This window comes from Ancylobacter sp. GW821-FHT10E12 (genome assembly GCF_058809335.1).
The window spans coordinates 1-111,231 of sequence record NZ_JBXASN010000008.1; the positions used below are offsets into that span (position 1 = coordinate 1).

The window sequence follows — 111,231 nt, forward strand, 5'->3', positions numbered from 1 at the left end:
GCGGGATGCCGGGGGCATCGGCCGGGCGCGGTGCCGGCTCCGGGACCTGTGCCGCAAGCCGGGCCGGCGCGGGCGGAGGAGGCGCGGCGGGGAGAGGTTGGGCGGCAGCGGGCGCTTGCGCGGCAAGTGGCGCTTGCGCGGTGCGCGGGGCCTGCGCCGGGCGCGGAGACGGCCGCGGCACGCCCGCCGTCTGCTCCGGTTCCGGTTCCGGCTCGGCGGCCGGTTCCTCGGGCGCCGTCACGGGCTCGGGTGCCAGCCGGGGGACGGCGGGCTTCGCGACCCAAAGCGGCCGGGCGGCCGGCGCCGGCGCGGCGGGCACGGCTTGCGTGGCGGATTCGGCAGGAGGCTCCCCGGCGGCGGCGGCGTCACCGGCCATCTCCGGCCGGGGCGGCGGCAGCGGCACCGAGGCGGGGGCGGACGCGGTGGCTGCCGGCTTCCCCGCCGGCTTCGATGTGGTTTTGCGGGTGGTCTTGCGCGCCGGTTTGGGCGGCTCGGCGCCCAGCCATTCCCCGATCTGCCGGCTGGCGGACGAGCCGGCGCTGTCGATGGTGGCCTTGAGGTCGGCGGTCTGGGCGGCAAGCGGGGCAGGCACCAGCAATACGCCCGCCAGCAGCACCCCCGCCAGCAGCCCCACCAGCGCGGCGGCACCGGGAATCCCGAGCGGACCGGGGACGCGGCGCGGCGCGGTTGGGAGCGGCGTCGAATTCATGCTATCGGTGCTCCATCGCTCGCGACCGACCGGGGGTCTACACGACGTGAACGCCGTTCGCGCCATTCTGTTCGACAAGGACGGCACTTTGGTCGATTTCGACCGCACCTGGGGTCCGGCGGCAGGCGCGGTGATGGCCCGCCTCGCCGGTGCCGATGCGGCGGCGCTGGGGCGCCTCCACATGGTGAGCCAGTATATACCCGAGCGCCAGATTTTCCTGCAAACCTCGCCGCTGATCGCCGGCTCGTCCAGCCAGTTCGGCCCGCTCTGGGGCGAGGTGCTCGGCCGCGCGGCGGATGCCGCCTTCTTCGACGAAATCGACCGGCTGTTCATGGAGGAGGGGCGCCGGCACCTGGCGCCGCTCGGCCGGCCGGCCGACGATCTCGCGCGGTTGCGCGCCCTCGGCCTGCCGCTCGGCATCGCCACCAATGACAGCGAGCGCAATGCACGCCTCCAGGCTGGCCTGCTCGGCCTCTCGGAGCTGTTCGATGCGGTCTATGGCCATGATTCCGGCTTCGGCTCCAAGCCGGCGCCGGGCATGGTGCACGCTTTCGCGGCGCTGACCGGGGTGCCGGTCGGCGCGATCGCGCTGGTGGGCGACACCCATCACGACCTCGCCACCGCCCGCGCGGCGGGTGCGCTCGCGATCCTGGTGCGCAGCGGGCCGGGGCCGGTGGACGGTTTCGCCGCCGAGGCGGACCTGGTGGTCGACGACGTCGCCGCGCTGGCCGACCTGTTCCTCGAGCCGGTGTGAGGGCGCGATGATCCGCCGCCGGCTCTATGTCGAGGAACGGCTGTCGCGGCTGGCGGTGTGGAGCCTGCGCACCGCGGTGTTCGCGCTGCCGGTGACGCTGATCGGCATCGCCTGCTACGTGACCGAAATCTTCGACCTCACCAGCGCGCTCTATGCCGTGCTCGCCGGCGTGGTGCTGTCCGGGCTGGCGCTGGTGCTGGCGCTCGCCGCCTTCGTGGTGATCTGGAACGAGGGGCTGCGCGGGCTCGGCCGGGTGGTCGGGGCGAGCGCGCTGGCGCTGGCGCTGATCGCCCCCACCGCCGGCCTTGCCGCCTTCGGCGCCCGGATGCCGGCGCTGCACGAGGTGATCACCGACCCGGACGACCCGCCTTCCTTCCTGACGCTGGCCATGGCGCGCTCGCGCGCGGCAAACCCGCTCGGCGATCCCGACCCCGCGGCGGTGGCGGCGCAGGAGGACGCCTATCCGGCGATCCGGCCGATGGACCTCGATTCGACGCCGGACGACGTGTTCGACTCGCTGCTGGTCCTGGTGGCGCGGCGCAAATGGACGCTGATCGACGTGGTGCCGCCGCGCGGCGGCCAGCGCGACGGGCGCATCGAGGCGGTGGCGCGCGGCCTGCCGCTCGGCCTGCGCGACGACATCGTGATCCGGGTGCGGCGCACGCCGGAAGGCACGCGGGTCGACATGCGCTCGCTGACCCGCGATGCCGGGCGCGATTTCGGCTCGAATGCGCGGCGCATCGACGACCTGTTCGCCGAGCTCGCCGAGCGGCAGGGCAAAAGGCGGCGCTGACCGCCGCGCGCCAGGACGCCGGTGCTGCCAAAACCCCGGCGCTTCCACGCCCCCGACGCCGTTCTGGCAGGTCCTTCAGCCGCGGCGCGAATAGAGGCTGCCCAGCATTGGCGGCCCGTCGGCCTCCACCTCGCCGCGGGCGACGAGGTCCTCCAGATGCGCCAGCGTCGACAGGCCGGCGGCAGAGGCGAGGCGCGGGTCGAGCCCGATATAGATCATCCGCACGATGTCCGGGATCCGTGCCGCGCCGCGCGACAGGGCGCGCAGGATCGCGGTCTCGCGCGCCTCGCGATGGCGCAGGTAGCGGGCGACGAAGGCCGGGCCCTGCCGCACCGGGCCGCCATGGCCGGGCAGATAGAGCTGCTCCGGCCGCTCGCCGAGCCGGCGCAGCGAGGCCATGTAGTCGCCCATCGACCCGTCCGGCGGCGCGACGATGGAGGTCGACCATGCCATCACATGGTCGCCGACGAAGACCAACCCCGCCTCCTCCAGCGCGAAGGCCATGTGATTGGCGGTGTGGCCCGGCGTCGCGAGAGCGGTCAGGGCGAAGCCGTCGCCCTCGATGCGCGCCCCGTCCGCCACGAGGCGGTCGGGCCGGAAACCGACGTCGCCGGCATGGTCGAGCGCGTTGGCCTCGCCCGCGTGCAGTGGCCGGGCGGGGCGATGGGGACCTTCGGCGACGGTGGGCGCCCCCGTGGCGGCCTTCAGCGCGTCGAGGGCGCCGGTATGGTCGCGATGGGTATGGGTGACGAGGATATGGCTCACCCGCCGCCCGGCCACCGCCGCCAGCACCGCGCTCACATGGTTTGAATCGTCCGGGCCGGGGTCGAGGATCGCCACCTCGCCGGCGCTGGCGCCGGCGGGATGGCCGATGAGATAGGTGCAGGTGCCGGTGAAGGTGAACGGACCGGGATTGGGCGCCAGCACGCGGGTGACGCCGGGGACGACCTCCTCCGCCACGCCGGGAAGCGCGGCGAAGTCGCGCTCGAAGGGGATGTCGTCGGCCATGTGCGCGCGCCTTGGTCGGTGGGTGCATCCCGCACTAGCCGAGACGGAGGCGGGCGTCGAGGGGCGGCGTGCCCGCTTGCGCGGTTGCCGCTTGTCAGCCATGCCATCGGGGCGGCATTTTTGCCGCGCGGCGGCCCGTGCCGGACGACGGGTCGCGAGGGAAGGGATCGGAATGGACGAGTTGCTGGAAGGTTACCGCCGCTTTCGCGTCACCTCGTGGCCGGAGCGCAAGGCGCTGTTCGAGAAGCTCGCCCGGCGCGGGCAGAGCCCGCAGACGCTGGTGATCGCCTGTTCCGACAGCCGGGTCGACCCCTCGATGATCTTCGACGCCGCGCCGGGCGAGCTCTTCGTGGTGCGCAACGTCGCCAATCTGGTGCCGGCCTATTCGACGCCGGACCACGCGCATCACGGCACCAGCGCCGCCATCGAATTCGCGGTGAAGGTGCTGGAAGTGTCGCAGATCGTGGTGATGGGCCACGCCCTGTGCGGCGGCGCGCAGGCGCTGCTCGACGGCACGCCGGCGGCGGCGCAGGACTTCCTGCCCGACTGGATCCGCATCGCCTCGCCGGCCAGCGACGTCGCCAGGCGGCTGACCGAGGACGAGGGCGAGCGGCGCCGGCTGGTGGAATATGGCTGCGTGCGGCTGTCGCTGAAGAACCTGGAGACGTTTCCCTGGGTGAAGGAACGGCTCGACGACGGCCGGCTGGCGCTGCACGGCGCCTATTTCGCGGTGGCGACCGGGGTGCTGGAGCGGCTGCGGCCGGACGGGACCTTCGGCCCGGCGTGAGCGCGGCCGGCCCGGCGGGGCAGGGTGGCCTCGGCGCGGCCGCTGTTTCGCGACGCTGCCGGTCGCTATACCCGATCACGGCCTGCCGCACAGCGCTCCGGCTGAGTCGCGCGCGGGCCGCCAGAGAGAGCAAGCGAATGTTTGAAGAGCTGGACGGCGTGAAGCTCATCGCCGAGGAAGACAACGTCCTGGCGGCGCAGCGCAAACGGACCGTGGGCTTCGAGCCGATCTCGCGCCGGCTGTGGGCGGACCTCGCCCGCCGCGGCGGCTCCGTCGTCGATGCCGGCGCCTATACCGGCTTCTATTCGATCCTCGCGGCCATGAGCGGCGCGACGCGGGTCCACGCCTTCGAGGCCAATCCCGAGATCGTACCGCGGCTGCTGGCCAACCTGGCGCTCAACGAAGTCGGCGCGGTGACGGTCTACCCGCATGCGCTCACGCGGGCGTCGGGCGGCCGGATCGAGATAAGGGGCAAGGGTGGGCTGACCTCGGCGGGCAGCATCGTCGGGCCGGGCAACGTCATCGGCAGCGCCAGCACGCTGTCGCTCGACGACATCGGCCTTGCCGACCTGTCGGCGATCAAGATCGATGTGGAGAGGGCCGAGCTCGACCTCTTGCGCGGCGCCGAGCGGACGATTCGTCGCTTCAGGCCCCATATCCTGATCGAGCTGCTCGACGATATCGAGCCGGTGGACGGGCTGCTGCGCGACTGGGGCTATTCCGGCGAGAAGACCGATACCAGCATGTACCACTATCGCGCCTGAAGCGACGGCTCGATCGGTGGGCGCGGAGAGGGTGCATGGGGCCACAGCGGCCGTTGCCGGGCTTCGCTGCAGGACGCAAGGCGGGTCGGAAGAGCGCTGCGAATCGATTCGATGAGCGCACGGACATCCAGTCCCCGCTCTGACTTCTTCAGCACCCTGCTAGTCGACGTCGGCCACGTCATTGACCGGGATCTCCTGCCGCAACAGGCCGAGAACCGTGGCGCCCGCGCCTTCCTGGCTCTGGCGCAGCTTTTCCAATGCCTCGTCGAACCCTTCCGCCAGAATTGTCATGAACCGGACCTCGGCCTCGCCGGGGACGATGATGAAAGCGTTCCAGGTCGACATCGACGTGGGCAGTATTCGGGTAACGCTTTCCATAGCAAAACTCTCGCTAAGAGTGTGCTGCATCATATGGCAATCTCCGGTTTAATTGAAAGATGAGTCACTCTCGGCTTCCCGGCCAATGCGCCGCCCACTGGGCGGCTTTTTCATGGCTGAGATCCAGGACGGGGCAGGGCTCGCCCTCGGTGAGGGTCAGGCCGCCGGGCCGCCTCTCGACAACCTGATCGACAGGCTCCAGCCGCCACGGCGATTCACTCGGCATGACCGCCTGCGAGAGCGGGCGACGTCGGCGGCATGAGGGCTTCCAGCGGAGGCGCTGGAGCGCGCCACCGCATCGCTTCTATCGCGATAATTGGGGGGTCGTCTCTGTCGGGCTCGGGAAGCCCTTGGTGCAATTGGTCGGAGTGGCAGGATTTGAACCTGCGACCCCCTCGTCCCGAACGAGGTGCGCTACCAGGCTGCGCTACACTCCGACACGGCGCGAGCCTCTAACACGGGGATGAGCCGGGCCGCAAGGGCGGCCGCGCACTTCTCCGCAAAGCCTGTTGATGACGTCGCCCGCCGGCGCCGCCCGATCCACGCATGAAGGTTGAAAGCCGCGCGTTCCTGTGGCTATGTCCGCGCCCGCATGATCCGTGCCGGCGAGGCGCGGAACGGTGGGGCGTCGCCAAGCGGTAAGGCAGGGGATTTTGATTCCCCCATGCGGAGGTTCGAATCCTCCCGCCCCAGCCATTGCCGTCGCACCCTCGCTGTCGACGGCATGTGCCGGATCGGCATCGATATCGGCATCGATCCTGGCGCGCGGGGCCTGCAAACTCGCCGCTTTGGCGCTAGGCTCCCGCCATGCTCGGTATCCATCACGTCGCGATCATCTGCTCGGACTATGTCCGGTCCCGCCGGTTCTATGCGGAAACGCTGGGGCTTCCGATCCTGCACGAGGCGTTCCGGGAGGAGCGTGCCTCGTGGAAATGCGACCTCGACGCCGGCAATGCGCGGCTGGAGCTGTTCTCCTTCCCGGCACCGCCGCCGCGGCCGGGCCGGCCGGAGGCCTGCGGGCTGCGCCATCTCGCCTTCGCCACCGCCGATCTCGACGCGGAGGTGGAACGGCTGACGCGGCTCGGCGTCGAGGTCGAGCCGATTCGCGTCGATCCCTATACCGACAGGCGGTTCACCTTCTTCGCCGACCCCGACGGGTTGCCGCTGGAACTCTATGAAGAGCCGCCCGGAATGCCGGCATAGGCAGGAACCGGAACCGGAGCTGGGACCGGGGCAGGAGGGGGACCTGGGCCGGCCGCCGATCGCGGCTGGCGGCGGCGGCGGCGGCGTGAGATGGTTCCGCACCTCCGCCATCTCCTCTCTCGGTGTCCCCCATCGTGCGCCTGCATCTCGTCAATCCGAACACCACCGCCTCGATGACCGACAAGATCGCCGCCGCCGCCCGGCGGGTGGCCGGCGAGGGGACGTCGATCCTGCCCGCCACCTCGCAGATGGGGCCCGCCTCCATCGAGGGCTATTACGACGACGCGCTTGCCCTTCCGGGCCTGCTCGACGCGGTGGCGCGGGCGGAGGCCGAGGCGGTCGACGGGCATATCGTCGCCTGTTTCGACGATACCGGCGTCGATGCGGCGCGTTCGCTCGCCGGCGCGCCGGTGATCGGCATCGGCGAGGCCGGGTTCCACATGGCGAGCCTCATCGCCCATCGCTTCAGCGTGGTGACGACATTGTCGCGCTCGGTGCCGGTGATCGAGACCAATCTCGACCGCTACGGGCTGGCGCGCCGCTGCGCGCGGGTGCGCGCCTCCGATGTCGCGGTGCTGGAACTGGAAGACCCGGCCTCGGATGCGCGGGCGCGGATCTCGGCCGAGATCGGCCGCGCGGTGCGCGAGGACCATGCCGAGGCGGTGGTGCTCGGCTGCGCCGGCATGGCCGACCTCGCCCGCGCGCTCGGCGAGGAGCATGGCGTGCCGGTGATCGACGGGGTGGCCTGCGCGGTGGCGCTGATGGAGGGGCTGGTCAGGGTCGGGCTCGCGACCTCCAAGGCCGGCGCCTATGCCCCGCCGCGGCCCAAGGCCTATACCGGCCTGCTCGGCGCCTTCGCCCCGCGCGGCTGAGGCGGGGAGCCGGCGGCCTGGACAAGCGGATCTTCTTCAGCAGATCTTCTTCAAAAGCCGCACCAGCTCGCGGCGCTCTCCCGGCTGCAGCGGCTCCAGCGTGGCGGCGGTGATCTCGGCCGCCACCGCGACGGCGGCCTCGGCGATGGCACGGCCGTGCTCGCTCAGCGCCACGGCGCGGCGGCGGCGGTCCAGCGGGTCGTTGGCGGTGATCACCAGGCTGCGCGCCGCCAGCCGGTCCACCACGCCCTTGATGGTGGCGGCGTCGAGGAAGATCAGCCGGCCGAGGCGGTTCTGCGAGCAGGGGCCGACCTCCCGCAGCTTGGCGAGCGCGGAGAATTGCGGCGCCGTCAGGTGCTCGATCATCCGGCCGGAAAAGATGGCGGTGTGGCGCTGGGTGGCGATGCGCATGAGGAAGCCGACCTGCTCGTCCAGAAGGTAGGTTTCCCCGGCACGATCGCCCGCCGCGTCCGGCTCCGCGCTGCCCTCGCCCATGTTCCGCCCCTGATCACCCGCCGCACCATCTGAGCACAGTCGAGCCGGCGCGCAAATGGATACGGGATCTTTTTTGCCGGACGAATATCGTATCATGATACCGGAATCGGTGCCTGAATAAGGCGATCCCGTGCCAGGGGGAGCCGGAGCCCGCGGCACCGTCAGTCCAGCTCCGCCGCCGCCCGTGCCGCCACCATCGTTCCGCTCCAGCGCCCCTCGCCCTGGTCGATGCGGGTGGCCCGGTCGCACACTTCGGCGCAGAGCTCGACATTCTGCTCCGACAGCAGGATCGAGAGCCCGCCCTGCTTCAGCGTGCGCAAGGCGAGGATCATCTGCTCGACGATGATCGGCGCCACGCCTTCCGAGGGCTCGTCGAGCAGCAGGAGCTCGGGATTGCCGACCAGCGCGCGGGCCACCGACAGCATCTGCTGCTCGCCGCCGGACATCTCGTCGCCGCGGCGCCCGCGCATGGAGGCAAGATTGGGAAACAGCGCGAAGATGCGTTCGGCCGGCCAGCGGTCGGCGCCGTCGCGGCCGGGACGGCGGCCGAGGTCGAGATTCTCCATCACCGTGAGGTCGGTGAAGATGCGGCGGTCCTCGGGCACATAGCCGATCCCCTTGCGGGCGATGCGGTGGGTGGGCAGCGCCGCGAGCTCCTCGCCGGCAAGGGCGAGACGGTGGGCGCGGCGGCGCACCAGCCCCATGATCGCCTTGAGCGTGGTGCTCTTGCCGGCGCCGTTGCGGCCGATCAGCGCCACCGCCTCGCCGCGCCCCACCGTGAGGGAGAGGCCGAACAGCGCCTGCGCCGGGCCGTACCAGGCGTCCAGCGCCTCGATCTGCAGAAGCGGGGCGTCAAGCGGAGCGCCAGGCGGGGTGCTCATGTCGATCCCTCCGCCGTCGGGCGGGCGCGGCCGAGATAGACGGCGCGCACCTGCGGATCGGCGCGTACCTCGTCGACGCTGCCATCGGCGATCAGGCGCCCCCGCGCCAGCACGATCACCCGCGTGGCATGGCCGAACACCACGTCCATCGAATGCTCGGTGAACAGCACGGCGAGGCCGCGGGCCTTCGCGAGATCGCCCACCAGTCCGATCAGGGCGAGGCGCTCATGCGCGCCCATGCCGGCGGTCGGCTCGTCCATCAAGAGGAGGCGCGGGGCGCCGGCGAGCGCGATCGCCAGTTCCAGCCGCTTGACGTCGCCATAGGCGAGGTCGGCCGCCGGCCGATCGGCGAGCGCCGCGAGCCCGGTCTGGGCGAGCAGCGCCAGCGCCGGTTCGCGCGCCTGGCCCTGCTGCCGCCGCCACAGGCCGAAGCTGCGCCCCTGCGCGGCGAGGAGGGCGGTCTCGACATTGGCGGCCACGGTCATCGAGGCGAAGACGGTGGAGATCTGGAACGTGCGGCCGACCCCGAGCCGGGCGATGGCGCGCGGCTGGAGGCCGGTGATCTCGCGGCCTTCGAGGCGCACCGTGCCGGCATCCGGGCGGATCTGGCCGTTGACGAGGTTGAAGCAGGTCGACTTGCCGGCGCCGTTGGGGCCGATCAGCGCCAGCAATTCGCCGGCGCGCACCTCGAAGCTCACCCCGTCGAGCGCGCGCACGCCGCCATAGGACTTTTCGAGCCTTTCGACGCTCAGGACCGGGGCATCCGTCATGACGGCCCCGCGCGCCGGGCAAGGCCGCCGGCGATGCCGCCGGGGAACAGCAGCACCAGGGCGAGGATCAGCGCGCCGAGCAGGGCGCGCCAATATTCGGTCTCGCGCATCACCGTGTCCTGCAGCAGGGTGAAGGCGCCGGCGCCCAGCACCGGCCCGGCGGGACTGGCGAGGCCGCCGAGCAGCACCATCACCAGCGCATCGATGGAGCGGCCGACGGCGAGCGCCTCCGGCGAGATCGAGCCCTTGGCGAAGGCGTAGAGCCCGCCCGCGACGCCGGCGAGCGCCCCGGCCAGCACGAAGGCGAGCCAGCGCACGCGGGCGACGTCGATGCCGGAGGCTTCCGCCCGCAGGCGCGCATCGCGCCCGGCGCGCAGCGCATGGCCGAAGGGAGCGAAGAGAAGGCGGCGGATCAGATAAAGGCCGAGCGCGGCGAGCGCGAGGGCGGCGAGATAGAGCCCGGCGCGGCTCTCGAACGGCCAGCCCGGCCAGATGCCGATCAGCCCGTTGGAGCCGCCGGTGACGTCTTCCCACTGATAGACCACCGACCAGACGATCTGCCCGAAGGCCAGCGTCAGCATGGCGAGATAGACGCCGTCGAGCCGCACGCAGAACCAGCCGAACACGCTCGCCCCCGCCGCGGCGGCGAGCATGCCGACGCAGAGCGCTGGCACCGTCGGCAAGCCGAGCGTACCGGCGGCGAGCGCGGTGCCATAGGCGCCGAGGCCGAAATAGGCGGCGTGGCCGAAGGAGGCCATGCCGCCCGGCCCCATGATGAGATGCAGCGAGGCGGCGAACAGGATCGCCACCAGCATGTCGAGCGCCAGCACCGGCGCATAGGCCCAGGCCTGCGCCAGCAGCGGCACGGCCAGCGCCGCGGCGAGCGCCGCCAGCACGACGGCGCGCCCGATGGAGCCAAGGGGACGCAGCGGTGGCTCCGGCGTCGATCCCCGCGCGGACGCCCCGTGCGGGCGGCCGAACAGGCCCTGCGGGCGGAGGATCAGCACCAGCGCCATGACGAGGAACTCGGCGACCAGCGTCAGCTTCGACATGTTGAGCGCGACGCCGGCGATCTCCACCGTGCCGAGCGCGATGCACAGCGCCTTCACCTGCGCCACCAGCACGGCGGCGACATAGGCGCCGGGGATCGAGCCCATGCCGCCGATCACCACCACCACGAAGGCATCGCCGAGCACGGTGAGGTCGAGGGCGAGATTGGCCGGCTCACGCGCGGTCTGCAGCGCGCCGCCGAGCCCGGCGAGGAAGGCGCCGAGCGCGAACACGGCGGTGAACAGCAGCGCCTCGTTGATGCCGAGCGCGGCGACCATCTCGCGGTCCTGGGTGGCGGCGCGGATCAGCCGGCCGAAGCGGCTGCGCCGCATGAGCAGATAAAGCCCCGCCAGCACCGCCGGCCCGGCAAGGGCGAGGAACAGGTCGTACTGGGGCAGCCGCCGGCCGAGCAGCTCGATCGAGCCCTTCAGCCCCGGCGCGCGCGGGCCGAGCAGGTCCTCCGGCCCCCAGATCCACAGCGCCGCGTCGTTGAGGATCAGCGCCAGCGCGAAGGTGGCGATCAGCTGGTAGAGCTCCGGCGCCCGGTAGATGCGCCGCAGCAGCGCGATCTCGACGAGGGCGCCGAGCAGGCCGATGGCAAGCGCGGCGAGGACGAGGCCGCCCCAGTAGCCGAGCGGGGCGGGCAGCCAGCCGGGCAGATGGCCGGGGAGGTGGTCAGCAAGCGTGGCGGCGAGATAGAGGCCCAGCATGTAGAAGGCGCCATGCGCCATGTTCACGATGCGGGTGACGCCGAAGATGATCGACAGGCCGGCGGCGACGAAGAACAGGCCGGAGGCCGAGGCCAGCCCGTTGATCATCTGGAAGGCCAGTGAATCGAACGTCAACCACGCCTCCTCCAGGTTTCCGCCGCACGTCCCATATCCCGCCGGTCGCCGGGACGTCCTCAGAGCCTGTCTGGAAAGCCACCTTATCGGGCATTCCGGGTACAGGCGGCTGGAGCCTCCTTCGAGGCCCTGCTGCGCAGGGCATCTCAGGATGAGGTTCGTTCTTTGCAGTAAAAAGGTAGGCCGGCCTCGAAGCGCGCAGGCCGCTCACACGGCCCAAAAGCTGAGAGCGCCGACTCTCCAGACCGTCTCGCAGAATCCGGCGCCTTTCGAATCCGCCTTTCACGCGTGGCCCGCGCTTAATCGCGATTCGGCCGGAGCCTCGCCACCTCGGCGTCGGAGGGCAGCACGCTCGCCCCGTCGACATAGACGGGGTCGAGCATCACCCCCTTGCCGTCCTTCACCCCGAGCGTGCCGACAAAGGCGCCCATGGTCGCCTGGTGGTCGCTGGCGCGGTAGACGAACGGGCCGAACGGGCCGGCGACCTCCAGCCCCTTGAACGCCTCGACCAGCTTCTCGGTATCGGCCCCCTCGGCCTTGGCCAGCCCGGACGCGAGCGAGACGATGGCGGTGTAGCCCACCACCGAGCCGAGGCGCGGCGGCTCGCCATATCTGGCCTGATAGGCGTCGAGGAAGGGTTTGTGGGAGGGGATGGCGATGTCGTACCAGGGATAGCCGGTGACCACCCAGCCCTGCGGCGCCTCGTCCTTCAGCGGGTCGAGATATTCCGGCTCGCCGGAGAGCAGGCTGACCACGAAGGTGCCGTCCAGGGTGCCGCGTCCATTGGCCTCGCGCACGAATTTGGCGAGGTCCGGCCCGAACAGCACGTTGAACACCGCGTCCGGCCTGGCGTCGGCGAGCGCCTGCGCCACCGCGCCGGCATCGAGCTTGCCGAGCGGGGTCGCCTGTTCGGCGACGAATTCGACGTCGGGCTGCGCGGCCTTCAGCAGCGCCTTGAAGGTGGCGGCGGCGGACTGGCCGTATTCGTAGTTCGGGTAGACCAGCGCCCAGCGCTGCTTCTTCGCCGCCACCGCCCGCGGCATCAGCATCGCCACCTGCATGTAGGTGGAGGCGCGCAGGCGGAAGGTGTAGCGGTTGCCGTCGGCCCAGGTGATCTTGTCGGTCAGCGGCTCGGCGGCGAGGAAGAACACCTTGCGCTTGTCGGCGAAGCCGGCCACCGCGAGGCCGACATGCGACAGGAAGGTGCCGGTGAGCACGTCCACCTTCTCGCGGGTGACGAGCTCCTCGGCGACGCGCACCGCGTCGCCCGGATTGCCGCCATCGTCGCGGCTGATCAGTTCGAGCGGGCGCCCGTCTATGCCGCCGGCGGCGTTGATCTGCTCGACCGCCAGTTCCATGCCCTTGCGATAGGGCTCCAGGAAGGCCGGCTGGGCCTTGTAGCTGTTGAGCTCGCCGATGCGGATCGGCTCGGCGGCGCCGGCCGGCGACAGCCCGGCGAGGCCAGCCAGCGCCAGCGCGCCGAGGACGACGGCGCGGCGCGACGGAAGCAACGGGGCGGGCAGGCGCATGACGGTCTCCGCATTCGAACGAGGCGTCCGGTTACCGCACAAGTTAGGGCTTGGCCGGCCGTCGTCTACCCCGCGCCGCCGGTGATCGTGTCGCATGCGGCGTCACGGGCCGACCTCGACCTCCGGCTCGCGGGCGGGCTGCTGCGCCGGCTTGGCGCGCCGCGAGGCCAGCAGCGCGCCGCCGATGATGAGCCCGGCGCCGAGCAGCGTCGCCACGCCCGGCACCTCGCCGAAGGCGAAGAAGCCGATGCTGATCGCCCAGATGAAGGCGGTATATTCGAACACGCCGAGCCGGCTGGCATCCGCCCGCTTGTAGGCGGCGGCGAGGCACAGATGCCCGCCGGTGCCGAGCGCGCCGATGAGCAGCATCACCGCGAATTCGCTCCAGTCCGGCGTGGTCCAGACCGCGAGGCCGAGCGGGGCGATGAGCAGCGCCGGGAAGACGTTCTGCAGCAGCACGATGGTGGCGAGAGGGTCGCGCGCGGCCCGGCTCTTCAGCACCACCATCGACAGCGCATAGCTGACGGCGGAGAACAGCGCCGCGACGATGCCGAGCCGGCCGGCCGGCGTCGCGCCGGCGGCGGACAATTCGTGCGAGAGCACCACCAGCACGCCGGCGAAGCCCAGCACCAGGGCGACGAGCACCGCCCGCCCCGGCCGCTCGCCGAGGATGATCCCCGCGAACAGGGCGATGAAGATCGGCGAGGTGAAGGACAGCGCCAGCGTCACCGCGAGCGGCAGCGCCGACAGCGCATAGAAGAAGCTCAGCGCCGTCGCCATCACCACCAGCGAGCGCCAGGCATGCGGGCGCAGCGTCGCCCGGTCCGGCAGGCTGGTGCGCATCGCCTTGAACACCAGGAAGGCCGCGGCGCCGCCGGCGAGATAGCGCATGAACGCCACTTGCGGCGTCGCATGGGTCTCGGCGACGAACTTGATCAGCGCGTCCATGATGGACAGCAGGAAGATGCCGCCGATCGCCAGGGTGGCGGCTCCGGGAGCGGCTCCGACGGAGGCTCGGGCGACGGGGCCGGCGCGTTCGGCTACCGGGCGGGCGAGGGGGCGGGTCATGCGAGGCTCACGCGGCGGATCGCCCCGCCGAGGCGCGCCGGCATGGGGCGCTCCTGCCGGCGAAGGGTCGTCACGGGTGCCGGCGGGCGCGAATCGCGGGCCGGCGCGGGAGCTGCGCAGGCCCTCGCACCGGGTGATTTAGATCAAGTCGCGGCAAAGGTGAATGGCCTTCCGCGCGCCCTCGCAGAGGGTCACGTCGAAGCGAGCCGGAGGCGGTAGGGATATTCGGAGGTGGCGGAGAGGTCGTGCAGTTCGCGCGCGCCGGGCAGGCGCTCGAAGCCCAGGCTCTCGTAGAAGCGATGGGCATCGAGAAAACGGGTGTCGGTCCACAGCCGCAGCTCCGGCGCGAAGCCGGCGCGGGCGAAGCCGAACGCCTCGCCCATCAGCGCCCGGGCGACGCCGCGGCGGCGGGCGGCGCGGGCGACATAGACCTTGGTGATCTCCACCGTGCCGGCGGGCACGTCGTCCCCGCGCATCGGCGCGGCGGCGAGCGAGCCGAGCACGGCGTCGCCCTCCGTCGCCACCCAGATGCGGCCGCCTCTGGCCTCGAAATGACCGGCTATGGCGTCGAGCTCGGGGAATTCGACGGCGCGATCGAAGACGCAGCCGTCATATTCGGCGAAGGCGCCGGCGATCAGGGCGGCGATGGCGTCGCCGTCGGCGTCGCGGGCGGGGCGGATGAGGGGAGCATGCACCGGAAATTCTCTCGACCTGTGGCTCAGTTAACGTCGACGAGGCGACGCGGGCAGACTATGTTGTCATGCCGTCCCTGGCGTAAAGCCCATGCGCCGGGGGTGTATCCCATTCTCGTTAGCGGCCGGGGTTCGCCTGGTCGCTGGTCGTCCGACCGGCATCTGCCCGTCCCGGAGTGCTCGATGAACTTCTCCCGTCGTTTCGTGCGTCTGTCCCTCGTCGCCGCGGTGGCCGCCTTTGTCGCCGCCTGCGCCAGCACCCCGACCCCGCCGCAGCCGGCCATGCCGGCCATGCCGCACTACACCTCGCCGATCGCCGCCCAGCAGCTGGTCGGCAAATGGGGCCTGGCCGCCTTCCACCGGCCGGAGGACGCCGCCCGTACCGAGGCGCAGGCCCGCCAGGGCTGCCGCCAGCCCTATGTGATCACCGCGGGCTCGAATGGCGGCTTCATGATGTATCTCGCCGACCAGACGCAGGCTTCCGAGCTGGTCTCCAAGCAGGTGGCGCCGGGCCCGACCTATATCGGCCTGCCTGAGGAGCCGCCGGGCGGTGAGGGCGACCGCGAGGTGCTGCGCTTCGACGGCCAGGTGCTGGTGATGAAGTGGCTCGATCCCGAGGTGCAGGGCCGCTACGGCACCATGGTGTTCGTGCGCTGTCCGGCCTGATCGCCGGTTCGGCCCGGCGGTATAACCGTATGTTAACCACGGGGAGCGAAACCTAGGGTTCATGGGGTGAAGCGGCCGGGACGCCTGCGCATGAGCGGTTTCGAGACTTGGGACCAGATGTCGGGCGAGAGCCGGGGCGAGACTTCGCGCGGGATCTGGGGTTGCCGGCGGCACGGGAGCGCCCGCTCCCGGCCCTCGCGCCGGGGCGCGGTCCCGGTGCTGGTGGCGATGTCGGCGATCGCGTCGGCGCTCGGCCTCGCCGGGCCGGCACTGGCGCAGAGCGCCGGCATCTACGGCGTCAATGACAGCAATTACGCGGTGTTCTCCTCCTCCGGCGGACGGGCGCCGTCGGGCGGGACCACCTCGTCCTCGCGCAGCTGGGTCGGCGGCGGCTGGCAGCCGGGCGGCAGCAATGTCTATCCCTCCGGCAATGTGATGCCCGGCAATGCCGGTTCCCATGCCGCTTCCTCCTATGCCCCCGCTCCCTCCTATGCCCCCGCGCCGCGCCCCAGCGCGGAGGTCGGCACCAGGCGCACGGCTGCCTCCGGCGCCTATCGCAATGGCGGTTCGGCCGGCGCCATCTATGGCGGCGCCCCGAGCCCGGCCGCGGCCAGGCCCGCCTATGCCACCGCCGGCGCGGGCGACTATTATGAGGACGACACGCCGGGGCCGGTCTACCAGAGCGGCGGCGGCGGCAAGGGCGTCGACACCATGTATAACCGGCAGGTCGTGCCCTACACGACCGTCGATCCGCCGGGCACCGTCATCGTCGATACCGGCGCGCGCTTCCTCTACCTGATCCAGGGCAATGGGCGGGCGCTGCGCTACGGCATCGGCGTCGGCCGCGAGGGCTTTGCGTGGAGCGGCAGCCAGCGGGTGAGCCGCAAGGCGGAATGGCCGAACTGGCATCCGCCGGCGGAGATGATCGCCCGCCGTCCCGACCTGCCGGAGCAGATGGCCGGCGGGCCGGACAACCCGCTCGGTGCCCGCGCGCTCTATCTCGGCGACACGCTCTACCGCATCCACGGCACCAACGAATCCGACAGCATCGGCCAGGCGGTGTCCTCCGGCTGCATCCGCATGCGCAATGACGACGTGATCGACCTCTATAATCGCGTGCGCGTCGGCACGATGGTGCGGGTCATCTGATCGCAGGTGCCGTTCGATCAGGGGCGATATTCCTGCATGGCTCGCCGTCTGGTCGGATAGCGGCGGCTCGGTTATGGTCCCGGCGCGCTTCGCTTCGAGGCGAAGGGTTCGGCGCACCGGATCGGGAGGGCACCATGGCGGCGGCAGGCAACAGCACGCGGAGCGACGCGGCGACCGATCCCGTGGCGGGCGATCTTGCGGTGGCTCCCACCCCGCCGGATTCCGCCGCCGATACCCATTTCGGCTTCCGCACCGTGCCGCTGGGCGAGAAGCAGCGGATGGTGGACGAGGTGTTCCATTCCGTCGCCAAGCGCTACGACGTGATGAACGACCTGATGTCGCTCGGCCTGCACCGGGCGTGGAAGGACCTCTTGGTCTCGCGCATCCGCCCGCCGAAGAGCGACCGGCCGTTCCGCCTTCTGGACATTGCCGGCGGCACCGGCGACGTGTCGTTCCGCACCGTGGAGGCCGGCGGCGTCGGCACGCGCGCGGTGGTCGCCGACATCAATGGCGGCATGCTGGGCGTCGGGCGCGAGCGCGCCATTGCCATGGGGATGGCCGACAAGGTGGAGTTCGTCGAGGCCAATGCCGAGGAACTGCCGTTCCCGGACCGTTCCTTCGACGCCACCTCCATCGCCTTCGGCATCCGCAACGTGCCCCGCATGGACAAGGCGCTCGCCGAGATGCGCCGGGTGCTGAAGCCGGGCGGGCGCTGCCTCATACTGGAATTCTCGCGCGTCGACGTGCCGGGGCTGGACGCGATCTACGACACCTATTCGTTCAAGGCGATCCCGCCGATGGGGCGCCTGGTGACCGGCGATGCCGAGTCCTACCGCTACCTCGTCGAATCGATCCGCCGCTTCCCGGCGCCGGAGCTGTTCGCCGAGATGATGCGCGCCGCCGGGCTGAAGCGCGTCGCCTGGACGCCGCTGACCGGCGGCATCGTCGCGCTGCACAGCGCCGTGAGGATCTGAACGCGCCGTGGCAACCTTCCCTGGAGACGCGCTGCGGCTCATCCGCGCCGGCTATGTGATGGCGCGCGAGGGCGTGCTCGCCCGCGTCGACCCCGACATCCTGCCGCCCGGCACCGCGCCGCTGTTCAAGCTGTCGCGGCTGATCGAGCGGCGCGGCAGCCGCTCCACCGCCGCCGCGCTCGGCGCCGCGCTGTCGCGGCTGGGGCCGTCCTATGTGAAGCTCGGCCAGTTCCTCGCCACCCGGCCGGACGTGGTCGGGCCGCAGATGGCGCGCGACCTCGAGGTGCTGCAGGACCGCATGCCAGCCTTCCCGCAGGCGGTGGCCGAGGAGGCCGTCGCCCGCACGCTCGACCGGCCGGTGGCGAAGCTCTACGCGTCGCTCGGCCCGCCGATCGCCGCCGCCTCGATCGCGCAGGTGCACAAGGCCGAGACGCGCGAGGCCGACGGCACCTCCCGCCGCGTCGCGGTGAAGGTGCTGCGCCCGGACGTGCAGGCGCGCTTCCGCGCCGACCTCTCCTCCTTCTACCGGGTGGCGCGGATCGGCGAGAAGGCCTCGCCGGAGGGGCGCCGGCTGCGGCTGGTCGCTATCGTCGATACGCTCGCCCGCTCGGTGGCGATGGAGATGGACCTCAGGCTGGAGGCCGCCGCGCTCTCCGAGCTGGCGCAGAACACCGAGGCCGAGCCCGATTTCCGCGTGCCGTCGGTCGACTGGGACCGCACCGGGCGCGAGGTGCTGACCACCGAGTGGATCGACGGCATCAAGCTGAACGACCTCGACGGGCTGCGCGCGGCGGGGCACGACCTGCCCGAGCTCGGGCGCATCCTGATGCAGTCCTTCCTGCGCCACGCGCTGCGCGACGGCTTCTTCCACGCCGACATGCATCCGGGCAACCTGTTCGTCGACCCCGAGGGACGGCTGGTGGCGGTGGATTGCGGCATCATGGGCCGGCTGGGGGTGAAGGAACGGCGCTTCCTCGCCGAAATCCTCTACGGCTTCATCACCCGCAACTGGATCCGCACGGCGGAAGTGCATTTCGAGGCCGGCTACGTGCCGGCGCATCATTCGGTGGAGGATTTCGCGCAGGCGATCCGCGCCATCGGCGAGCCGATCCATTCGCGCAGCGCCAGCGAGATCTCCATGGCCAAGCTGCTGACGCTGCTGTTCGAGGTGACGTCGCTGTTCGACATGAAGACGCGCCCCGAGCTGCTGCTGCTGCAGAAGACCATGGTGGTGGTGGAGGGCGTCGCCCGCACGCTCGACCCGCAGCTCAACATGTGGCGCACCGCCGAGCCGGTGGTGCGCACATGGATCGAGCGCAATCTCGGGCCGGCCGGCAAGCTGGAGGAGGCCGCCGTCGGGCTCGGCGCGGTGGCGCGCGGGCTGCAGGCGCTGCCGGAGCTGCTGGAGCACGGCCAGCGCATCGCCAGCCAGCTCGACCGCTCGACCCGCGACGGGCTGGCGCTGGCGCCGGAGACGGTGGAGGCGATCGGCCGGGCGGAAGGGCGCGGCAATCGCGGGCTGACCTGGGCGCTGTGGGCGATCGCCGCGCTGCTGGCGGCGCATCTGCTGTTCTGAGCGCGAGCGCCGCGTGAGCCTCATCCATAATGAGCGCACGAAACTGTCTGCGACCTACCTGAACGGCATCGCCATCGCGGTGATGGCCGTCGGCGGGCTTGGCCCGGTGGTCTCGGTCCTGAACGGGGCTTCGGTACCCGCCTTCGGGATCGCCGCCGTCAGCGTGATTTGCCTGGCGGGCAGCATCGCCCTACATTTCCTTGCGAGACGTCTCCTCGGGAGCCTTGAGCCATGACAACCGCGGATTTCCTGCTGCTGCTGATCATGCCGGTCGGCGCCCTTGTCGTCGGCGGCATCGTCTATCTCGTCGCCTCGCGCGGCCACCATCCCCACGCCGGCCCGGCCGAGTGATCGCCTCTGGGCCGCGCCGTCGCGCTGCGCTATACGCCACGCAGGCAATGGACGCAGGCAAACCGCATGCTCGCAGGCAAGACGGTTCTTCTCATCATCGGCGGCGGCATCGCCGCCTATAAGGGCCTCGATCTCATCCGCCGGCTGAAGGAGCGCGGCGCGCGGGTGCGCGTGGTCATGACCGCCGGCGCCCAGCAATTCGTCACCCCGCTCGCCGCCGGGGCGCTGTCGCACGAGCCGGTGTTCACCGAGCTGTTCGACCGCGCCGCCGAGCAGGATATCGGCCATATCCGCCTCGCCCGCGAGGCCGACCTGGTGCTGGTGGCGCCCGCCACCGCCGACCGCATGGCGAAGATGGCGAGTGGCATCGCCGACGATCTCGCCGGCGCGGTGCTGCTGGCCACGAAGACCAGGGTGCTGCTCGCCCCGGCGATGAACCCGGCCATGTGGGCGCATCCGGCGACCCGCCGCAATGTCGCGACGCTGAAGGCCGACGGCATCGCCTTCGTCGGTCCCGCGGCCGGGGCGATGGCCGAGCGCGGCGAGGAAGGCCTCGGGCGCATGGCCGAGCCGGCCGAGATCACCGAGGCCGCCGCGGCGCTGCTGGCCGCCGGCGGCGCGTATGACGAGCGGCAGGTATGTGCCGGGCGGCAGGTCCTTGCCGGGCGGCACCTGCTGGTCACCTCCGGCCCGACGCATGAGCCGATCGACCCGGTGCGCTACATCGCCAACCGCTCTTCCGGCAAGCAGGGCCACGCCATCGCCGCCGCCGCCGCCGCCGCCGGGGCGCGGGTGACGCTGATCTCCGGCCCGGTGAACCTGCCCGTCCCGCCGGGCGTCGATATTCGCCCCGTGGAGACGGCGCGCGAGATGCTGGCGGCGGTGGAGGCGGCGCTGCCGGCCGATGCCGCGATCTTCGCCGCGGCGGTGGCCGACTGGCGCGCGGCGAGCGAGGCCGGGCAGAAGCTAAAGAAGGACGGCAACGCCATCCCGCCGCTGATGCTCGCCGAGAATCCCGACATCCTCGCCAGCGTGGCGCAGCGCGCCGAGGGGCGCCCGCGCCTCGTCATCGGTTTCGCGGCGGAGACGCAGAACGTCGTCGCCCATGCTCAGGCCAAGCTTGCCCGCAAGCGCTGCGACTGGATCCTCGCCAACGACGTGTCGCAGGAGGGTGGCAGCCAGAGCGGCATTCCCGGCGGGGTGATGGGCGCCGACAGCAACAAGGTCCATCTCGTCAGCGCCGAGGGCGTCGAGCACTGGCCGACCGCCTCCAAGGCCGAGGTGGCGGCGCGGCTGGTCGCGCGCATCGCCCAGGCTCTCGCCCAGGCTCCCGCCCAGACTCCCGCCGGGGCGGCGCCGGACCCGCAGGAGACCGCTTCTTGACCATCGAGCTTCCCGTCCGCCTGCTGCCGCATGGCGAGGGCCTGCCGCTGCCGGCCTATGCCACCGCCGGCGCCGCCGGGCTCGACCTCATGGCCGCGGTGCCGGAGGACGCGCCGCTGGTGCTCGCCCCGCTCGCCCGTGCCGCGGTGCCGACCGGCCTGTGCCTCGCCGTACCGGCGGGCTTCGAGGCGCAGGTGCGGCCGCGCTCGGGCCTCGCGCTGAAGAACGGCGTCACCGTGCTCAACGCGCCCGGAACCGTCGATTCCGACTATCGCGGCGAGGTGAAGGTGCTGTTGGTCAATCTCGGCGAATCACCCTTCGCGGTGACGCGCGGCATGCGCATCGCCCAGATGGTGGTGGCCCCCGTGACACAGGCGAACCTCGTATTGGTCCGTGATTTGGAAGAAACAACGCGCGGCAGCGGTGGATTTGGCTCGACAGGGCTCGACGGCGGGCAAATATCGCGGTAGCCAAGAGCCATGCCGCGTCTGTCCGACAAAAGCCTGCTGGCCATCGCCGCCGTCGTCGACGTCGCCCTGTATGCGCGGGGCACGCCGGTGGCTGCCAAGGCGCTCGCCGCCCGTCACGAACTGCCGCCGCGGCATCTGGAGCCGGTGCTGCAGTCGCTGGTGCATGCCGGGGTGCTCAAGGGCGTGCGCGGGCCGCGCGGCGGCTACGAGCTGGCCCGCGAGCGCCGGCGCATCACCGTCGCCGAGATCGTGCGGGTGGTGGAGGCGGAGGCCGGCGACGCGCTCGACAATCTGCCGACCATCGTCCGCGACGTGATCCAGCCGGCGGTCGGCGAGGCCGAGCACGCCTTCGAGGCGGCGCTGGACGGGGTGACGGTCGAGGACCTCTGCCGCAGCTCGGCGCAGAGCGAGGACCGCCGCGGCGTGCCGGAAGGCATCGATTTTACAATTTAATTGTGTTTAATTCCGGTTTCTCGACAGTCTGACGTGAATATGCTAGGCCTCGGCTCAACAATTGGCGCCCAGGCTGATTCTCTCAGGGCGGGTGCCGCGAAAACTTCTCACCGGAGGCTCCCATGGCCCAGCCCGCCCTTCAGCCGGCCGCCCCTGCGGCCAAGTCCCCTGCGCCCGAGTCGACTGCGCCCAAGTCCGCCGCGGCCAAATCCCCCACGGCCCGGCCCGGCCGCGGCCGCGTCTATTCCTCGATCACCGACACGGTCGGCGACACGCCGCTGGTCGAGTTGCACCGGCTGCCGGCGCAGCGCGGGGTGAAGGCGCGCATCCTCGCCAAGCTCGAATTCTTCAATCCGCTTTCCAGCGTGAAGGACCGCATCGGCCTGTCGATGATCGAGGCGATGGAAGAGGCGGGGGTGCTGAAGCCCACCACTGTGCTGGTGGAGCCGACCTCCGGCAATACCGGCATCGCGCTCGCCTTCGTGGCGGCCGCGCGCGGCTACCGGCTGATGCTGGTGATGCCGGAATCGATGTCGGTGGAGCGGCGCAAGATGCTGGCGCTGCTCGGCGCCGAGCTGGTGCTGACCCCCGGCGCGCAGGGCATGCGCGGCGCGGTCGCCAAGGCCGAGGAACTGGTGCAGGAACTGCCGGACGCCATCATCCCGCAGCAGTTCCGCAACCCGGCCAACCCGGCGGCGCATCGCACCTTCACGGCGGAGGAGATCTGGAACGATACCGACGGCGAGGTCGACGTGGTGGTCTCCGGCGTCGGCACCGGCGGCACCATCACCGGCATCGGCCAGGTGCTCAAGCCGCGCAAGCCGGGCCTGAAGATGATCGCGGTGGAGCCGGAAGACAGCCCGGTGCTCTCCGGCGGCCAGCCCGGCCCGCACAAGATCCAGGGCATCGGCGCCGGCTTCGTGCCGGAAGTGCTCGACCGCTCGGTGATCGACGAGGTGGTGACGGTCGGCAACCAGACCGCGTTCGAGACGGCGCGGGCGGTGGCGCGGCTGGAGGGCATGCCGGTCGGCATCTCCTCCGGCGCCGCGATCGCCGCGGCGCTGGAGATCGGCGCGCGGCCGGACATGGCGGGAAAGACCATCGTGGTGATCATTCCGTCCTTCGCCGAACGCTATCTATCCACTGCCCTGTTCGAAGGGTTGTGAAGCTTCCGCCGTCCGGCCATTCCAGAGCGAGTCCCGCTTCGCTAAAGTCGCACTGATTCGGCATGTTTCGGCGGCGTGAGCCGAACCGGGTACGGGGCAGACAGTCGGCGGTAGGGGGACGGGCGCGGATGGCGCAGCCGGCCGGCAACGGCGGTGAAGACGGATGGGTGCGCACCCTGGCGGTGCGCGCGGCCGCCGGCTTTCGCGCCCGTCGCGCCGGCCGATGCCCTGCCCTCATGACTCGCACCCTTTCGGTCGGCGCCCGCCTGGTCCGCGCCCTTGCGGCCGGCGCTGCTGTCGGCAGGACAGGGCCCGCGGCGCCCGTTCTGGCGGTTCCCGTCCTTATCCTGCCGGTTCAGGCGCGGGCCTCCGACCTCGTCGGCGAGGCGGCGCGCAATTTCGCCGCGCTCGATCCCGGCACGCTGGTCGGCCTGTCGCTGGCGCTCGGCCTGCTGGCCTTCGCCACCACCACCGCCATCGTGCATGTGCGCTTCCGCCGCGCCGCCGGTGCGCGCGAGACGGCGGCCTTCGGCGAGATTTCCCGGCTGGAAGCCCAGATCGAGGAAGGCCGCGCGCTGCTGATGGCCGAGCCGCAGATCGTCGTGGTGTGGCGCGATCCGGGCGCCGACCCGGAGATCATCGGCAACACCCCGGCCTTTACCGGCGTCGCCGCGCCGGGGCGCATCCTCGCCTTCGGCAGCTGGCTCACCGCCGGTTCCGCCCGCGAGATCGAGGCGGCGGTCGACCTGCTGCGCGCCCGCGGCACTCCGCTCGCCGCCGCGCTGGTCACCCAGGACGGGCGCTATCTCGAGGCCGACGGACGGCCGGTGGGCTCGGCGGTGGTGCTGCGCCTGCGCGACATTACCGGCGTGCGGCGCGACCTCGCCCGGCTCGCCGAGGCGCATGCGGCGCTGGAGGGCCAGACGCGGGCGCTGCGCAACCTGCTCGACGCCGTTCCCGCCCCCGCCTGGATCGCCGACCGCGGCGGCCGTCTCGCCTGGGGCAATGCCGCCTATGTGCATGCGGTGGAGGCGCGCGACGTCCGCGACGCGGTCGGCCGCGACCTCGCCCTGCTCGACGCCACCGGCCGGCGGCAGGCGCTCGACGCCCATGCGCAGGGCCGCCCGTTCCATGCCCGCCTGCCGGTGGTGGTGGCCGGCAGCCGCCGCGTCGTCGACGTGATGGAGGCGGTGATAACCGACGGCACCGCCGGCATCGCCCTCGACGCCACCGAGGAGGAGCGCGTGCGCGCCGAGCTCGCCCACGCGCTCAGTGCCCATCGCCGCACCCTCGACCAGCTCTCCACCGCGGTGGCGATCTTCGGCGAGGACAAGCGGCTGGTCTTCCACAATGCCGCCTATGCGACGCTGTTCGACCTCGACCCGGCCTTTCTCGACGAGCGGCCGAGCGACGTCGCGGTGCTGGACCGGCTGCGCACCGCCCGCCGCCTGCCCGAGCAGGCGGATTTCCGCGCCTGGCGCGCCGACCTGCACGAGGCCTATCGCAGCATCGAGCCGAGGGAGCACTGGTGGCACCTGCCGGGCGGGCGCACGCTGCGCGTGGTCACCGCGCCCAATCCCGAGGGCGGCGTCACCTATCTCGCCGACGAGGTCACCGAGCGCCTCGCCCTGGAGAGCCGCTTCAACGCGCTGACCCGCATCCAGAGCGAGACGCTGGACGCGCTGGCCGAGGCGGTGGCGGTGTTCGGCAGCGACGGGCGGCTCGGCCTCTCCAACAGCGCCTTCCGCCGGCAATGGGGGCTGGAGGCCGCCGCGCTGGCCGGGCATCCGCATATCGACGCGGTGGTCGACGCCTGCCGGGCGCTGTCGCCGGGCGATGCGGCCTGGAGCCGGCTGCGCGCGGCCGTCACCGGCATCGAGGCGCGGGTGCCGGCCGCCTTCCGGCTGGAGCGGGCGGACGGGATGATCCTCGACGGCTCCACCCAGCCGCTGCCGGATGGCGGCACGCTGGTGACGCTGCGCGACGTCACCGACAGCGTGCATGTCGAGCGGGCGCTGGTGGAGCGCAACGAGGCGCTGGTCGCCGCCGACCATCTCAAGAGCACCTTCGTCAGCCACGTTTCCTATGAGCTGCGCTCGCCGCTGACCACGATCATCGGCTTCGCGCAGCTGCTCGACGATACCGGCATCGGCCCGCTGAACGAGCGCCAGCATGCCTATGTGAACCACATCACCGAGAGCAGCGCCGCGCTGCTCGCCATCATCAACGACATTCTCGACCTCGCCACCATCGATGCCGGGGCGATGACGCTCGACCTCGCCGATGTCGACGTGCGCGGCGCCATGGACGCGGCGGCCGAGGGCGTGCGCGACCGGGTGGTGGAGGGCCATCTCACGCTTTCCATCGAGGCGCCGGCCGGCGTCGGCAGCTTCCGCGCCGACGCCAAGCGGGTGCGGCAGGTGCTGTACAATCTCCTGTCCAATGCGGTCGGCTTTGCCCCCTCCGGCTCGACGGTGCGGCTCACGGCCGAGCGGCGCGGCGGCGAGGTGGTGTTCCATGTGCGTGACGAGGGGCCGGGGATCTCGCCGGAAATCGGCGCACGGATGTTCGACCGCTTCGAGAGCCACACGTCCGGCTCGCGCCATCGCGGCGTCGGGCTCGGCCTGTCGATCGTGCGCTCGCTGGTCGCCCTGCATGGCGGCGCGATCAGCATCGGTCCGGCGCCGGGCGGCGGCACGCTGGTGACCTGCCGGTTCCCGCTCGACAGCGGGGCGGCGCAGGTGGCGGCGGAATAGTGGCGGGGCAGGCGATGGGCGAGGCGCATATTCCCGGATCGCAACCTGCAGGCACCCCCGTGCACTGGAGCGTGGTGCTGCCGGACGAGTACGCCACCGGCCGGCTCGCCATGGACCTCGCCGCGGCGCTGGTGCCGGGTGACCTCGTCGCCCTCGAGGGCGATCTCGGTGCCGGCAAGTCGACGCTGGCGCGGGCGCTGATCCGCTCGCTCGCCGACGACCCCGACCTCGAAGTGCCGAGCCCGACCTTCAACCTCGTGCAGACCTACGACCTGCCGCGCCACCGGCTGGTGCATGCCGATTTCTATCGGCTCGGCGACAGTTCCGAGCTGGAGGAGATCGGCTGGGACGAGCTTGCCGACGGTTCCATCGCGCTGGTGGAATGGCCGCAGCGGGCGCCCTCGGTGCTGGCGGTGCCGAACCGGCTGGAGCTGCGCCTCGCCCTGGCGCCGGAGGCGAGCGCGACGACGCGCCGCGTGCGGATGATGGCCTATGGACGGGTGGCGGACGCGCTGCGCCGGATGAAGGCGATCCGCTCGCTGATCGACCTCGCCGGCTTCGGCCCGGCGCGGCGCAAGCATCTGCAGGGCGACGCCTCGACCCGCGCCTATGAGCGCCTGGTCGGCAAGACCCGCAACGCGGTGCTGATGAACGCCCCGCGCCGGCCGGACGGGCCGCCGGTGCAGGGCGGCAAGCCCTACAGCGCCGTCGCCCATCTCGCCGAGGACGTGAAGCCCTTCGTGGCGCTGGCCCGCGGCCTGGCGGCACGTGGCTTCTCGGCGCCGACCGTCTATGCCGCCGACCTCGCCGCCGGGCTGCTGGTGATCGAGGATCTCGGCGACGAGCTGGTGGTGGGCGGCAATGAGGCTGGTTTGCCGCCGGCGCCGATCCGCGAGCGCTACGAGGCGGCGACCGACGTGCTCGCGGCGCTGCACGGCATGGAGCTGCCGGCGACGCTCACCGTCTCGCCCGACCACGACCACAGGCTGCCGTCCTACGACCTGCCGGCGCTGCTGATCGAGGTGGAGCTGCTGCTCGACTGGTACATCCCCCATCGCGGCGGCGCCAGGGTGAGCGAGGCGCTGCGCGCCGAGTTCCGCGCGCTGTGGAGCGAGGCGCTGGCCGGCTCGCTGGCGCAGAAGCCGACCTGGGTGCTGCGCGACTACCATTCGCCCAACCTGATCTGGCTACCGGAGCGCGAGGGGCTCGCCCGCGTCGGGCTGATCGATTTCCAGGACGCGGTGATGGGGCCGCCGGCCTATGACCTCGCCTCGCTGGCGCAGGACGCCCGCGTCGACGTGCCGGAGGATCTGGAGCTGGCGCTGCTCGGCCGCTACATCCGCAACCGGCGGGTGGAGCCGGATTTCGACATGCGCAGCTTCGCCGCCTCCTATGCGGTGATGGGCACGCAGCGGGCGACCAAGATCCTCGGCATCTTCGCCCGGCTGGATAAGCGCGACGGCAAGCCGCGTTATCTGCGTCACATCCCGCGCATATGGACCTATCTGCAGCGTGGCCTCGCCTTCACCGACCTCGCCCCGCTCAAGGCATGGTTCGACCGGCATGTCCCGGCCCCCGATCTGCCGACACCGGCTCCGCCGGCCCCCGACATGTCGGCATCGGTTCCGCCGGTGCCGGATCAGCCCGCCATCGAACCGCCCGTCCCGCAACCGAGCCAGCCGCAGACGACATGAGCCCGATCCGCAACGCCATGGTGCTCGCCGCCGGCCTCGGCACCCGCATGCGTCCGTTCACCGACGACCGCCCCAAGCCGATGGTCGCGGTCGACGGCCGGATGCTGATCGACCATGTGCTCGACCGCCTCGCCGATGCCGGGGTGGAGACGGCGGTGGTCAACCTGCATTATTTCGCCGACCTGCTGGAGGAGCATCTCTCCGGCCGCACGGCGCCGCGGATCATTTTCTCCGACGAGCGCGACCAGCTGCTCGATACCGGCGGCGGCATCCGCAAGGCGCTGCCGCTGCTCGGCGACGCGCCGTTCGTCTCCATCAATTCCGATACGATCTGGATCGAGGGCATCCGCCCCAACCTGCCGAGCCTGATCGCGGCGTTCGACGCCGGGGAGATGGACGCCATATTGCTGGTGGCGGCCAGCACCGGCTCGGTCGGCTATGACGGGCGCGGCGATTTCGCGATGGACGGCGACGGTCGCCTGACGCCGCGCGGCGAGCGGACGGTGGCGCCCTTCGTCTATGCCGGGGCCGCGGTGCTGGCGCCGGCGCTGTTCGATGGCACCCCGGAAGGGCCGTTCTCACTGGTGAAGCTGTTCAACCGCGCATCCGAGGCCGGGCGCCTGTTCGGCCTGCGGCTGGAAGGGGTGTGGATGCATGTCGGCACGCCGGAGGCGATCGGCGAGGCCGAGCTCGCCATCAGCCTGTCGACCGAGTGAGGCGGGCGCCGGGAGCGGGCGGCGGGGAGGCGACCTTGCAGGTGGGCGAGCCGCGACTTTTCACCATACCGCCCTCGGCCCCCTTCCTACCGGTGCTGGCCGACGCGCTGCTCGACGGCGTGTTGGTGCCCGGCTTCGCGCCGCGCGGCGACCCGATGGCGCTGGCCTCCGCCACCGTCTACCTGCCCACCCGTCGCGCCGGCCGCCTGTTCGCCGAGGAACTGCGCGCCCGCATGGGGGGCACCACGCTGCTGCCGAAGATCGTGCCGATCGGCGATGTCGACGAGGACGCGCTGGTGTTCTCCGAGGAGAGCGCCGGACCGCCCAGGGCGGTGGCGCCGACGACGCGGCGGCTGGCGCTGGCCAGCCTGGTCGGGGCGTGGCGGGCGGCGCTGAAGGACGATGACGGGCGCGGCGCGGTGGCTTCGGGGCCGGGCGCCGGGCTGGCGCTGGCCGACGCGCTGGCGCGGCTGATCGACGAGATGGCGGCGCAGGAAGTGCCGTGGTCGCGGCTCGACACGCTGGTGCCGGGCGAGCACGACCGCTACTGGGACATGGCGCTCGATTTCCTCAAGATCGCCCGCGATTTCTGGCCGGCGCAGCTCGCGGAGCTGCGCGCCGTCGACGCCTCGGTGCGGCGCGACCGGCTGATCGACGCCGAGGCGGCGCGCTTGACGGCGCTGGGAGCGGCGGCCCCGCCGGTGGTGGCGGCCGGCTCCACCGGCTCGATGCCGGCGACCGCGCGGCTGCTCGGTACCGTCGCCCGGCTGCCGCATGGCGCGCTGGTGCTGCCCGGCCTCGACACGCATATGAACGGGGACGACTGGCGCTCGCTCACCGACGAGGCCGCCGCCGCGCCCAGCCATCCGCAATATGGGCTGGCCCGGCTGCTCGCCGGCATGGGCGCCCGGCGCGGCGATGTCGTGGCGCTCGCCGCGCCGGCCGCGCATGGCCGCGAGGTGCTGCTTTCTGAGGCGCTGCTGCCGGTGGAGGCGACGCAGGGCTGGGCGACGCTGTCGGCACGGCTGCCGGACGCAGCGCGGTCGGCGGCGCTGGCGCGGGTGACGCTGGTCGAGGCCGACGACGCGCGCGAGGAGGCGCTCGCCATCGCCCTGGTGCTGCGCGAATCGCTGGAGGAGGAGGGGCGGACGGCAGCGCTGGTCACCCCCGACCGCGACCTCGCCCGCCGCGTCGCCGCCGAGCTGCTGCGCTTCGGCATCGCCATCGACGATTCCGCCGGCGAGCCGCTGTCGGAGAGCGGTCCCGGCCGGCTCGCGCGGCTGGTGGCCGATGCGTCGGCCGAGCGGCTGGCGCCGCTCACCCTCGCCGCGCTGCTGCGCCACGACCGGGCGCGTTTCGGCCTCGCGGCCGGGGCGCTGGCTGCCGCCGTGGACGCGCTGGAGCTGATGGTGCTGCGCGGCCCGCGTCCCGCCGCCGGCGCCGAGGGGTTGATGCGCGCGGTGAAGGCCTTCGATCCGAAGGACTGGCACCGCGACGACCCGCGCCATGGCGTGGACGAGGACCGCCGCGCGCTGGCCGCCGATCTCGCCCGGCGCATCGGCGCGGCGCTCGGCCCGCTGCTCGTGCTGGGGCCGGGCGCGCATGCCTTCGCCGATCTCGCCGCCGCCCATCGCGCGGCGGTGGCGGCGGTGCTGCGGGGCGGGGACGAAGCCGGGCCGGCCGAGCCCTTGCTCGCCAGGGCCTTCGACGATCTCGCCGCCGGCGCTCCCTGGGCTCCGGCGATGAGCCTTGGCGATTATGCCGCCGCCCTGCCGCACCTGCTGGCCGATGTGCCGGTGCGCCCGGCTTTCGACGCCGGCGCAAGGCTGCGCATCTTCGGCCCGCTGGAGGCCCGCCTCGTCCCGGTCGACCGGGTGGTGCTCGGCAGCCTGGTCGAGGATGGCTGGCCGGCCTCGGTGCAGCCGGACCCGTGGCTGAGCCGGCCGATGCGCGCGGCGCTCGGGCTCGACGTGCCGGAGCGGCGCATCGGCCTTGCCGCGCATGATTTCGCGCAGGTCTGCGGCGCGCGCGAACTCGTCCTCACCTATCCGCGCAAGCTCGGCGGCGCGCCGACCGTGCCCTCGCGCTTGCTGCAGCGGCTGGCGGCGGTGAGCGGCAGGACCGAATGGGACGCCGCCCGCGCCCGCGGCGAGCGCTGGCGGCGGGTGGCGGCGGCGCTGGATGTCGAGTCCGCGCGCGAGCGTATCCGCCGCCCGGCGCCGACGCCGTCGGTGGAGTTGCGCCCGCGGCGGCTGAGCGTCACCGAGATCGAGACCTTCCTGCGTGATCCCTACGCCATCTACGCCCGCCATGTGCTCGGCCTGCGACCGCTTGATCCGCTGGACACCCCGCCCGGCGCCGGCGAGCGCGGCACGGCGATCCACGCGGCGCTGGGCGACTTCGCCAAGGCGCACCCGCAGGGGCTGCCCGCCGATGCCGAGGCAAGGCTGCTTGCCTTCGGCCGACAGGCCTTCGCGCCGCTGGAGGCCTTCCCGGCCGAGCACGCGCTGTGGTGGGCGCGGTTCGTGAAGCTGGTGCCGCTGGTCGTCGCCTGGGAGCGCGGCCGGCGCGGCGGGCTCGACCGCGTGATCGCCGAGGCCGGCGGGCACCTGCTGCTGGAGGGCACGCGCGGGCCGTTCCGGCTCAACGCCTATGCCGACCGCATCGAGCAGCGACGCGGCGGCGGCCTCGCCATACTCGACTTCAAGACCGGCGCGGTGCCGACGGCGAAACAGACGCGCGCCAACTACTCGCCGCAGCTGCCGCTGGAAGCGGCCATCGCCCGGCGCGGCGGCTTCGAGAAGGTGCCCGGCGAGCCGGCGCTGGAACTGACCTATGTGAAGCTCGGCACCTCCGGGCTGAAGGAGATTTCCGCCGTCGACAAGGATTCCACCCCGCTCGGCCTCGCCGATGACGCGCTGGAGCGGGTGACCGCGCTGGTGCGGGCGTTCGAAAACCCGGCCCAGCCCTATCTGGCGCTGCGCCGCACGCTGTTCCGCGGCCGCTCCGGGCCTTACGACCATCTGGCGCGGGTGAAGGAATGGTCGGTCGGCGAGGAGGAGGGCGGCGAATGAGCGAGGCTCCCTCGATCCCGGCGGCGGTCGGCGCCGCCACCGCGCTGCAGACCCATGCCTCCGACCCTGGCCTGTCGGTGTGGGTCTCGGCCAATGCCGGCGCCGGCAAGACCCATGTGCTGGCACGCCGGGTGATCAGGCTGCTGCTGCGCGGCGTGGCGCCGGGCAAGATCCTCTGCCTCACCTATACCAAGGCCGCCGCCGCCAACATGGCGAACCGGGTGCTGGCGATCCTGCGCGACTGGGCGGTGATGAACGATACCGACCTCGACAAGGCGATCCTTGCCGCCGATGGCGGCGATCCGGTGCAGCGGCGGGCCCGCGCGCGTTCGCTGTTCGCACTGGCGCTGGAGACGCCGGGCGGGCTGAAGATCCAGACCATCCACGCCTTTTGCGGGCATCTGCTGCGCGCCTTCCCGTTCGAGGCCGGGGTGCCGGCCGGCTTCCGGGCGATGGAGGACACCCAGCGGCTGGAGCTGCTCGCCCTGGTGCGTGCGCGCATCGTGCAGGACGCCGCCGGCGCGCCGGACACGCCGCTCGGCCGCGCCTTCGAGCTCATGGTTGGCGAACTTGCCGATAGCGGGCTCGACGAACTGCTCGCCGCGCTGCTCGACGCGCCGGACGCGCTGGATGCCGGTATCGACGATCTCGCCCGCCTCGCCGGGCTGGATCTGGTCGAGGCCAGCCAATCGATTAGCCGGCGCATCGTCGCGGAGGCGCTGATCCCGCGCGAGGCCTGGCCCGGCATGGCGCAGGCCTTGATGGAGGCCGGCGGCAACGCCGCCCGGCGCGGCGAGGCGCTCGCCCGCGCGGCGGCCGCGCCGGAGGACGAGGTCGCCGACACCTATGCCAAGGTGTTCCTCAAGGACGATGGCAGCGCCTATGCCGATTCCTCGCTCGGCAGGGCGGATTTGCGCCGGAGCTTCCCGCAGCTCTGGGAGGAGCGCGACCGCCTCGCCGTGCTCGGCCCGCGCCTCGCCGCCGCCCGCGTCGTGGAGCGCAGCCTCGCGGCGCTGGAGCTCGGCCGCGCGGCGCGGCGGCTCTACGAGGCGGAGAAGGCGGCGCGCGGCATGCTCGACTTCGCCGACCTGGTCGCCGCCGCGCGCCGGCTGCTCGGCTCCGGCGCCTCGTCCTGGGTGCATTACAAGCTCGACCGCGGCATCGACCATGTGCTGCTCGACGAGGCGCAGGACACCAGCCCGGACCAGTGGGAGGTGATCCAGCCGCTGGTGATGGAATTCTTCGCCGGTGAAGGAGCGCATTCATCGCCGCCCGACGCGCCGCGCACCCTGTTCGTGGTCGGCGACGAGAAGCAGTCGATCTTCTCCTTCCAGGGCGCCGACCCGCGCCGCTTCGATGCCATGCGCGAGGAATTCGTCCGGCTCGCGCCGCCGGACCTGTTCGCGCATGTGAAGCTGCAGCATTCGTTCCGCTCGGCGCCCGGCATCCTCGCGGCGGTGGACGAGGTGTTCTCGCGCGAGGAGGCGTATCGCGGGCTGACCGCCTTTGCCGAGCGCACCGTGCATGTGCCGATCCACGCGCAATTGCCGGCGCGGGTGGAGATCTGGGAGCCGGAGGCGCCCGGCGAGCAGATCGAGGTCGACGCCTGGCAGCGCCCGCTCGACGCGCCGCGCCATGACGATCCGGTGAGCCGGCTCGCCGACAAGATCGCCGGCCATGTCCGGGCGCTGATCGAGGGCGGCGCGCCGGTCGAGGACCGGCACGGTCCGCGTGCGGCGCGCGCGGGCGACTTCCTCATTCTGGTGCGCCGGCGCGGGGCGCTGTTCGAGGCGGTGATCCGCGCGCTGAAGCAGGTGGGCGTCGCGGTGGCCGGCGCCGACCGGCTGGTGGTGGCCGAGCATATCGCGGTGATGGACCTCGCCGCGCTCGGCGAGGCGCTGCTGTCGCCCGACGACGAGCTGTCGCTGGCGAGCGCGCTGAAGAGCCCGCTCTTCGGCTTCGACGACGAGGACCTAGTCGCGCTGCTGCCGAACCGCACGGCGCGGCTGATCGACGAATTGCGCCGCCGCGGCGATGAGCGCCCGCACTGGCGCGCCGCTCTGGCCCGGCTCGACCGGCTGCGGCCGGAGGCGGCGGCGCTCAGGCCGTTCGACTTCTATGCCCGCGTGCTCGGTCGCGAGCGCGGCCGGGCCTTGATGCTGGCCCGGCTCGGGCCGGAGGCGGCGGACGCGCTCGACGAGATGCTGGCCATCGCCCGCGCCTATGAGAGCGCCGAGGCGCCCTCGCTCGCCGGCTTCCTCGCCTTCCTGCGCGGCGGGCAGGCGCAGGCCAAGCGCGACATGGAGGCCGGGCGGGACCAGGTGCGAGTGATGACCGTGCATGGCGCCAAGGGGCTGGAGGCGCCCCACGTCATCCTCGCCGATACCACTTCCGGCCCGCAGAAGGGCACCCGCGGCGGCCTGCTGGCGGGGAGCCGCGCGAATGGGGCCCGCGCCTTCCTCCTCGCCCCGCGCAAGGACGAGGACACCCCGGCGATGCGCCGGCTGCGCCAGGGCGCCGAGGCCGGGCTGATGGATGAATATCGCCGGCTGCTCTATGTCGCGCTCACCCGCGCCGAAAGCGCGCTGGTTCTGTGCGGCGCCGACGGCAAGCGCAGGCGGCCGCCCGATTGCTGGTACGACGTGGTGCGCACGGCGCTGGAGCCGGAGAGCCTGCCGGCGCCGGCCATCGGCTTCGAGGGCACGGTGCTGCGCTGGCGGGGGACGCCGGAGCCGGCATCGCCGGGGGCGCGCGCGCCTCTCGCCCCGCCCGGCGATGCCGAGGCGGAAGCCGCGCTCGCCCGTCGTCTCGCCCTGCCGGTCGGCCCTGCCGTGGCTCGTCCGCGCCTGACGCCGTCGCAGGCGACGCCTGCCGTCACCCCGGAACAGGCGGCGATGATGGCGCGCGGCGCATTGCTGCACCGGCTGTTCGCCGCGCTGGCGCCGTTGCCGCCCGGCGAACGCGAGGCTCCCGGCCGGCGGCTGCTGGCGCTCGCCGATGCGGACGAGGCGGGCGAGGCCCTGCTCGCCGAGGCGATGGCGACGCTGGCTCTGCCGGCACTCGCCGCGCTGTTCGCGCCGGGCAGCCTCGCCGAGGTGCCCCTGGTCGGCGAGCTCGACGACGGCACGGCGGTGAGCGGCCGCATCGACCGGCTGGCGGTGGCCCCGGACCGGGTGATCGTCGCCGATTTCAAGACCGATCGCCGGGTGCCGGCCGCCCTCGCCGCCGCCCCGCCGGCCCACCGTACGCAGATCGGGCTCTATGCGCGGCTGCTGGCCCGGCTCTATCCCGGCCGGCGCATCGAGCCGCTGCTGGTCTATACCGCCGGCCCGCTTGTGCTGGCCTTGCCGGCATCCGGGCTGTGGACGGCTGGGGACGGGCTCACGTCGCCGTGACGCCGCCTTGACGCGGGGCGGGGGCGATACCTACCTTGCATCCAACTTCATTCCCCTTTCGGGGGGATTCGCGGAAAGGTTACGCCATGGGCGTCGAAAAAGTGTCGGATCAGTCGTTTGATTCCGACGTCATCAAGTCTTCCGAGCCGGTGCTGGTCGATTTCTGGGCCGAGTGGTGCGGTCCCTGCCGCATGGTCGCCCCGGTGCTCGACGAGGTCGCCGGCGAGCTCGCCGGCAAGCTGAAGATCGTCAAGCTCAATGTCGACGAGAACCCGGCCGTCGCGTCCAAATACGGCATCATGTCGATCCCGACCCTGCTGCTGTTCAAGGACGGCCAGCTCGCCGCCCGCCAGGTCGGCGCGGCCCCCAAGGCCAAGCTGGTGCAGTGGATCAACAACTCGATCTGAGCCGGCCCGAGCCGTCTTGACCGATGCACGCCCCGGAACGGTCCGCCGCTCCGGGGTTTTCTTTTGCCGCCTTTGCTTCCAGCTTCCTACGGCATCAGTGCCTCGAGCTCCGCGAACAGCGAAGCCGGCACCTCGATGTCCTCCTCAAGACTGCGGGCGCGGGCCTTCAGCCTCCGCTCGCCCGGCAGCCGCACGCCCGGCTGGCGGGCAAGGGCGAAGACCTGCTCCGCGCTCGTCCTGTCCGCCTCCCCCGCGCGCCCGAGGATCTTGGGGTCGAGCGCGAGGATCAGCTCGCCGCCGAGCGGCGGGCCGCCGTCGCCATTCTCGATCTGCTTCGCCTGCCGGCTGGTGAGGTCGCCGATCAGCGGCCCGGCGATCAGCTCGACCATCAGCGACAGCGCCGAGCCCTTGTGGCCGCCGAATGGCAGCAGCGCCCCGGCGAGCGCCGCTGTGGGGTCGGTGGTCGGCGCGCCGTCCGGCCCGACCGCCCAGCCTTCCGGGATCGGCTCGCCGGCGCGGCGCTTCAATTCCACCTCGCCGCGCGCCGCCGCGCTGGTGGCGAAGTCGAAGATGAAGCCTGCTTCGTTCGAGGCATCGTCCTGCGGCCGCGGCCAGCCGAAGGCGATCGGGTTGGTGCCGAAGGCCGGCGCCGCGCCGCCGGCCGGGGCGACGCAGTGCTGGCCGATGGTGAAGGCGAAGGCGGCGAGCCCGCCCGCCACCAGATCCTCGATATCCGCCCATAGCGCCGAGAAATGGTAGCAATCGTTGATCGCCAGCGCGGCGATGCCGAGGCCGTGCGCCGCCTCGGCGAGCGCCGGCGTGCCGAGCTCGATGGCGAGGGGAGCGAAGCCGCGCTTCGCCTCCACTCGCAGCACCGCCGGCGTGACGCGGGTCAGTTCCGGCACGGCGTGCGGATCCGCCTTGCCGCTGCGCAGCGAGCCGACATAGCCGATCAGCCGGTACAGCCCGTGCGAATGGCAATCGTCCGCCTGCGCCCGCACCACCGAGCGCGCCACCGCCTCGGCATGGGCGGCGCCCAGCCCGTTGGCCGCGAGCAGGACGCGGGCGAAGTCGCGGGCCTCGTCGAGGGTCAGGCGCACCGGCGGCGCGTTCACGGGGCCGTCTCCCGCACCGAGCGGTCGAGCACGCCGACCAGCGCCAGCTGGACGTCGCGGACATGGGCTTCGAGAAAGGCGCAGGCGCGCGCGACATCGCCGGCGCGGCTGAGCGCGACCAGCTCGGCATGCTCCGCCATCGCCTTCTGCATGCCGGCGGTGCCGCTCAGCTGCACGCGGGTGTAGCGGTCGCTCGCCTGCAGCAGCGTGTGCACGATGGCGAGGGTGCGCGGCAGGCCGGCGCGCGCATAGAGCGCCATGTGGAACTCGGCATTGAGCTGGCCCCAGCGGCTGACGTCGTGCACGCGGGTGGCCTCGATGACCTGATCGTGGATCGCCTCGATGCGGGCGATATCCGCCTCGCCGAGCCGCGGCAGCGAATGGGCGAGCAGGCGCGGCTCCAGCAGGCAGCGCAGCTCGAACACGTCGTTGATCTCGTCCAGCGAGAGCTCGGCGACCACGGCGCCTTTCTGCGGGATGATCCGCACCAGCCCCTCGGCGTCGAGCTGGAACAGCGCCTCGCGCAGCGGGATGCGGCTGACGCCGTACACCTCCGCCAGCGCGTCCTGCCGCAGCTGGGTGCCGGCCGGATAGGTGCCGTCGAGAATGGCGTTGCGCAACTGGTCGAGGATCGCGGCCGAGAGCGTGCGGTGCTTGATGAGCGGGGTCATGGCTTGCGACGCATTCCTCCGCCGGCCGCCCCGGCGGCGTCCGGCAATGCATTGGGACCGATTCGCCGGCGACGGTACATCGCCGCGCGTGGCTCCCCGCGGTCAAAATAACGCGGAAGGCATATTGACGGATATAATTTATAAAATCTACGATCACCGCAAGTAAGGCGAAAAAGCCGGAGCGGGAATTCGGGCATGTCTCAGACCAGCGGCCGTCATGGCGGCGCGGGGAGCCTGTGGCGCGGAGGCTTCGGGCTCCTGACCACGGCCTCCGAAGCCGTGCTGTGGGTGGAGAGGGTGGCCATCGGCGCGCTGATGGCGCTGCTCACCGGCCTCATCCTGCTCAACGTCGTCACCCGCTACACCGGGTTCCCGCTCTATTGGGTCGATGAATCGGCGATCTACACCGCGGTCTGGCTTACCTTCATCGGTGCCTCCGCCATGTCGCGGCTGCGGCTCGATTTCTCGATGACGCTGCTGACCGATCACCTGCCGCGCGGCGGGGTCAAGGCGGCGCGCACCATCTCCACCCTCTCGATCCTGGCCTTCGGCCTGTCGCTCGCCGTCATGTGCTGGATGTGGATGGACCCGGTCGGCATCGCCTCCGCCGGCTTCGACGGGCGCGAATATGGCGGGGCGACGTTCAATTTCCTCTATACCGAGCGCACGCAGACGCTGAACTGGCCGAGCTGGATCGTCTATCTGGTGATGCCGATCTTCGCGCTCACCCTCACCCTGCACAGCCTCGCCAATCTCCTGGAGGATCTGGGGCTGGTTCCCCCGCCCACGCGCCGGGATTTCGGCATCTCCAGCGCCGGGGAGATCGGCTGATGCTCACCAGCGCGGTCTTCGTGTTCGTGATGCTGGTCGGGGTTCCGATCGGCATCGCCATCTGCATCACCGGGGTTGTGTTCATCGCCGCGTCCGGCAATCCGGTGCTCTACCAGAGCTTCCCGATGCAGATGTTCGGCAGCGTCGACAATTACGGGCTGATCGCCATCCCGCTGTTCATCCTCATCGGCGAGATCATGAATGGCGGCGGCATCACCCGGCGCATCGTCGACATGACCATGGCCTTCGTCGGCTCGGTGAAGGGCGGGCTCGCCTATGTGAACCTGCTCGCCAACATGTTCATCTCCTCCATTCTCGGCTCGGCGACGGCGCAGGTCGCCATCATGGCGCAGATCATGGTGCCGGAAATGGAACGCAAGGGCTACGACAGGACCTTCGCCGCCGGGCTCACCGCCTATGCCGGCATGCTGGGGCCGATCATCCCGCCCTCCATCATGTTCGTCATGTACAGCGTGCTGGCGCAGGTGCCGGTCAGCGACATGCTGATCGCCGGGATGATACCGGGCGTGCTGCTCACCGCCATGTTCTGCGTCGTCGTCGCGCTGATGGGCTTCTTCCATTACGACTATCCGCGCGCCGACCGGGCATCCTTGCGCGAGCGCGCCCGCACCGTGCTGGTCTGCGCGCCGACGCTGCTCATCCCCATCGTCATCGTCGGCTCGATCATGACCGGCCTCGCCAACGCGACGGAATCGGCGGCGGTGGGCGCCGTCGCCTCCACCCTGATCGGCCGCTACGTGACGCGGGAGATGACCTTCCGCGACCTGCCGGCGATGTTCCTGCGCGCCGGCATCTATTCCGGCATCGTGCTGTTCCTGGTGGCGGCGGCCGGGGTGCTGTCCTGGGTGCTGGTCTTCGCCCGCATTCCGCAGGACGTGGCGGTGTGGATCCAGTCCGTCGCCACCGGCCCGATCAGCTTCATGCTGCTGGTGAACGTCATCCTCCTGGTGATCGGCACGGTGATCGACGGCGCGCCCGGCCTGATCATGACGGTGCCGATCCTGCTGCCCATCGCCACCGAGGTCTACCACATCGACCCGATCCAGTTCGGCGTGGTGGCGGTGGTGAACCTGGTGCTCGGCTTCCTGTCGCCGCCGGTCGGCCTGTGCTTCTTCGTCGCCGCGGCGGTCACCGGCGCCAAGCCGGGCCGGATGTTCGTCGTCACCCTGCCGTTCTTCTTCGCCGCCTGCGGGTTGCTGATCCTGTTGTCGCTGTTCCCGTGGCTGTCGACCGCCCTCGTCCGATAATCCTCCAGAGCCAGAAGGAACACGTCATGCTGTCACGCCGCCGCTTCCTCGCCGCCACGGCAGCGGGTGCGAGCCTATCGGTCGCCGCTCCCGGCCTGCTGCGCGCCCAGGCCCGCGAACTGCGCCTCGGCATCATCACCCCGCCCGGCCATCCCTGGAACAACGCGGCCCTGAAGGTCGGCGAGACGCTGAAGGAGAAGACCGGCGGCAAGCTCACCCTCACCGTGTTCCCGGCCGGCCAGCTCGGCAACGAGGGCGCGATGCTGCAGCAATTGCAGACCGGCGCGCTCGACTTCGCCTTCCTGCAGGCGGGCGAGGTCGGCAACCGGGTGCCGAACATCGCCGCCATCATCGCGCCCTATGTGGTGCGCTCCACCGCCGCGGCCGCCAAGCTGGTGCAGCACCCCATCGCCACGCAGATGCTGGAGCCGCTGCCGAAGGAGGCCGGCGTGCTCGGCCTCGGCTGGGGCATCACCTCGATCCGCGCGGTGTTCTCGGCCAAGCCGATCGAGACCATCGGCGATCTCAAGGGCATGAAGCTGCGGATCAACACGACGCCGGCCTTCCGCGACTTCTACCAGCTGCTCGGGGCCGCCCCGACGCCGATCCCGACGCCGCAGGTGTTCGACGCCATGTCGAACGGCCAGGTGGACGGGCTGGAGGCCGATCTCGACTTCTCCTGGAACCAGCGCTTCGACAAGGTGTCCAAGGTGATGATGCGCATGAACGCGGTGTTCATGCCGATGATCGCGCTGGCCTCCGGCCGCGCCTGGCAGCAGTTCTCCGCCGAGGAGAAGGCGCTGATCGCCGAGGCGATCAAGGCGGCGCTGGCGGTGCAGGTCGAGGAGACCGTCACCAACGAGCCGAAGCTGGTGACGAATTTCGAGGCGCAGCCGATCAAGGTGATCGTGCCGCCGGCGGAGGATTCGGCGCCGATCATCGTCGAATACGACAAGATCTGGGTGCCCAAGGCGCCGATCCTGCCGGAGCTGCGCAAGATCGGCGCCAGCCTCTGAGGCCTGAAGGGCAGCAAGCCGGGCGGCTCGCCCGTCCGGCGTCGATCTCCCGGAGACGGTCGCGTCGTCAGCCGGCGAGGTCGACGACGCTCTCCACCGTCGAATCCGCCTTCAGCCGGTAGATCACCGGCACGCCGGTGGCGAGCTCGCGCTTCATGATACTCGCCGGCGTGTGGTTCTCCAGCACCATGATCAGCGCCCGAAGGCTGTTGCCATGGGCGGCGACCAGCACGCGGTTGCCCTGCAGCACCTTGGGCAGGATCTGCGTCACGTAATAGGGCAGGGTGCGTGCCACCGTGTCCTTCAGGCTCTCGCCGCCGGGCGGGGGCACGTCATAGGAGCGGCGCCAGACGAGCACCTGCTCCTCGCCCCATTTGGCGCGAGCATCGTCCTTGTTGAGGCCGGAGAGGTCGCCATAGTCGCGCTCGTTCAGCGCGAGGTCGCGGGTGATCGGCAGGTCGGTCTGGTCGAGCTCGGCCAGCGCCAGGTCCAGCGTCTTCTGCGCGCGGGAGAGCGCCGAGGTATAGGCGAGGTCGAACCGGTAGCCTTCCGCCTTCAGCCGCTTGCCCGCCGCCTTGGCTTCCTCGACGCCCTGCGCCGTGAGGTCCGGGTCGCGCCAGCCGGTGAACAGGTTCTTCAGGTTCCACTCGCTCTGGCCATGGCGGACGAGCACGAGAAGGCGGTCGGACATCGGCGGGTCTCCGGGTGAGGGCAAAGATGTTTCGGCGAATTGGGGGGACGGCCGCGCGAGGCGGCCGCGGTCCGGTGGATTATCTAGAAATCGGTGAGGTCGAGCACGTCGATCATGGAATAGCGGCCGGGCTTGCGCCCGCGCGCCCAGCGGGCGGCGGCGAGCGCGCCGCGGGCGAAGATCATGCGGTCCTCGGCCTTGTGCGCCAGCTCGATGCGCTCGCCGGTGCCGGCGAAGATCACGTTGTGCTCGCCGACCACCGAGCCGCCGCGCAGGGTGGCGAAGCCGATATCGCCGGCCCGGCGCGCGCCGGTATGGCCATGGCGGGCGAACACGCCCTGCGCGCCGATATCGACCCCGCGCCCTTCCGCCGCCGCGTGCCCGAGCAGCAGCGCGGTGCCGGAGGGGGCGTCGACCTTGGCGCGATGGTGCATCTCGACGATCTCGATGTCGAAATCCTCGTTCAGCGTGCGGGCGACCCGCCGGGTGAGCGCCGCCAGCAGGTTGACGCCGAGGCTCATATTGCCCGACTTGACGATGGCGGCGTGGCGCGAGGCGGCGTCGATCTTCGCCTCGTCCTCGCCCGAGCAGCCGGTGGTGCCGATGACGTGGACGATGCGCGCCTGCGCCGCCAGCGCCGCCAGCGCGACGCTTACCGCCGGCACGGTGAAGTCGATCACCCCCTCGGCCTGAACCAGCAGCGGCAGGGCGTCGTCGGTCACCTCGACGCCGAGATGCGGCAGGCCGGCAAGCTCGCCGGCGTCGCGGCCGAGATTGTCGCTGCCCGGCGACACCACCGCCCCGGCAAGGGCGAGGTCGGGCGCTTCCGCCACCGCCCTGATCAGCGCGCGGCCCATGCGCCCGCCGGCGCCGACGATGACGAGCCGCATCTGCGACATGGTGCGAGGCACTCCCTTATGTCCGCTTGCGGTATAGCGGGCCGGGCCTGCCACGAAAAGTGCTTGTTCGCACGTCATTCTCGCTCGTCTCGCGATGCCGCTTGACGGGCACGCCGCGCGCCGGTAAAGCTCGCGCAACTTTACGAAGGAGCGGCGCCGACATGCGCAACAATATTATCCTTATCGTAGGACGGCGCGTCGCCGCGGAGCTTGCCTGACGGCATCTCCGCCCAACGGTGACGCGCGAAAACGGGCCCCTGACGGGGCCTTTTGATTTTCCGGGCCGGGCCGGACCAAGTCACACGCGGCAGGCGCTACCCCGGCAGGGTATTCGCAGGCAGGCACTTCGCAGGAACGAGGAAACGACCATGATGCGCGAGATGACCGGCGCCGAAATGGTGATGCAGGCCCTGATCGATCAGGGCGTCGAACATATGTTCGGCTATCCCGGCGGCGCCGTGCTGCCGATCTACGACGCCATGTTCCACCAGAACCAGGTCCGCCACGTGCTGGTGCGCCACGAGCAGGGCGCGGTCCACATGGCGGAGGGCTATGCCCGCTCCTCCGGCAAGGTCGGCGTCGTGCTCGTCACCTCCGGCCCCGGCGCCACCAATGCGGTGACCGGCCTCACCGACGCGCTGCTGGATTCCATCCCGCTGGTCTGCATCACCGGCCAGGTCCCGACGCATCTGATCGGCTCGGACGCGTTCCAGGAATGCGACACGGTCGGCATCACCCGGCCCTGCACCAAGCACAATTACCTGGTCCGCGACGTCAACGATCTCGCCCGCGTCATGCACGAGGCGTTCTATGTCGCGCAGAACGGCCGTCCCGGCCCGGTGGTCGTCGACATCCCGAAGGACGTGCAGTTCGCACGCGGCCTGTATGTCGGCCCCGAGAACATCCAGCACAAGACCTACCAGCCGCGGCTGAAGGGCGACGGCGAGAAGATCCGCCAGGCGGTGGAGCTGCTGGCCAAGGCCAAGCGGCCGGTCTTCTACACCGGCGGCGGCGTCATCAATTCCGGGCCGGAGGCGAGCCGCCTCCTGCGCGAATTCGCCCGCCTGTCCGGCCATCCCGTCACCTCGACGCTGATGGGGCTGGGCGCCTATCCGGCCTCGGACAAGCAGTGGCTCGGCATGCTCGGCATGCACGGCACCTATGAAGCCAACATGGCGATGCATGATTGCGACGTCATGCTGTGCGTCGGCGCGCGCTTCGACGACCGCATCACCGGCCGCCTCGACGCCTTCTCGCCGGATTCGAAGAAGATCCACATCGATATCGACCCGTCCTCGATCAACAAGAACGTCAAGGTCGACATCCCGATCATCGGCGACGTCAAGCACGTGCTGGAGGACATGCTCACGCTCTGGCGGGCGATGAAGGTCGAGCCGGACCGCCGCGCCATCGCCTCCTGGTGGGGACAGATCGACCGCTGGCGCGCCCGCAAGTCGCTGTCGTTCCAGAATTCCAGCGAGGTGATCAAGCCGCAGTTCGCCGTGCAGCGACTCTATGAGGCGGTGAAGGACAAGGACGTCTACATCACCACCGAGGTCGGCCAGCACCAGATGTGGGCGGCGCAGCACTTCCCCTTCGAGGAGCCGAACCGCTGGATGACCTCCGGCGGCCTCGGCACCATGGGCTACGGCCTGCCCGCCGCCATCGGCGTGCAGGTGGCGCATCCCGGCAGCCTCGTCATCGACATTGCCGGCGAGGCCTCGATCCAGATGTGCCTGCAGGAGCTCTCCACCGCGCTGCAGTTCAACCTGCCGGTGAAGATCTTCGTGCTGAACAACGAATATATGGGCATGGTGCGCCAGTGGCAGGACCTGCTGCATGGCGGGCGCTACTCGCATTCCTATTCGGAATCGCTGCCCGATTTCGTCAAGCTGGCCGAGGCCTATGGCGGCGTCGGCATCCGTTGCTCGAAGCCGGGCGACCTCGACGGCGCCATCCAGGAGATGCTGGCCGTCGACCGGCCGGTGCTGTTCGACTGCCTGGTCGACAAGATGGAAAACGTGCTGCCGATGATCCCGTCGGGCAAGCCGCATAACGAGATGATCATGCCCGATCATCCCGAGGCGCTGGACGAGGCCATCAGCGAGGAAGGCAAGATGCTGGTGTGAGGCGGGCTGGGAACGCTCCGTCATGCCGGCTCTTCCTTTCCCTCTCCCCATTGGGGAGAGGTGGCCCGCCCACGGGTCTCGCCGATGGCGAGCCCGAGGACAGGCTCCGCGGGTCGGTGAGGGGCCGGACGATTGCGGAGCCTTGTAGACCCCTCACCCTAACCCTCTCCCCGTCGGGGAGAGGGAGCCTGCCGCTCTTTCGTCCCGCGCAGCTTTTCACTCGCTTTCCGAGCACCCCATGCCCCCCGTCAATAACGAACCCGCCGAACGCCACACGCTGTCCCTCCTCGTCGACAACGAGCCGGGCGTCCTCGCCCGTATCGTCGGTCTGTTCTCCGGCCGCGGCTACAATATCGACAGCCTCACCGTGTCCGAGGTCAGCCAGGAATCGCATCGCTCGCGCATCACCATCGTCACCACCGGCGCGCCGATGATCATCGAGCAGATCAAGAGCCAGTTGGAGCGGCTGGTGCCGGTGCATCGCGTCGTCGACCTCACCTTCACCGGCAAGGCGGTGGAGCGCGAGCTCGCGCTGATCAAGGTTCGCGGCAAGGGCGAGATCCGCCAGGAAGCCCTGCTGATCGCCGACAGCTTCCGCGCCCGGACGGTCGACACGACGCTGGAGAGCTTCGTGTTCGAGATCACCGGCAAGCCCGAGAAGATCGACCAGTTCGTCTCGCTGCTGGCGCCGCTCGGCCTCGTCGAGGTCTCGCGCACCGGCGTCGCCGCCATCGGCCGCGGCCCGGAGCCGATGTAAGGGGCGGGCCGGGCGACGCGGCTGCGGCGCTCGCATGCCAGAAGCCCGGCCGTAATGACGCAGGCCTCCCCGGCGATGGCGCCTTTCCCCCTCTCCCCGTCGGGGAGAGGGTTGGGGTGAGGGGGGCTCGCGGTTTCCCCCAGGGCGCGTCCGCTCGCCGACCCGCTTCGGTCTCCGCCGGAGGGGAATTACGGGTCGGCCCCAGGGTGGCGTTCCTCCACGATGGCGTTCCTCCGCGAGCGGTTCGGCCGAGGGGAGCGCCGGCAAAAGTGCCGCCCGGCGCCTTGTCGCCGCTTGCGGAGCGTTCGGCTCTCCTGTAGGAGGGAACCGTAACGTACGGTACGGAAATTTCCACGGACATGGCGACGATCCCCGACCAGGGCGGCGACGAGCTGACGGCGCGGCAGCAGGCCGTGCTGGACGCCGTGCTGACGCTGATGGTCGAGCAGGGCGGCGAGGTCACCATGACCGCCGTCGCGCGCCGCGCCAGCTGTTCCAAGGAGAGCCTCTACAAATGGTTCGGCGACCGCGACGGGCTGCTGACGGCGACCGTACGCTGGCAGGCTTCCAAGGTCCGCGCCGGCAATTACGACCGCCAGAAGCTCGACGCCCTGGCGCTGAGGGACAGCCTGATCCGTTTCGCCGCCAACTGGCTGTCGGTGATCTCCAGCCCCACCTCGATCGCCCTCAACCGCTTCGCCATCGCGCAGGCGGGCGCGCGGGGCAGCAATCTCGGCGCCATCATGCTGGCGAACGGGCGCTTCGCCATCGGCGAGCGGCTGAAGCCGGTGCTCGATGCCGGGCGCGAGGCCGGGCTCATCGCCTTCGACGACACCGAGACCGCCTTCCGCACCTTCATCGGCCTTGTCGGGCGCGACGTGCAGATCCGGCTCCTGCTCGGCGACGCCCTCCCGCTCGCCGCGCCGGAGATCGAGCGCGACGCCGCCCGCGCCACCGACCAGTTCTTCTTCCTCTACGGCCCGGACCATACGGCGCCCGGCCGCACCAAGACCAACGCGTGACACACAGGAGACACCCATGCGCGTCTATTATGATCGCGATGCCGACATCAACCTGATCAAGGGCAAGAAGGTCGCCATCATCGGCTATGGCAGCCAGGGCCGCGCCCACGCGCTCAACCTCAAGGATTCCGGCGCCAAGGACATCGCCATCGGCCTGAAGCCGGGTTCGGCGACCGCGAAGAAGGTGGAGGCCGACGGCCTCAAGGTGATGACCGTCGCCGAGGTCGCCAAATGGGCCGACCTGATGATGATGGCCACCCCGGACGAATTGCAGGCCGACATCTATCGCGACGAGATCGCCCCGAACATCCGCGACGGCGCGGCGATCGCCTTCGCCCACGGCCTCAACGTGCATTTCGGACTGATCGAGCCGAAGTCGACCGTCGACGTGCTGATGATCGCCCCCAAGGGCCCCGGCCATACCGTGCGCGGCGAGTACGAGAAGGGCGGCGGCGTGCCGTGCCTCGTGGCCGTGCACCAGGACGCCTCGGGCAACGCGCTCGACCTCGGCCTGTCCTATGCCTCGGGCGTCGGCGGCGGCCGCTCGGGCATCATCGAGACCACCTTCAAGGAAGAATGCGAGACCGACCTGTTCGGCGAGCAGGTGGTGCTCTGCGGCGGCCTGGTGGAACTGATCCGCGCCGGCTTCGAGACGCTGGTCGAGGCCGGCTACGCCCCGGAAATGGCCTATTTCGAGTGCCTGCACGAGGTGAAGCTGATCGTCGACCTCATCTATGAGGGCGGCATCGCCAACATGAACTACTCGATCTCCAACACCGCGGAGTGGGGCGAGTACGTCTCCGGCCCGCGCATCATCACGCCCGAGACCAAGGCGGAGATGAAGCGGGTGCTGACCGACATCCAGACCGGCAAGTTCACCTCGGAATGGATGCAGGAATACCGCGCCGGCGCCGCCCGCTTCAAGGGCATCCGCCGCATCAACGACGCGCACCAGATCGAGGAAGTCGGCGCCAAGCTGCGCGGCATGATGCCGTGGATCGGCAAGAACAAGCTGGTCGACAAGGCGAAGAACTGAGCGTTTCCGCTCACGGCGACATGGCCGGGCTTGTCCCGGCCATGTTCGTTTGCGGGTAGGCGCCGGTTGGTGAGCCGGCCTGCCGTCACCCGCATGCCCTCATGGCCGGGCTTGACCCGGCCATCCACGCGGTGTCAGCCGGCGCCACGATATCAATCCCACCCATGATCGTGGGTATGAACATCGCGCCCAAAATGTGCGAAATCTCGATTCAAGATCGAGGGGCGCGGGCATGGGTGAGACCGACGATTTCGAGTGGGACGACGACAAGGATGTGGCGAATCGTGCCAAACGCGGTTTGCCGCTTCTGATCGCATCGCTGCTCTTTGATGGGCGGGAATGTCTGACCGACATGTCACCCAAGGCGCCCGACGGCCTGCCGCGCTTTGAAACCATGGCCGAGCTTGATGGGCGTGTGCTATTCTGCGTATGGCAGTGGAAGGGAACGCGTCGCCGCGTCATCTCGTTGCGAGTTGCTAATCGGAGTGAACGGCGTGCCTACCAAGAAGCAATTGGAAGAGGCCGAACGTCTCGCAAAGACAGTTGACTGGGCAAAGTTCGACGCCATGTCGGACGAGGAAATTCGCGCGCATTGGGCCTGGGACAAGGATATGGCCTGGCCGACCAAGGCAGAACTCGCCGAGTTCGACCTCGTCATCCCCGCGAAAAGCCGTCGCAAGCCGCCGCCGGAAGCCGCCGAATAGCGCGCCCGCCGGCCCGTTTGCCGACCGGTTCGGCACCCCTGTCTTCCCTTGTCCTTGCTTGCCCGCGCCTTCCGCCGCCGCCTCGTCCTTTCACTCGCCGGTCGTGGCGATGCGGATGCACACCGCCTCCCCCGTCGCCTTGGCGACGTACATCTGCCGGTCGGCGAGATGGAACAGGTCGGCCACCGTGTCGTCCGCCCGCGCCTGCACGCCGACGCCGATCGCCGCCCCCACCTGCAGGGTGGTTCCATCCGCGATGCAAATCGGCTCGAACACCGAACCGGCGATGCGGGCGAGCAACGGATCCAGGCTTGAAGTGTCCCCGCAGGACAGGCTCATGATGATGGCGAATTCGTCGCCGCCGATGCGGGCAGCGACGTCGCCGTCGCGGCAGCTGCGCCGCAGCCGCGCCGCCAGCTCCCGCAGCACCTCGTCGCCGATGCCGTGGCCGTGCCGGTCGTTGATCGGCTTGAAGCCGTTGAGGTCGATGAAGGCCAGGGCCACCTGGCGCTCGGCCGCCGGCCCCGCGAGCCGTTCGGCAAGCCGGCGGTCGAAGCCGGTGCGGTTGGGCAGGCCGGTGAGGCCGTCGGTCTCGGCCGCGGAGGTGAGGTCGCGCTCGCGGGCCTGCTGCGCGGCGACGCGCTCGGCGATGTCGACCAGCATCTCGACATCATAGACCACCCCGTCGATCACCGAGCGCTGCGCCGACACCAGGGTCGGGATCAGCCTTCCGCTGGCATGGCGGATCGTCACTTCCTCAAGCTTGTAGCTGCCGGCCTCGTCGAGCAGCCGCCTCCGGCGCGTGCGCTCGGGCGAATCGACGACGGCGCCGCGGGCGATCATGTCCTGCCCGCTTATCTCTTCCCAGGTGAAGCCGGTGAGCGCGAGATAGGCGGCGTTGACCTTCACATAGCGATTGATCCCCGGCCCGGTGGTGGAGATCGACATCGCGACCGGCGAGAATTCGAACATGCGCCCCAGCATGATGCCGAGCACCTCCGGGCCGATGTCGAGCTCCTCGCTCGACAGGGCGGCATCGGCTGAGCTCGAATCGCGCAGCATGGGCGAGCCCTCGGTCAGCTGCCCCTGACGGGGCCGGCGGCGGCGAGTATAGCGCGTCCCGCCGCGACGGGTAGGACAGATATGGTGTCGTATCCCGCTCAGCCGCCCCAGAACTTCATCGCCGCCGCGCCCGGCGCCAGCAGCACGAAGGCCCACAGCATGGCCGAGGCGACATTGGCCATCTGGAAGATCAGCTGCGGCATGGCGAACATGCCGGCCACCAGCGGGATCACCGCCCGGATCGGCCCGAAGAAGCGGCCGATGAACACGCTCCAGCTGCCGAAGCGGTGGAAGAAGCGCTCGCCGCGCTCCAGCATCTGCGGATGGGTGGTGAAGGGCCACAGCTTGCGGGTGTGCTGCTTGAAGTGGAAACCGACCCAGTAGGACACCGCGTCGCCCAGCGCCGCGCCGGCCGCCGCTCCCGCCCAGACCGGCAGGAAGGCGATGCCGCCCGCCTCAATGAGCGGGCCGAGCCCGATCAGGATGAAGGTGGCCGGCACGACCAGCGAGATCACCGCCAGCGATTCGCCGAAGGCGAGGGCGAAGGCGATGAGGGGCGCCCAATGCGCATGCGCCTCGACGAAGGCGAGCGCGGCCTGCGCCCAGTTATCGGCTTCCATCGCGCAAGGCCCTCACAGCCGGTCGCGCAGGGCGTAATAGCTCATGCCGGCGACAAGCAGCGGCCAGCGCATGATCGGGCCGCCGGGGAAGGCCGGCACCGGCAGGCGGGTGAGCAGGTCGAAGCGGCCGAGCTGGCCGACCACCGCCTCGGCGAGGATCTTGCCGAAATACGGCGCCAGCATCACCCCCTGGCCGGAATAGCCGGCGGCGGTCAGCACCTTCGGCCCCAGCCGGCGCACGAACGGCATGCGGGTCATGGTGATGCCGAGCAGTCCGCCCCAGCCATAGTCGATCCGCACATCGGCGAGCTGCGGGAAGATCTTCAGCATATAGGGACGCACGAAGGCGCCGGGATCGGCGCGCAGCCGGCGGGTATAGCTCTCGCCGCCGCCGAACAAGAGCCGCCCGTCCTCGCTCAGCCGGTAGTAGTTGACCACGAAGCGGCTGTCGGCCACCGCCGCGCCATTGGCGATGATCTCGCGCGCCCGCGCGCCCAGCGGCTCGGTGGCGGCGATGTAGTTGGCGATCGGCATCACATGCCGGTCGACGCGGGCGTCGAGCCCGTCCTGCAGCCCGTCGCCGCATTCGAGCACCCACTCGGCCTCGACCACGCCGTCCTGCGTCGCCACCCGCACCTTCCCGTTCTCCTCGATCCGCCCGGCGCGGGAATGCTCGAAGAGGCGGGCGCCGGCACCGGCCGCGGCGCGGGCGAGGCCGAGCGCCAGGTTGAGCGGGTGCAGGTGGCCGCCTTCATGGTCGATCATGCCGCCGTAATAGGCGTCGGAGCCGACCAGCGCCCTCAGTTCCTCGCGCGAGAGCGGGGCGGCGTGGGGGTAGTCGTAGACCTCGTTCAGCTTGCGGGCATAGGCATGCGAATGGGCGACATAGGCCGGCTTGTGGTCGGCGACGATCATTCCCTTGCGCGGCGCGCAGTCGATGGCGTGGCGTTCGATCAGCGCGTAGAGCTCGGCCTTGGCCTCCTCGGCGAGGCGCCACAGCGCGCGGGCCTCCTCGAGCCCGACATGCGCCTCCAGCCAGTCCTGGTCGCGGCGCTGGCCGGAATGGATCTGGCCGCCATTGCGGCCGGAGGCGCCGGAGCCGACCCTGGCCGCTTCCAGCAGCACGACGTCGAGCCCGGCCTCGGCGAGGTGCAGGGCCGCGGACAGCCCGGTATAGCCGCCGCCGATGACGCAGACATCGGCGCGCACCGAGCCCTTCAGCGTGGGGAAATCGCCGATCGCCGCGGCGGTCGCCACGTACCAGCTGTTCGGATGGCCGTTCTCAGTCAATGCACATCACCCGGTAGGCGTCACCTGCGCGCGAATAATTTCTCGATGTCGGGAAGCGACAGCGTCACGAAGGTCGGCCGGCCGTGGTTGCACTGGCCGGCATTGGGGGTGCGTTCCATCTCGCGCAGCAGGGCGTTCATCTCCTCGGGCCGCAGCCGCCGGCCGGCGCGCACCGAGCCGTGGCAGGCCATGGTGGCGGCGACATGCAGCAGCCGCCGCTCCAGCGGCAGCGCATCGTCCCATTCCGCGGCATGCTCCGCAAGCTCGCGCAGCAGTTCCGGGATATCCGCCTCGCCGATCAGCCCCGGCACCTCGCGCACCAGCACCGCGCCGGGGCCGAACGGCTCGACGACGAGGCCGAGGCGCGCCAGCGCCTCCGTGCGCTCCGCCAGCCGCCCGGCCTCGGAGGGGTCGAGCTCGACCACCAGCGGCACCAGCAGCATCTGCCGGGCGAGGCCGTCGCGCTCCATCGCCGCCTTCAGCTTCTCGTAGACGATGCGCTCATGGGCGGCGTGCTGGTCGACGATCACCACGCCGTCCCGCGTCTGCGCGACGATATAGGTCTCGTGCAGCTGGGCGCGGGCGGCGCCGAGCGGGCGGTCCATGGCGTCCGCTGTCGCCGGGGCCTCATGGGCGCGGGCATCGGCCGAGGGGGCCAGATCCAGCCCCAGATCCAGCCCGAGGCCGAGCGCCGGCCCCGCCGGCATGGACGTGAAGCCGGGCTGTGCATCTTCGGCGAAGCCGGCTTGCGCCGGGGCGGTCGGCTCCGGCGCGGTCCATCCCTCCGGCCTGGCCCATGATTGCCGCCAGTCGAAGGAGCCGGCCCGATAATCGGGGGCGCGATAGGGCGCCGCCGCACCGGGCCCGGATCCCATGCCCGGCCGGGCGAGGCTGACCAGCCGGTCGGCGGCGGTCGAGGCGGTGCGCGGCACGCCGGCCATCAGCGCGTCGGTCAGCGTGCGCACCATCAGCGCCCGGATCAGGCCGGGATCGCGGAAGCGCACCTCGGTCTTGGCCGGGTGCACGTTGACGTCGACGCCCTCGGGGTCGAGGTCGAGGAACAGCACCGTCACCGGATGGCGGTCGGAGGGCAGCAGGTCGGAATAGGCAGCGCGGATGGCGCCGATCAGCACCTTGTCGCGCACCGGGCGTCCGTTGACGAACAAATACTGCGCCAGCGAATTGGCCTTGGAATAAGTCGGCAGCCCGGCGAGGCCGGTGAGCCGCGCCCCCTCCCGCCACCCGTCTATGTCGAGCGCATTGGCCGCCACCTCGTGGCCGAGCACGTCGGCGATGCGGGCGCGGCGCCCGCTCGCGTCGGCGCTGCGCGCCGGCCAGGTGACGGGCGCGCGCTCGTCGGTCACGACCGTGAAGGCGACCTCGGGGCGGGCAAGCGCCAGCCGGCGCACCGCGTCGACGGCGGCGGCGGTCTCGGCGCGCTCGGATTTGAGGAATTTCAGCCGCGCCGGGGTGGCGAAGAACAGGTCGCGCACCTCCACCCGCGTGCCGGGGCCGAGCGCGGCCGGGCGCACCTCGCTTTTCGCCCCCGCCTCGACGCGGATCTCATGCGCGCTCGCCGCGCCCGCCGGGCGGCTGGTGATCGACAGCCGCGCCACCGCGCCGATCGAGGGCAGCGCCTCGCCGCGAAAGCCGAGGGTCGCGATCGACATCAGGTCCTCGGCGTCGAGCTTGGAGGTGGCGTGGCGTTCCACCGCCAGCGGCAGGTCGGCCGCGCTCATGCCGCTCCCGTCGTCGGTGACGCGCATCAGCCGCCGCCCGCCGCCGTCGATGACGATCTCGATGCGCCGCGCCCCGGCATCGAGCGCGTTCTCGACGATCTCCTTCAGCGCCGCAGCCGGACGCTCCACCACCTCGCCGGCGGCGATGCGGTCGACGAGCGTGGAGGGCAGGAGGCGCAGCGGCATCGGGCAGAATCGCGATTCGTTCGGTTGATCAGGACGCCAGCCTACACCGTCGCGGGGTCGCGCGCTTCCCGGCCGCGCGCTTGCCGGGCCGTGGGCTCCGCGCGATCAGGAATCGGGCGCGATCAGGAATCGGGAAAGCCCAGCCAGGGTTCGATGCGCTCGAAGGTCTCGTCCATCGCCCAGGCCGGGAAGAACGGGAAGGGGAAATGGCCGTAGAACAGCGAGAGCTGCCATTCGGCGGCCGACTCGCCCTGCTTGGCGATGGCGGCGAGATAGAGCGCGGAGGCGATGCCGGAGCGGTCGGCGCCGCCCTTGCAGTGCACGAGGATCGGCTTGGGGGCGTCGCGCATGATGGCGATCAGCTGCTCGACCTGCTCCTGGGTCAGCTCGTGGCCGGCGGACAGGCCGAAATCGATATGCTTGATGCCGAGCTTCTCGCTTTCGGCGATTTCGGCGCCGTACCAGGCGGCACTTGTGGGCCCGCGCAGGTTGATCACGGTGCGTATGCCGTATTTTTTCTGCACGCCGGCGAGCTGGTACGCGTTGATCTGCGCCGAGCGGTAGAGCTCGCCGGGAACGACCAAATGGAAATTGCCGATCAGCTGCTCGATGCCGAGATAGGCGCCGCCCAGCGCTAGCAGGCCGAGGAAGCTCCATACCGTGTACCGGACGGCGCGTCGCAGCCGGCCCGGCCGGCGGGAGGCGGCGGCACCTGCGGGGGCAGCCTGGCTCCCGGACGACGACTGGTCCGGGGCGCCGAGGATATCGGTCTGGCTCAAGGTCGAGGCTCGCACGTTGGGCCCCAGACGATGGTACCGTTGGGGAAGATTGGAACGAGTGTAAAATACCACTCATCCATCGCCGAGAATCATGTCGGGATTTAGCCCGCCGCGGCCAGCCGCTCCGCCTTTTGCCGCTCGACTTCCTGCCGCTTGGTGATGATCGAGGCCGCCACCACGACGACGGTGACGATGGCGATCAGGATGGTGCAGGCGGCGTTGATTTCCGGCGTCACGCCGAGGCGCACCTGCGAATAGATGCGCATCGGCAGGGTGGTGGCGCCGGGGCCGGTGGTGAAGCTGGCGATGACTAGGTCGTCCAGCGACAGGGTAAAGGCCAGCATCCAGCCGGAAACCACCGCCGGCAGGATGATCGGCAGCGTCACCACGAAGAAGGTCTTGAGCGGCGGGCAGCCGAGATCGAGCGCGGCTTCCTCCAGGCTGCGGTCGAAGGTGACGAGGCGCGACTGCACCACCACCGAGACGAAGCACATGGTGAAGGTGATGTGGGCCAGCGTGATGGTCCAGAAGCCGCGGTCGAAATTCACCGCCACGAACAGCAGCAGCAGCGACAGGCCGGTGATCACCTCCGGCATGACCAGCGGCGCGTAGACCATGCCGGAGAACAGCATGCGGCCGGGAAAGCGCCCGTAGCGGGTGAGCGCGATCGCCCCCATGGTGCCGAGCACGGTGGCGACGCTCGCCGATAGGAAGGCGACGCGCAGCGTCACCCAGGCGGCGTCGAGCAGCTGGTCGTTCTGGAACAGCTTCCAGTACCATTCGACCGAGAAGCCCGCCCACACCGTGACCATGCGCGAGCCGTTGAACGAGTAGATCACCAGCAGCACGATCGGCAGGTAGAGGAAGGTGAATCCGGCCACGATCGAGGTGAGGTTGAACCAGGAGAGCCCCTTGCGCATCTAGCGGCCCTCCATCTCTTTGGCCTGGACGTTCTGGTAGAACATGATCGGTATCACCAGCACCATCAGCAGCAGCACCGCCACCGCCGAGGAGACGGTCCAGGAGCGGTTCACCGAGAACTCGGTCCACAGCACCTTGCCGATCATCAGCGTGTCGGAGCCGCCGAGCAGGTCGGGGATGACGAACTCGCCCACGATCGGGATGAAGCACAGGAGGCAGCCGGCGAACACGCCAGGCAGCGACAGCGGCCAGGTGATCTTCCAGAAGGCGGCGGTCGGCGGGCAGCCGAGGTCGGCGGCCGCCTCCAGCAGCGTCTCGTCCATCTTCTCCAGCGCCGAATAGAGCGGCAGGATCATGAAGGGCAGGTAGGAATAGACGATGCCGATATAGACCGCGGTGTCGGTGGCGAGGATCTGCAGCGGCTCATCGATGAGGCCGAGCGCGAACAGCAGCTGGTTGAGCAGGCCTTCCGGCGACAGGATGCCGATCCAGGCATAGACGCGGATCAGGAACGAGGTCCAGAACGGCAGGATCACCAGCATCAGCAGCGTCGGGCGGATGGATTTCGGCGCCCGCGCCATGCCGTAGGCGATGGGATAGCCGATCAGCAGCAGCAGCAGCGTCGAGATGGCGGCGATCCATAGGCTGGAGCCGTAGGCCTCGATGAACTCGTTGTCCCAGCTCAGCACATAGCCGTAATTCTCGAAATTCAGCTCGCTGAAGGCATCCTTGAAGGCGTCCCAGCCGGCGGCGAAGTCGAAGACCGGCGTATAGGGCGGCTGGGCGATGGCATCCTGCGACAGGCTGATCTTGAAGACGATCAGGAACGGGATGAGGAACAGGGCCAGCAGCCACAGATAGGGAATCGTGAGGACGAGCCAGCGTCCTTTGGCTTTCGCCGCCATGCCCGCCTCCTAGCGCATCAGCACGACGCCGGAATCCGGCGTCCAGGAGACCCATACCTTGTCGTCCCAGCTGATCGGCCGCTCCACCATGCGGGTGAGGTTGGGCTTGGCGGCCTTGATGCGCACGCCGCCCTCCAGCTCGACATGGTAGATCGACAGATCGCCGAGATAGCCGATGTCCCACACCTCGCCGCGCAGGCAGTTGGTCTCCTGCCCCGGCGGCGGATCGAGGTCGACCCGCACCTTTTCCGGGCGGATGGCGACGAAGGCGCTGTCGCCGGGCCTCGCCTCGACATTCTGGGCGATGCTGAGCTTGGCGCCGCCGCCGACCGGGGCGAACAGGGTGACGAGGCCGGGCTCGACCGTCTCGACCTTCGCCTCGATGAGGTTCACGTCGCCGACGAAATCGGCGACGTAGCGGCAATTGGGCTGCTCGTAGATCACGGTGGGCGGCGCCACCTGGATCAGCTTGCCGTGATCCATGACGGCGATGCGGTCCGCCACCGTCATCGCCTCCTCCTGGTCGTGGGTGACGATCAGGAAGGTCATGCCGAGCTTCATCTGCAGGTCCATGAGCTCGAACTGGGTCTCCTCGCGCAGCTTCTTGTCGAGCGCGCCGAGCGGCTCGTCGAGCAGCAGCACCTTGGGGGCCTTGGCGAGCGAGCGGGCCAGCGCGACGCGCTGGCGCTGGCCGCCGGAGAGCTGGTGCGGCTTGCGCTTGGCGAATTTCTCCAGCTTCACCAGCTTGAGCATCTCGTCGACGCGGGCGTCGATGGCGCCCTTCTCCATCCGGTCCTGCTTCAGGCCGAAGGCGACGTTGTCCCACACGCTCATATGCGGGAACAGCGCGTAGGACTGGAACATCATGTTGGTCTGCCGCCGGTAGGGCGGGGTGCCGACGAGGTCCTGGCCGGCCAGCGTGATGCGGCCCTCGGTCGGATCCTCGAAGCCGGCCAGCATGCGCATCAGCGTGGTCTTGCCGCAGCCGGACGGGCCGAGCAGCGCGAAGAATTCGCGCTCGTAGATGTCGAGGGACAGGTTGTCGACGGCGACGAATTCGCCGAAGCGCTTGGTGACGTTCTCGTAGCGGATGAGGGGGACGGCGGCCGGGTCGTTCCAGGGGGCGAATTTCCGGCGGATGCCGCCGATCGTGGTCTGCGTCTTCTCGGTGACGCCCGTGTTCATCTGCTACCCCGTCATGCCGCCGGCGGCCCGGCCCCTGACCGAACGCTAGCCGCCTTCCGGCGCCGGCTCAATGACCGGATGCAAACAATTTTACCATGCACCGATTGAGGCAGTACGCGGCGCCTTGACGGGCTGCGCGGGGCCGTGATTGCCTCCTTACCGCGCGGCAGACGCGCATTGGATGGTTCACATGGCTAAGAAGAAGAGTTCCGACAAGGACGCGGTCGGTTCTCCGCGCGGGGTCGCCAATCTGGCGGAGGCCAAGGCGTGGATGGCGGCGCGCGGCATCACCGAGATCGAATGCGCGGTGCCGGACCTCGCGGGCGTCGGGCGCGGCAAGATCATGCCGGTGTCGAAGTTCCTCTCCGGGCCGGTGATGAACCTGCCGCTGTCGGTGTTCTTCCAGACCATTTCCGGCGACTACCCGCCCTATGACAACCTGGTCGATTCGGTGGTGGTGGACAGCGACCTGGTGATGGAGCCGGATTTCTCGACGCTGGCCATCGTGCCCTGGGCGACCGATCCCACCGCGCAGATCATCCACGACGCCTATCACCGCGACGGAAGGCCGGTGGAGCTCGCCCCGCGCCAGGTGCTGAAGAACGTCGTCGAGCTCTACGCCAAGAAGGGCTGGAAGGCGGTGGTCGCCCCCGAGATCGAGTTCTATCTCGTCGAGCCCAACACCGATGCCGACTATCCGCTGAAGCCGCCGATCGGGCGCTCCGGCCGTCCGGAGATCGGCCGGCAGTCCTATTCGATCCAGGCGGTCAACGAGTTCGACGCGCTGTTCGAGGACATGTACGACTATTCCGAGGCGCAGGGCCTCGAGATCGACACGCTGATCCACGAGGACGGCGCGGCGCAGATGGAGATCAACCTGCTGCACGGCGACCCGATCGTGCTCGCCGACCAGGTGTTCCTGTTCAAGCGCACCATCCGCGAGGCGGCGCTGGCCCACAAGATCTACGCTACCTTCATGGCCAAGCCGATCGCCGACGAGCCCGGCTCGGCGATGCATATCCACCAGTCGGTCGTCGACGCCGAGACCGGCAAGAACATCTTCTCCGACAAGGACGGCGACCCGACGCCGGAATTCTTCTCCTTCATCGCCGGCCAGCAGCGCTACCTGCCGGCGGTGATGTCGATCCTGGCGCCCTATGTGAATTCCTATCGCCGGCTCACCCGCGATTCGATGGCGCCGATCAACGTGCAGTGGGGCTATGACAACCGCACCGCCGGCCTGCGGGTGCCGCCGTCCTCGCCGGCGGCGCGGCGGGTGGAGAACCGGGTGCCGTCCTCCGACGCCAACCCCTATCTGGTCATCGCCGCCTCGCTGGCCTGCGGCTATCTCGGGCTGGTCGAGGGGCTGCGCCCGACCGAGCCGCTCGAGTCCGATGCCAAGGGCCTCGATTTCGAGCTGCCGCGCGGCCTGCTGGAGGCGGTGGCGGCGATGCAATATTCCGACGAGATCGCCACCGTGCTCGGCCCGTCCTTCGTGAAGACCTATACGGCGGTGAAGCAGCAGGAATTCGACACCTTCATGCGGGTGATCTCGCCCTGGGAGCGCGAATACCTGCTGCTGAACGTGTGAGGGGAGGGGCGCTGGCCGCTGCCCGGAAGCGCCTCCTTACTCCCTTCCAGGCGTCCTCCCTCCCGAGCGTCTGCTGCCGGGAGGCGCGCCCCCTTCTCCCTCTCCCCGTGGGGGAGAGGGGTGGGGTGAGGGGCCTTCGGCGCTTCCCGATCGTGTCGCCCCTCACCGACCCGCGGAGCCTGTCCTCGGGCTCGCCGAAGGCGAGACCCGTGGGCGGGCCACCTCTCCCCAATGGGGAGAGGGAAGAAGGTCGAGGGGCCGCCCGCCTCACGCCGCCAGCATCTCGCGCACCAGCGGGATCACCTCGGTGCCGTAGAGCTCGATGGCGTGCATCAGCTTGTCGTGGCCCATCGGCCCGGCGCTGTATTTCAGGTCGAAATGGTCGAGCTCCAGCGCCTTGGCGGTTTTCGCGATCTTGGCCGCCACCGTCCGCGGCGAGCCGAGATAGAGCGAGCCGTGCGTCACCTCGTGCTCGAAATCCTCGCGGCTCATCGGCGGCCAGCCGCGCTCGGCGCCGATGCGGTCGCGATTGGCCTTGAAGGCCGGGAAGAACTCCTCGCGCGCCTGCTCGTCGGTGTCGGCGATATAGCCGGGCGAATGCACGCCCACCGGCTGCGGCGCGGTGCCGAGCTGGGCGAAGGCGCGGTGATAGAGGTCGACATAGGGCTTGAACCGCGTCGGGCTGCCGCCGATGATGGCGAGCATCAGCGGCAGGCCGTAGGTCGCCGCCCGCACCACCGATTCCGGCGAGCCGCCGACGCCGATCCAGGTCTTCATGGTGCCGCTTTCCGGCAGCGGGTAGACGTGCTGGCCCACCAGCGGCGGGCGCAGCTTGCCCTGCCAGCTCACCCCCTCCGGGCTCGCATTGTCCTGCAGCAGCGCGGCGAACAGGTCGAGCTTCTCCGAGAACAGCGCCTCGTAGTCCTTCATGTCGTAGCCGAACAGCGGGAACGATTCGGTGAAGGAGCCACGCCCGAGAATGATTTCCGCGCGCCCGTTGGAGATCGCGTCGACGGTGGCGAAGCGCTGGTAGACGCGGATCGGGTCGTCCGAGCTCAGCACCGTCACCGCCGAGCCGAGGCGCACGCGCCCGGTGCGCGCGGCGATGGCGGCCAGCACCACTTCCGGGGCGGAGACGGCGAAATCCTCGCGATGATGCTCGCCGACGGCGAAGAAGTCGACGCCGACCTCGTCGGCGCGCACGCCCTGCTCGACCAGATGGCGCAGCACCTGCGCCTGCGGGAGCGGGCGGCCCTCGGCATCGGCCATGACGTCGCCGAACGTGTCGAGCCCGAGATCGAGATGCTTTGCCATGGTGCCAGCCCTGCGTGCCGTGAAGGAAATCGACCGGCGCGTCGCCGGCCGCCCTCATATGGACCTTCCCGCCGCCGCGTACACCGTTCGGGCGATGGGCGCCGTGCAATGACGGGTTTTCGCGGCTGCAAGCTCGCAGCGGCAGGGCGAACTGGAAAAGCCGCCGGCGGGGGGTGGGCAGAAGGGCTGGATCAGAAGCGGTCGGGCAAAAGGGGGGGGCGGGCAAGAAAAAAGCCCGCCGGGCGGACCGGCGGGCTCAGTTAGGCGGCATAAGGGGATAGGGACCGCCGAATTCAGATCCGGGTTTCAGGCCCGGCATGATCAGTGGCACCCGGCGGTTTCGCGGGTCGGGCCGATGCCGGTCGTATCGATGCGGGTCGCATCGAGCGACTGGCGCACGGCACGCCGGCGGCCGGCGCGGCGCTCGACGGCGCGCACGACGAGCACGCTGGTCGGGTCCTGCCAGAGCGGGCCGGACGCGGCGTCGCGCAGGTCCGAGCGGGTCAGGCCGATATCGCTCAGCATGCGGTCGTCGAAATCGCCGAGCTGGTTGAGCAGGGTACGCCGGTGCAGCGCCTTGGCGACGCGGCCGAGCGCGGCGAAGGCGCCGGTCAGCACGGCGCTGGCTGCGGTGCCAAAGGAAGAGAACGCGGTTCTGCGGACTTCACCAATGTACGACATCGATACCTCCATCCTGTCGGTCGCGCTGCGATGGGGGCCTTTCTGTCAGCGGTGCGCCCTTGCGCCCACCCGAATTCGCCGTCACCCGTTCGCGACGGGATTGTTATGAGGGAGATCAAATGATCACACTAGCGAATGTTTATGATCCGAGTTATCATTGATCTTGATGATATCCGGTGATGAGGCCCGCCCATGTCCGCCCTGCTCGATATTGACCAATTAAGAACCTTCATGGCTATCGCCGAAACCGGCAGCTTCACGAAAGCCTCCGAGGTGGTCCACAAGACCCAGTCGGCGGTGTCGATGCAGATGAAACGGCTGGAGGAGCGGGTCGGCAAGCCGATCTTCGCCCGCGACGGCCGCGCCTCCCGCCTCACCGACGAGGGCGAGCGGCTGCTCGATTACGCCCGGCGCATCGTCAAGCTGAACATCGAGGCGATGGCGAGCCTGTCCAATGCCGAGCTCTCCGGCCGCGTGCGGCTCGGCGTGCCGGACGATTACGCCGACCGCTACCTGCCGGAGATCATGGCGCGGTTCTCGCACACCCATCCCAATGTCGAGCTGACGGTCGTCTGCGATCCATCAACGGATCTGATCGATCGCATCGACACCGGCGATCTCGACCTCGCCATCATCACCGATTGCGAGATGATCTCCCGCGACATCGAGATCATCCGCCGAGAGCAGCTGCTCTGGATCGGCTCGAGCCGGCATTCGGTGCATCTGGAGGAGCCGCTGCCGCTGGCGCTCGGCCGGCAGAGCTGCAACTGGCGGCAGGAATCGATCGCGAAACTGCAGGCGCTGGGCCGCCCGTTCCGCATCCTCTACACCTCCTCGAACAGCACCGCGGTATCGGCGGCGGTGCTGGCCGGGCTCGCCATTTCGGTGCTGCCGGAATCCGGCTTGCGTCCGGGCATGCGGGTGCTCGGCCCCAATGAGGGCTTCCCAGCGCTGGCGCCCTGCCGCATCGGCCTGGTGCGCAACCGCCACGAGCCCTCGGCGCTCGCCGACGCGCTCGCCCACCACATCGTGCAGGGCCTCGACAACATCTCCGAGGCCGCCATCGCGGCGGAGTGAGCAACCGGCATCCGGCCGTGCCGTCGCCGACCTCATGGAGGAACTCGCCATGGTCGATCCGGTCCCCGGCGATATCGTGCCCTTCCTGCGCTATGCCGATCCGCGCGCGGCGATCGACTGGCTCGGCCGCGCCTTCGGCTTTTCGCCGATCATGGTCGTCGACGATGGCGGGGGCGGCGTCGCGCATGCCGAATTGCGGCTCGGCACCGGGGCGGTCATGTTCGGCGGCATCAAGGACGATGCGCTGGCGATGCGCACGCCGCAGGCGGCCGGCGGCGTCACCCAGGGCGTCTATGTCGTGGTGCCGGATGCCGACGCGGTATGGCAGCAGGCGATGGCGGCCGGCGCAACCGTCGTCATGGAAATCTACGACACGCCCTATGGCTCGCGCGAATTCGCCGTGCGCGACCCGGAAGGGCATCTGTGGAGCATCGGCACCTATCGCGCCGGCTCCTTCGAGGGCTGAGCGCCCGCGCCGTCGCCCCCGCCTTCCGCCTCAATAGGCGTCCTCGTCGAAGACCGGCTCCACCGAGCCGTTCCACGCGCCGTGATAGCGCGCCAGCAGCCGCTCGGCCGGGGTGGTGCCGAGCGCCAGGCTCTCTTCCAGCGGCTTGAGGAAGCGCGTCTCGTCGCGGCCCTGGCTGTCGCGCACGTCGCGGCGGGCGAGCCCGGCGCGGGCGATGTCCACCACCTCGCGCGCCACATCCAGCATGGTCCGGCCGGCGATCTCGGCCTTGAAGGCGAGCCTCGGCACATCGTCGCGCAATTGCTGGCGCTGCCCGGCGGTCCAGCCCCTGGCGAGGTCCCAGGCGGCGTCGAGGCTCTGGGCGTCGTAATAGAGCCCGGTCCACAGCGCCGGCAGCGCGCACAGATTGCCCCACGGGCCGGCATCGGCGCCGCGCATTTCGAGATACCGCTTCAGCCGCACCTCGGGGAAGATGGTGGAGAGGTGGTTGGCCCAGTCCGATACGCTGGCGCCCTCGCCGGGGACGGCGGGATGCCGGTGCGCCAGCAGGTCGCGGAACGAGGAGCCGGCGACGTCGATATAGGTGTCGCCGCGCTTGATGAAATACATCGGCACGTCGAGCGCGTAGTCGACATAGCGCTCGAAGCTCATGCCGTCCTCGAAGGCGAAGGGCAGCATGCCGGAGCGGTTATTGTCGGTATCGCGCCAGATTTCCGAGCGGAACGACAGGAAGCCGTTCGGCCGCCCTTCGGTGAACGGCGAATTGGCGAACAGGGCGGTGGCGACCGGCTGCAGGGCGAGGCCGACGCGCAGCTTCTTCACCATGTCGGGCTCGGACGCGAAATCGAGATTCACCTGCACGGTGCAGGTGCGGAACATCATGTCGAGGCCGTAGGCGCCGACCTTCGGCATGTAGTTCGCCATGATGCGGTAGCGGCCCTTGGGCATGACCGGGGTCTCGGCGCGGGTCCATTTCGGGCTCATGCCGAGGCCGAGGAAACCGAAGCCGAGCGGGGTCGCCACCTGTCGCACCTGTTCGAGATGGCCGTTTACCTCGGCGCAGGTCTCGTGGATCGAGGCGAGCGGCGCGCCGGAGAGCTCGAACTGCCCGCCCGGCTCCAGCGAGATCGCCCCGCCGCCGACTGTGTCGGCGAGGCCGATGATCGCCTCGCCCTCCATGATCGGTTCCCAGCCGTTGAGCCGCTGCATGCCGTCGAGCAGGGCGCGGATGCCGTTCCCGCCCTCATAGGGCACCGGGTCGTGGCCGCCGAGGGTGAAGGGGAATTTCTCGTGCTCGGTGCCGATGCGGAACCGTGAGGGCGCCTTGCAGCCGGCTTCCAGCCAGGCGACGAGATCGTCGCGGCTCTCGATGGGCTGGGTATCGATCTGGTCTCGCGCCATGGGAACTCCGGCGGCTCCGGGAGAAGCCAGTTGGGGCGCGAGAACATACACAGGCCGAAGGGCAACGCAAATCGGCGGAATGCCGCGATTTTACCGTGGTTCTTCTGGGGTTCCCCAGGGTCAGGCGCTATGGGCGGCCTCGACCAGCGCCAGGGCGGCGACCGCCGCGGTATCGGCGCGCAGGATGCGCGGGCCGAGCGACAGGACGATGGTTCTATCGCGCGCGACAAGCATCCGCCGCTCGATGTCGGCAAAGCCGCCCTCGGGGCCGACCAGCACCGCGAGCGGCACCGCGCCGGCGGCGCGGATCGTCGCCACCGGGTCCGCGGGGGCGGCGGCCTCGTCGCAGAAGACGATCACTTTTTCGTGTTCGAGCCCGGCCAGCCACCGCTCGAAAGGTGCCGGCTCGACCACGTCCGGCACCGCGAGGATGCCGCATTGTTCGGCCGCCTCGATCACGTTGGCGCGCATGCGCTCGGTGTTCACGCGGGTCGCCTGGGTGTGGCGGGTGATCACCGGCACCAGCCGGCCGGCGCCCATCTCCACCGCCTTCTGCACCATGTAGTCGAGCCGCGCATGCTTGAGCGGGGCGAAGACATAGTCGATGTCGGCAAGGCGCTTCTGCGCCCGCAGCCGCGCCTCGCAGCGCAGCAGGACCTCGCGCCGGCCGGCACTCTGGCGCACCGCCCGCCATTCGCCGTCGCGGCCGTTGAACAGGTGCAGCGCGGCGCCGGGATCGAGGCGGATCACGTCGGCGACGTAATGCGCCCGGTCGCGGTCGAGCCGGATCTCCGTCCCCTCGCCGAGATTGTCCGGCACGAAGAGCCGCTGGGCCCGGAAGTCGTAGTCGTCGGCGTCGGCCGCCTCGCCGCGCAAGCGTGCCATATGTATCTCTGCATGCCGGTCCTGCTTCAGGCCGGTCGGTCTGACGGTCCGCCGGGCGGCGCGGAAGCGCGCCCGCCGCGGCGCTGCCGTGATATTGCCCTATCTTTCGTGCCTCTGTATCACGCTTCGTAAGCGACGTCCCTTCAGCGGAAGACGGCATGACACCTGAGATCTGGCAAGGCCATCGGGCCCGGCGCGGTACCCATGCCGCCTTTTTCGGCTTCGCGGCGATGAGCTTGGCGGTTCTCGGCCCGGCGACACTGGCGAGCCCGGCCGCTGCGCAATGGATCGGCTCGCCCGGCGGCGGGACGGTGGAGGTCTCCCCGTCGGCGGCCGGCAGCGAGGCGCCCGCCGCGGCGCCGGCGGCTCCCGCGGCAACCGTCGCCGTTCCTCCGGCTGAAACCTCCGGCTTCGGCAGCGCCGCCCCGATCCTGTCCTCGCCGGGCTTCTCCTCGCCGGGAATGTCGTCGGGCGGCATGAGCTCTCCGGGGATGGCCTCTCCGGGGATGAGCTCTCCGGGGATGGCGTCTCCCGGCATGTCGATGCCGGGCGCGGCGCCGCAGGTTCCCAGCGCCGACATGGCGGACTGCCAGACCAATGTGAACAAGCTGCGCGAGGACATCGAGGCGCGCGGCAGCGCCCTGCAGGCCGGCAGCAAGAAGAAGGTGCCGCCGACCGAGCTCTGCCCGCTGTTCCGCACCTTCACCACCGCCCAGCAGAAGTTCCTCGCCTATCTGCGCACCAACAAGACCAAGTGCGGCGTGCCCGACGAGGTGCTCGGCAAGCTGAGGGAAAACACCAACAGCGTCGCCGCGGTGCGCGACAAGGTGTGCAAGGTCGCGGCCGACATGCAGTCCGGCGGTGGGGGCGGGGGCGGCGGTCCGCCGCCGCAGGGCGCGGTGGCGGCCGGCCTCGGCCTGTCGAGCGGCCTGCCCGGCGTCAGCTCCAACAAGCCCGGCGGCGTGTTCGACACGCTTGGCGGCAGCGCGCTGCGCTGACCCCATGACGGCATCCGCATGATCTCACCAGCATGATCTCGCCCGCATGACGGCACCCGCATGACATCGCCCGCCGCCGCTCCCGCCGATGCCGCCGGCAACTGGGTCGAGCGGCGCGCGCCGTCCTTCGCCCGCCCCTATCTGCGCCTCGCCCGCGCCGATCGGCCGATCGGCTCCTGGCTGCTGCTCATTCCCTGCTGGTGGTCGGTGGCGCTCGCCGCGGTGGCGATGCGGGCCGAGGGCCGCATGCCCGATCCGCTGGCGGCGCTGGGCCTGATCGCGCTGTTCGCCATCGGCGCGGTGGCGATGCGCGGCGCCGGCTGCACCTGGAACGACATTCTCGACCGCGACATCGACGGACGGGTGGAGCGCACCCGCTCGCGCCCGCTGCCCTCCGGCCAGGTGAGCCTGCCCGCCGCCTTCGCCTTCCTGGTGGCGCAGGCGCTGGTCGGCCTCGTGGTGCTGCTCTGCCTGCCGCGCTTCGCGCAGGTCACCGCCCTGTCCTCGCTCGGCATCGTCGCGGTGTATCCGCTGATGAAGCGGGTGATATGGATCCCGCAGGCGGTGCTCGGCCTGTGCTTCTCCTGGGGCGCGCTGATGGGGTTCGCCGCGCTGATGGGCGAGCTGCCGCCGGCGGCGCTGCTGCTCTATGCCGGCTGCGTGCTGTGGGTGATCGGCTACGACACCATCTACGCCCATCAGGACCGCGAGGACGACGCGGTGGTCGGGGTGAAATCCTCCGCCCGGCTGTTCGAGCGCTCGACCCGGCCGTGGCTCGTCCTGTTCTATGCCGGGGCGGCGGCGCTGGCCTGCGCGGCGGTGGCGGCGGCCGGCGGCGGGCTGTTCGCCTATGCCGGCGCCGGGCTGTTCGCCGTCCATCTCGCCGGCCAGGTGGTGCGGCTCGACATCGACGACCCCGCCTTGTGCCTGAGGCTGTTCCGCTCCAATCGCGATGCCGGGCTGATCCTTTTCGCCGGCTTCGCGCTGCAGGCCCTGCTGGGCTGAGATGTCGCTTGGCTAGGGTGCAGCTGGCTTGGCCGAGGTTGTCCCGGAAGGGGCCGGGTGGTAAGCACCGCGGCATTGCATCAGGGCCGAGCCTCATGACCATCCGTCTGCACCGTGGCGACCTCGTCGATCTCCAGCGCTATTCGCCGGAGAGCACGCCTTTCGTGGCGATCGACACCGAGACGCTCGGCCTCAATCCGCATCGCGACCGGCTCTGCGTGGTACAGCTGTCGCCCGGCGACGGCTCGGCCGACGTGGTGCAGATCCCGGCCGGCGCCGGGCGCTACAGCGCGCCGCACCTGGAAAAGCTGCTCACCGATCCGGGCATCACCAAGCTGTTCCACTTCGCCCGCTTCGACGTCGCCGTGCTGGGCAAGACCTTCGGCATCGAGGTCGCCCCGGTCTGGTGCACCAAGATCGCCTCCAGGCTCACCCGCACCTATACCGACCGCCACGGGCTGAAGGATCTGGCGCGCGAGCTCATCGGCGTCGACCTGTCGAAGCAGCAGCAGAGCTCGGACTGGGCGGCGGAGCAACTCACCGACGCGCAGCTGCAATATGCCGCCTCGGACGTGCTGTACCTGCACGCCCTGCGCGAGAAGCTCGCCGCCATGCTGGCGCGCGAGGGCCGCACCGAGCTCGCCGAATCCTGCTTCCGCTTCCTGCCGACGCGGGCGGCGCTCGATCTCGCCGGCTGGCCGGAAGAGGATATCTTCGCCCATAGCTAAGCGATTCCAAAGGCTTGAGCGACGCGGCGCCGGGCACTGCCCGCAGTGCTTGCATGGCGAGGGCCGAGCCGCCATCTTAAGGACCGCTGGAGGGGCCGGCGACCGGGGACGTGCCTCAACTCATGAATCGACCGATCACACCCGCCGAGCGCAACGGCCTCGGGCCGCAACCGCGCCAGCCGAAGCGCCCCGGAGCCGGCGGACGCGCGGCCGTCGGCTTCCGCGAGGCGCATCGCCACAGCCGCCGGGTGCGCCTGTTCAAGCGGGCGATGCCGCTCGTCGTGCTGGTCGGGCTGATCGTCATCGGCGCGATCATCTATATCGACCCGTTCCGCATCGCGCTGAACCTGCCGGTGGAGCTCGGCCGCGCCTCGCTGTCCGGCACCACGATCAAGATGGAATTCCCCAAGCTCAGCGGCTTCACCAACGACAATCGCAGCTACAACCTCACCGCCGAGGCGGCCTCGCAGGACCTCACCACTCCCAACCGCATCGACCTCGAGCTGATCAAGGCGCGCATCGAGCTCGCCGACCAGGGCTGGGCGACGATGACGGCGAAGGTCGGCAGCTACGACACCAAGTCGCAGGACATCCAGCTCGGCGAGGGCGTCACCTTCGCCACCAATTCCGGCTATGGCGGCCAATTGCGGGACGCCTCGATCAGCATGGCGCAGGGCAAGCTGGTCACCGAGCACCCGGTCGAGCTCACCTATACCGACGCGAAGCTCACCGCCGACAGCATGGAAGTGACGCAGAAGGATTCGCGGGCGCTGTTCACCGGCAATGTCGTGCTGGTATTCAAGATGCCGCCGGAGGGCGGCGCGGCGGCTCCCGCCAGTCCTTCCGCCAGTCCTGCCGGCAATCCTGCCGCCAGCCCCGTCCCTGCCGCGCCCAAGCCGCAGAAGCCCGCCCCGCAGGCCGGAAAACCGGCGGTGGTGCCGTGATCGGGCCTCGTTTCGCCAAACCGGCGCCCTGCGCCATTGAATGCCCGCGCACGGGCGGCTAGACATAGATCATGCACGCGCTTTCCCGCTCCGCCGCCCTGTTTCTCGCTCTCGCTCCGGCCGTTGCGGTCGCACTTCTGGTGCGCCCGGCGGGCGCGCAGGTGCAGAACGTGCCCAATGCCCTCCAGGGCTTCGCGACCAATCGCGACCAGCCGATCAAGATCGACGCCAACAGCCTCGAAGTGCGCGACCAGGAGAAGAAGGCGATCTTCTCCGGCAATGTCGTGGTGGTGCAGGGCGACACCAACATGCACGCGAAGGAGCTGGTGGTGTTCTATGACGGCAAGCCGCCGGAAGGCGGCGCCCCGGCGGCCGCGCCGGACCCGGCCAACCCCATGAGCTCCTCGTCCATCCGCCGGCTGGAGATCAATGGCGGGGTGATCGTCAACACCAAGGAACAGACCGCCACCGGCGACCAGGGCATCTTCGAGACCAAGAGCAACACCATCACCCTGACCGGCAATCCGGTGGTGCTCACCTCCGGCCAGAACGTCATCCGTGGCAAGCGGCTGGTGGTCGACCTCACCACCGGCACCTCGCGCATCGAGGGCGGGCGGGTGGAGAGCCTGATCGTGCCGAACAGCGTGAAGCAGATGGACGGCGCCGGCCCGAAGCCGGCCGCCGGGGCCAAGCCGGCGACCACGCCGGCGACCACGCCGCCGAAGCCGTGAGCCCGTCCGCGCGGCGTCGTTTCCGGCGCCGGCGCGGTTCCGCGGCAGGCTTCTTCGGTCCTTCCGCCCGATTCCCGACATGATTTCGGCCCGGTTTTTGCTTGCGGCATTTGCAAGCGGGTTCGGGATTGTTTATCACCCTAGCAGTGGTGCTTTTCACCACGGAGGGTGCGCGTGAGACTGTTTCCGGCAGGAAGCCCCGAAAGCCAGCCGGTTCTGCTGGGACCGGCGGATCACGGATCTGGACATGGCGGTGTGTATGAGGACGAGGCGGGCTATTCCCACCGCGTCGACGACACGCCGCAGGGCGAGGGCGTGCTGCGGGCCACCGGCCTGGTCAAGCAGTATGGCGGCCGGCGCGTGGTGCGCGACGCCAGCCTGAACGTGCGGCGCGGCGAGGCGGTCGGCCTGCTCGGCCCGAACGGCGCCGGCAAGACCACCATATTCTACATGATCACCGGGCTGGTGAAGGCCGATGCCGGCCGCATCGAGCTCGACGGCCACGACGTCACCCATCTGCCGATGTACCGCCGCGCCCGCCTCGGTGTCGGCTATCTGCCGCAGGAGGCCTCGATCTTTCGCGGCCTGTCGGTGGAGAACAACATCCGCGCCGTGCTGGAGGTGGTGCAGCCCGACCGCAGGCGCCGCGAGGCCGAGCTCGACGCGCTGCTGGAGGAGTTCCGCATCACCCATGTGCGCAAGTCGCCCTCCATCGCCCTGTCGGGCGGCGAGCGGCGGCGCGTGGAGATCGCCCGCGCGCTGGCGACGCGGCCGACCTTCATGCTGCTGGACGAGCCGTTCGCCGGCATCGACCCGATCGCCGTCGGCGACATCCAGGCGCTGGTGCGCCATCTCACCCATCGCGGCATCGGCGTGCTGATCACCGACCACAATGTGCGCGAGACGCTCGGCCTCATCGACCGCGCCTACATCATCCATTCCGGCTCCGTGCTGATGGAGGGTTCGCCCGACGAGATCGTCGACAACCCGGAGGTGCGCCGGCTCTATCTCGGCGAGGAGTTCCGTCTGTAAGATGGCGCACAGGTCGCGGTCCCGCCCGGTTTCCGGCTTCCGGCATGGAGGCTTTTCCCCATGTCGCTAGGTCCGCGCCTCGAATTCCGCCAGACCCAGTCTCTGGTGATGACGCCGCAGCTGATGCAGGCCATCAAGCTGCTGCAACTGTCCAATCTCGACCTCGTCGCCTATGTCGAGGCCGAGCTCGAACGCAACCCGCTGCTGGAGCGCCAGTCCGAGCCGGAGGGCGATGCTGCCGGCTCCGCCGCCGAGCGCGCCGCCGGCGAGGGCCAGGCGGTGCTGGAAGTCGCCGTCCACGAGGCGCATGAGCCGCGCGAGCAGGGCGACCACGAGGCGCGCGCCGCCGACTGGATGGAAGAGCGGCTGGATTCCTCCCGCAGCGCCATCGAGGACCGGCTCGATACCGGGCTCGAGAACGTGTTCCCCGACGATGTCGGCCGCGAGCCGACCGGGCCGGCGCAGGGCCAGGACGCTCCCGCCTATTCGGAATGGGTGGGCGTCGGCGGCGGCGGGCGCGACGACGAGGGCTACAATCTCGAATCCTTCGTCTGCGCCGAGACCTCGCTGTCGGATCACCTGTCCGCCCAGCTGACGCTGGCCCTGGTCGACCCGGTGGACCGGCTCATCGGCCATCATCTCATCGACCTCATCGACGAGGCCGGCTATCTCGCCGCCGATCTGCCCGCCGTCGCCGACAAGCTCGGGGCGCCGCTCGCCCGCGTCGAGGCGGTGCTCGCCACCGTCCACGGCTTCGATCCGCCGGGTATCGGCGCGCGCTCGCTGGCCGAGTGCCTCGCGTTGCAGCTCAAGGAGCGCAACCGCTACGACCCGGCCATGGCGGCGCTGCTCGCCCATCTCGACCTGCTGGCGCGGCGCGAGTTCAACACGCTGCGCCGGGTCTGCGCCGTCGACGACGAGGACCTCGCCGAGATGGTCGCCGAGGTGCGCCGGCTCAACCCGAAGCCCGGCCTCGCCTTCGGCTCCGGCGTCATCCAGCCGGTGGTGCCGGACGTGTTCGTGCGCGCCGCCACCGACGGTTCCTGGCATGTCGAGCTCAATTCCGACACCTTGCCGAAGGTGCTGGTGAACCAGGCCTATTACTCGAAAGTGTCGAAGACCACCCGCAACGACCGCGAGAAGGCCTTCCTCACCGACTGCATGCAGACCGCCACCTGGCTCACCCGCTCGCTGGACCAGCGCGCCCGCACCATCCTCAAGGTCGCCATCGAGATCGTGCGCCAGCAGGACGCCTTCCTGACGCTGGGCGTGCAGCACCTGCGGCCGCTGAACCTGCGCATGGTGGCGGACGCCATCGGCATGCACGAATCCACCGTCTCGCGCGTCACCTCGAACAAATACATGGCGACGCCGCGCGGCATCTTCGAGATGAAGTATTTCTTCTCGTCCTCCATTTCCTCGTCCGATGGCGGCGAGGCGCATTCGGCGGAATCGGTGCGCTTCCGCATCAAGCAGATGATCGACGCCGAGATGCCGGACGACGTGCTCTCGGACGACACGCTGGTGCAGAAGCTGCGCGAGTCCGGCATCGACATCGCCCGGCGCACCGTGGCGAAATACCGCGAGGCGATGCGCATCCCGTCCTCGGTGCAGCGCCGGCGCGAGAAGCAGGCGGCGGCCGCCGGCAGCTGAATCGGGGGGGGGCCGGCGGCCGATTCGAGGGGAAGCTGTGCGCCGTCCGGGCTCGAAACCGCGCGATACGTTGACACTTTCCCTCACGGCTCCTACGTCTTTAAGGCACCGGCCGGGCAAGTAAGGGGTTCGGGCAGCCGGCGGGACGAGCGCGTGCACAAGCTCTCACCGCCGATGCCCCAGCAGAGGGACGAGTCACGATGCCGCTGCGGGTTTCTGGCAAAAATCTCGACGTTGGAGAGGCACTGCGCCAGCGGGTTTCCGACCGCTTGGCCGATGCCATGGACAAGTATTTCGACGGCGGCTGGTCCGGCCACGTCACCGTCGCTCGCGAGGGGTCCGGCTACCGATCGGACTGCGCGCTGCATCTCGACAGCGGCGCCATCCTGCAGGCGCATGGCGATGCGCAGGACCCCTATTCCAGCGCCGACGCGGCGGTGGAGCGCATCGAGACGCGGTTGCGCCGCTACAAGAGCCGGGTGAAGCGCCGCGTCGTGAACGGCGAGGAGGTCGCCGGCCCGGAGACGGTGCCGCTCACCGTGTTCTCCGCCCCCGACCACGAGGATGGCGACGCGCTCGACGGCTGGAGCCCCACCGTCGTCGCCGAGGCCACCGCCAACATGCCGCGGCTCGCGGTCAGCGACGCGGTGCTGGAGCTTGATTTCACGGGTGCCGCGGTGCTGGTGTTCCGCCATGCCGGCCACGGCCGCGTCAACGTGGTGTATCGCCGTGTCGACGGGCATGTCGGCTGGATCGATCCGCCGCTGGCCGCGGCGGAAGACGTTCATTGACAGGTCTCCATCGTCGTCGGCGCGCGGTGTGGCTCTGCCCGGCCCGCGCGCCGCACACGCCCTCGATCCGGATCGCGCTATGGCCTTGAACGATATCCTTTCACTGCCTGCCGTCTTCCCCGCGCTACGGGTCGGCAGCAAGAAGCAGGCGCTGCAGGAACTCTCGGCCAAGGCCGCCGCCCTTCTCAACCGCGACGAGCGGGAGATCTTCGAAACGCTCAATTCGCGCGAGCGCCTGGGATCGACCGGCGTCGGCAACGGCATCGCCATCCCGCACGGCAAGCTCGCGAAGATGGACAAGCTGTTCGGCATGTTCGCCCGGCTGGACAAGCCGATCGACTTCGAGGCGCTGGACGGCGAGCCGGTGGATCTCGTCTTCCTGCTGCTGGCGCCGGAAGCGGCGGGGGCGGACCATCTGAAGGCGCTGGCCCGCGTGGCCCGGCTGCTGCGCGACCCGGAGGCCGCCAAGAAGCTGCGCGCCTCGCGCGATGCCGCCGCCATCTACGCCATTCTGAACGGCACCGCCGCCTCGGACGCCGCGTAAGCGGCGTCCGTCCATGTATTCCGCGCCGCGCAGGCGGCGTCCGTCCCTAGGTTCCGCGCCGCGCAGGCAGGAGACTCCCATGGCCGATCCGCTCGATTCCGGCGTCCCGGCGCTCGGCGCCGAACAGTGCCGCGCCGCCCGCGCCATGCTGGGCTGGTCGGCGGAGGAGCTCGCCGGGCATGCCGGCGTCACCGGCGCCTATGTCGAGGCCTTCGAGCAGGGCCGCGAGCCCGGCGACGGCGACGATCCGGGGGAGAGCGTGCGCATCCGCCGGGTGCTGGAGGAGGCGGGCGTCGAATTCATCGATGCCGGCCTGCCGAGCGCCGGCGGCGGGCCGGGCCTGCGGCTGCGCTCCAGCCCGTCCTATATCGATTCGGAGAACCTCTCCTCCGCCAATGACGGCTGACGGCTGACGGCGGGCGGCACGCGCCGCGGGCTGTGCCGTCCCTTCCTCATGCCACCCGGCCGTGCTCGGCGAGGAAGTCGAGCAGCGCCCGCACCCGCGCCGGCAGCGGGCCGCCGCCGCCGGGATGCACGGCGTGGAAGCTCTTGCGGTCGCCCGGATTGCAGTGCTCCAGCACCGGCACCAGCCGCCCGGCGGCGATGTCGGCGCGCAGCGTGAAGGCGGCGAGCCGGGCGAGGCCGACCCCCGCCAGCGCCAGCCGCCGCATCGCCTCGCCGTCGCTCGCCTGCACGCGGCCGGGCGCCGGCAGCACCGTGCTCTCCCCGTTCTCCACCAGCGGCCAGCCCTCCACGGCGTGTGCCTGGAAGGCGCCGATGCGGATGTGGCCCTCCAGATCGGCGGGCGTCTTCGGCATGCCCATGCGGGCGAGATAGGACGGCGCCGCGGCGATGGTCATCGCCGTGTCGCCGAGCTTGCGGGCGACGAGGCTGGAGGTCGGCAGCGGCCCGGCGCGGATGGCGACGTCGGTGCGCTCGGCGAGCAGGTCGATGACGGCGTCGGTCTGCGCGATGTCGAGGCTGATGCCGGGATGGCGGGCGAGGAATTCCGGCAGGATCGGCGCCAGCACATGCGTGGCGTAGGAGGCGCTGGTGTTCACCCTTATGCGCCCGGCCGGCCGCTCGCCGGCGCCGGCGCAGCGCTCGGCCTCGTCGATATCGGCGAGGATGCGGGTGGCGCGCTCATAGAAGGCGCAGCCCTCCGGGGTCAGCTGCAGCCGCCGCGTCGAGCGGGCGACCAGCCGCGAGCCCAGCCGCGCTTCCAGCCGCGCCACCAGCTTGCTGACCGCCGAAGGCGTCATCCGGCTCGCCCGCGCGGCGGCGGAGAAGCCGCCCTGTTCCACCACCCGGACGAAGATCTCCATCTCGCCGGAACGGTTGGTCTCGCTGCGCGCCATCTGGTCCCTGATCTCACAAATGATGTGCCGTTCGGCATTCTATCTCATCGAGGCCGGCGGCTCTATCGATAGTCCGGGGTCGGGGCCGCCCGACCTCGGGACGCGCGCAGGGAGCATGTCATGGAGTATCGTCCGCTGGGAAAATCCGGGCTCAAGGTGCCGGTGCTGAGCTTCGGGGCCGGCACGTTCGGCGGCACCGGGCCGCTGTTCGGCGCCTGGGGCACGACGGATGTGGAGGAGGCGCGCCGCCTCGTCGACATCTGCCTGGAGGCCGGGGTCAACCTGTTCGACACCGCCGACGTCTATTCCGACGGCGCCTCGGAGGCGGTGCTCGGCGCCGCGATCAAGGGCCGCCGCGACCGGGTGCTGATCTCCACCAAGACCGGCCTGCCGATGGGCGAGGGGCCGAACGAGGCCGGCACCTCGCGCCTGCGCCTGGTGCGCGTGGTGGAGGAGGCACTGCGCCGGCTCGGCACCGACACGATCGATCTGTTGCAGCTGCATGCCTTCGATGCCGGCACGCCGGTGGAGGAGGTGCTGGCGACGCTGGATATGCTCATTCGTGCCGGCAAGCTGCGCTATGTCGGGGTGTCGAACTTTGCCGGCTGGCAGATCATGAAGTCGCTGGCTGTGGCGGAGCGGCACGGCTGGCCGCGCTATGTCGCCAACCAGGTCTATTACTCGCTGGTCGGCCGCGATTATGAATGGGACCTGATGCCGCTCGGGGCCGACCAGGGGCTCGGAGCGCTGGTGTGGAGCCCGCTCGGCTGGGGCCGGCTCACCGGCCGGATCCGCCGCGGCGTGCCGCTGCCGGAGGGAAGCCGCCTGCACGAGACCGCCGGCTTCGGCCCGCCGGTCGACGAGGCGCTGCTTTATCGCGTGGTCGACGTGCTGGACGAGCTGGCACGCGAGACCGGGAGAAGCGTGCCGCAGATCGCCATCAACTGGCTGCTGCGGCGCCCGACGGTGGCGTCGGTGATCGTCGGCGCCCGCAACGAGGCGCAGCTCATCGACAATCTCGGCGCCGTCGGCTGGGCGCTCGATGCCGGCCAGATCGCCCGGCTCGACGAGGCGAGCGCGGTGACCGCGCCCTACCCGCATTTCCCGTATCGCCGGCAGGCGGGTTTCGCGAGGCTCGACCCGCCGCTGGCGGGGTAGGGGGCGCTTGGTTCGGCGCCCCTTGCCTCGCCAGCGGGACGTCGCCCGCGCGCCTCCTTTCCCTCTCCCCATTGGGGAGAGGTGGCCCGCGAAGCGGGTCGGTGAGGGGGCTTTCGGCCACGGGTCGTTCCCCGCCCCCCTTACGGCGTGATCGCCACTTTCAGCACGCCGTCGCGCTGGTTGGCGAACAGCTCGTAGGCGGCCTCGATGTCGTCGAGCTTGAAGCGGTGCGTCACCAGCGGCTTCAGGTCGACGCGGCCGGCGGCGATGACATCGATCAGCCGCCGCATGCGCTCCTTGCCGCCGGGGCACAGCGTGGTGACGATCCTGTTGTCGCCGAGCCCGGCCGAGAAGGCGCCGAGCGGGATCCTGAGATCGGTCGAATAGACGCCGAGCGAGGACAGCGTGCCGCCCGGCCGCAGCACCTTCAGCGCCGATTCGAAGGTCGACTGCGTGCCCAGCGCCTCGATGGCGACATCGACGCCGCGCCCGTCGGTCAGCGCCAGGATCTGCTCCACCGGGTCGCCGGCCTTGAAGTCCACCACGTCGCTGCAGCCGAGCTGCTTGGCGATGGCCAGCCGCTCCGGCACGGTGTCGACGCCGATGATGCGCGTCGCGCCCTTCAGCTTCGCCCCCGCCACCGCGCACAGGCCGATCGGGCCGAGCGCGAACACCGCGACATGGTCGCCGATCTTCACCGCGCCGCTCTCGGCGCCGGAAAAGCCGGTCGACATGATGTCGGGGCACATCAGCACCTCCTCGTCGGTCAGCCCGTCCGGCACCGGGGCGAGATTGGCGAGCGCGTCCGGCACCAGCACATATTCGGCCTGCGTGCCGTCGATGGTGTTGCCGAACTTCCAGCCGCCCATCGCCTTGAAGCCGTGGCGGGTGCCCGGCCCGTCCTGCGAGCCGCAGCCGCACAGGCAGGCATAGGAATGGCCGCTCGGGGTGATGGCGCCGGCGATCACCCGCTGGCCCTCGCGATAGCCCGTCACCGCCGAGCCGAGCTTCTCGATGATGCCCACCGGCTCGTGGCCGATGGTCAGGCCCTTGGCCACCGGGTATTCGCCCTTGAGGATATGGACGTCGGTGCCGCAGATGGTGGTGGTGGTGACGCGGATCAGCGCGTCGAGCGGGCCGACATCGGGGATCGGCTTCTCGTCGAGGACGATGCGTCCGTTCTCGACGAAGATGGCGGCTTTCATCCGGGCCATGGCGGCGCTCCTGTTGGTTCGGGAGCGGCACCATGGGGCATCGGCGCGACCGCGCCATGACCTCGATCAACAGCCGGCTATCAGCCGGCCGTTCAGCCGACCCCGCGCTCGGCCATCAGCCGGATCATCGCGGCGCGCAGCTCCGGCATGCCGGTGCCCTCGCGCGAGGAGGTCGGGAACACGGTCGGGAACGCCGCCGGCCGGCGGGAGAGCGCCGCCTGCGTCTCCTCGATCCGGCGGGCGAGATCGGCGGCCTTCAGCTGGTCGGCCTTGGTCAGCACGATGGCGTAGGACACCGCCGCCTTGTCGAGCCCGTCGAGCACGCCGAGGTCGATCGGCTTCAGGCCGTGGCGGGAATCGATCAGCACGAACACCCGCGCCAGGTTCGCCCGCCCGCGCAGATAGGCGTGGATGGTGGCGGTCCAGGCGTCGACCTTTTCCTTCGGCGCCTGCGCGAAGCCGTAGCCGGGCATGTCGACCAGGGTCAGCTCCGGGCCGAGGCCGAAGAAGATCAGCTCCTGCGTGCGCCCAGGCGTCACCGAGGTGCGGGCGAGCGCCTTGCGGCCGGTGAGCGCGTTGACGAGGCTCGACTTGCCGACATTGGAGCGGCCGGCCAGCGCGATCTCGATGCCGCGCATCGCCGGCAGCGTCTCGATGGTCGGCGCGGCGGTGAGGAAGCCCCACTCGCCGGCGAACAGCAGCCGGCCGGCCTCGATCTCCTCGGGGCTGTAGCCGCCGGCCTTGTCGTCGCTGGGGTTTTCCAAGCCGCTAGCTCTGCTTCGGCTTGGAGCGCCTGAAGGTGCTCTTGAGATTGTCCCAGAGCTCCACCTTCACGCCGTTCCGGCGCATGATCACCGATTGCTGCAGCACCGAGAGCGTGTTGTTCCACGCCCAGTAGATGACGAGGCCGGAGGCGAAGGACGACAGCATGAAGGTGAACACCAGCGGCATCCAGTCGAAGATCATCTTCTGGGTCGGATCCGGCGGGGTGGGGTTCAGCTTCATCTGCGCCCACATGGTGCAGCCCATGATGATCGGCCACACGCCGAGCATCAGGAAATGACCGATCACCGGCACCTGCGAGGGGTCCCACGGGATGACGCCGAACAGGTTGAACAGCGTGGTCGGATCGGGCGCCGACAGGTCGCGGATCCAGCCGAAGAACGGCGCGTGCCGCATTTCGATGGTGACGAACAGCACCTTGTAGAGCGCGAAGAAGACCGGGATCTGGATCAGGATCGGCAGGCACCCGGCGATCGGGTTGATCTTCTCCTTCTTGTAGATCTCCATCATCTCCTGCTGCAGCTTCACCCGGTCGTCGCCGAAGCGCTCCTTCAGCGCCGCGATCTCCGGCTGCACCGCCTTCATCTTCGCCATCGAGGCGTAGCTCTTGTTGGCGAGCGGGAAGAAGACGCCCTTGATCAGCACGGTGACGGCGAGGATGGCGATGCCGAAATTGCCGACCAGGCGGTAGATCCAGTCGATCACCATGAACAGCGGCTTGGTGATGAAATAGAACCAGCCCCAGTCGATCAGCAGGTCGAAGCGGTCGATATTGTAGGTGGTCTTGTAGCCGTCGACGACGCGCACCTCCTTGGCGCCGGCGAACAGCCGGCCCTCGCGGCTCGCCTTGGCGCCGGGGGCGATGCTGACCGCGTCGCCGAGGAAGTCGGTCTGGTAGGTGAGGTCGGCGCCGGCCTGCGCGGCGGAGAAGCGTGCCTGCACCTTTTCCTTCGGGTCGGGGATGACGGTCGCCGCCCAGTATTTGTCGGTGATGCCGAGCCAGCCGCCGGTGGAGTTGAACGTCTCGGTCTTCTTCTCGGCGATGGCGCTGTACTTGATCTCGTGCAGGCCGCCTTCCGAGGTCACGCCGATCAGGCCTTCGTGCAGGATGTAGTAGCCGAGCGTGTGCGGGGTGCCGTGGCGCGAGACCAGCGCGAAGGGATGCAGGCTCACCTCGGCGGCGCCGGCATTCTCCACCTCGTCGACGACATGGAACATGTAGTCTTTGTCGATGGAGAGGGTGCGGCGGAAGGTGAGGCCCTCGCCATTGTCATAGGTGAGGACGAGCGGGGTGTCCGGCGTCAGCGTGGCGCCGGCCGGGGCGGTCCACACCGTGTCGGCGCCCGGCAGCTTGGCGGTGGAGCCGGAGCCGGCGACCCAGCCGAATTCGGCGTAGAACGGGTTCGGCCCGCCGGAGGGCGAGAGCAGCACGATGATCGGGCTGTCGGGCGCGACGGTCTCGCGATAATCCTTCAGCGACAGGTCGTCGATGCGCCCGCCCTTGAGCGAGACGGTGCCGGTGACGCGCGGGGTGTCGATGGCGACGCGCGGGGTGCGGGCCAGCGCCTCGGCGCGGGTCAGCGCTTTGGGGGCCACCGCGGCCGGTGCCGGCGCGGCGGCGTCGGAGGGGGCCGATCCCGGCGCGGTCGGGGCGGCGGCCTGCTGCTGGGTCTGCTGCTGCGCCTGCCGCTTCTGGTCCATCTGCGGGATGCCGGAGAAATACTGCCAGGCGATCAGCACCACCATCGACAACACGATGGCGACGATCATGTTGCGGTTTTCAGTCGTCATGGGTGGTCTCTCCGTCGGCGTGCGCGGTCGCCTGCACGGCCTTGAGGGGCGCGGCAGGGTTGGGCCGCGCTGGCGGATGCCGGCGCCGGTTCCCAGAATGAAGGCGGGCAATGCCCCGCTCGATATCGTTCACGAGGTCGGTGAAGAGCGTGGTCAGGGCGGCACGCCGGGCGACGATCACATAGTCGAATCCGGGCCGCGCCACGCGAGGCATAGCGTCGCGCACGGCGGCGCGTAGGCGCCGCCTGATGCGGTTCCGCTCCACCGCATTGCCGTGCTTCTTGGTGATGGTGAGGCCGATGCGCGCCGCGCAGTCGTCGGCGCGGTCGCGGGCCTGCAGCAGTAGCGGCCCGGAATTGGCCCGAAGCCCGCCCGCGGCGGCCAGAAAGTCCTTGCGCTTGACGAGCCGGTCCATGCAGGGCGCCGTTCCTCAGGCGAGGGGGAGGCAGGCCCAAGGCCTTTTCACCCGGGCTGCCATGTCGACCGCAAACATGCCGACCGCAAACATGCCGACCGCAGACATGTCGACCGCGACGATCCTGGCCGCGGTCACGTCAGCGGTCGGGTCAGGCCGACAGGCGCTTGCGACCATGCGCGCGGCGGGCTGCAATGATCTTGCGGCCGTTACGGGTCGCCATGCGCGCACGAAAGCCGTGCCGGCGGGCGCGCACGAGCTTGCTCGGTTGATAAGTGCGCTTCACGGGTGTCTCTCCGCATTAGGTTTGCGCCGCCCGGGACCGGAATGCCGCCCATCGCGCGGGCGGCGAGAGTGTCGCGGCGCCCATGCGTCAATACGGGAGACGTCCCGGCCGCCAGGGCAGCCGAGGTTCGGAGGCGGCTTATAGGGGCGCCGGGCGGCCAAGTCAACGCGAGTCGGCGTGAATGGCGCGGGGGACGTCGGTTCGCCGCCGATGCTGCGACGGCGAACGCGGCCGGGCCACAGGCATGCGGCGATCAAGCCCGCCGGCCGGGAGCGTCCGGGGCGGGGAACGCCACGGCGCGCATCGATGAATTCCCGCGCGCCGGTGAACCGCCGCCGGCCGCCGGCCGTAGGAAGAGCGGTGCTTCCTGTCGGCGGACAGGGAGGTTGCCGGCAGGCATGCGACGGGTCGGCGGACGGGCCGGCTTGCGGGCGGCGATCACGGGGGGTCTCGCCCATGCCGCATTCGACCTTATATCTTTCACGAATTCGTGCGGAATGCCGTGGCTTCCGTCTGGCTTAACGGCGGCACGAGATTAGATAAGGCTGCGATGACGACGCATCTGAACGCCGCTTCGCCTTCCACGTCGCTTCCCGAGCGCAGCGCGCCGCCTGTCGAGGCCGCCGTGCCCGAGGAGGCCGCGCGTCCGTCGTTCCGCCATCTCGGCCTTTCCGGCAAGCTGCTCGCCTTCACGGTCGCCTTCGTGGTGCTGGCCGAACTGCTGATCATCGTGCCGTCGATCGCCGCCTATCGGGTGAACTGGCTGTCGGACCGCCTCGCCGCCGCCCGCACCGCCGCGCTGGTGCTCGACGCCGCCCCGCAGGACATGATCCCGCCGGAGCTGACCCGCGAGCTGCTCGGCAGCGTCGGCGCCATCACCGTCGCCCTGAAGCGCAACGACACCCGCCGGCTGCTCGCCTCCTCCGACATGCCGCCGGAGGTCGACCTGCATGTCGACCTGCGCGACGTCTCGCCCTGGCAGGCGGTGACGGAGGCGGTCGACACGCTGTTCGCCCGCGACGGGCGCATCGTCCGCGTGGTGGGCACGCCGCCCAAGCTCGGCGGCTTCGTGGAGATCGTCATCAACGAGACGCCGCTGCGCAAGGCGATGCTGCGCTTCACCCGCAATCTCGTCCTGGTCTCGCTGGTCATCGCCGCGCTCACCGGCGGCCTCATCTATCTCGGCCTCGCCTGGATGTTCGTGCGGCCGATGCGCCGGCTCACCCAGCGCATGATCGCCTTCCGCGAGGCGCCCGGCGCGCCGTTCCTCGCCTTTGACCCGTCGACCCGCATGGACGAGATCGGCCAGGCCGAGCGCGAGCTCATCGAGATGCAGCGCCAGATCCGCGATACGCTGCAGCAGAAGAACCGGCTGGCGGCGCTCGGCCTCGCGGTCTCCAAGATCAATCACGACCTGCGCAACCTGCTCGCCTCGGTGCAGCTGCTCTCCGACCGCCTCGCCATGATCAGAGATCCGGCGGTGCAGCGCTTCGCCCCCAAGCTGGAGGCGGCGCTCGACCGCGCCATCGCCTATTGCGAGCAGACGCTCGCCTATGGCAAGGCGCAGGAGCCGCCGCCGGAGCGGCGCATGGTGGTGCTGGCGCCACTGGTGGCGGATGTGCGCGACACGCTCGGCCTCGGCGCCGGCGAGGACGGGCCGTCCATCGGCTGGGTGGAGGCGGTGGAGCGCGGCCTCAGCGTCGATGCCGATCCCGACCAGCTGTTCCGGGTGCTGCTCAATCTCTGCCGCAACGCGCTGGAGGCGCTCGCCGCCCGCGCGCCCAACGATCCGGTCCGCGACCAGATCCGCGTCACCGGCCGCCGCGAGGGCTCGATGGTGGTGGTCGAGGTCGCCGATACCGGCCCCGGCGTGCCGGAGGCGGCGCGGGCCCACCTCTTCGAGGCCTTCCAGGGTTCGGCGCGGCGCGGCGGCACCGGCCTCGGCCTCGCCATCGCCGCCGAGCTGATGCAGGCGCATGGCGGCGAGATCCGGCTGGTGCCGGGCACGATCGGCGCCACCTTCCAGCTGCGCATCCCCGACCGGCCGGTCGATCTCGACGCCCACCGGGCGCTGCGCTCGCATGGGTGAGCGCGCGCGCCGGGCAGCGCGCCTTGTCGCTGGCCTCATCGGCCTGATCGGGCTCATCGTACACCTCACTGCACTCACTGGACACGCCGTCGCGGCGAGCGTGAGCGTCGCTGGTGCCGAGGTTCTCGTGGACGGAAAGCCGTTCCGCGTTCGCGGCGCGGCGGGGGAGGCGGCCTTGGGCGAGCTCAAGGGGCTGGGTGCCACCACGGTCCGCACCTATGGCGGCGATCCGGGAGCGATTCTCGAGGCCGCACAAGCGGTTGGCCTGAAGGTGATCGTCGGCCTGTGGGTCGAGCATCCGCGTCGCGGCGACGACTATGCCGACCGTGCCTTTGTCGGGAGGCAGCTCGCCGAATTTCGGCAAGTCATTGAAAAATATCGCGATCATCCGGCGCTGCTGATGTGGGGTATCGGCAACGAGGTCGAATCCGAGCTCGCCGACGATGCCATGGTCTGGCCGGCGATCGAGGAGGTTGCCGCCATGGCCAAGGCGCTCGATCCCGCCCATCCGCGCATCGCCGTGCTGGCCGAGACCGGCGCCGACAAGGTGCAAAAGCTGCGCGAGCAGGTGCCGAGCATCGATGTGCTCGGCGTAAACTCTTATGGCGACGCGCTTTATTCGGTTGCCGCCCGCGCCCGCGACCAGGGATGGACCGGGCCGATCGTCGTCACCGAGCTCGGCGCCCGCGGCCAATGGCAGGCCGCGACCGCCCCCTGGGGCGCTCCTTTCGAGCTCACGTCCACCCAGAAGGCGATCGAGCTCCGCCGCTATCTCGCGGCCCTGGGGCGACAAGATATTGGTATCATTCTGTTTTTCTGGGGGTGGAAGCAGGAGGTGACGCCGAGCTGGCACAGCCTGCGCCTGCCCTCCGGCGAATGGACCGAGGCCTCCGAATCGATGGCCGAGGCCTGGGACGGCGGCACGCCGGGCGGCAACCACGCCCCGCGCATCGCCTTTCTGCGCCTCGCTGACCATCCCTCCCAGCCCTTCGCCAGCGTCGCGCCGTCGCAGGGCTGGGAGGTGGTTCTGGAGGCGAGCGATCCCGACGGCGACAAGCTGGATATCCGCTGGATCGTCCGCGAGGAATCGCGGATCCGTACCGTCGCCGGGGACTTCGAGCCGGAGGCCGCGACGGTGGCAGAGGCGGCCGAGCCGACGCCGGGCGGTGCGCGGGTGCGACCGTTACCCATTGGAAAATATCGCCTTTTCGTAGAGATCCGCGACGGGCGCGGTGCCGCCGCCACGGCGAATCTGCCCTTCGAGGTGCGGTGACGGCGGGCTGTGGACAGCCCGCGCGCGGCGATGCTGTCCACAGCCCCGGCAGATTTGCGAGCGCCTGAACGCGACAGGGCTGTTGCATTGTCGATGGAAACAAGGTAGCTCACGGACCTCTCGCGAGGGGCATCGCCTCCGCGACGACGGCTTGCCGGTCCCCGCGACCGCTGCCGGGCGCCCGTAGCTCAGCTGGATAGAGCACCAGACTACGAATCTGGGGGTCAGGAGTTCGAATCTCTTCGGGCGCGCCAAATCTTTCTCACCACCCGTGAGACCGCTTAACATCTTGAACGGCAAGGACATATCCGCCGTTCTAAAGCCCTCATTCCGCGCATATCGCAGCCGGTCGGCGAAGACCAGTTTCAGCACCGTCTTCTTGTCCTCCAGCCGTCCCGAACTCCAGAGATTCCAGGGGTTTGAGAGGAAGTCGAGCGCCGTTCTAAGCGTCTGGTCGAAACTCGACTTCGGACGGCCCGCGTCGGCCATGCGTTCCAGGACCAGGAGCTTGTCCGTCTCCAGCTTCTGAATGCGAGTCTCGAAAGCCGAAATCACACTGGGAAGGCTGGCGTCGAGAATGCGGTCGAGCGCCTGCGCGGTCTGCTGCTCGATCCTCGCCAATTCGGCGGCAAGCGCCTTTGCCTGTCCCTTGGACCGGGCGAACTGACGATCCCACAATTCCCTGAACATGCCGTGCACGACGCGAAACAGTTTCTCGCTCGGCGTCGCGGATTGCAGCAGCGTCTCGAACTCACCCTCGATCACATTCCTGCGGATCGACTTGCCATAGCTGGCGCAGCCGCGCTTCGGGCAGAGGTAGTAGGGATGCCGGGCATGGGAGCCGGTGGACCAGCAGGCGGTGAGCGGGGTGCTGCAATCCGCGCAGACAACATAATCGCGCAGCGGAAAGTCCTCGTTCAGGTTCTTCCGCTTCGGAGCGCGGTTGATGCCGCTGAGGCGGTCCTGGATGTGCTGATAGGTCTGGAAGGAAATCAGTGCCTCATGATGTCCGGGGCGCAGCGAGACGCCCCAACTGGGTGCCTCGACATATCCGGCATAGACGGGTTGGGAGAGCAGGTTGCCGACGCGCTGATGCTTCACAATGCCGGTGCGGTCCTTCGGGAACAGCGGATTGTCCTGAAGGAAGCGCATCACATCGGCCTGGGTATCCAGATCGCCAGAGGCATACCGTTCAAGCGCTTCCTGCACGACGGAGGCGGCGGGTTCGTCGCGCATCAGCATCTTTCCGCGCCCGGTGACCAGCTTGTATTCGTAGCCGACCGGAGCTTTGAACACGGCGTAGCCGCCGAGCACGCGGGCGCGCATCCGGCGCAGCGTCTGCTCGGGCGTTCTTCTGGCGGAAATGCTGGGCGAAGGTGGCGTGGATGTTCTCCACCATCATCGAATCTGCGTCGTCCTTGAACTCCATCTTCGGACTGACGAGCCTGCCACCCGCCTCGCGCAGAAGGTCGCGCAGGTCCCAATGACCCCTAACGTCACGCGCAAACCTATCGATGGAATCAATCAGGACCGAATATTCCTCATCGGGATGCTGCTTGAGGAACTTGACCATCTCGGTCATGGCAGGTCGCTTCACCGTCTTGCCGGTGATGTCGTCGTGAAAGGCCCGGTCCACGCGATAATTGTTGTTCCGCGCAAACTCCCGGCAGGTCGTTTCCTGCGAGCGCAGGCCATCGCCGCGCTTGCCGCCTTTGCCGTCGCTCACCCGGCAATAGATGATAGCCGGTCTCGGGGGTTGATGGTTCATGCGTCACCTTCCTTCTTATCGTTCGATTGCGTCTCCGTGGTTGGTTGATCGGATGATACTACCGCAGCGGGAGAGCCTTCGGCGACATCGTTGAATTCCCCGAAAATCTGCCCACAGATATCCGTGCTGAAACCCAACTCGACGAAGGAGCGCAGGATCGAGGCGAGGGTTTCCAGAAGTTCGCGCTTCTGCGCCTCGGTGATATCCAGGCCGTCCAGCTCGGGCAGGTACTTGTCGGTATCCAGCTCCAGCGGCGGGAGACCGGACGGAACGGAATCGGCAGCCTTGCCAAGGTCAGGGCGGCGGTATTCATCGTTCTCTTTCATGCCCAACCTCCTCTTGTTCGTGGCAGAATGAAAAGAGATGAGTATATAGAACAAACAGTGAACATCCAAGGAATATCTTCCTAAAAAATAGATCGAACCCGCCAGCAACCCGCAAGACTTATGGGAATTGCCCCGGCTTCGATCTATCCTTCGGCAAACCTATCCTTGCGCCCGTAAGGGCGTCCAACCACTGAACAAGGAAAGGGCGAGGAAGAGAGCCGGGAGGACGCCGCTGAGTGTCGGCAGGGGCACCGAAAAACCGCCGTTACCAGAACGCGAAGATTTCCGAACACCGGCTGAAGCGCGTGGTGGAGTGTTTCGCCCGCGACATGACAGCGGCGGAGACGGTGAGGGCGACGAAGCTCAGTGCGCCGACCGTCAATCTGATCTTCCACCGGCTGCGGGAGCAGATGCGGGACCATGGGCTGTTCATACCACAATTCGGTGGCGAGCCGCATCCGTTGAAGGAGGTGTTCAACCCGAAGCATCGCGGCGTGCCGGAGCATCTGCACGACCTGCACGCCATTGAACGGATTCACCGCATCCTATGCGCCCAGCACCTGAAGGGGTTCGAGCGCCTGCCCGCGTCGGACCCGAAGAATGTGGAGAAGGCGATCCGGCTGCTGCGCTTCGATGGGACGCAGCCGAAGGGGCGCTATCAGATATGGGAAGCCTTGAGGCAGGCGGAGGGAGACACGGGTGCGCCGGAGACGCGGCCCTTCGATCTGCGCCATATCCGCAAGGACAGCGACATTCTCATCAACGAACTGCACGCCAGTCCGCAGGAGGCGTTCTTTGCGTATCTGTGGGCGCTGTTGCGGCAGTATCCACTTTGAAAAAGGCAACCCGCCTACCGACAGAAATCTCGATTAATGAGATACATATTTCTAAATATCTTAAATTATTGGCGAATAATATAATATCTACTGCATATATCCATTCTTGAGAAAATCAACCAAAATAGAGGCTGCATTTCTACAACTAATTTCTCGCCAAAAATCGTCCGATTTACGGAAACAAAGATCAGATATTCCACGAACAGAAAGTATTCTACAATCTAAACGCTGTTTCTTGGATCGCCTCGCAGCCATAAATAAACCACCGCTCTCCATTTCAACACACGTTACTTGCTCTTCAGCCGCCGCCACTTTGTCACGAAGATCTTTTCGGTTAAGGACGTAATCCCAAGACAATATATTTCCAATAGTAACTCTTGGTTGAGATGATATTGCCGCCCTATAATCAAATTTCTTTATGTCTTCAAGGGCTTCTGGAAGCCTAGAAACGCTAGAAAACCATTTCGACGCTTCCTTGATAAGATGTTGATTTTCAGAATTGCGATTTAAATTGATGTCTCCCCATTCTGAAATTCTTCTCCTAAAAGAATTGACAATATCGACATCCAAATTAAAGCTCTCTATAAGCTTCGATCTCATCTCCCAAGCAACGTCATCGCCAGAGATCTTATCGAATCCCTTCCAAAAAACCCGCTGTCCAACAACAGCAGACCCTAACGGCACTTTTACGGGCGATAGGGACCCCGCTATGCCACAAAAGCAAACTAAACTAGGCTTCATAAATTGAAGGATGGACATTAACTCAATGCCAGACACGGCATTACCTGCCGCATTTAGGCATTTGGTCGAAATTAGCATATTTTTATTCTTTGCTTCGGTCGCAATTTTCCATTGATACAAATCATGCTTGCGATCGCCATCACCGGGCGGAATGAGCACAGCTCCCGCATCAGAAAGCTCTTGATGAAGGATGCGCTTCTCTAGGCCGTCGATAGCGGTAAAAATAACAACATCAGAATGGCTTGGGGCACCATTATCTCTCACTGACATATCAGCCAAATTTATATTTATTCTCTTAGACATATGGCACTGAGAGATTTTTATAGTGGAAGATATTTGATGTTTTCTATATTATTATAATTTATTTTAGATAAATCCGGGCGCTTAAACTCAATACAGAAAATTCTATGAGTGATAGCTGCCGAGTTAAGATTACCTGTGGCGCATAAAGAGTGAAAAAGCTCAATATCGGATGTGTTTTTAAATGATATCTCAAATGCAACACAACCTATAGAGACACTTTCAAGATAAAACTCTAATTCTGCTTCTTCCTGTATCGCATCATGCAGTGATAAATAAAAATATGAAGACAGTTTGCTTGCTGCATTTAAACAGTATATAGTGCATCTATTCAATATCGGCGCGCCGTCGCCAATCAAAGCGCTATCAATTCCTCGAACAGAATCGAAGATTTTCGAGCAAAGCAGAGATTGCGAGTCATTTTCATTCATGGTTGCATATTTTAACAGCTCGCCCTTAAGGGGAAGGCACGTCAAGGCTCCTTATTGCACTCTACACCTTATTGTGTCAAAAATGCAACATAACTAATTGTTGGCAACCCGATACATTATGGTTGCGCTGCATCTAATGCGCCTACAAATGCCCATTTGGGGGACAAGTCCGCAAACACAATGTGCCTGCAAGGCCCCTGATCGCAAGGTGGCAGCGGAAATGCTGATTGCGAGTTGTTCCTGATACGACGAATCGCGAGTTGTTCCTGATACGACGAATCGCGAGTTGTTCCTGATACGACGAATCGCAAGCTGTGCGTGGTCGTACCTCCCACGCCGCTTGCCAGGCGGGAGGCCCGCTGCGCGCCCTCCCGCCTGGACCCCCTCCCAGCCTATGGCTCTCCCCGGCATTGAGCCGCGTTGAGCCATTGCACCGTGTGGCCGGTGCATCACCAGTCAGGGCGCGTTCCTGCTCCCCCGACACCCCCATGACGGGGAAGACTTCGCTCTTCCCTCGACCCATTCGACCATGAGCGTTCCTGCCCCTGGACCCAGACGAGGGGTTTTCGTACCCCTTCGATCCACGACCGCCATTCCATCCGCGGCATCCGGCACGGGCGATTGCGCCTCCCCGTGACCCCATGGCCCAAAGGGCTTGCCCCTTGGAACCCATTCCTTTCAGGGAAGGGACTTAGCGCCATCCTCATCTCTCCATGCGCCATCCTGCCAGACGCCGGGGCGACGCCTGCGGCGGCCTGGTGCATTTCATGCCCTGCGGCAGGTCAACCGCCAGGGTTGACCTTCGCCCCTGCGCCCGGCCGCCGAATGGCATGATCGGGACGAGGAACATGGTCCAGCGTCTCCGGCGGGATCGAACAAGGAACAGCCCGTCAGAGGGTGATCAGCCTAGTTCGAAGGGACCTGTACGGATCGCTTCAGCGCACGGGTTAGCGTCCACGGCGCGACATCGTACTCGGCGGCGATCTTCGCCCGCGTCGCCGCACCGGTTGCGATCCGGTAATGGGCGTCGAACAGCTGCACCGGCGACAGCTTCGGCGGACGCCCCAGCACCTTGCCCTGTTCACGGGCGGCGGCAATGCCCTGCTTGGTCCGCTCGATGAGGGTTTCCCGCTCAAACTGCGCGGTGCCGCTCATGATGGTGTAGATCAGCCGCCCGTGCGGGGTGGTGGTGTCCAGATCGAGATTGGCGATCTGGAAATGGATGCCCCGGTCGCGGAGCGCGTCCAGCTCGTTCAGGGCATCCCTGGCGCTGCGATAGGCCCGGTCCAGCGCCCAGACCACCAGGACATCGCCACGCTCCAGCCGGGCAACGACGCCCTCATAGACCGGCCTTCGCCGCGCCACGGCCGACAGCGTCTCAACATGGAGTTCGTCGGCAAGGTTCCTCAGCCCGGCAATCTGACGGTCGGGGTTCTGCTCGGCGGTGGACACACGGATGTAGGCGATCTTTTTCATGCGTTCTTTCAATGCGTTACGGGTTCTCTCGACCCCACACTATCCTTCCCTTTTGTGCCTGCCCTGTCCGCGATCCCGGTAAGGGCTGAAACCTACTTATCACGTAATATGTTACCTGAAAAACGGCTCTTATTCAAACTTCAACGAATATGAACGTTTATGAGCCGGTCGATTGAAAGAACACATAAGCATACCCCGGCATCGAAAGTGGCGGTTATCATGGGTGGGTGCCTGACGTTCTTCGGCACTCCTGCCATGGCCAGCGATTTCAACGCCGAAAAGGTCATGAAGGAAATGAAGCCGGAGCAGCAATATGCTTATCTCTCTGGAGTCATCGAGGGTCTGGCCATCGCCCGTTACATGAAGGACGGGAAGCAGAAGGACGGCATGGGCTGCATCTATGGCTGGTTCTACGAGGACAAGGCCACGCTGCCCGCCATCCTGGACGCCTTCGACAATACCCCACCTATCCGCCGGGCGCGATCATCGACGTCATGGTGAAGCGAAAGTGCGGTGAATGATGCAGCTTGCCGCCCCGCGCTCATGGAAAGAGGAATTCGCCCAAGCGGCGGGGAGACGTGAGGCGCTTGTCCAGAACGAACTGATGCGCCGCCTCGCCATCGAGGAGCGCCAGCGCCGCGAGGAGAAAATCGAGCAAGAGCGCAAAGAGGACGATATTCGCGAAACCATCGAGCAGGTGTTCGCCCCTCCTGCCGACATCCAGGCATTCCAGCTTGAGCTGGACGACTACGACGCCAAGACCGTTGACGCCCTGATGCAGAACGGGGTGCAACTCGACACCATGCGTTTCCGCATCAATGAAATGCTGGGACGGGCAGAGGTTCTGCCGGACGGTCGCCGCGTGTTCAAGACGATGGATGGAACCCAGGTGTTCGACGAGCATGGTCAGGCGTTATCGCCGAATATCGTCGATCCGAACAGCATCGACGACAAGAAGCCGAAATGGGAGGCTTTCAAGGCCGGGAACGACGATCTCGCTCGTCTGATGAGGGAGCGGGAACAGCTCCTGGGCTATCAGAACAAGCTCGACGAGGCCCGCGAGCGCCTGGACGGCGGAGAGATCACCCAGAAGGAACTCGACGCGCTGAAGGCCGACCTGAAGGACACCATGCCGGACGCCGTGCGTGAGAGGATGGGCCTCGACAAACCGAAGGCCGAGGCCACATTGGAGCGGGATGCGAAAGCCGCCCCGGCGCCTGACGAGATGGACCAGCTTATGCGCAGGACGGGATTGGGGCCGTCACCTATGGGCGGATGAGACCCCTCAGCTAAAAACATCCCATTCCTGTGGTTTCTTGACAATCATTGCAAAAATGGTATATTCTGACTATGAATTGGTCGGTCGAGTTTTTAAATGCGGAAGTGAAGGCTGAGCTGGAGGCGCTGCCGAAGGATATCATCGCCAGCTTCCTGCGCATCTCGCAACTGATCGAAGTGGGCGGCCTCCCGAACGTGCACGAGCCTTATGTGAAACACCTCGAAGGGCCGCTGTGGGAAATGCGGATGAAGGGCAAGGACGGCATTGCCCGCGCCGCCTACGTCACCGCGACCAGCCGCCGCGTCGTCGTGGTGCGGGTGTTCCCGAAAAAGACGCAGAAGACGCCGCGCCGCGAAATCGAACTGGCCCTGAAGAGGGCGAAGGAGGTCCTATGACCAGAACATCCATACCCGTGAGGGACGCCGCAAGGGAGTGGCTGAAAGACCCGGAAATCCGGGCGGAGTATGACGCGCTCGAAGAAGAATTCGCCCTTGCCGCCGCGCTCATCAAGGCCCGGTCGCAGGCCGACATGACGCAGGAAGAGGTCGCCAAGGCCATGGGCACGACGCAGGCCGTCGTCGCCCGGCTGGAGAGTGGGCGCACCATGCCGTCCACCCGGACGCTGGAGCGCTATGCCAAGGCCACCGGGACGAAGCTGCGGGTCAGCTTTGAGCCGGAGCGTAAGGCTGAATCTCCGGCGCATCGATAGGCTGCGAAGGTTCCGTCGTGCAGGAAAATCAATTTCTGTCAATGGTTTGGCTTTTGTGCAAAGCTTCTGCTTTCTGCACCGTGGCGCTTTGCGCGATTGGAAAGCGTCGTCCCACCTTGGTGAAGGGGCGTTTTTGAAGCCTCGATAATGAACGGGTTTCGGGCCTAGTTGAAGCCTCCACCTGCAGCATGTTATGTAAATATTCACTGGCAGGGCTGCGGGAGAAAATTGTGGACACGATCGAACAAATTCAAGAAGAATTAGACGATCTCAAAAATGTCGACGATGCAGAAGAAGACGTGTCTACGACAGGTGAATTATTCTCAATTTCATCTTTCGGGGTAGACTATCCTGTCGAGACGCTCGTTTCACGGATGGAGAAAAAGCTTTTTTACATCCCTCCGTTCCAACGCGCCTTCGTCTGGTCCCAAAATCAATGCTCCCGATTTATAGAATCCCTTCTTCTCGGCCTCCCAGTTCCCGGCATCTTCCTGTTTAAGGAAGCCGACTCCGGCAAGCACCTTGTTATTGATGGTCAGCAACGCCTCAAGTCGCTGCAATATTTCGCCGATGGCATTATAAACGGTAAAGAGTTTGGCTTAACCGGGCTTGAAACGAAGTTTGGCAGCCGGACGTACAAGACATTGGACGAAGCTGACCGCGCTCGTCTCGATGACGCGGTTATCCACGCCACAGTGTTCAAGCAGGACCTGCCCGAAGGTGAGATAAACAGCGTTTATGAAGTCTTTGAGCGGATCAACACTGGTGGAATCAAGCTCTCTCCACAGGAAATTCGGTCGTGCATCTGCCACGGAAACTTCAATGACTACTTGCATAGGCTCAACGATAATGCTGAGTGGCGTACACTGTACGGACCAAAAAGCAAACGCCTGAAGGATGTGGAACTCATCCTGCGATTCATGGCCTTTTACGAAAGGGGTGCTCACTACGAAAGCCCTATGAAGCACTTCCTGAATGATTATATGAAGGAAAAGCGTAACCTATCGGACTCTCAGTTGCAGCCACTGGGTGATATATTCGTTAAAACAGTAGGTTTTGTGACGAAGGCGCTGGGCATCCGAAGCTTCCGCCCTGATCGCTCCCTCAACACCGCAGTATTTGACTCCGTAACTTGCGCGCTGGCCCACCGCCTCGCAGTGAGGGCAGAGCCCCAAAGTTCATCTGCATTGTCAGCATATAACGCACTGTTGCAGAATGAGCGTTTTATCGAAGGCTACATACGATCGACTGCTGACGAGGAGAACGTTAAGAAGCGTATGGAGGAGGCTGAAAAGGCCTTCGCCAATATATGAAGCGGCAAGAGCTTCAGGCCGAATTTGACCGTTTAAAATACCAGATATCCTTCATCAAGGCGGGGGCAGGTAAAGATCGTGATGAGTTGATATCGCTATCTAGCCAGCAAATCTGCGTCTCTATCTGCGGAAGTCTAGAGCAAATGCTTAAGCGTATTTTTATTGAGTACGCTAAGCAACGGTCGAATAGCCGCATTTATCGGCCCATCGAGAAAATTTGTGAAAGCTACCAAAATCCCAAAACCACTAAGATTCTGGAGTTGGTCGGCTTGTTCGATGCGGACTTCGAATCCGAACTGAAGCGTCAATGGAGTGAGGAGCGTGACATCGAGAAGCAACATCTCGACAATATGGTGGACGACCGCATTACGATTGCTCACCGCAAAAAAGTCCACGTGGACGTATCGTCGACTAAGCTCCAGGATTATTTTAACGCATACAGCAGCTTGCTTGACAGGGTCTACTCCCATTTTCTAGGGTCGACGTGAAATGCGCGGCAAAATGCCGGGGCACGTCCTAGAACGGCATATCGTCATCGTCCGCATGATCGAGCGGGATTAGCGAGCGAAGATAGCCGTCCGCAATCTCGTCCATGGTCCTGGGGTGGTTGAACTGCGTCCCGTGCGCGGCGGCATAGGTCGCGATCACCCGGAACTCGGCCATATGCTCTTCGAGCCACTGCATCACCTCGTCAGAAATCTCGATTGTCGGCATGGTCCGCCTTCCTATGGCTGGATGTGTCGGCTGGTTCTGGACAGCCACGCATATTTGTCCGGCTTCTCGCGCGCATCGCGTAGGTAGCCGCTCAGCTCCGGGCGATCCCAAAACTCCGGCATCTCAACGACGAAGAACCCCGAATCCCGCGCATCGAGCAGACCATGTTCCCCGCCGGTCGCCCGTCGGATATCCTCGACCTGGAGCAGCGGGCGGGCCTGTTCGGACAGGCTGTCGCCGGAACCGTTCACCTGGTTCTGGTTGACGTTGAAGCCCCGCACCATGACCGAGGTTTTACCCGACCGGTGCTCGATCTCCCTTAGGGTGTCGCTGTCGGGAAGGCCGCGATAGAGCGTATGGGCCACGGCCTTGCGCCAGATGCGGGCGGTCTCTTTCCCGTAGCGGGTCTCGATCTGCGCATTGGCGTTCTGGAACACGCCGAGGAAGTTGATCCCGCCCTGCCGGTAGAGGGTGAGGATTTCGTGGAAGTTGGAGACATAGAGCTGGCCCCATTCCTCGCCGACGACGAGGGCGCGAAGCGGCCCATGCGCATCGGCGAAGCGCTCGATCACCGCCGCCGCCATCGCGCCGACAAAGGTGCGGCTGGCATCGGAGCGGGCCGAGCCGATGATGAACAGCGCCGTGCGCTCCTGCTTCATGTCGGCGGGATCGAAGGAATTGCGCTGGGTGATTTTGCGGCCTGCCGAACCCGGCTGGAATCCCTGCAAGCGTTCGAGGATGGTGGAGGAATAGGCGTTCCACTGATCCGTCGAGGCGGTGAGGCTGGCGATGATCCGGCACATGCCGGATTCCTCCTCCATGCGTCGGTCGCAGGCCCACATCATGAGGTCATCGGCGATCTCGACCGAGCTGCGCCCGAAGAAGTCCCATAGGCCGCCGACCGTGCAGGGCCATTGTTCGGACGGGTAGAGCGCGGTGATCTTGTTGTAGAGCGCGAAGCTGGTGCGCACGCCCTGGCCGATCCATTTATGCGCGGGGTTCGGATCGACCGGGACGAGATAGCTTGCGGCATCATAGGCGGCTTCCCAGACGATGGAGCGCAGTTCCGGGCGAGCGGCGACTTCCAGCAGTCTCGTGTTGAGGTTGTAACTTTCGGACGGGTAGCCGTAGAGCTGGCCGGGATTGATGAAGCGGACCTTGTAGCCCTGTCGTTCCAGCGTCTTCCACGACGCCCAGGCGAGTTCGGCATCCTTCGGGTCGGTGATGATCTTGCTGAGATGCGCGGTTCGGGGCGAGACGAGGTTCACACCGAGAAAGCGGGTGAATTTGCCCTTGCCCGCCTGCGCGTCGATGGCGACGGGTTCGGTGCCGTCATAGATCACCGGCTCGCACCGGAAGAAGCCCATTTCAATGCCACGTTTTATATGGCGATAGGCCGGAGCGAGCGCGTTCATAACAGCCCGGCCTTTCGCAGCGCGTCCTCATCGTCGAGCTGTGCATGGCCGAGCGAGCCGGACGGGTTGGCGTTGAGCATGGCCTGGAGCTGCGCGGCGGCCATGGCTTCCGCTCGCTGGCGGGCAATCCGCGCCTCGGCGGCGTCTTCCCAGGCAAGGCGCTGCTGGGCATGGGATTCGAACATCCAGAAGAACTGATAGATTTCCATCAGCTTGCCGAGGCTCATGTCCGCTCCTCCTCGTCATCCCAGCTCGCAAAGCGGAAGGGCGTGGGAGAGGCAGTCGGCAGGCTCCGGCGCTTGGGTGGCTCGACGGGCTGCGCCGGAAGGGTGATGGTCGGCGGGGCGGCGGGCGGGTTGTTCCGCGCCTCTTCGGCTTCCAGGATTGCGACGCCGATAGAGCCGAAGACATAGCCGCCGAAGATGAGATAGGGCCACATCGGGCCGGGAATCGGAAACTGGAACAGCACGGCGCAGAAGATGGTGAACACCGGCACCATCACCGCGCCGATCAGACCGCGAATGATGAAGGCGCGGGCGTCTCCGGGTTCGATGACCAGCTTGCCCAGAACCAGCCGTTCGTTCCAGGCGAGGAGGCTCAGGATCGACAGCACTACGGCGAGAAAACTCAGTACGGCGACAACGACGAAGCCGACCACGAAGACGAACAGGCCCATCATCCCGGCGATCATATAAAGGGTGGCGAACTCGTCCTTGGCATTCGAAGACGACATGACGAAACTCCATCAATGAGGGGAATGCCTATCGTTCGAGGCGCAGGCCGAGAGCGGCGCTGCGACCCTGCGTCTGGCGTGGCCCCGGATCGTGGCCACGGGAGAACTTCAGGAAGCGCCCGATCTCGCCGCGCAGCGCGGTCAGCTCTTCGGCCTGCTTCCCGCGCAGCTCTTTCACCTGCGATTGCAAGCCGGGGCGCTCAGTGAGATGGGAATCGATCAGCGATTGCCGCTGCCGGTCATGGCGTTCGGTGGTGTTCTTCGCCTCGGCCTCATTCTGCGAACGCACCTCCTGATATTTGCCGGTGATCCGGTGCCAGAGACCGCGAACGCCTTTCGGAAGTCGGGCAGCACGTTCACGCGTTTCCGCCTGCCATTCGGTCTTCTGGCGCAGAGCCAGCTCGATCCGCGCTTCTCGCTGGACCTTCACCATCTCCGTGCGGCGGCGTTCCAGCGCCTCGGCTTCCTCGCGGAATTTGGCGCGGGAGGTTTCGACATGGCGGCGCAGGGCGGGCGTCATCCGCTCGCCAATCTTCTTTTGCGTCGCCTCGACGCCGGGAAGATCGTCGCCCTCGCCGAGACGGGCGCGAACCTCTTTGGTCTTCACGTCGAGCAGGCGCGGCAAAGCCCGAACTTCGCCGTCATGATCGAGCACCACGAAGCCGCGCCGGTCGCCCTTGGCGAGGAACAGGCCGCGTTCCTCCAGGCTGCGCTCAAAAGACTTGCGGCTGTCGGAGCGCTTCCAGCAATACTGCACCACATGTTTCAGCAGGCGCGGATCGACGCCCTGCCGCTTGGCCTGCTGCCATTCGGCAAGGGTAAAGTTCGTGGGATCGCGCAGGGCGGAACCGAGCATTCCGCGTGGCATGTCCCAGCCGTGTTCGAGATAGAGATCGCGCGAGACCTCCATCAGCCGGTTCTTGAAGAACGGCAGCGTCTTCGCCGTCATGGTCTCCGCGTCGATGCGCGACCAGACGCAATGCGCATGACGGCGGCCTTCCTTCTCATGGAACACGACGGCGCGGGGCTGGCCCTCCAGGCCGAGCCGCTTCTCGATCCGGTCGATGGTGTTCTCGAACACATCCACCGGGACACGCTCGCCCTCCGGCGGGCTGAGGCTCAACGAGAACAGATATTTCTGGCACTTGGTGCCGCGACTGACCGCCTCGACCTCATGAAAGGCACTGGAGAGATCGTCGGCGACGAAGCCGCGCAGCTCATGCAGATCGACATGCTCATTATCGTCGGTACGCATAAGGTGGACGGCCAGATTCTGCCCGCCGCTGCGCTGAGAGCCTTTCAGGATCATGGCGCGGCCTCCGCAGGCTGGAGGCCAAGCGCGGTCATCAGCAGACGCCGCAGGGCGTGGATGTCATCCAGCGCGGAGCGCAGTTCGGCTTCCGTTTCCGGCGTCACCGCCAGCGAGCCGATATTGGCGGCATGGGCGAGCTGGTTCAGGTTCGAGGCGAGCCGCGACTGGCCCAGCAGCGCCAGCACCTTCGCCAGCGCCTCGCGATCCGCAATTGCCAAACCCGTCCGGCGCATCCGCACCGGCAGGGTCGTGCCAAGCGCCTTCGCCTTGATGTAGGAGCCGAGCGGTGCGCCCTTGGCCTCAATCAGAAGCCGGGCCTTCTCGGCTTCGGTCAGCCTCAGGCTGAACGGCGCGGGACGCTTTGCCTTCGGCGGCTTCCTGCGGGTTTCAGGCGAGGAGGAGGAGGGGTTGAAATCGTCGGTCAGGGACATGGTGGCACCTGCAAGTCACGAGACTTGCGGTGCTCAAGAGTGGTGTTCCATTTGGCCAGAACCTCGAACAGTTCGTTCGAAGTCGCGTCGTCAAGGCGCGCCAAATCTGCCATTTTCGCTACGCAGATACCGAAAACACCGCCAATAGCCGCCGGGACCCCGCCCGACCAAGAATCGGAAAATGGCCAGCAGATGAAAGGCGTAGTCCCGGCGGCTATCGGCGCGAAAAAGTTCGAATCGCTTCGGGTGGAATGGCGATGTTGACCCATCGGCGACGTTGGAAAAGCCCCGTTTCGGGCAATCATAGCTGACACCGGGAAAGTCTGCTCGACCTCTAAATCGTCCATCGCCGTCTTGGTCGGGATGATGGTCTTGAGCAGCACGCGTAATGTCCGCATGTCCACTGCCCATCGCCGAGTGCGTAAATCAGGCGCCGATCATGCCTTCTGGCACCACCTTGAAGGTCGCTTAAAAAGGAACGGCTGGTGGCAAGCACGCGAAGTTAATCGTCGAGCACCAGAAACAGTTCACCTCCAGAGCATCAGATAATCATCAGTAGATCATGGTTGCGGCCGTCGAGAGGGATGCGGGCGGATTTGTCGGGCGATGGGACGCATATTCCGTCCAGCACTGAATATGGTTCATCACTACTGCCCTTTCCGATAACCTGAACCTCGATCGTGCAGGCCGCTCTATCGAGCGTCACCGTTGCTGCGAAACCCGGCCATACCGAGGGGATGCAGGGGGCGACGACGAGGAAACCGCCCTCCCGGCGAATGCCGAGAATGCCCTCGACCCCGGCCCGGTGCATCCAGCCGGCCGAACCTGTGTACCAGGTCCAGCCGCCACGTCCGACATGGGGCGCAACGGAATAGATATCGGCCGCGACGACATAGGGCTCGACCTTGTAGCGTTCGGCTTCCTCCGGCGTGCGGGCATGGTTGATCGGGTTGAGCAGGACGAAGAGATCATGCGCCCTGTCGCCCGCGCCCAGCTTGGCGAAGGCGAGGACCGCCCACATGGCGGCGTGGCTGTATTGACCGCCATTCTCGCGCAGGCCCGGCGGGTAGCCCTTGATGTAGCCGGGGTCGAGCGGTGTGGTGTCGAAGGGCGGGGTGAACAGCAGGGCCAGCCCCTCGTCGCGGCGGATCAGATGCCGTTCGAGCGACGCCATGGCGGTGGCGGCGCGCAGGGCATCGGCGGCGCCCGACAGCACCGCCCAGGACTGCGCGATGGAATCGATGCGGCACTCGCCGCTGTCCTTGGAACCGAGCCAGGTTCCGTCGTCGAAGGTCGCCCGACGATACCACTCGCCATCCCAGGCCGAGCGCTCCAGTGCCCGCCGCACCGAGGCGGCATGCGCACGCCAGCGCCGGGCGCGTTCGGGATCGCGCGCTTCCGCCAGCGGTGCGAAGATGTCGATGGTGCGGATCAGCAGCCAGCCAAGCCAGACGCTCTCGCCCTTGCCGCCCTCGCCGACGCGATTCATGCCGTCGTTCCAGTCGCCGGTGCCCATCAGCGGCAGGCCATGCGCGCCGGTGAGCGAAAGTGCGTGCTCAAGGCCACGGGCGCAGTGCTCGAACAGCGAGGCTGTCTCGTCCGACGGCATCGGCTGGAAGAAATGCTCGTGTTCCTCCGGCCGCAATGGCGGCCCGTCGAGATACGGCACCATCTCGTCGAGGATCGCGGCGTCGCCGGAGCTTTCGATATAGGTTGCGGCGGCGAAGGCGAGCCACACATGATCGTCGGAGATGCGGGTGCGCACGCCCTGGCCCGATTGCGGCAGCCACCAATGCTGGACGTCGCCCTCGACGAATTGCCGCCCGGCGGCCCGCAGGAGATGGCCGCGCGTCTCCATCGGCAGTGCCAAAGTCAGCGCCATGCCGTCCTGCAACTGGTCGCGGAAGCCATAGGCGCCGCTCGCCTGGTAGAAGGCGGAGCGCGCGGTGATGCGACAGGCCAACGTCTGGTAGAGCAGCCAGCCATTCAACATGATGTCCATTGCCCGGTCCGGCGTCCTCACCTGGACGGTGCCGAGCACCGCGGTCCAGTGGTCGTTCACCGAGGCGAGGACGGCATCGAGGTCGGCCTGGCGATAGCGCTCGATCAGCGCCCGCACCTCCTCCACCGACCCGCATTGACCGATGAACGAGACGACCTCGACGGTCTCGCCGATGCCGAGCTCCACCACCGTCTGCAGGGCTGCGCACGGATCGAGGCCGGCGCCGGTCGCGCCGGACAGCGGCGCCGTGCTTGCAAGGCCGAGCGGTGACGCGGGTCCGCCATCGCGGCCGAGGAATTCGGTGCGATCCGCGGTCCACGCGTTCTGCCGTCCGGCGAGATCGGCGAAGGCGATGCGGGAGCCGAAGGTGGCGCTCCAGTGGTTGCGCGCCAGCATAACGCCGCTCTGCGTGTCGATCTCCGTGGTGACGAACGGGGCAGAGGCGCCGCGCGACGTGCCGAGCACCCACTCCATATAGGCGGTGACGGAGAGCCGCCGCGGCCGGCCGGACAGGTTGGTGAGTTTCAAGCGGGAAATCTTGATGGAATCGGCGGGCGGCACGAAATGCAGCAGGTCGAGCGCGATGCCGTTCGCCTCGTGCTCGAAGCGGCTGTAGCCGAAGCCATGCCGCGCGACATAGATGCCGTCGTCGCGGATCGGCCGTGCCGTCGGGCTCCACAGATCGCCGGTCACCTCGTCCCGCACATAGATCGCCTCGCCGACCGGATCGGCGACGGCGTCGTTGGACCATTGGGTGATCTGGTTCTCGCGACTATTGGCCGACCAACTGTAGCCGCCGCCCTCGGCCGAAATCTGGAAGCCGAAGCCGGCATTGGCGACCACGTTGATCCAGGGTGCGGGCGTTGTTCGGTCTTGCCCGAGGACGGTCACATACTCCCGCCCGTCCTTGTCGAACCCGCCGAGGCCGTTGAAGAATTCGAGGGCGGGTGGCTCGGGCGACGGCACGGGACCGTGCATCGAGGTCAAGTTGTGGTCACGGCGTCGGACAGCCGGAAGATTCGGCGCCCGGTGCACGCGAGCGAGCTGGTCGACGATGGCGCCGCGCCGCGCCGGCAACACCACGCGGGCAACCGACTGCACGAGCGCGCGCGACTCCACGCTCATGAGGTCGGCACGCAGCACATAGACCGCCCCCTGCGCCGGCTCTTCCCCGAGCAGCGGGCGCGATGCGTTGGTCCGCACCGCTGTCTCGATGGCGATCTGCAGATCCTGCACATAGGAGGAGGAACGCTCATTGATGATGACGAGATCGACGGCGAGGCGCTTCATCCGCCAATATTCATGGGCGCGCAGCAATTGGCGCACCTGGGCGATGTCCTCGATATCGTCGATCCGCAGCAGCACGATCGGCAGGTCGCCGGAGATGGAATGCTGCCAGAGGCCCGATTGCGGCCCGGCTCCGCGAAGGATCGTCTCGGAGGGCGACCTGAAACGTCCATCGGCATAGAGCAGGGGGGCGGCGAGCCGCTGGAAGTCGGCAGCTTCCTCCACATTCACGTCGAGGTGCCGAAGCTGAACCTGGGCCTGTGTCCATGCCAGGGTCTTGGCGCGGTCGAACGCACTGCGATCGTGATGCGTGTCGATGAGGTCAAGGAGTTCCGCCCGCGACGAGGCCACCACGGTCCAGAAGGCGACGCGTGCGACCTTGCCCGGTGCGATGCGCACGCTCTGGCGCAGCGAGAAGACCGGGTCCAGCACCGTGCCCACGGTGTTCGACAACCGGCCGCCCGACATGGCCGCGGCCGTGCCGACGCTGCACCCGCGGCCGATGAAGCGGGCGCGGTCAGTCTCGTATTGAGGGGCGGCCGCAACATCGCCTTCCACGACCGCGAAATGCGCTGCCCATATCTGCGGCTCGCCCGGCGTCCGCAGCCGTCGCGTGGCGAGGAGGGCGCCGAATTCCGGCAGATGCTCGGTCTCGACGAACATCTTGGCAAAGGCCGGGTGGGCATTGTCGGTGGCCGGCGTGGTCAGGACGAGCTCGGCATAGGATGTCAGCTCGATCTTCCGGGTCTGCCGCCCGCTATTGGTCAGTGAAACCCGTCGGACCTCGCCATTGTGCTCGCCGGAAACGATGACATCCATCGTCGTGGTCAGGCCGATATCGTGGCGGATGAACTCGGCGTGGTCCTCGCCGAACACGACGTCGCTTTCGCTGGCGCCGTCCGCCATCGGCTGGGTGGTGGCGGACCAGACGTTGCCCCTCCTGATGTCGCGAAGGAAGATGAACGAGCCCCAGTCGTCGCGGGTGGCGTCCTCGCGCCAGCGTGTCACCGCGACGTCGCGCCAGCGGCTGTAGCCGCCGCCGGATGCCGTCATCATGACGGCGTAGCTGCCATTGGAGAGCAGATGCGTGATCGGCGCACCGGCCGTGGGGGCGATCAGGCGGCGCACCGTTGCTCCTTCGCTGCGGGCGTCGACGGCAGCGGCCCGGACCTCCTCGGCGCGCGGACGGGCCACGACGACGTCGCGGGGCGAGCGCTCCTGCAGCAGCAGCTCGCTTGCCCGGATCATCGGCTCGCGATGGAAACGGGCACGCATCTCGCCACCCAGCAGCGTGTTGGCGATGGCGACGATGGTCATGCCCTGGTGATGGGCCATGAAGCTGCGGACGATGGCGACGTTTTCGTCTTCCGGAAGCCGGGAACGGGTGAAGTCGAGCGCCTCATAGAAGCCGTAGCGGCCCTGCGCCCCCAACTCGGCGAGGCGGGCATAATTCTGCCGCGCGCGCTCGGGATCCGCCATGCTGGCGAGGCCGGTCGCATAGGGCGCGACCACCACGTTCTCCGAGAGTCCGCGCTTGAGGCCGAGGCCCGGCACGCCGAAATTGGCGTACTGGTAGGTGAATTCGATGTCGCGCGCATTATAGGCGGACTCCGACATGCCCCACGGAACACCCAGCGACCGGGCATAGGATTGCTGCCGCTCGACCACCAGGCGGTTGGTCTGTTCGAGCACGCTGCCGGCCGGTGCACGCATCACCAGCGAGGGCATGAGATATTCGAACATCGATCCCGACCAGGAGATCAATGCCGAGCCGTTGCCGAGCGGCGTTGCGAGCCGCCCGAGCCGGAACCAGTGGCGGGTCGGTGCATCCCCCTTGGCGATGGCGAACAAGCTGGCGAGCCGCGCTTCGGACGCCAGCAAGTCGTAGCAGCTTGGGTCGAGGCCATCGTCTGCCAGAGAATAGCCGATGGAGAGCAGCTTCCGCTCGGGATCGAGCAGGAAAGCAAAGTCCATCTCCATCGCCATGGTCCGGGCCGTGTCCGCAAGCGCGGCCAGCCGCGCCCTCGTGGCGGCCGGCGCCGCCGGGGACTGGAGGCGGTCACGCTGGTGTTCGCTCACCGCCCTGCCGATCGCCTCGATCCAGTAGGCGATGTCCGTGGTGCCATCCCCACCTGTCGCCGGGACGATCTCCTGCGCAATCCTGTGGGCCCTGTCGGCGAGCCGCTTCAGAACGGGTGCCGTCGCTTCCAAGGTCTGTACGCCGTTCAACTGCGCGTCGATCTCGTCCAGGCACGCAGCCAGCGCCTGTCCCCGCGGACTGCCCGCCGTGGGCAGGGCCGCCATCGCCTCGCGCGCCAGTGCCAGCGCGTCGGCTATGCCCGTGTGTGCGTTCACGCCGACAGGGGCATCCGTCCATTCCTCGCAGGCATTGGCCAGCGTGATGAGATGGCCGGCGAGATTGCCGCTGTCGACGGAGGAGACATAGGCCGGCGGCAACGCGGCGAGGTCTTGCGTTCCGTACCAGTTGAAGAAGTGCCCGCGATAGCGGGGCAGCTGCCTCAAGCTGGCGAACGTCGCCTCCAGCCGCTCGATGGTCTCGAGCGTGCCGGTCCAGCCGAAGTCGCGGGCGGCGACCGCCGAGAGCAAATAGAGGCCGATATTGGTCGGCGAGGTTCGATGGGCGACGACCGGTTTCGGCTCCTCCTGGAAATTGTCCGGCGGCAGCATGTTCTCGGCCGGCGTGACGAAGACCTCGAAATAGCGCCATGTGCGCCGGGCGATCAGCCGCAGGGCGCGAGCGTCGGCATCCGCAAGATTGAGGCGCTGCGACACCTTGGGCGAACGGCTCGCCCATTGCGCCATGAGGGGCGCGCCGAGCCAGAGCAGGGCAAATGGCAGGACGAGCGGCCAGGACGACGGCGTCAGGACAAGCGCGCCTGCGGTCATCACAAGGGCCAGCAAGGTTCCGCTGGCCATCTGCCGATAAAAGCCGAGGACATCCAGCCGTGGGATTGCGGAGGACTTCGCGGCGGTCGTCCATTCCAGCAGATGGCATCGCGTCACGAGCAGACGCACCAGCGTGCGTATCACGGCGTCGCCCGCCCGCCACGCGTGATCGGCGAGAAAGACGAGCGACAGCAACGTCTGGGCGGCGGCGAGCCGCAATTCGGCTACCAGTCCAGCGAGGTGACTGCGCATCCGTATGTCGGGGTGGCGAGGAAACACCGAGGACGCGATCGGCAGGACGGCGGGAACCATGATCGTCATGATCATCAGCAAGGTGCCGACGAGCGCCGCCGGCATGGGCAACAGCCAGCACAGGCCCAGCCCCAGCAGGCTCAGCGGGGCCAGCGTGGAGCGGCGCAGATTGTCGAACATCTTCCAGCGGCCGACCGGCGTCAGTGCGCGCCGTCCCACTCCCGCGCCGCAAATCCATGGGAGCAGCTGCCAGTCGCCGCGCATCCAGCGATGCTGCCGCTTGGCGACGACGTCGTAGCGCGAGGGGAACTCCTCCACGACCTCGACGTCCGAGGCGAGGCCGGCGCGGGCGAACACGCCTTCGAAAAGGTCGTGGCTGAGCAGCGTGTTCTCCGGGATACGGCCGGCGAGAGACGCCTCGAAGGCATCGATGTCATAGATGCCCTTGCCGGTATAGGAGCCTTCGCCGAACAGGTCCTGATAGACGTCGGAGACCGCCGCGGCATAAGGGTCCATGCCGCCGCCGCCGGAAATGACCCGCTGATAGAACGAGCCCTCGCGGCCGATGGGAAGCGAGGGAGTGACGCGCGGCTGGAGAATGCCGTAGCCGCCGACCACCCGCTGCTCGACCGCCTCGAATTTCGGCCGGTTCAGCGGATGCGCCATCTTGCCGACCAGCCGGAGCGCGGCGTCGCGCGGCAGACGCGTATCGGCATCGAGCGTGATGACGTAGCGCACATCCGCCGGGACATGCGGGGCTCCACCACCGACAGACAGGAAGGAGGTGTCGTCCGCGCCGCGGAGCAGGCGGTTGAGTTCATGCAGCTTGCCGCGCTTGCGTTCCCATCCCATCCATTTGCCTTCTCCCGGGTTGAACCGGCGACGGCGGTGCAGCAGGAGAAAGCGTTCGCCTGCGGGCCCCGGACCGTATCGCTGGTTCAACCGCTCGATGCCTTGTGCGGCACGTTCCAGCAGCGGGGCATCGCTTGCCAGAACCTCACAATCGGCGTCGATACCATCCGACAGCAGGGCGAAGGTGAGATCGCCGCCGGCCCCGGAGAGGAAGTGAACCTCGAGCCTGTCGATCTGCTCTTGCAGGTCGGCTTCGCTGGTGAGCAGCATCGGCACGGCGACGAGGGTGCGCAGTGAGCTTGGAACGCCGTCCGCGAGCTCGAGACCGGGCAAGATGGCGGCGCCGAACATCCATGCTACGCCCCGGTTCACCAGGGCGGTCGCCACCTCGCTTGCCGGGACGAAGCCGACGAGGGCGAAGGCGGCCAGCCATCCCCCGGAGAGACCGGCCGCGGAGAGCGCCCAAAGCGCCAGCGCGATAAGACAGAGCATGATGGCGAGGATGGCGCTGACATATCCGCCAATGCCGAGGCGAACGCTGGCGCGGCTGAGGCGCAGCCGAGGTGGCGGGCGGAAGTGAATGATCTGTTCGAACGCGCGACGCCCTTCGGCGATGAGATGGTAGCCGGGATCCTCTATGGGGTCGGCGTCCGCATGCTTCGGTGCCGGAGACGCCGCCATCGCCGCGGCCTCCAATGCGCGCCCGGCGATGTCAAACTCCGACAGTTCGGAGCCGCGGGCGAGTTGCTCGATCGCGCTTCGGTAGAGATTGCGTGTAGGGAAATCCATCAAGGCGAAGGCACTGCCGGCCCGCAGCCGGTCGTCGACCAAGCTGACGCTCTCGAAGAGGTCGGCCCAATCGATGTCGGAGATCAGCCGCATGCTGGTGATGACGTTTCGCACGCTGACATTAGAAGCGCCGAGCCGCTGCTGAGCATGCTGGACCACTCCGTCGACCGAGGCGCCTTGGGCTTCCAGCCGTGCCTCCAGCCACCCCAGTGCCGGCGTCGTCCGCGGGTCCTGGTCCCTGAGACGCTTGACCAGCTGAGCGGCGAAGACCTCATCCAGCGGCCCCGGCGCGCGGGTCAGGATATCCGCTTCGAGCGCGGAACGAGCTTCGCCCGAGGCGAAAAGCCGGTCGGCCAGCAGGTCGGCCTCCCGGCGCGACCGGCGCCCTGCGGTGATCTGATCGGCGAGCCGGCGTAGGTTCTCGATGAGCACGATGCGCAGCGTGATCGCCACCGCCCACAGCTCGCCGATCGTCAATGGCTGGACCTGCTGATAGGCAGCGATGAAGCGGCGCAGCACCTCGGGATCGAAATGGCTGTCAGTGTGGGCGACATAGGCCCAGGCAAGGCCCAGCACCCGCGGGTAACCGGCGAACGGCCCTTCGGCGAGCTTCGGCAATTGCCGGTAATAGCCGGGCGGCAGGTCGTCACGGATCTCGCGGATCTGCTCTTCGACAAGATGATAATTGTCGAGCAGCCATTCGGCGGCGGGCACCACGGTCCGCCCTGCTTCTGCATCGGCGGCCGTCGCACGATAGGCGACGAGCAGGACGCCGGCATTGCTTTTCAGGCGGGCATGCAGGGAAGGGACGGGTGGCGGCCGCGATGTGGTCGGTTGAGCCGCAGCCAAGCTTCGGGCGTGCTGCTCCACCCGCTCGGCACCGAACAGTTCCTCGCGGATGGGCGAGGTATCGTTCCAGACGGAGCCCCGCCATGCGCGGCTCCGCGATAGTGAGAAATGCGATTCATAGCGACGACGAAGATCAGCGATCGGATTCATAGATGCCTACCGGTCCGGAATAGCGCGAGAGGCATGGCGCAGACAGCGATCGAGGTGCCAGATGCAGGTCCGGCCGCGGCTTGCCGGCTACGCTCGTACAACGCGCGGATGAAGTGGGCGGGGCGGAGGCCGATCCGATCCAACGGGCCGAGAGATGCGCCATCCGGATCCGTGGTGCCAGTCGGCTGCCGCCGGCAATTCGCCGATCACATCGACATGCGCGGCGCCACCGTCCGCCGACATCCGTCGCTCGGAGAAGCGAAGGCCGAGCAAACGGCCGTCCGTGGTCTGCAAGCACAGATCTGCGCGGCCGAACACCACCTTCAGCACCGATGCCGGGAGGCGGATTTCGCCGCAACTCGTCACCTGGCCGGCCTTCGACAGATAGCCATCGAAATCATATTGCATCGGACCGACCGCCGCATTCCCGCACAGAAGAAGGCCGGTTCCGCGCAGTCCGCCGAGATAGTCCACGCCATGTCCCCCTTTCAGGTGCGAGGTCACGTTTTGAGGTCGGCTTCGAGCGCCCTCGCCAATTCCCCGGAGCTGACCGCGAAAACTTGGCTGGAGGTGCCGACGACGGAGATGGCGGGCGTATGCAGCATCGTCGCGGAACGCTGATAGGCGAGGAAGGAAATGCCCGGAATCTCCTCCTCGTCGATCACCAGCCGGTAAATGCCGGCGGGCTGTAAATGCTCAAGCACGCTCAGCCTGAACGGATGCCTGAACGTGACCGTGGTTTCCTTGGTTCGGATGGTCATGGCAGCACCTCAGTCTTTCTTCTTAGGCAGTCCGATCGGGGCGGACATCCCCTTGACAAGAGCGGGGGCGGCTTCAGGTTCCTCTTTCTTCTTCGGCTTCTTGGTTTCCCGATTGCCGCCAAGCTGACTCTTGGCCAGGATCATTTCCCTTCATGTTGCGGTGATGGGTGTCCGGCGACACGAAAAACCCCGCGACCTCGAGGAGGCGCGGGGCTTACAGGCGCCGGGCGCCTCGGATCTGCATCGCTCTCTAGGTCGCCAGTACATCCGTGGTCGACCGGAACGCGATGACACTGTCGGCGGGCCCTGAAGTCCGGCGCCACCGACGTCATGCAATCAACTCAGCGACTGGAGCTTGTCGGCCGTCATCTTGCCGCTTCTCTGGTCCGGGATAAGCTCGAAGCCCACCTTCTGACCTTCGCGCAGGTCACTCAGACCGGCACGCTCCACGGCACTGATGTGAACGAACGCATCGCTGCCGCCGTCATCCGGCGCAATGAATCCAAAGCCTTTCTGGGCGTTGAACCATTTTACGGTTCCCGTGGTCATGGGAAACCCTTTCGTAAGTGTAATTCTAGCTTGCCTGCAAAGGCGCAGGCCGTCGAAATCGCATTTTCAGGAAAAGAGAACATAATAATGCGGAACTAAATCCCACGAGATAGATGTTCATCTTGCCGTTTATCGACCAAATTAATATGTGCCTTGGATGGAAATATTACAAGGACTATGAATTTTTAAGGGGTCGAAATCCAGAATTCCAAACTTGGACCCAAAACAAGCATGGTTCGAGTCCATTCAGAACTGGCAGCCGGAATTCCTGTCAACCGCCGTTCTCGTCGTGCTGTCGATCTTCCTGCGCTATCAGGGCCCGTCGGAATCCAAGCCCGCCTCCGCGGCCAATTCGCAAACCGGCGATTGAACTGACGCCGCAACACTGACACCTGGCGTGAACGCAGCGCGGCGCAAAGTAAGATGATGGAACTCAACGCATCAGCCCGGCAGCGCGAAGGGCGTCCTCAATGATCTTCTTCACGCCGGATGCATCGGATGGCGACGGCCTCAGACCCGCACACCTCATGGAGTGCTCCGACGCCGCCTTGTTGGCGCCGTAGGCCTCGGCTGTCGGCGGTGCCAAGGCAGGCCGCTTGCCTTGCGCTGGCGTCGACGCCTGAGTTGCGTGCGCTCGCTCCCGTACAGGCGCAATTCCCCAAAATTGCGCAATCTCTCGCGTGGACGAGATGCCGACATCCAGCATGTAGGGGCCGGAAACGCCGAGATCATCGCCCAGCGGCGTGCCATGTCCCATCGCGGCAACCGTGTTCAATTCGATCACCGGCTCGCCTACGGCATTGCACCAGATGCGTTTTGCGTGAGCCCCCAGCACCTCCGACTGCGTCGGCTGCTCATCGAGTTGGTGAACGTTGCGCCATTGCGCGGCGATATCCTCAGCGTTGGAAGGAGCGACCGTGTGATCAGCCGATCCCTGCCAGATGGCGATTTTGGGCCAGGGACCTGCATGGGCGGAGGCCTCGCGCAGAAGCTCCCAAAGCTCCTCGTCGGACGCCGTGCCGTGACCGCGCATGCAGTCGAACGCTTCCGGCACCGTAGTGGCACGGCCATAGGCGAGGCCGGCGATGATCGCGCCACCGGCGAAGACTTCCGGGTAGGTCGCAAGCATGACGGAGGCCATCGCACCGCCGGCTGAGAGGCCGGTAACGAAGACCCTGTTTCGATCGAGGCCATGGGCAACCATCATCGCCTCGATCATCTGGCGAATGGAGAGCGCCTCACCGGCATTGCGCCTGGCATCGCCCGGCCGAAACCAGTTGAAGCACAGATTTGGATTGTTGCCGTGATGCTGTTCCGGATAAAGCAGGGCGAATCCGGCCTGATCGGCAAGTTGCGACCAGCCTGCACAATGATCGTATCCGGCTGCGTTCTGGGTGCAGCCATGCAGCACAACCACCAGCGGGGCACCTTCGGAAAGATTTGCCGGCAGGTAGAACCGCGACTTCAACCCACCCGGATTCGATCCAAAATCGCCGAGCGACGAAAGTCTATCGGGCGAACCGAGATTTGGGAAATGTGCCCCGTGGCGCCCGCGAAACACAGTGAGACAGGCGATCGTATCCGACATTGTCCGCAATGGAGGCATCCTTGTTGTGGCGCCCGGAGAATGGACGGCATGTGCTTAACGCACTTGCAGCGAAATCGTTGCTGCATTGCACAATAACAAGGGGGGCTGTTCGGAACATGCGGAAATCGGCCGGCCTTGTAGCCGGCCGAGGTGCCTGTTCTCAGTCGCGATCGCTGAGGAAGAGGGTTTGTTCATCATCGCGCTGTCAGCCCCCAAGGGCGGAGGCGACGTAGGCAATGAGGTACAGCGATGGCGTCGACGGCTGGCGTCAGGCCCTAGAACGGGCTGCCCGGTCGGCATTCCTACGCGGAGGCAACGACCGAGACTGGTTGCCGAGCATCGATTTCTTCCTGCAGGCCAAGAGCTTCACCAAACTGATGGAGGGTGCCTATGACGACGGCGGTGGCAATCGCGCGGCAGGACGGCCGGCTGGACGCGGCGACGCTGTGCTTGCCGGAATGGCCGGCTCGCGGAACGCCGCCTCGCAGAGCAGCCAGTCGGCCCCGACGATTCCGGCGAACCTTTCCTTGACAACGGATGATCTAAAGTCCGGGCAGGCCGACACCTATTCCTGCGCACGACGTCATCCTGCGGCTGGAGGGCCGGCAGCGAGAGCTTGAAGACATGATCCTGCGGGGCGGTGGACGAATGTTGCTCCGCCCTGAGGCTCGTGTATTGTGTGGACGGAGCCGATCCGGTTGTGCTCGAACTTCCGGCCGGGTGCGTCATGTCAATCTCGGGTACGATGACGTAATGAGCAACGTCCCGGCGCGCGCATATCGGCCGCGTGATCCTCATGGACGGACAGGAGACAGGCCAGAGCGATCGGCTGTTGACTGGTCAGCGCAATCTCACAGCCGCAACGGATCAGGATGCAAAGGTCTCGGCGAATATTGACCGCCTACCGGAAATCGGCGGCGGTCAGGATGTAAGAGGTGCGGCGACCGTTCGAATAGGCCCTAGACGCGGCGCGATAAATGGATGCGCGAAAGGCATCGAAAGCGGAAAGGCACTTCGTTTCCAGTGTTTCCGACATGGGTAATTCGGTGGTCGACTTCACCAGCGCGTCGATCTCGACGAAGAACGGAACCTCGAACATACCGTCATATCCGGTGAACCGGACGACGTTGCGCGTGCCGTCGAAGCTGCGGCTCGGGTTCGGAAAAGCCAGTGTCATGACTGCCATGCCACGGTTTCAGACAAACCCGTCCAGCCGTCAGTTGCCATTCTGGCATCGTGGCGTTTCATGCCGCGAGGAAGCGAGAAATTGGCGCCGCGCGTGACGCTCGACCGGCTGAGGTCCATCCGCGTCGAACCATGTGCCCGCGCCGGAAAATCCATGACGACATGATGGACATGTCGGAAACGATACAACGGGTTGTCGCGGCCGCGCTCATCGTCGGTGGAGGCACGGCCGGGCGCGCCGCCTTCATTTTCCCAGATGTCGATCGAAATGGCCTTCCGGCTCCGTACGGCTTTATTGCTATGGTCGTTCATGGCGATGGCTTTCTTTATTGCCCGAGGCCGATGTCGAGCATGCAGGAGTAGAGCGTCCTGCCGTTCGCGTCAGTGATCGTCAGTGCGTCCGGTCGCTGCGGCATGTCGAGGGTTTGCGCCAGCGCCAGCGCCAACTCGATCGCAGCATCGAGATCAACCGCTTCCTCCATCTCGCACCCGACGACCGCGTGCGCGTCGTCCTGCTGCCGGGTGCGATAGAATTCGATCACAATCTTCATCGATATCCGTTTCTCGGCATGTCGGCTGTCAGCTCCGTGCCTTGCCACGCGGTGCAACGGCTGTAGCTGCCAGCTTCATTTGCGTCTCGAACCGACCGTCGGACTTGGAAGCAGCCATTTCCTTCTTCGGCTTCCGGATCTCGCGGCTGCTGCGCTTCTGTCCCTTAGCCATGGCTGAAGGTCTGTTCGAGAAGCGCGGCGCCCTCGCCCAGCTTCGCGGGAGCGACCGGCTGCAGGTTGTCTTCCGTCGTCACCCGCTCGTAGTGCTCGTTCTCATTGTGGATGCGGTACTGCAGCGCGTTTCCGTAAGGCGGCAGCGTGGCTGTGATGCGGTAGATGTCCCCGTATTTCGAAGGATGCATGCCGAATCCGCCCTTCAGCTGAACGGACTGCCCGATTGCGAAGAGATGAGTTTCGCTGTCGCGCCGGGCCGGAGGAGTGCTGCGAAGCGGAGTGGTCGCGGTCATATTGCTTGTGGTCCTTTTCAAGGGTGGTTTGGCAGGCCGCCAGATTGTTCGGCGGCAGCGTCTGTATTGAACGCCCCAGGGCGAACGCCGCCGGGTACCCGGATGGAAAGACGGCGCTTTGCACAGTGGAACAGGGGGTACGTAAATATCCGTTATGTCCCTGGCATCGCTCGATTCGAAACGGTGCTCGATGCTGCCAGTACATCCGTGGTCAGCGCAGGGCTCATCCAGATTCGAACAACCCAACATGCGCCCAAAAGGCGTCACGCATTCGCTGTCGAGAACTTGGTGATGTTTGGCGGGTTCAGGTCTCTGACACCGCGAAAGCCAACTCGGCCAAATCAACGAGTTCTATCGATACGCCTAAACCGCGATTCAAGCAAGCCGAACCCTCTGCGGGAAACAATCCGGATCGCCAAATTCTCGGACATTAAAATAAAACGAGTGAAAATTCGTCCTTAGGCTGTCTGACTCGGGAAAAAATTCAATTGATCGCGAGAGAAATTCACGTCGAATATTTTTCAAATATTTCGTGATCGATGAATTATAATTTTGGCACTCCTATCCCTAGAGTGCCAAAGGCGCTATATAGATCCTGCGGTCGCCCTGTAGGCAGGCCGCGGAAAGAACCCAATGACATTTCGACCCCTCCACGACCGCGTCGTCATACGGCGTGCGGAAGGCGATCTGCTATCCAAGGGCGGGATCATCATTCCCGACACGGCGAAGGAGAAGCCCTCGCAGGGCGAAGTCGTCGCCGTCGGTCCCGGCACACGCGATGAAAGCGGCAAGCTGGCCCCGCTCGACGTGGCGGCTGGAGACCTCATCCTGTTCGGGAAATGGTCCGGCACCGAGGTGAAGATAGACGGCGAAGATCTCCTGATCATGAAGGAAGCCGACATCCTGGGCATCGTCGAGAAGACCGAAGCGGCCACCAAGAAGGCCGCCTGACCGGTCGATTTCCGATCCCACTCCCCGAGACCGAACTGGACGAACATCATGTCTGCCAAGGAAATCAGATTTTCCACCGACGCCCGCAACCGCATGCTGCGCGGCGTCGAATTGCTCAACAACGCCGTCAAGGTGACGTTGGGCCCGAAGGGCCGCAACGTCATCATCGACAAGTCCTATGGCGCGCCGCGCATCACCAAGGACGGCGTCACCGTCGCTAAGGAGATCGAGCTTGAGGACAAGTTCGAGAACATGGGCGCGCAGATGGTGCGCGAGGTCGCCTCCAAGACCAACGACCTCGCCGGTGACGGCACCACGACGGCAACCGTGCTTGCCGCCTCTATCCTGCGCGAAGGCGCCAAGCTGGTCGCCGCCGGGATGAACCCGATGGACCTCAAGCGCGGCATCGATCTCGGCGTGGCTGAGGTCGTCAAGGAAATCCGGG

At 67.9% G+C, this 111,231-nt stretch carries 109 protein-coding genes, 3 tRNA genes and 3 pseudogenes (1 of these 115 only partly in view); 59 read left to right on the plus strand and 56 right to left on the minus strand.

Features of this window, described 5'->3' with window-relative positions:
- A pseudogene (locus AC1RU4_RS12145) lies at positions 1-709 on the minus strand (hypothetical protein); the annotation flags it as partial.
- A gap of 46 nt (positions 710-755) precedes the next feature.
- On the opposite strand from AC1RU4_RS12145, the gene AC1RU4_RS12150 reads away from it, so the two are divergent.
- Positions 756-1,463, plus strand: coding sequence for an HAD family hydrolase (locus AC1RU4_RS12150; RefSeq protein WP_492891357.1), 708 nt, complete (start codon positions 756-758; stop codon positions 1,461-1,463).
- Positions 1,464-1,470: 7 nt separating this feature from the next.
- Positions 1,471-2,256 (plus strand): DUF1499 domain-containing protein, encoded by a 786-nt coding sequence (locus AC1RU4_RS12155; protein ID WP_492891358.1) that lies wholly within the window; start codon positions 1,471-1,473, stop codon positions 2,254-2,256.
- A 75-nt stretch (positions 2,257-2,331) separates the two neighbouring features.
- Here AC1RU4_RS12155 and AC1RU4_RS12160 read toward each other — a convergent pair whose 3' ends face one another.
- Positions 2,332-3,264, minus strand: a complete 933-nt coding sequence (locus AC1RU4_RS12160) for an MBL fold metallo-hydrolase (protein ID WP_492891359.1) — start codon at positions 3,262-3,264, stop codon at positions 2,332-2,334.
- Positions 3,265-3,436: 172 nt separating this feature from the next.
- Here AC1RU4_RS12160 and AC1RU4_RS12165 point away from each other — a divergent pair, with 172 nt between their 5' ends.
- Both AC1RU4_RS12165 and AC1RU4_RS12170 read left to right on the plus strand, forming a co-directional pair.
- Positions 3,437-4,051 carry a carbonic anhydrase gene (locus AC1RU4_RS12165; protein ID WP_492891360.1) on the plus strand — a complete coding sequence of 205 codons (615 nt, stop codon included), beginning with the start codon at positions 3,437-3,439 and terminating at the stop codon, positions 4,049-4,051.
- Between the two features lie 137 nt (positions 4,052-4,188).
- Positions 4,189-4,815, plus strand: a complete 627-nt coding sequence (locus AC1RU4_RS12170; RefSeq protein WP_492891361.1) for an FkbM family methyltransferase — start codon at positions 4,189-4,191, stop codon at positions 4,813-4,815.
- Between the two features lie 159 nt (positions 4,816-4,974).
- Here the strand turns inward: AC1RU4_RS12170 and AC1RU4_RS12175 are convergent, their stop codons facing one another.
- Both AC1RU4_RS12175 and AC1RU4_RS12180 read right to left on the minus strand, forming a co-directional pair.
- Positions 4,975-5,226: a hypothetical protein gene (locus AC1RU4_RS12175; protein ID WP_492891362.1), complete on the minus strand. Its 252-nt coding sequence runs from the start codon at positions 5,224-5,226 to the stop codon at positions 4,975-4,977.
- A gap of 327 nt (positions 5,227-5,553) precedes the next feature.
- Positions 5,554-5,630: transfer RNA gene (locus AC1RU4_RS12180), tRNA-Pro, on the minus strand.
- 184 nt (positions 5,631-5,814) lie between these two features.
- Here AC1RU4_RS12180 and AC1RU4_RS12185 point away from each other — a divergent pair.
- The 3 genes from AC1RU4_RS12185 (at position 5,815) to AC1RU4_RS12195 (ending at position 7,268) form a co-directional block, all read left to right on the plus strand.
- Positions 5,815-5,889: transfer RNA gene (locus tag AC1RU4_RS12185), tRNA-Gln, on the plus strand.
- A gap of 111 nt (positions 5,890-6,000) precedes the next feature.
- Positions 6,001-6,396, plus strand: coding sequence for an SMU1112c/YaeR family gloxylase I-like metalloprotein (gene gloA2, locus AC1RU4_RS12190; protein WP_492891363.1), 396 nt, complete (start codon positions 6,001-6,003; stop codon positions 6,394-6,396).
- Positions 6,397-6,530: 134 nt separating this feature from the next.
- A complete protein-coding gene (locus AC1RU4_RS12195) occupies positions 6,531-7,268 on the plus strand; it encodes an aspartate/glutamate racemase family protein (protein WP_492891364.1) in 738 nt (245 codons plus the stop codon).
- Positions 7,269-7,304: 36 nt separating this feature from the next.
- Here AC1RU4_RS12195 and AC1RU4_RS12200 read toward each other — a convergent pair whose 3' ends face one another.
- The 7 genes from AC1RU4_RS12200 to AC1RU4_RS12230 form a co-directional block, all read right to left on the minus strand.
- The gene (locus AC1RU4_RS12200) at positions 7,305-7,763 is read right to left on the minus strand and encodes a MarR family winged helix-turn-helix transcriptional regulator (RefSeq protein ID WP_492891365.1); all 459 of its coding nucleotides are present in this window, start codon (positions 7,761-7,763) and stop codon (positions 7,305-7,307) included.
- 161 nt (positions 7,764-7,924) lie between these two features.
- Positions 7,925-8,644, minus strand: a complete 720-nt coding sequence (locus tag AC1RU4_RS12205; protein WP_492891366.1) for an ABC transporter ATP-binding protein — start codon at positions 8,642-8,644, stop codon at positions 7,925-7,927.
- Positions 8,641-9,414: an ABC transporter ATP-binding protein gene (locus AC1RU4_RS12210; RefSeq protein ID WP_492891367.1), complete on the minus strand. Its 774-nt coding sequence runs from the start codon at positions 9,412-9,414 to the stop codon at positions 8,641-8,643. The genes AC1RU4_RS12205 and AC1RU4_RS12210 overlap by 4 nt, the downstream gene beginning before the upstream one ends.
- Complete coding sequence (locus AC1RU4_RS12215) at positions 9,411-11,309, minus strand: ABC transporter permease (RefSeq protein ID WP_492891368.1); 1,899 nt, start codon at positions 11,307-11,309, stop codon at positions 9,411-9,413. The genes AC1RU4_RS12210 and AC1RU4_RS12215 overlap by 4 nt, the downstream gene beginning before the upstream one ends.
- 299 nt (positions 11,310-11,608) lie before the next feature.
- Positions 11,609-12,838 carry an ABC transporter substrate-binding protein gene (locus AC1RU4_RS12220; RefSeq protein WP_492891369.1) on the minus strand — a complete coding sequence of 410 codons (1,230 nt, stop codon included), beginning with the start codon at positions 12,836-12,838 and terminating at the stop codon, positions 11,609-11,611.
- A gap of 102 nt (positions 12,839-12,940) precedes the next feature.
- Positions 12,941-13,906: a DMT family transporter gene (locus tag AC1RU4_RS12225; RefSeq protein WP_492891370.1), complete on the minus strand. Its 966-nt coding sequence runs from the start codon at positions 13,904-13,906 to the stop codon at positions 12,941-12,943.
- Positions 13,907-14,097: 191 nt separating this feature from the next.
- Positions 14,098-14,601 (minus strand): GNAT family N-acetyltransferase, encoded by a 504-nt coding sequence (locus AC1RU4_RS12230; protein WP_492891371.1) that lies wholly within the window; start codon positions 14,599-14,601, stop codon positions 14,098-14,100.
- Between the two features lie 180 nt (positions 14,602-14,781).
- Here AC1RU4_RS12230 and AC1RU4_RS12235 point away from each other — a divergent pair, with 180 nt between their 5' ends.
- The 15 genes from AC1RU4_RS12235 (at position 14,782) to trxA (ending at position 34,828) form a co-directional block, all read left to right on the plus strand.
- Positions 14,782-15,264, plus strand: coding sequence for a hypothetical protein (locus tag AC1RU4_RS12235; RefSeq protein WP_492891372.1), 483 nt, complete (start codon positions 14,782-14,784; stop codon positions 15,262-15,264).
- A 90-nt stretch (positions 15,265-15,354) separates the two neighbouring features.
- Positions 15,355-16,413 carry a L,D-transpeptidase gene (locus AC1RU4_RS12240; protein ID WP_492891373.1) on the plus strand — a complete coding sequence of 353 codons (1,059 nt, stop codon included), beginning with the start codon at positions 15,355-15,357 and terminating at the stop codon, positions 16,411-16,413.
- A gap of 134 nt (positions 16,414-16,547) precedes the next feature.
- Complete coding sequence (gene ubiE / locus AC1RU4_RS12245) at positions 16,548-17,387, plus strand: bifunctional demethylmenaquinone methyltransferase/2-methoxy-6-polyprenyl-1,4-benzoquinol methylase UbiE (RefSeq protein ID WP_492891374.1); 840 nt, start codon at positions 16,548-16,550, stop codon at positions 17,385-17,387.
- Positions 17,388-17,394: 7 nt separating this feature from the next.
- Positions 17,395-18,963 carry a 2-polyprenylphenol 6-hydroxylase gene (ubiB, locus tag AC1RU4_RS12250; RefSeq protein WP_492891375.1) on the plus strand — a complete coding sequence of 523 codons (1,569 nt, stop codon included), beginning with the start codon at positions 17,395-17,397 and terminating at the stop codon, positions 18,961-18,963.
- Between the two features lie 13 nt (positions 18,964-18,976).
- Entirely contained in the window at positions 18,977-19,198 is a 222-nt protein-coding gene (locus AC1RU4_RS12255; protein ID WP_492891376.1) for an amino acid transporter, read from the plus strand.
- Between the two features lie 182 nt (positions 19,199-19,380).
- Complete coding sequence (gene coaBC / locus AC1RU4_RS12260) at positions 19,381-20,697, plus strand: bifunctional phosphopantothenoylcysteine decarboxylase/phosphopantothenate--cysteine ligase CoaBC (RefSeq protein ID WP_492891377.1); 1,317 nt, start codon at positions 19,381-19,383, stop codon at positions 20,695-20,697.
- Positions 20,694-21,167 carry a dUTP diphosphatase gene (gene dut, locus AC1RU4_RS12265; protein ID WP_492891378.1) on the plus strand — a complete coding sequence of 158 codons (474 nt, stop codon included), beginning with the start codon at positions 20,694-20,696 and terminating at the stop codon, positions 21,165-21,167. The genes coaBC and dut overlap by 4 nt, the downstream gene beginning before the upstream one ends.
- A gap of 9 nt (positions 21,168-21,176) precedes the next feature.
- Positions 21,177-21,620: an RrF2 family transcriptional regulator gene (locus AC1RU4_RS12270; protein WP_492891379.1), complete on the plus strand. Its 444-nt coding sequence runs from the start codon at positions 21,177-21,179 to the stop codon at positions 21,618-21,620.
- Positions 21,621-21,742: 122 nt separating this feature from the next.
- The gene (cysK, locus tag AC1RU4_RS12275; RefSeq protein WP_492891380.1) at positions 21,743-22,786 is read left to right on the plus strand and encodes a cysteine synthase A; all 1,044 of its coding nucleotides are present in this window, start codon (positions 21,743-21,745) and stop codon (positions 22,784-22,786) included.
- Positions 22,787-22,914: 128 nt separating this feature from the next.
- The gene (locus tag AC1RU4_RS12280) at positions 22,915-25,542 is read left to right on the plus strand and encodes a sensor histidine kinase (RefSeq protein WP_492891381.1); all 2,628 of its coding nucleotides are present in this window, start codon (positions 22,915-22,917) and stop codon (positions 25,540-25,542) included.
- A 14-nt stretch (positions 25,543-25,556) separates the two neighbouring features.
- Positions 25,557-27,236, plus strand: coding sequence for a tRNA (adenosine(37)-N6)-threonylcarbamoyltransferase complex ATPase subunit type 1 TsaE (gene tsaE / locus AC1RU4_RS12285; protein WP_492891382.1), 1,680 nt, complete (start codon positions 25,557-25,559; stop codon positions 27,234-27,236).
- Positions 27,233-27,952: a nucleotidyltransferase family protein gene (locus AC1RU4_RS12290; protein WP_492891383.1), complete on the plus strand. Its 720-nt coding sequence runs from the start codon at positions 27,233-27,235 to the stop codon at positions 27,950-27,952. The genes tsaE and AC1RU4_RS12290 overlap by 4 nt, the downstream gene beginning before the upstream one ends.
- Before the next feature lie 41 nt (positions 27,953-27,993).
- Positions 27,994-31,026 (plus strand): double-strand break repair protein AddB, encoded by a 3,033-nt coding sequence (addB, locus tag AC1RU4_RS12295; RefSeq protein WP_492891601.1) that lies wholly within the window; start codon positions 27,994-27,996, stop codon positions 31,024-31,026.
- Complete coding sequence (gene addA, locus AC1RU4_RS12300) at positions 31,023-34,421, plus strand: double-strand break repair helicase AddA (protein WP_492891384.1); 3,399 nt, start codon at positions 31,023-31,025, stop codon at positions 34,419-34,421. The genes addB and addA overlap by 4 nt, the downstream gene beginning before the upstream one ends.
- Before the next feature lie 86 nt (positions 34,422-34,507).
- The gene (gene trxA, locus AC1RU4_RS12305; protein WP_492891385.1) at positions 34,508-34,828 is read left to right on the plus strand and encodes a thioredoxin; all 321 of its coding nucleotides are present in this window, start codon (positions 34,508-34,510) and stop codon (positions 34,826-34,828) included.
- 86 nt (positions 34,829-34,914) lie between these two features.
- Here trxA and AC1RU4_RS12310 read toward each other — a convergent pair whose 3' ends face one another.
- Both AC1RU4_RS12310 and AC1RU4_RS12315 read right to left on the minus strand, forming a co-directional pair.
- Positions 34,915-35,943: an Ldh family oxidoreductase gene (locus AC1RU4_RS12310; RefSeq protein ID WP_492891386.1), complete on the minus strand. Its 1,029-nt coding sequence runs from the start codon at positions 35,941-35,943 to the stop codon at positions 34,915-34,917.
- Positions 35,940-36,614, minus strand: a complete 675-nt coding sequence (locus AC1RU4_RS12315; protein WP_492891387.1) for a GntR family transcriptional regulator — start codon at positions 36,612-36,614, stop codon at positions 35,940-35,942. The genes AC1RU4_RS12310 and AC1RU4_RS12315 overlap by 4 nt, the downstream gene beginning before the upstream one ends.
- Before the next feature lie 195 nt (positions 36,615-36,809).
- Between AC1RU4_RS12315 and AC1RU4_RS12320 the strand changes: the two genes are divergently transcribed.
- From AC1RU4_RS12320 to AC1RU4_RS12330, 3 genes are read left to right on the plus strand one after another with little or no spacing between them, the layout of a single operon-like run.
- Positions 36,810-37,445, plus strand: a complete 636-nt coding sequence (locus AC1RU4_RS12320) for a TRAP transporter small permease (protein WP_492891388.1) — start codon at positions 36,810-36,812, stop codon at positions 37,443-37,445.
- Positions 37,445-38,713 (plus strand): TRAP transporter large permease, encoded by a 1,269-nt coding sequence (locus tag AC1RU4_RS12325; protein WP_492891389.1) that lies wholly within the window; start codon positions 37,445-37,447, stop codon positions 38,711-38,713. Before AC1RU4_RS12320 ends, AC1RU4_RS12325 begins: the two co-directional genes overlap by 1 nt.
- Positions 38,714-38,739: 26 nt before the next feature.
- Positions 38,740-39,729, plus strand: a complete 990-nt coding sequence (locus AC1RU4_RS12330; RefSeq protein ID WP_492891390.1) for a TRAP transporter substrate-binding protein — start codon at positions 38,740-38,742, stop codon at positions 39,727-39,729.
- A 67-nt stretch (positions 39,730-39,796) separates the two neighbouring features.
- On the opposite strand, the gene AC1RU4_RS12335 is transcribed toward AC1RU4_RS12330, so the two are convergent.
- A complete protein-coding gene (locus tag AC1RU4_RS12335; RefSeq protein ID WP_492891391.1) occupies positions 39,797-40,420 on the minus strand; it encodes a 2,3-bisphosphoglycerate-dependent phosphoglycerate mutase in 624 nt (207 codons plus the stop codon).
- Between the two features lie 83 nt (positions 40,421-40,503).
- A complete protein-coding gene (gene dapB, locus AC1RU4_RS12340) occupies positions 40,504-41,319 on the minus strand; it encodes a 4-hydroxy-tetrahydrodipicolinate reductase (protein ID WP_492891392.1) in 816 nt (271 codons plus the stop codon).
- A gap of 368 nt (positions 41,320-41,687) precedes the next feature.
- Here dapB and AC1RU4_RS12345 point away from each other — a divergent pair, with 368 nt between their 5' ends.
- The 6 genes from AC1RU4_RS12345 to AC1RU4_RS12370 all read left to right on the plus strand — a co-directional run bounded on the left by AC1RU4_RS12345 (position 41,688) and on the right by AC1RU4_RS12370 (position 46,967).
- The gene (locus AC1RU4_RS12345) at positions 41,688-43,448 is read left to right on the plus strand and encodes an acetolactate synthase 3 large subunit (RefSeq protein ID WP_492891393.1); all 1,761 of its coding nucleotides are present in this window, start codon (positions 41,688-41,690) and stop codon (positions 43,446-43,448) included.
- Between the two features lie 238 nt (positions 43,449-43,686).
- On the plus strand, positions 43,687-44,205 hold the full coding sequence (gene ilvN / locus AC1RU4_RS12350) for an acetolactate synthase small subunit (protein WP_492891394.1): 519 nt from the start codon (positions 43,687-43,689) through the stop codon (positions 44,203-44,205).
- A 359-nt stretch (positions 44,206-44,564) separates the two neighbouring features.
- A complete protein-coding gene (locus tag AC1RU4_RS12355) occupies positions 44,565-45,227 on the plus strand; it encodes a TetR/AcrR family transcriptional regulator C-terminal domain-containing protein (RefSeq protein ID WP_492891395.1) in 663 nt (220 codons plus the stop codon).
- Between the two features lie 16 nt (positions 45,228-45,243).
- A complete protein-coding gene (gene ilvC / locus AC1RU4_RS12360; protein WP_492891396.1) occupies positions 45,244-46,263 on the plus strand; it encodes a ketol-acid reductoisomerase in 1,020 nt (339 codons plus the stop codon).
- 232 nt (positions 46,264-46,495) lie between these two features.
- Positions 46,496-46,810 carry a BrnT family toxin gene (locus tag AC1RU4_RS12365; protein WP_492891397.1) on the plus strand — a complete coding sequence of 105 codons (315 nt, stop codon included), beginning with the start codon at positions 46,496-46,498 and terminating at the stop codon, positions 46,808-46,810.
- Positions 46,758-46,967, plus strand: coding sequence for a hypothetical protein (locus AC1RU4_RS12370; RefSeq protein ID WP_492891398.1), 210 nt, complete (start codon positions 46,758-46,760; stop codon positions 46,965-46,967). The genes AC1RU4_RS12365 and AC1RU4_RS12370 overlap by 53 nt, the downstream gene beginning before the upstream one ends.
- A 90-nt stretch (positions 46,968-47,057) precedes the next feature.
- Here AC1RU4_RS12370 and AC1RU4_RS12375 read toward each other — a convergent pair whose 3' ends face one another.
- From AC1RU4_RS12375 to AC1RU4_RS12410, 8 genes are all read right to left on the minus strand, one after another.
- A complete protein-coding gene (locus AC1RU4_RS12375; protein ID WP_492891399.1) occupies positions 47,058-48,029 on the minus strand; it encodes a GGDEF domain-containing protein in 972 nt (323 codons plus the stop codon).
- 98 nt (positions 48,030-48,127) lie between these two features.
- Entirely contained in the window at positions 48,128-48,649 is a 522-nt protein-coding gene (locus AC1RU4_RS12380; protein WP_492891400.1) for a DedA family protein, read from the minus strand.
- 12 nt (positions 48,650-48,661) lie between these two features.
- Complete coding sequence (locus tag AC1RU4_RS12385) at positions 48,662-49,939, minus strand: NAD(P)/FAD-dependent oxidoreductase (protein WP_492891401.1); 1,278 nt, start codon at positions 49,937-49,939, stop codon at positions 48,662-48,664.
- A gap of 20 nt (positions 49,940-49,959) precedes the next feature.
- Positions 49,960-51,864: a DNA mismatch repair endonuclease MutL gene (gene mutL, locus AC1RU4_RS12390; protein ID WP_492891402.1), complete on the minus strand. Its 1,905-nt coding sequence runs from the start codon at positions 51,862-51,864 to the stop codon at positions 49,960-49,962.
- Between the two features lie 122 nt (positions 51,865-51,986).
- Complete coding sequence (locus tag AC1RU4_RS12395; protein WP_492891403.1) at positions 51,987-52,643, minus strand: dual specificity protein phosphatase family protein; 657 nt, start codon at positions 52,641-52,643, stop codon at positions 51,987-51,989.
- A gap of 101 nt (positions 52,644-52,744) precedes the next feature.
- Entirely contained in the window at positions 52,745-53,563 is an 819-nt protein-coding gene (locus AC1RU4_RS12400; RefSeq protein ID WP_492891404.1) for an ABC transporter permease, read from the minus strand.
- Complete coding sequence (locus tag AC1RU4_RS12405) at positions 53,564-54,469, minus strand: ABC transporter permease subunit (RefSeq protein WP_492891405.1); 906 nt, start codon at positions 54,467-54,469, stop codon at positions 53,564-53,566.
- A 9-nt stretch (positions 54,470-54,478) separates the two neighbouring features.
- Positions 54,479-55,654, minus strand: a complete 1,176-nt coding sequence (locus tag AC1RU4_RS12410) for an ABC transporter ATP-binding protein (RefSeq protein ID WP_492891406.1) — start codon at positions 55,652-55,654, stop codon at positions 54,479-54,481.
- Between the two features lie 190 nt (positions 55,655-55,844).
- Between AC1RU4_RS12410 and AC1RU4_RS12415 the strand changes: the two genes are divergently transcribed.
- Entirely contained in the window at positions 55,845-57,245 is a 1,401-nt protein-coding gene (locus AC1RU4_RS12415) for a glutamine synthetase family protein (protein WP_492891407.1), read from the plus strand.
- A 267-nt stretch (positions 57,246-57,512) separates the two neighbouring features.
- Here the strand turns inward: AC1RU4_RS12415 and AC1RU4_RS12420 are convergent, their stop codons facing one another.
- Together AC1RU4_RS12420 and AC1RU4_RS12425 are read right to left on the minus strand one after the other, a co-directional pair.
- The gene (locus tag AC1RU4_RS12420; protein WP_492891408.1) at positions 57,513-58,559 is read right to left on the minus strand and encodes an LLM class flavin-dependent oxidoreductase; all 1,047 of its coding nucleotides are present in this window, start codon (positions 58,557-58,559) and stop codon (positions 57,513-57,515) included.
- 321 nt (positions 58,560-58,880) lie between these two features.
- Entirely contained in the window at positions 58,881-59,240 is a 360-nt protein-coding gene (locus AC1RU4_RS12425; protein ID WP_492891409.1) for a DUF1127 domain-containing protein, read from the minus strand.
- Between the two features lie 192 nt (positions 59,241-59,432).
- Between AC1RU4_RS12425 and AC1RU4_RS12430 the strand changes: the two genes are divergently transcribed.
- Both AC1RU4_RS12430 and AC1RU4_RS12435 read left to right on the plus strand, forming a co-directional pair.
- Positions 59,433-60,317, plus strand: coding sequence for a LysR substrate-binding domain-containing protein (locus AC1RU4_RS12430; protein ID WP_492891410.1), 885 nt, complete (start codon positions 59,433-59,435; stop codon positions 60,315-60,317).
- A 49-nt stretch (positions 60,318-60,366) separates the two neighbouring features.
- Positions 60,367-60,783: a VOC family protein gene (locus AC1RU4_RS12435; protein WP_492891411.1), complete on the plus strand. Its 417-nt coding sequence runs from the start codon at positions 60,367-60,369 to the stop codon at positions 60,781-60,783.
- Between the two features lie 30 nt (positions 60,784-60,813).
- Here the strand turns inward: AC1RU4_RS12435 and AC1RU4_RS12440 are convergent, their stop codons facing one another.
- Both AC1RU4_RS12440 and AC1RU4_RS12445 read right to left on the minus strand, forming a co-directional pair.
- Entirely contained in the window at positions 60,814-62,184 is a 1,371-nt protein-coding gene (locus AC1RU4_RS12440) for a glutamate--cysteine ligase (RefSeq protein ID WP_492891412.1), read from the minus strand.
- Between the two features lie 120 nt (positions 62,185-62,304).
- Positions 62,305-63,069 carry a 16S rRNA (uracil(1498)-N(3))-methyltransferase gene (locus AC1RU4_RS12445; protein ID WP_492891413.1) on the minus strand — a complete coding sequence of 255 codons (765 nt, stop codon included), beginning with the start codon at positions 63,067-63,069 and terminating at the stop codon, positions 62,305-62,307.
- A gap of 158 nt (positions 63,070-63,227) precedes the next feature.
- Here AC1RU4_RS12445 and AC1RU4_RS12450 point away from each other — a divergent pair, with 158 nt between their 5' ends.
- From AC1RU4_RS12450 to AC1RU4_RS12495, 10 genes are all read left to right on the plus strand, one after another.
- Positions 63,228-64,067, plus strand: a complete 840-nt coding sequence (locus AC1RU4_RS12450) for a hypothetical protein (RefSeq protein ID WP_492891414.1) — start codon at positions 63,228-63,230, stop codon at positions 64,065-64,067.
- Positions 64,068-64,127: 60 nt separating this feature from the next.
- Entirely contained in the window at positions 64,128-65,072 is a 945-nt protein-coding gene (ubiA, locus tag AC1RU4_RS12455; protein WP_492891415.1) for a 4-hydroxybenzoate octaprenyltransferase, read from the plus strand.
- Between the two features lie 95 nt (positions 65,073-65,167).
- Positions 65,168-65,800: a ribonuclease D gene (locus AC1RU4_RS12460; RefSeq protein WP_492891416.1), complete on the plus strand. Its 633-nt coding sequence runs from the start codon at positions 65,168-65,170 to the stop codon at positions 65,798-65,800.
- Positions 65,801-65,922: 122 nt separating this feature from the next.
- On the plus strand, positions 65,923-66,744 hold the full coding sequence (gene lptC / locus AC1RU4_RS12465; protein WP_492891417.1) for an LPS export ABC transporter periplasmic protein LptC: 822 nt from the start codon (positions 65,923-65,925) through the stop codon (positions 66,742-66,744).
- Positions 66,745-66,815: 71 nt separating this feature from the next.
- The gene (locus AC1RU4_RS12470) at positions 66,816-67,475 is read left to right on the plus strand and encodes an LptA/OstA family protein (protein ID WP_492891418.1); all 660 of its coding nucleotides are present in this window, start codon (positions 66,816-66,818) and stop codon (positions 67,473-67,475) included.
- A gap of 255 nt (positions 67,476-67,730) precedes the next feature.
- Complete coding sequence (gene lptB, locus AC1RU4_RS12475) at positions 67,731-68,507, plus strand: LPS export ABC transporter ATP-binding protein (protein WP_492891602.1); 777 nt, start codon at positions 67,731-67,733, stop codon at positions 68,505-68,507.
- A gap of 60 nt (positions 68,508-68,567) precedes the next feature.
- Positions 68,568-70,160, plus strand: a complete 1,593-nt coding sequence (rpoN, locus tag AC1RU4_RS12480) for an RNA polymerase factor sigma-54 (RefSeq protein ID WP_492891419.1) — start codon at positions 68,568-68,570, stop codon at positions 70,158-70,160.
- 200 nt (positions 70,161-70,360) lie between these two features.
- Positions 70,361-70,951, plus strand: a complete 591-nt coding sequence (gene hpf / locus AC1RU4_RS12485) for a ribosome hibernation-promoting factor, HPF/YfiA family (protein WP_492891420.1) — start codon at positions 70,361-70,363, stop codon at positions 70,949-70,951.
- 79 nt (positions 70,952-71,030) lie between these two features.
- Positions 71,031-71,495: a PTS IIA-like nitrogen regulatory protein PtsN gene (gene ptsN / locus AC1RU4_RS12490; RefSeq protein ID WP_492891421.1), complete on the plus strand. Its 465-nt coding sequence runs from the start codon at positions 71,031-71,033 to the stop codon at positions 71,493-71,495.
- Positions 71,496-71,574: 79 nt separating this feature from the next.
- Positions 71,575-71,901 carry a helix-turn-helix domain-containing protein gene (locus tag AC1RU4_RS12495; RefSeq protein WP_492891422.1) on the plus strand — a complete coding sequence of 109 codons (327 nt, stop codon included), beginning with the start codon at positions 71,575-71,577 and terminating at the stop codon, positions 71,899-71,901.
- A 46-nt stretch (positions 71,902-71,947) separates the two neighbouring features.
- On the opposite strand, the gene AC1RU4_RS12500 is transcribed toward AC1RU4_RS12495, so the two are convergent.
- Positions 71,948-72,853 carry a LysR family transcriptional regulator gene (locus AC1RU4_RS12500; protein ID WP_492891423.1) on the minus strand — a complete coding sequence of 302 codons (906 nt, stop codon included), beginning with the start codon at positions 72,851-72,853 and terminating at the stop codon, positions 71,948-71,950.
- A gap of 120 nt (positions 72,854-72,973) precedes the next feature.
- Here AC1RU4_RS12500 and AC1RU4_RS12505 point away from each other — a divergent pair, with 120 nt between their 5' ends.
- Entirely contained in the window at positions 72,974-74,011 is a 1,038-nt protein-coding gene (locus AC1RU4_RS12505) for an aldo/keto reductase (RefSeq protein WP_492891424.1), read from the plus strand.
- Positions 74,012-74,151: 140 nt separating this feature from the next.
- Here AC1RU4_RS12505 and AC1RU4_RS12510 read toward each other — a convergent pair whose 3' ends face one another.
- The 5 genes from AC1RU4_RS12510 to rpmH all read right to left on the minus strand — a co-directional run bounded on the left by AC1RU4_RS12510 (position 74,152) and on the right by rpmH (position 78,500).
- Positions 74,152-75,225, minus strand: coding sequence for an NAD(P)-dependent alcohol dehydrogenase (locus AC1RU4_RS12510; protein WP_492891425.1), 1,074 nt, complete (start codon positions 75,223-75,225; stop codon positions 74,152-74,154).
- A 92-nt stretch (positions 75,226-75,317) separates the two neighbouring features.
- On the minus strand, positions 75,318-75,989 hold the full coding sequence (gene yihA / locus AC1RU4_RS12515; RefSeq protein WP_492891426.1) for a ribosome biogenesis GTP-binding protein YihA/YsxC: 672 nt from the start codon (positions 75,987-75,989) through the stop codon (positions 75,318-75,320).
- 4 nt (positions 75,990-75,993) lie between these two features.
- Positions 75,994-77,799: a membrane protein insertase YidC gene (gene yidC / locus AC1RU4_RS12520; RefSeq protein WP_492891427.1), complete on the minus strand. Its 1,806-nt coding sequence runs from the start codon at positions 77,797-77,799 to the stop codon at positions 75,994-75,996.
- On the minus strand, positions 77,789-78,214 hold the full coding sequence (gene rnpA / locus AC1RU4_RS12525) for a ribonuclease P protein component (protein ID WP_492891428.1): 426 nt from the start codon (positions 78,212-78,214) through the stop codon (positions 77,789-77,791). Before rnpA ends, yidC begins: the two co-directional genes overlap by 11 nt.
- 151 nt (positions 78,215-78,365) lie before the next feature.
- Positions 78,366-78,500, minus strand: a complete 135-nt coding sequence (gene rpmH, locus AC1RU4_RS12530) for a 50S ribosomal protein L34 (RefSeq protein WP_213340341.1) — start codon at positions 78,498-78,500, stop codon at positions 78,366-78,368.
- A 550-nt stretch (positions 78,501-79,050) separates the two neighbouring features.
- On the opposite strand from rpmH, the gene AC1RU4_RS12535 reads away from it, so the two are divergent.
- The 3 genes from AC1RU4_RS12535 (at position 79,051) to AC1RU4_RS12545 (ending at position 82,116) form a co-directional block, all read left to right on the plus strand.
- Positions 79,051-80,589 (plus strand): sensor histidine kinase, encoded by a 1,539-nt coding sequence (locus AC1RU4_RS12535; RefSeq protein WP_492891429.1) that lies wholly within the window; start codon positions 79,051-79,053, stop codon positions 80,587-80,589.
- On the plus strand, positions 80,582-81,862 hold the full coding sequence (locus AC1RU4_RS12540) for a glycoside hydrolase 5 family protein (protein WP_492891430.1): 1,281 nt from the start codon (positions 80,582-80,584) through the stop codon (positions 81,860-81,862). The genes AC1RU4_RS12535 and AC1RU4_RS12540 overlap by 8 nt, the downstream gene beginning before the upstream one ends.
- A 177-nt stretch (positions 81,863-82,039) precedes the next feature.
- Positions 82,040-82,116 (plus strand) — tRNA-Arg (locus tag AC1RU4_RS12545).
- A 757-nt stretch (positions 82,117-82,873) separates the two neighbouring features.
- On the opposite strand, the pseudogene AC1RU4_RS12550 reads toward AC1RU4_RS12545, so the two are convergent.
- The 3 genes and pseudogenes from AC1RU4_RS12550 to AC1RU4_RS12560 all read right to left on the minus strand — a co-directional run.
- Positions 82,874-83,104, minus strand: a pseudogene (locus tag AC1RU4_RS12550) (recombinase family protein); the annotation flags it as partial.
- Entirely contained in the window at positions 83,055-83,630 is a 576-nt protein-coding gene (locus tag AC1RU4_RS12555) for a recombinase family protein (RefSeq protein ID WP_492891431.1), read from the minus strand. The pseudogene AC1RU4_RS12550 and the gene AC1RU4_RS12555, both read right to left, overlap by 50 nt.
- Positions 83,627-83,956 carry a hypothetical protein gene (locus AC1RU4_RS12560; protein ID WP_492891432.1) on the minus strand — a complete coding sequence of 110 codons (330 nt, stop codon included), beginning with the start codon at positions 83,954-83,956 and terminating at the stop codon, positions 83,627-83,629. The genes AC1RU4_RS12555 and AC1RU4_RS12560 overlap by 4 nt, the downstream gene beginning before the upstream one ends.
- Positions 83,957-84,192: 236 nt before the next feature.
- Here AC1RU4_RS12560 and AC1RU4_RS12565 point away from each other — a divergent pair, with 236 nt between their 5' ends.
- Positions 84,193-84,792, plus strand: coding sequence for a hypothetical protein (locus tag AC1RU4_RS12565; RefSeq protein WP_492891433.1), 600 nt, complete (start codon positions 84,193-84,195; stop codon positions 84,790-84,792).
- Positions 84,793-84,879: 87 nt separating this feature from the next.
- Here AC1RU4_RS12565 and AC1RU4_RS12570 read toward each other — a convergent pair whose 3' ends face one another.
- The 3 genes from AC1RU4_RS12570 to AC1RU4_RS12580 all read right to left on the minus strand — a co-directional run bounded on the left by AC1RU4_RS12570 (position 84,880) and on the right by AC1RU4_RS12580 (position 87,740).
- Complete coding sequence (locus AC1RU4_RS12570; protein WP_492891603.1) at positions 84,880-85,803, minus strand: 5'-methylthioadenosine/S-adenosylhomocysteine nucleosidase family protein; 924 nt, start codon at positions 85,801-85,803, stop codon at positions 84,880-84,882.
- Positions 85,804-85,853: 50 nt separating this feature from the next.
- Positions 85,854-86,264 (minus strand): hypothetical protein, encoded by a 411-nt coding sequence (locus AC1RU4_RS12575; RefSeq protein ID WP_492891434.1) that lies wholly within the window; start codon positions 86,262-86,264, stop codon positions 85,854-85,856.
- A 906-nt stretch (positions 86,265-87,170) separates the two neighbouring features.
- The gene (locus AC1RU4_RS12580; RefSeq protein WP_492891435.1) at positions 87,171-87,740 is read right to left on the minus strand and encodes a recombinase family protein; all 570 of its coding nucleotides are present in this window, start codon (positions 87,738-87,740) and stop codon (positions 87,171-87,173) included.
- 159 nt (positions 87,741-87,899) lie between these two features.
- On the opposite strand from AC1RU4_RS12580, the gene AC1RU4_RS12585 reads away from it, so the two are divergent.
- From AC1RU4_RS12585 to AC1RU4_RS12610, 6 genes are all read left to right on the plus strand, one after another.
- Complete coding sequence (locus AC1RU4_RS12585) at positions 87,900-88,241, plus strand: hypothetical protein (protein WP_492891436.1); 342 nt, start codon at positions 87,900-87,902, stop codon at positions 88,239-88,241.
- Between the two features lie 16 nt (positions 88,242-88,257).
- Positions 88,258-89,019, plus strand: coding sequence for a hypothetical protein (locus AC1RU4_RS12590; RefSeq protein ID WP_492891437.1), 762 nt, complete (start codon positions 88,258-88,260; stop codon positions 89,017-89,019).
- A 71-nt stretch (positions 89,020-89,090) separates the two neighbouring features.
- A complete protein-coding gene (locus tag AC1RU4_RS12595; protein WP_492891438.1) occupies positions 89,091-89,414 on the plus strand; it encodes a type II toxin-antitoxin system RelE/ParE family toxin in 324 nt (107 codons plus the stop codon).
- Complete coding sequence (locus AC1RU4_RS12600; protein WP_492891439.1) at positions 89,411-89,728, plus strand: helix-turn-helix domain-containing protein; 318 nt, start codon at positions 89,411-89,413, stop codon at positions 89,726-89,728. Before AC1RU4_RS12595 ends, AC1RU4_RS12600 begins: the two co-directional genes overlap by 4 nt.
- Positions 89,729-89,958: 230 nt before the next feature.
- On the plus strand, positions 89,959-91,041 hold the full coding sequence (locus AC1RU4_RS12605; protein WP_492891440.1) for a GmrSD restriction endonuclease domain-containing protein: 1,083 nt from the start codon (positions 89,959-89,961) through the stop codon (positions 91,039-91,041).
- On the plus strand, positions 91,038-91,529 hold the full coding sequence (locus tag AC1RU4_RS12610) for a HEPN domain-containing protein (RefSeq protein WP_492891441.1): 492 nt from the start codon (positions 91,038-91,040) through the stop codon (positions 91,527-91,529). Before AC1RU4_RS12605 ends, AC1RU4_RS12610 begins: the two co-directional genes overlap by 4 nt.
- A gap of 28 nt (positions 91,530-91,557) precedes the next feature.
- Here the strand turns inward: AC1RU4_RS12610 and AC1RU4_RS12615 are convergent, their stop codons facing one another.
- The 12 genes from AC1RU4_RS12615 to AC1RU4_RS12670 all read right to left on the minus strand — a co-directional run bounded on the left by AC1RU4_RS12615 (position 91,558) and on the right by AC1RU4_RS12670 (position 106,044).
- A complete protein-coding gene (locus AC1RU4_RS12615; protein ID WP_492891442.1) occupies positions 91,558-91,755 on the minus strand; it encodes a hypothetical protein in 198 nt (65 codons plus the stop codon).
- Between the two features lie 11 nt (positions 91,756-91,766).
- Positions 91,767-93,170, minus strand: coding sequence for a type IV secretory system conjugative DNA transfer family protein (locus tag AC1RU4_RS12620; protein WP_492891443.1), 1,404 nt, complete (start codon positions 93,168-93,170; stop codon positions 91,767-91,769).
- On the minus strand, positions 93,167-93,397 hold the full coding sequence (locus AC1RU4_RS12625) for a hypothetical protein (RefSeq protein ID WP_492891444.1): 231 nt from the start codon (positions 93,395-93,397) through the stop codon (positions 93,167-93,169). Before AC1RU4_RS12625 ends, AC1RU4_RS12620 begins: the two co-directional genes overlap by 4 nt.
- Complete coding sequence (locus AC1RU4_RS12630; RefSeq protein ID WP_492891445.1) at positions 93,394-93,903, minus strand: hypothetical protein; 510 nt, start codon at positions 93,901-93,903, stop codon at positions 93,394-93,396. Before AC1RU4_RS12630 ends, AC1RU4_RS12625 begins: the two co-directional genes overlap by 4 nt.
- Before the next feature lie 28 nt (positions 93,904-93,931).
- Complete coding sequence (locus AC1RU4_RS12635) at positions 93,932-95,212, minus strand: relaxase/mobilization nuclease domain-containing protein (RefSeq protein WP_492891446.1); 1,281 nt, start codon at positions 95,210-95,212, stop codon at positions 93,932-93,934.
- A complete protein-coding gene (mobC, locus tag AC1RU4_RS12640) occupies positions 95,209-95,646 on the minus strand; it encodes a plasmid mobilization relaxosome protein MobC (protein ID WP_492891447.1) in 438 nt (145 codons plus the stop codon). The genes AC1RU4_RS12635 and mobC overlap by 4 nt, the downstream gene beginning before the upstream one ends.
- On the minus strand, positions 95,637-96,029 hold the full coding sequence (locus AC1RU4_RS12645) for a hypothetical protein (RefSeq protein ID WP_492891448.1): 393 nt from the start codon (positions 96,027-96,029) through the stop codon (positions 95,637-95,639). Before AC1RU4_RS12645 ends, mobC begins: the two co-directional genes overlap by 10 nt.
- A gap of 158 nt (positions 96,030-96,187) precedes the next feature.
- Positions 96,188-104,734 carry a GH36-type glycosyl hydrolase domain-containing protein gene (locus AC1RU4_RS12650; protein ID WP_492891449.1) on the minus strand — a complete coding sequence of 2,849 codons (8,547 nt, stop codon included), beginning with the start codon at positions 104,732-104,734 and terminating at the stop codon, positions 96,188-96,190.
- Between the two features lie 87 nt (positions 104,735-104,821).
- On the minus strand, positions 104,822-105,208 hold the full coding sequence (locus tag AC1RU4_RS12655; protein ID WP_492891450.1) for a hypothetical protein: 387 nt from the start codon (positions 105,206-105,208) through the stop codon (positions 104,822-104,824).
- Positions 105,209-105,234: 26 nt separating this feature from the next.
- Positions 105,235-105,495: a hypothetical protein gene (locus tag AC1RU4_RS12660; protein WP_492891451.1), complete on the minus strand. Its 261-nt coding sequence runs from the start codon at positions 105,493-105,495 to the stop codon at positions 105,235-105,237.
- A 9-nt stretch (positions 105,496-105,504) separates the two neighbouring features.
- Positions 105,505-105,639, minus strand: coding sequence for a hypothetical protein (locus tag AC1RU4_RS12665; protein ID WP_492891452.1), 135 nt, complete (start codon positions 105,637-105,639; stop codon positions 105,505-105,507).
- A 192-nt stretch (positions 105,640-105,831) separates the two neighbouring features.
- Positions 105,832-106,044 carry a cold-shock protein gene (locus AC1RU4_RS12670; protein WP_492891453.1) on the minus strand — a complete coding sequence of 71 codons (213 nt, stop codon included), beginning with the start codon at positions 106,042-106,044 and terminating at the stop codon, positions 105,832-105,834.
- 211 nt (positions 106,045-106,255) lie between these two features.
- On the opposite strand from AC1RU4_RS12670, the pseudogene AC1RU4_RS12675 reads away from it, so the two are divergent.
- Positions 106,256-106,414, plus strand: a pseudogene (locus AC1RU4_RS12675) (DUF6766 family protein); the annotation flags it as partial.
- Positions 106,415-106,477: 63 nt separating this feature from the next.
- On the opposite strand, the gene AC1RU4_RS12680 reads toward AC1RU4_RS12675, so the two are convergent.
- Positions 106,478-107,641 (minus strand): extracellular catalytic domain type 1 short-chain-length polyhydroxyalkanoate depolymerase, encoded by a 1,164-nt coding sequence (locus AC1RU4_RS12680; RefSeq protein WP_492891454.1) that lies wholly within the window; start codon positions 107,639-107,641, stop codon positions 106,478-106,480.
- 320 nt (positions 107,642-107,961) lie between these two features.
- Between AC1RU4_RS12680 and AC1RU4_RS12685 the strand changes: the two genes are divergently transcribed.
- Positions 107,962-108,252, plus strand: a complete 291-nt coding sequence (locus tag AC1RU4_RS12685; RefSeq protein ID WP_492891455.1) for a hypothetical protein — start codon at positions 107,962-107,964, stop codon at positions 108,250-108,252.
- 281 nt (positions 108,253-108,533) lie between these two features.
- On the opposite strand, the gene AC1RU4_RS12690 is transcribed toward AC1RU4_RS12685, so the two are convergent.
- The 4 genes from AC1RU4_RS12690 to AC1RU4_RS12705 all read right to left on the minus strand — a co-directional run bounded on the left by AC1RU4_RS12690 (position 108,534) and on the right by AC1RU4_RS12705 (position 109,835).
- The gene (locus AC1RU4_RS12690) at positions 108,534-108,809 is read right to left on the minus strand and encodes a DUF1488 family protein (RefSeq protein WP_492891604.1); all 276 of its coding nucleotides are present in this window, start codon (positions 108,807-108,809) and stop codon (positions 108,534-108,536) included.
- Positions 108,806-109,129 (minus strand): hypothetical protein, encoded by a 324-nt coding sequence (locus tag AC1RU4_RS12695; protein WP_492891456.1) that lies wholly within the window; start codon positions 109,127-109,129, stop codon positions 108,806-108,808. Before AC1RU4_RS12695 ends, AC1RU4_RS12690 begins: the two co-directional genes overlap by 4 nt.
- A gap of 14 nt (positions 109,130-109,143) precedes the next feature.
- On the minus strand, positions 109,144-109,368 hold the full coding sequence (locus tag AC1RU4_RS12700) for a hypothetical protein (protein WP_492891457.1): 225 nt from the start codon (positions 109,366-109,368) through the stop codon (positions 109,144-109,146).
- A 164-nt stretch (positions 109,369-109,532) separates the two neighbouring features.
- Positions 109,533-109,835: a hypothetical protein gene (locus tag AC1RU4_RS12705; protein WP_492891458.1), complete on the minus strand. Its 303-nt coding sequence runs from the start codon at positions 109,833-109,835 to the stop codon at positions 109,533-109,535.
- A 633-nt stretch (positions 109,836-110,468) separates the two neighbouring features.
- Here AC1RU4_RS12705 and AC1RU4_RS12710 point away from each other — a divergent pair.
- Both AC1RU4_RS12710 and groL read left to right on the plus strand, forming a co-directional pair.
- Entirely contained in the window at positions 110,469-110,786 is a 318-nt protein-coding gene (locus AC1RU4_RS12710) for a co-chaperone GroES (RefSeq protein WP_492891459.1), read from the plus strand.
- A 48-nt stretch (positions 110,787-110,834) separates the two neighbouring features.
- Positions 110,835-111,231 carry the start of a chaperonin GroEL gene (gene groL, locus AC1RU4_RS12715; protein WP_492891460.1) on the plus strand. The gene runs 1,229 nt beyond the window's last position, so 397 of the gene's 1,626 nt are visible here — the first part of the coding sequence; it begins with the start codon at positions 110,835-110,837; its stop codon lies off the right edge, out of view.

Coding starts and splice junctions, on each gene's coding strand:
- addA (WP_492891384.1), top strand. CDS start 31,023: ATGAGCGAGGCTCCCTCGATCCCGGCGGCGGTCGGCGCCGCCACCGCG.
- AC1RU4_RS12570 (WP_492891603.1), bottom strand. CDS start 85,803: ATGTCAGTGAGAGATAATGGTGCCCCAAGCCATTCTGATGTTGTTATT.
- AC1RU4_RS12330 (WP_492891390.1), top strand. CDS start 38,740: ATGCTGTCACGCCGCCGCTTCCTCGCCGCCACGGCAGCGGGTGCGAGC.
- mobC (WP_492891447.1), bottom strand. CDS start 95,646: ATGTCCCTGACCGACGATTTCAACCCCTCCTCCTCCTCGCCTGAAACC.
- AC1RU4_RS12630 (WP_492891445.1), bottom strand. CDS start 93,903: ATGTCGTCTTCGAATGCCAAGGACGAGTTCGCCACCCTTTATATGATC.
- AC1RU4_RS12435 (WP_492891411.1), top strand. CDS start 60,367: ATGGTCGATCCGGTCCCCGGCGATATCGTGCCCTTCCTGCGCTATGCC.
- AC1RU4_RS12220 (WP_492891369.1), bottom strand. CDS start 12,838: ATGCGCCTGCCCGCCCCGTTGCTTCCGTCGCGCCGCGCCGTCGTCCTC.
- rnpA (WP_492891428.1), bottom strand. CDS start 78,214: ATGGACCGGCTCGTCAAGCGCAAGGACTTTCTGGCCGCCGCGGGCGGG.
- AC1RU4_RS12470 (WP_492891418.1), top strand. CDS start 66,816: ATGCACGCGCTTTCCCGCTCCGCCGCCCTGTTTCTCGCTCTCGCTCCG.
- AC1RU4_RS12200 (WP_492891365.1), bottom strand. CDS start 7,763: ATGGGCGAGGGCAGCGCGGAGCCGGACGCGGCGGGCGATCGTGCCGGG.
- AC1RU4_RS12495 (WP_492891422.1), top strand. CDS start 71,575: ATGGCCGATCCGCTCGATTCCGGCGTCCCGGCGCTCGGCGCCGAACAG.
- AC1RU4_RS12160 (WP_492891359.1), bottom strand. CDS start 3,264: ATGGCCGACGACATCCCCTTCGAGCGCGACTTCGCCGCGCTTCCCGGC.
- AC1RU4_RS12405 (WP_492891405.1), bottom strand. CDS start 54,469: ATGGCGGCGAAAGCCAAAGGACGCTGGCTCGTCCTCACGATTCCCTAT.
- AC1RU4_RS12610 (WP_492891441.1), top strand. CDS start 91,038: ATGAAGCGGCAAGAGCTTCAGGCCGAATTTGACCGTTTAAAATACCAG.
- AC1RU4_RS12440 (WP_492891412.1), bottom strand. CDS start 62,184: ATGGCGCGAGACCAGATCGATACCCAGCCCATCGAGAGCCGCGACGAT.
- AC1RU4_RS12205 (WP_492891366.1), bottom strand. CDS start 8,644: ATGAGCACCCCGCCTGGCGCTCCGCTTGACGCCCCGCTTCTGCAGATC.
- AC1RU4_RS12700 (WP_492891457.1), bottom strand. CDS start 109,368: ATGAAGATTGTGATCGAATTCTATCGCACCCGGCAGCAGGACGACGCG.
- AC1RU4_RS12535 (WP_492891429.1), top strand. CDS start 79,051: ATGACGACGCATCTGAACGCCGCTTCGCCTTCCACGTCGCTTCCCGAG.
- dapB (WP_492891392.1), bottom strand. CDS start 41,319: ATGTCGCAGATGCGGCTCGTCATCGTCGGCGCCGGCGGGCGCATGGGC.
- yidC (WP_492891427.1), bottom strand. CDS start 77,799: ATGACGACTGAAAACCGCAACATGATCGTCGCCATCGTGTTGTCGATG.
- AC1RU4_RS12540 (WP_492891430.1), top strand. CDS start 80,582: ATGGGTGAGCGCGCGCGCCGGGCAGCGCGCCTTGTCGCTGGCCTCATC.
- AC1RU4_RS12560 (WP_492891432.1), bottom strand. CDS start 83,956: ATGAAAGAGAACGATGAATACCGCCGCCCTGACCTTGGCAAGGCTGCC.
- AC1RU4_RS12705 (WP_492891458.1), bottom strand. CDS start 109,835: ATGACCGCGACCACTCCGCTTCGCAGCACTCCTCCGGCCCGGCGCGAC.
- AC1RU4_RS12235 (WP_492891372.1), top strand. CDS start 14,782: ATGAACTTCTCCCGTCGTTTCGTGCGTCTGTCCCTCGTCGCCGCGGTG.
- AC1RU4_RS12660 (WP_492891451.1), bottom strand. CDS start 105,495: ATGACCATCCGAACCAAGGAAACCACGGTCACGTTCAGGCATCCGTTC.
- AC1RU4_RS12425 (WP_492891409.1), bottom strand. CDS start 59,240: ATGTCGTACATTGGTGAAGTCCGCAGAACCGCGTTCTCTTCCTTTGGC.
- AC1RU4_RS12335 (WP_492891391.1), bottom strand. CDS start 40,420: ATGTCCGACCGCCTTCTCGTGCTCGTCCGCCATGGCCAGAGCGAGTGG.
- AC1RU4_RS12320 (WP_492891388.1), top strand. CDS start 36,810: ATGTCTCAGACCAGCGGCCGTCATGGCGGCGCGGGGAGCCTGTGGCGC.
- AC1RU4_RS12430 (WP_492891410.1), top strand. CDS start 59,433: ATGTCCGCCCTGCTCGATATTGACCAATTAAGAACCTTCATGGCTATC.
- AC1RU4_RS12445 (WP_492891413.1), bottom strand. CDS start 63,069: ATGGCACGCTTGCGCGGCGAGGCGGCCGACGCCGACGACTACGACTTC.
- AC1RU4_RS12710 (WP_492891459.1), top strand. CDS start 110,469: ATGACATTTCGACCCCTCCACGACCGCGTCGTCATACGGCGTGCGGAA.
- AC1RU4_RS12670 (WP_492891453.1), bottom strand. CDS start 106,044: ATGACCACGGGAACCGTAAAATGGTTCAACGCCCAGAAAGGCTTTGGA.
- AC1RU4_RS12690 (WP_492891604.1), bottom strand. CDS start 108,809: ATGACACTGGCTTTTCCGAACCCGAGCCGCAGCTTCGACGGCACGCGC.
- mutL (WP_492891402.1), bottom strand. CDS start 51,864: ATGCCGCTGCGCCTCCTGCCCTCCACGCTCGTCGACCGCATCGCCGCC.
- AC1RU4_RS12585 (WP_492891436.1), top strand. CDS start 87,900: ATGAGCCGGTCGATTGAAAGAACACATAAGCATACCCCGGCATCGAAA.
- AC1RU4_RS12620 (WP_492891443.1), bottom strand. CDS start 93,170: ATGAACGCGCTCGCTCCGGCCTATCGCCATATAAAACGTGGCATTGAA.
- AC1RU4_RS12175 (WP_492891362.1), bottom strand. CDS start 5,226: ATGATGCAGCACACTCTTAGCGAGAGTTTTGCTATGGAAAGCGTTACC.
- AC1RU4_RS12400 (WP_492891404.1), bottom strand. CDS start 53,563: ATGCGCAAGGGGCTCTCCTGGTTCAACCTCACCTCGATCGTGGCCGGA.
- AC1RU4_RS12695 (WP_492891456.1), bottom strand. CDS start 109,129: ATGAACGACCATAGCAATAAAGCCGTACGGAGCCGGAAGGCCATTTCG.
- AC1RU4_RS12450 (WP_492891414.1), top strand. CDS start 63,228: ATGACACCTGAGATCTGGCAAGGCCATCGGGCCCGGCGCGGTACCCAT.
- ubiE (WP_492891374.1), top strand. CDS start 16,548: ATGGCGGCGGCAGGCAACAGCACGCGGAGCGACGCGGCGACCGATCCC.
- AC1RU4_RS12650 (WP_492891449.1), bottom strand. CDS start 104,734: ATGAATCCGATCGCTGATCTTCGTCGTCGCTATGAATCGCATTTCTCA.
- AC1RU4_RS12635 (WP_492891446.1), bottom strand. CDS start 95,212: ATGATCCTGAAAGGCTCTCAGCGCAGCGGCGGGCAGAATCTGGCCGTC.
- coaBC (WP_492891377.1), top strand. CDS start 19,381: ATGCTCGCAGGCAAGACGGTTCTTCTCATCATCGGCGGCGGCATCGCC.
- AC1RU4_RS12460 (WP_492891416.1), top strand. CDS start 65,168: ATGACCATCCGTCTGCACCGTGGCGACCTCGTCGATCTCCAGCGCTAT.
- AC1RU4_RS12420 (WP_492891408.1), bottom strand. CDS start 58,559: ATGGCAAAGCATCTCGATCTCGGGCTCGACACGTTCGGCGACGTCATG.
- AC1RU4_RS12415 (WP_492891407.1), top strand. CDS start 55,845: ATGGCTAAGAAGAAGAGTTCCGACAAGGACGCGGTCGGTTCTCCGCGC.
- ubiA (WP_492891415.1), top strand. CDS start 64,128: ATGACATCGCCCGCCGCCGCTCCCGCCGATGCCGCCGGCAACTGGGTC.
- AC1RU4_RS12325 (WP_492891389.1), top strand. CDS start 37,445: ATGCTCACCAGCGCGGTCTTCGTGTTCGTGATGCTGGTCGGGGTTCCG.
- AC1RU4_RS12500 (WP_492891423.1), bottom strand. CDS start 72,853: ATGGCGCGCAGCGAGACCAACCGTTCCGGCGAGATGGAGATCTTCGTC.
- AC1RU4_RS12270 (WP_492891379.1), top strand. CDS start 21,177: ATGCCGCGTCTGTCCGACAAAAGCCTGCTGGCCATCGCCGCCGTCGTC.
- AC1RU4_RS12625 (WP_492891444.1), bottom strand. CDS start 93,397: ATGAGCCTCGGCAAGCTGATGGAAATCTATCAGTTCTTCTGGATGTTC.
- tsaE (WP_492891382.1), top strand. CDS start 25,557: ATGGGCGAGGCGCATATTCCCGGATCGCAACCTGCAGGCACCCCCGTG.
- lptC (WP_492891417.1), top strand. CDS start 65,923: ATGAATCGACCGATCACACCCGCCGAGCGCAACGGCCTCGGGCCGCAA.
- AC1RU4_RS12580 (WP_492891435.1), bottom strand. CDS start 87,740: ATGAAAAAGATCGCCTACATCCGTGTGTCCACCGCCGAGCAGAACCCC.
- AC1RU4_RS12165 (WP_492891360.1), top strand. CDS start 3,437: ATGGACGAGTTGCTGGAAGGTTACCGCCGCTTTCGCGTCACCTCGTGG.
- rpoN (WP_492891419.1), top strand. CDS start 68,568: ATGTCGCTAGGTCCGCGCCTCGAATTCCGCCAGACCCAGTCTCTGGTG.
- AC1RU4_RS12615 (WP_492891442.1), bottom strand. CDS start 91,755: ATGCCGACAATCGAGATTTCTGACGAGGTGATGCAGTGGCTCGAAGAG.
- AC1RU4_RS12375 (WP_492891399.1), bottom strand. CDS start 48,029: ATGCTGCGCGATTCGAGCTCAGCCGATGCCGCCCTGTCGAGCGAGGAG.
- hpf (WP_492891420.1), top strand. CDS start 70,361: ATGCCGCTGCGGGTTTCTGGCAAAAATCTCGACGTTGGAGAGGCACTG.
- AC1RU4_RS12315 (WP_492891387.1), bottom strand. CDS start 36,614: ATGACCCCGCTCATCAAGCACCGCACGCTCTCGGCCGCGATCCTCGAC.
- AC1RU4_RS12510 (WP_492891425.1), bottom strand. CDS start 75,225: ATGGCCCGGATGAAAGCCGCCATCTTCGTCGAGAACGGACGCATCGTC.
- AC1RU4_RS12170 (WP_492891361.1), top strand. CDS start 4,189: ATGTTTGAAGAGCTGGACGGCGTGAAGCTCATCGCCGAGGAAGACAAC.
- AC1RU4_RS12290 (WP_492891383.1), top strand. CDS start 27,233: ATGAGCCCGATCCGCAACGCCATGGTGCTCGCCGCCGGCCTCGGCACC.
- AC1RU4_RS12210 (WP_492891367.1), bottom strand. CDS start 9,414: ATGACGGATGCCCCGGTCCTGAGCGTCGAAAGGCTCGAAAAGTCCTAT.
- AC1RU4_RS12575 (WP_492891434.1), bottom strand. CDS start 86,264: ATGAATGAAAATGACTCGCAATCTCTGCTTTGCTCGAAAATCTTCGAT.
- AC1RU4_RS12155 (WP_492891358.1), top strand. CDS start 1,471: ATGATCCGCCGCCGGCTCTATGTCGAGGAACGGCTGTCGCGGCTGGCG.
- ilvN (WP_492891394.1), top strand. CDS start 43,687: ATGCCCCCCGTCAATAACGAACCCGCCGAACGCCACACGCTGTCCCTC.
- AC1RU4_RS12590 (WP_492891437.1), top strand. CDS start 88,258: ATGATGCAGCTTGCCGCCCCGCGCTCATGGAAAGAGGAATTCGCCCAA.
- AC1RU4_RS12380 (WP_492891400.1), bottom strand. CDS start 48,649: ATGGAAGCCGATAACTGGGCGCAGGCCGCGCTCGCCTTCGTCGAGGCG.
- AC1RU4_RS12555 (WP_492891431.1), bottom strand. CDS start 83,630: ATGAACCATCAACCCCCGAGACCGGCTATCATCTATTGCCGGGTGAGC.
- ilvC (WP_492891396.1), top strand. CDS start 45,244: ATGCGCGTCTATTATGATCGCGATGCCGACATCAACCTGATCAAGGGC.
- AC1RU4_RS12225 (WP_492891370.1), bottom strand. CDS start 13,906: ATGACCCGCCCCCTCGCCCGCCCGGTAGCCGAACGCGCCGGCCCCGTC.
- gloA2 (WP_492891363.1), top strand. CDS start 6,001: ATGCTCGGTATCCATCACGTCGCGATCATCTGCTCGGACTATGTCCGG.
- AC1RU4_RS12505 (WP_492891424.1), top strand. CDS start 72,974: ATGGAGTATCGTCCGCTGGGAAAATCCGGGCTCAAGGTGCCGGTGCTG.
- trxA (WP_492891385.1), top strand. CDS start 34,508: ATGGGCGTCGAAAAAGTGTCGGATCAGTCGTTTGATTCCGACGTCATC.
- AC1RU4_RS12355 (WP_492891395.1), top strand. CDS start 44,565: ATGGCGACGATCCCCGACCAGGGCGGCGACGAGCTGACGGCGCGGCAG.
- cysK (WP_492891380.1), top strand. CDS start 21,743: ATGGCCCAGCCCGCCCTTCAGCCGGCCGCCCCTGCGGCCAAGTCCCCT.
- AC1RU4_RS12600 (WP_492891439.1), top strand. CDS start 89,411: ATGACCAGAACATCCATACCCGTGAGGGACGCCGCAAGGGAGTGGCTG.
- AC1RU4_RS12365 (WP_492891397.1), top strand. CDS start 46,496: ATGGGTGAGACCGACGATTTCGAGTGGGACGACGACAAGGATGTGGCG.
- AC1RU4_RS12345 (WP_492891393.1), top strand. CDS start 41,688: ATGATGCGCGAGATGACCGGCGCCGAAATGGTGATGCAGGCCCTGATC.
- AC1RU4_RS12595 (WP_492891438.1), top strand. CDS start 89,091: ATGAATTGGTCGGTCGAGTTTTTAAATGCGGAAGTGAAGGCTGAGCTG.
- AC1RU4_RS12280 (WP_492891381.1), top strand. CDS start 22,915: ATGGCGCAGCCGGCCGGCAACGGCGGTGAAGACGGATGGGTGCGCACC.
- ptsN (WP_492891421.1), top strand. CDS start 71,031: ATGGCCTTGAACGATATCCTTTCACTGCCTGCCGTCTTCCCCGCGCTA.
- AC1RU4_RS12410 (WP_492891406.1), bottom strand. CDS start 55,654: ATGAACACGGGCGTCACCGAGAAGACGCAGACCACGATCGGCGGCATC.
- AC1RU4_RS12665 (WP_492891452.1), bottom strand. CDS start 105,639: ATGATCCTGGCCAAGAGTCAGCTTGGCGGCAATCGGGAAACCAAGAAG.
- AC1RU4_RS12240 (WP_492891373.1), top strand. CDS start 15,355: ATGAGCGGTTTCGAGACTTGGGACCAGATGTCGGGCGAGAGCCGGGGC.